The organism is Actinophytocola sp., assembly GCF_050699935.1.
GTDB lineage: Bacteria > Actinomycetota > Actinomycetes > Mycobacteriales > Pseudonocardiaceae > Actinophytocola.
Window position 1 is genome coordinate 1 of record NZ_JBOHGB010000013.1, and the last position, 86,774, is coordinate 86,774.

The window sequence follows — 86,774 nt, forward strand, 5'->3', positions numbered from 1 at the left end:
GCCCGGCACCAACAACCAAGCAACCGTGACAAGCGCGACCGGCACGGCCGCCATCCAGTTCATCGCGCGATTTCCTCATGTTCCTCGGCCGGCACAGTGCCGGGCGTCCACCGCCGTCGGCCGGCACTGGCGCGGCCGATTCTAGGTGGCCGGTGCCGAGCGGGATCGTGTGGGCAAAGCGGTGCCCAGGCGTCCAGTGAGGTGCCGGCAGCGGGCCGCCCGATGATCGGCATGGCTGGTCGCGGGTCGGCGCGCGGCCGTTGCCCTCAGCGCGGCGTTGCCCTCAGCGCGGCGTGCGGCCGTGGCGGCGGCCGAAGTCGGCGGCGCGGCGGCCGTGGTACAGCACGCGACGCCCACAGTTGGCCACCCGAGGGTGCTTGCGGTCCAACCATGTCTTGAACGGCTTTTCCAACGCGCCGCGTAACTTGGCCACCTCGTCCCGTTCCCGCCCGAGCTGCCCGAGCAGGCCGGTGATCGAGGCGATCGCCGGGTCGAGCAGTTCTTCCGCGGACGCGTCCTCCGGTCGCAGCGGCGGCGTTTCCTCGGGCACCGGCATCAGCTCGGCAAGATCGCCGACGACGTTGTACTCGGCCTTGCACAACCCGTCGATCAGCTCCTGGGACCACTCGGTCGCCCATGCCAGCCGGGGCGCGGGCAACTTCAGTTTCGGCGCGTTCTCGCTGGCGCGCACCAGGATGTTCTCGCCAAGCAACACACGTATCAACGGGTCGGAGTGTTGACGCGGCACCTCGTCCTCGAGCGCGACGTTCACCCGACGCAGCAACTCGGCCTGCGCGACGCCGATCGACGGGTTGGCACGCTCGACCTCGGTGTCATAGCGGCGTCCGTCGATACCCAGCACCTGCGCGAACCGGTTCCACAGCAGGTCCTTCGGCGCACCGGGTCGCGGCACCGTCACGACGTGGATGTTCTCCCGGGGCACGGCCTCCTCCCAGCGGGCGAGAACCTCGACCGCGTGGTGCAGGCTCCAGAACATCTCACCGAACGGTGCCGGCGTGTCGCGGCCGAGCTCGATGAGATCGTCGACGAACTTCTCGAACGGCACCCGGAGCCGGTGCTTGAGGTGCTCCTGCCAGCCCGCCGGCAGCTGCCGGGCGATGTCCCGTGCGGTGAACACCACCGAGACCTCCGCCGGACGCAGCGAGTCGACCGCACGCTTGATCTGCTCGACGTTCGCGCCGCCGAGGATCTCGTTGGAGATGATCGAAGTCGTGCCGGACCAGGTCCGTGCCCGAGAGGCCAGGCGTTCCCACGCGCCGTCCCAGTCCGGGTTGCGCATGCCGTTCCACCGCATCTCGCGGATGTCCATGGTGGCGCCGAAATGCTCGAACGGCTGGTGCAACGGGTACCGGACACCGTCCTCGGCCAGCGCCACCCGGTTGTGCCACAACACGTTCTGCAGGTAGGTCGTGCCGGTCTTCGGCGCGCCGACGTGCAGGATTACACGGCCGGCCGGGTTCGTCTTCGCGTTCGTCACGGTGGCGGGCGGTTCGGCCACCCCGTCTCGCATGGAACGCTCCCTCGCTTCGGTTGGAGCCAGTTATGCTGATCTACCGAGAGCTCCGCGTCAACCCGAGTGACCAGTGACCGCTTTCCACCGTCCTCGGCATCCACCGCGACGCTCGTGCGCAGTATGTACCGTCCTGGATACGGCCGCGGCACGGCCCGCCCAGCGGGCGAGCACAATTCGAAACACTCCGGATCAGTAGCCCCCGGGCACGCTGCGGGCCCGTTTTGAACAGTGCTCGTTGTGGCCGGCCGTCAAAGGTGAATGCTCTGGGCGACAGCCGCGGCCTGCTCGGCGATGGCTGGCCAGCCATGCACGCTGTTGGTCGAGCAGTCGAGTGCGACGATGTGCTCGTCGTCCGACGCGGGCAGCATCAGCTGCACCCCGTAGGTGGGAATGACCTGGGTGTCGGCGTGCCCGGTGGCCTCGGGTGGCAGCCGGTACTCGCCGGCACGGACCATCGCGGCTGCCCGACCGGCGGGCAACGTCACGACGCGAACATCGGCGTCCGGGCAGCTCTCCGTGAGCGCGGCACACAGGTCGTCGGCGGTGACTGGATCGTTCGACCGGAACACCCGCACCACAAGGCTCGCGGTGGCGTCGCCGGAACGGGTGGCCACGGTGAATGTGCCGGCGATGTGCGCGTGCTCGGTGTGCGTGCGGCTGAAGGTTTCCGGTGGCCGCAACGTCAGGCCGTTCATCGTGGGCATCACGAGTCCTTCGCCCGTTCGGCGAACAGGGCGCGGTCCTCGACCTGACCCTGCTCCACCGCGTTCCAGAACGCGATTCCGGGCTGCGCGAGCCCCTGCGTGGCCCCGTAGACCCCCACTGTTCAGGGCTCTGCGGCAGCCAGTAGTCCCGGTAGTGCTCGTAGAGACCGGGCGCGCCCTGCGTGCCGCCCGCGACGGTCTGGAGCAGGCTCAGGCTGTCGGCGGTCTCCTTGCCGAGTCTGGCGGGCGCGCCGAACGTCGGAATCGCCCCGAGGAAGTCGCCGGTAAGGGTTTGTCCGCTCACGTCGGCGCCGGCCGCGCGGGCCAGGGCGTGCCCGCCGAGGGCGACACCGGAGAGCCCATTGCCGACGAATCCCAGTGGGGGAGCGAGGATCCCGGCCGAGCTGGTGACGAACGCGAGGTCACCGATGACGTCGGAGACGTTGGCGACCACGTTGGGATTCGCCACGGTGTAGCGCACCAGCGGCGCGTTCCCCACCACGTCGCCGAGCAAGCCGACCGCGCGGTCCAGCAGTCCTGGACCGTCCGGGGCATCCTCGCCGGCCTGCTTGAGCTTTCGGGCACCTTCCTCGGCCAGCTCGGCGTGCTGGTCTTCGAGCCGCTCCGCGCGTTCCTTGATCTCGTCGTACCGTTGCTCCGCCGCGTCGAGCGCCGCCTGGGCCTGCCGCGCGGCTTCCGCGTCACCGCCGGTGACCTCGGTGATGAGCACGCCGACGCCGCCGAGCGAGGGCAGCGCCGGGTCGGACCGCGCCTGCTCGATCCGCCGTTTCGCGTCCGCGGCCTCGGCTTCGAGCCGGCTGGCCGTGCGTTGCAGCGAGGACAGGTCCGCGTGCCAGGCGCCGAGCGCCGCGGCCGCGGCGGTCATGGCCGCGGCGGCGTCGTCCAGGTGCCGGGGGAACTCGCCGACCGACCCGCGGAACGCCTCGGCGGCCTGGCCCTCCCAGCCGCCGGCCTGGGCGATCCCGGCCATGGTGGTGCGGGCCTCGGTCAGCGTGGTGGACACGGAGTCGAGACGCGCGCGCAGGCCGTCCACGGCGCCGAGCTCGCCGGGCGCCGGGTCGAAGCCCAGCGCGGGGAAGTCACGTGACATGGTCGGTCCCTCCGTCCAGCCGGCGGCCGATCGAGCCGGTCGGGTCTCCGGCGGCCTGGCCGCCCACGCCGGAACCGCCGCTGTCGGTCGGGGAGCCGGCCGCCTGACCGCCCGTGCCGGTGCCGCCACCCGCTTCGGCCGGTGACCCCGCCCCCTGGCCGCCGGCGTCGGGCGGCTCCCCGAGGGGGGTGGTCAGCTCGCCCAGCCGGATCGCGTGGACCGAATCCTGGTTCGCGTACTGCTGGCGCGCCGCGCCCAGCGCGGGGGCCAGCTGCTGGGTCGCCTCGCGCAGCCGGCTGACGCCGTGCTCCCAGCGCTCCTGGAACTCCTGCCCGGCCGAGTCCAGGTCCTCGTGCCCGAGCCGCGACTCGCCTGCCTCGCGCAGCCGGCCGGTCGCGGCCCCGATCTGGTCCGCGGCGCTGCCCACCATCGCGACCAGCTCGCTCAGCCGGTCCAGTTCGACCGTGAACCCGTCCACAGCGTCACCTCGTCGGTCCTTCGGTGTCTCCCTTCCTCAACAGTGACGACGTCAGGTTCTCCGGTCATCCCGAGACCCGCGCCGGTAAGGGATCGTTAAGCTCCCGCCGGTCTCGGTTGTGCCACGTCGGACCTACGTAGCGGGTGCGGCGGCGGGTTGGAGGACGGCGATCCCGTTCTTTCTGATGACCGAGGTGTTGAACGGTGCGGACTCGCGCTCCACCAGGTCCAGAACCGCACCGGCGCGGTCGCCTTCGACGATCTCCGGCTCATGGGAATCGTTGATGAGAACCGGGATCACCGTCACCCGGTCGATTTCACCGTTCACGACGCGGCAGGTCAGGATGGCGGTTTCGCTGTCGAAGTGGGGGCTTTCGCGGTCGAACGCGAAGTTTCCCAGGCTGTAGCAGATCAGTCCGTCGCCGTGGAACTCGATGCCCTGCAGCACGTGCGGATGGTGACCGATGACCAGGTTCGCACCAGCGTCGATCACGGCTCGTCCCAGATCCACCTGGTAGTCGGCGATCTTGCGGTATGACTGGGAAATGCCCCAGTGCCAGGACACGATCACGAAATCCGCCACGTCCCGGGCCTGGCGGACGTCCGCCATCAGCGTTTCGTGATCCACCTCGTCCGCCGTGGTGACCGGGATGGCCGGCGACCCAGGCTGTTCGAACACCCGTGGCGAAGGCTGATAGGCGGTATGCACCCGGACCGTCGCGATGCCCGGTCGATCGGCCGTCGCCGGGAAGGCGCCAGGCTGGAAGACGGAGCTGTACGACAGGAATGCGAACCGGCTGCCACCGCGACTGATGATCGCTGGCATCCGTGCGGCCGCGTCGTCCGCGCCCGCGCCACAGTGCTGGATGTTCGCCTCGTCCAGTACCTCGACCGTCTGCATGATGCCTTCGGGGCCGAGGTCCATCGAGTGGTTGTTGGCCAGCGACATGACGTCGAACACGCCATCGGAGAGAGCGGTCACCGTATTGAGCGGCGACTGGAAGTGCACCCCGGCGATCGGCTTGCCGAGAAGCGGCTCACCGCGGTCGGTGATCGGACCCTCGAGGTTTCCGAACGAAATGTCGGCGTCGCGCAGGACAGACCTGACGGACGTCAACATCGAAGGCGGGTCGTCACGCTTGATGTACACATCGCCGACGAACACCATCTCCACTGTCGAATCTGACATCGGCACTACTCCTAATCCATAACCTCGACCGGCCTCATGCTTTCCCGGTGGATCCGACCTTTCTCGACTTTCCAAAGAGGTGACGTACGGCAGGTTTGATCAACGGCCAGACGATCACGGTGATCGCCACGATCATCATCGTCGCGGCGATGGGACGGGTGAAGAAGACGTCGATCGATCCGTCCGACAGGATCAGCGAACGCCGAAGGTTCCGCTCGGCCAGCGGTCCGAGTACGACGGCGAGGATCAGGGGAGCCGGGGGGTACCCGTACCGGTGCAACAGGTAGCCGACGATGGCGAAGACGAACATGACCCAGACGTCGAACACCGCGTACTGCACCGCGAAGACACCGACGATGGCGAGCACCACGACGATCGGGTTGATGTATCGGGTACTGGAACGCACCATGCGGACGAACGCGGGAATGAAGGCGGTGTTCAGCACGACCAGAAGCACGTTGCCGACGTACATGCTGGCGATGAATACCCAGGCGACCTCGGCGTGGTCGACGAAGAACCGCGGACCTGGGGTGAAGCCGAACTGGATGAGCGCCACCAGGAGCAGCGCCGTCGTCCCCGAGCCGGGAATGCCCAGGGTGAGCATCGGCAGCAGCGACCCGCCGGTCGACGCGTTGTTGGCGGCTTCCGCGCTCGCGACCCCTTCGATCGCTCCCTTTCCGAACTTCCGTGGCTCCCGCGAGATCTTCTGTTCCACGGAATAGCTCAGGAAGGACGCTATCGTCGCTCCCGCTCCGGGCAGGGCGCCGATACCGAATCCCAGCCCGGTGCCGCGGACGATCGGGAACGCGGAACGTCGCCAGTCGGACCTCCCGGGCAGCATCGCTCCCGCCTTGACGATGCTGTCGACCCGGCCCCCGTTCCGGGCGGATCGCTCGAGATTCGACATGATTTCGACGATCGCGAACAACGCGATCGCTATGGGCAGGAAGCCAAAACCGTTGTCCAGGTACAGGGAACCCATCGTGAACCGGGCGACACCGGAAATCGGGTCCAGGCCGACAACCGCAATGGCAAGGCCAAGAATCACCATCGCGTAACCCTTGGCCCGCCGGTCTCCCACCAAGCCGGAGACCAGGGTCAGGCCCAGGAACATCAAAGCGAAGTACTCAGGTGGTCCGAATCTGAGCGCGAAGGTACTGATGGCCGGACCCAACAACATCAGTAGCACGACGCTCGTCGTCCCGGCGATGAACGAGGCCACGGCCGACACCGTGAGGGCGACCCCTGCTCGACCCTGCTTCGCCATCTGGTGGCCGTCGATGGACGTCATCACCGAGGATGCCTCGCCGGGCACGTTGAGCAGCACGGCCGTGATGGTTCCGCCGTACATCGCGCCGTAGTACAGGCCGCCCAGCATGATCAGGGCCGCTATCGGATCCATGCCGTAGGCAACCGGAAGCAACAAGGCGATCGCGGTCACCGGCCCCAGCCCGGGGAGGGCGCCGACCAGCGTGCCCAGAATCGCGCCGGTGAGGCCCATCAGCAGGTTGAATGGCTCCAACGCCCCCGCGAATCCGTTGAGCAAGGAATTGAGGACGTCCATGTCAATCTTCGCCGGTGGTCGAGGGACCGCATTGGACGTTGTGCACGGTCACGGGAGCTGCACACCGAGGGCGATTTCGAACAGCGCATACGTGGCGGCGGATATCAGTACCGCGACCAACGCCGACCGCCAGAGCGCCTGACCTTCGACCCACCACAACTCGGCGATGACGAGGAGGACGATGCCGACCAGTGCTCCGGCGAACTGGACAGCGAGGATCCCTCCCGCCATCACCCCGAGGAACTTCACGATCTTCCAGCGGGCCGCGTTGTTCCAGTGCACCGCGGTCGCCGCCGGCGGCGGGGAATCGCCTTGGGCCGAGCGCCTTTCCAGGAAGACGATCAAACCCGAGATTCCGATCAATGCCCCGCCCAGCCACATCGGTAGGAACCCGGGACCTGGCTGGCCTTCGGACGTGTGGTACGGCAGGCCGCGAACCGAGTCGACAATGAGAAAGATGCCCGCGGCCGTCAACAGCATCGGCACGATGAGACGCCCGCGGGAAGGCTGTTGCGCAGCGCCTTCGTTTTCAGCCGGTGCTTCGGGGTCGCTACTTCGCGGATCCCGACTCATGCCAACTTGCTCCTCTCGGGCCGCCGGCCTACAAGCCGCCCTTGTCTACGACCTTCTGCAGCACGTCGGTCTCGTCCTGAATACGCTTGCCGAAGTCGGCTGACCCGAGAAACTGCGGCGGCTCAGCGCTTTCCTTCTTGTGCGCCTCGACGAACTCGGGGTCCGCCACGACCTTCCGCAGCGCGTCTTCGAGGTAACGAACCACGTTCTCGGGTGTCCCGGGCGGTGCCAGCAGCCCGATCCAGGCGGCCTGGAACGCCACGTTGTGGCCAAGGTCCTTGAGTGTCGGAAGGTCCGGGAACTGTTCTGGACTGTCGGCCCCGGTGCTCACCAGCCCACGCACCACGCCCTGCGAAAGCTGCCCTGCCGTGGAGGCCAACCCAGGCACCGCCACCTCGACGTGTCCACCAAGAGCGGCCGCCACCGCCGAGGCTCCGCCATCGAAGGGCACATGTTTCCACTCGACGCCGAGCTCGTCCGTCAGCGCGGAGATAATGAGATGACCCGTGCTTCCCGGCCCGGACGTGCCGTAGGTGATTTCGTCAGGGTGGGACCTGGAGTACTCAACCATTTCGTCGAAGGACTTGTGCGGCGAGTTCGGCCGAACAACGAGGACGTAAGAAACCTCGGCCACCTGCGCGATCGGCGTGAAGTCGGACGCTTGGTAACCAACGTCCTGCGTCAGGGGTGGCGTGACGATCGCTCCACTGGACGCCATGAGTACCTCGTACCCGTCCGGCTCGGCCTGATGGACCTGCTGGCTTCCGACAGTCCCACCGCCGCCTGGTTTGGGAACGGCGCGAACGGGAACGTCCACATACTCGCCGATGGTTTCGATGACCCGCCGTGCCGTGGTGTCGACACCACCACCTGGCTCGTACGGAATCACCATGTTGATCGGCTTCTGCGGGTACTCGTCGGCGGAACCAGCAGTGGCTCCTTCGCCGCAGGCTGATGCGCCGAGCGCCAGCACGGCCAACAGGGCGAGGACTCCGGTCGAGCGTCGTGAAGTGCCACGTTGCACAGAGCGCATCTTTTGAACCCACATATCATAGAATATATTAGATAGCGACGCTACCGTAGATCACGCGCAGCAGTCAAGGTGCGGTGGCAGGCCCGGTAGCCGGCTCCGGATCAGCGGACCTTCGGCGCAGCCGCCAGATTCCGTCCCACTGCGGCCTTCCCGGCAGCCATGAGGCGCCCGCCGCCTGGTCAGCGTGCTCACCACCGACACCGACACCCGAGATCACCCCGGTCCGACCGCGTGATCGCACACGCTCCGGGCTCAGGCCCTTTCGCTGTCGATCTGCTCCACGGTGGACGGTCGAGTGATCGTGGAGACGGCGGTGAAGTCGGCAGCGGTGCTGGCACGTTCGAAGGCCGCCATGGCTTCGGCGTAGCGCTCGGCGTGGCGGCCGGCGGTTTCGGGGTCGTCGGTCGGCGTGGCCGACACCGTGGTGGCCATGCGGAGCAGGTCGGCGAACGCGGTGGCGCGGGCGCCGGCGAGTGCGCGGCGGCGTTCCCGGCGCGATTCCAGCCCGGACCGCTGCTCGAGCACCAGCACGAACAGTCCACATGCGAGGAAGACGCCCGCCGCGCCGTAGCCGGCGACGACGGTGGCGCGGAAGAACTGAGCTTGGCCGGCCCCCTCGGCGTAGAACCCGACGACCGCGTAAAGAGCGGTGACCAGCCCGACCCAGGTCAGGCCTCGGTCCCAGCGGTGCACGGTCGGCTCGCGCAGCCGGCCGGCGACCCGGTTGCGGAGCAGGAAGAACAGGCCGACCAGGCCGCCGATGATCAACACGGGCAGGGTCTCGCCGAGACCCTCGTCGAGGTCGAGCACGACCATGACGGGCAGCGAGCAGGCTATGACCAGCCCGAGGCTCCAGCCGTGCATGACCTTGCGACTGAGCGCACCGCCGTGGCCGGTCGGTTCCGTCGCGCCGTCGCGCACCAGGAGGTACACGCCCATCGACACGGCCAGGATCGCGGTCCCCCATGCGGCGAGGGTGGTGGCCTCGAAGTCCTGGTCGAAGAGCTTCTTGTCGCGGTGGGGGAGAAAGGCGAGCAGCGCGTTGACCGCACCGACGGACAGCAGCCAGCGCTCCTGGCGCGCCGACCGCTGCCGCGGCGTGCGCGCGGCCCGCGGTGGGGTGCGGGCCGCCTGCTGCCCGGTGGGCGCCGGTTCGCCGGCCAGCGTCAGGCCGTCCACGATGACCTCCCGCGCCGCGTCGAGCTCGCCCGGCGTGCCCGCCTGTTCGACGAGATCCCGTGCCGTGGCATAGCGTTCGGCGGCCTCGGCACGGCGGCGGGCGTTCGGTCCGCCGTCCCTTTCGACGATCGCGGCGAGCCGGGCGAGGTCGCCGACCGCCGTCGCCATGCCGGTCCGGAACGCCTTCTCCGCTATGGCTGTCCTCCGCCGCCTGGCGAGCCACGCCGTCATGATCGACAGCACCGCGATGCCGGCGCCCGCCGCGGCGAAGCCCCACGAGCCGACCAGCCCGCCGACCGCGCTCGGTGGGGACAGCGTGCCGCCGCGTAGCTCGGTGAGCCGGTCGAAGAACGTCGCGACCGCGTGGGATGCCGGCGGGTAGGGCTCGTCCATTCGCTTGCTCGGCGCGACCGCGCCACGAGCACGAACCTCCGCGGAACCGATGTCCGGACTGGAGCCGGGGCCCTGCGCGGCCACCCAGTGGCCGTTCACCACCACGACCACGTCGTCGGGAAATTCCTTGGCCAGCATGTACCGCACCACGGGAACCTCGTCGACCGCGGGCAGGTAGGCGATCCGGTAGCCGACCGGCCCCTGCGGCGGCCGGCCTTCGAACGGATCCCATCGCTGGGCACCGGATGCCGCCACGTCGGGATCGACGTACACCCGGTCGCGGCGCAGCGCGGCGATCATCGCGTCCTCGGTGGACTGGTCGAGCGATCCGCTCTCCGGTCGGTCCGGATAGTCCGGCCAGCGATCGTTCCGCATCGCGAGCAGTGTCTCGATCACCGGACCCGTGACGTCATAGGTGGCCAGTACCGTCTGCTCGGCGCGGTTGTTCACTTGCCGGGCGAGCAACCCGTCGGCGCCCCAGGCGAACCGGCCCCTGACGTAGGCGTCCCAGGAGCGTAGCTCGACCCGCAGCCCGCGCACGATGATCACTTCGGCGTCCTGGCCGAGCTCGGCCCCCAACTCGTCGAAGGACAACGTCGACGCCGCCGGCGCGAGCACGACGTACACAGCGGACTTCTCGTTGCCGTCCCGGTCCGTAGGCTCCGTCGCGTCCACCTCGGACTCGAGGCGGTCGGTGTCCACTTTGGCCATGGCGCCGGGAAGCACCTGGACCGGGTCCGCACGCAGCGCCTCGGCGAGCGCGGCGACGTCGACCGGCTCCGGGGCCGGGGCCGGTTGGGCGTACCCCGGCGTCGCGGCGAGCATGGTCAGCACCGTGAGCACCAGGCACACCAGGATCCTCATGGCCGGACCTCGGGGATGTCGACACCGAGCAGTCGACACGCCCGCTCGAGGTGTGCCAGGCCTTCCGTGGCCACCTGACCGGCCACCGTGCACTCCTCGGTGGTGTTCGCGCGCGCCAGCAACGCGCCCGCGGTGTGCCAGCGCTCCTCGGCTCGGCGCAGCTCCTCGGACGCCTGCGGATGCCCGGCGCCGGCGACGGTCTCCACACCGAACCCGAGCCGGTGACAGGTCGCACGGGCCCGCGCTCGCGCGGCGTCTGTCTCGTGGCGCCGAGACCGTGCGCGCAGGGCGGGAACCGCGCCCACGGCGACCGCGCCGAGGCCGATGACGATTGGGACAAGTGGCAGCATCTCAGATCCACGACTCCGTTTTGCGACGAGTCCGCTCAACCTAGTCGAGCCGGTCTATGCGAACGCTATGCACACCTCGTCCCGCGAGGGTCGTACGTGCCGCGGGGTGGGCGGCCGCCTACGTAAAGTCCACCCTGCCGATATCGCGAGCCTGGACCACGTTTCCCTGGACGTCGCCCGATATCTGGTTGGCTACTCCACCGCGCTCAACTTGTTGAGTGGTGATTGTCTGTTGCCACAATGCTCGTAGCGAGGTTGAGAAGTCGGGATCCGCTTGTTCCGCGGCGGCCAGCTCGGCGCTGAGGGCGGCGACTTCTGGAGAGTCTGCCGGTTTGCCGTCCGCGGCTGCCAGTGCGGCTATCGATTCACGCTTTTCGCTGAACTTTCTCTTGACGAGTTCGTACAGAGAACCTGCGCTCCTGCTCGCCAACGCTGCGGCGATCGCCACCAGGATGGGCTCTGGCATGGCCACTCCCCCTTCTGTGTCCCGCGGGTTTCACCGTAGCAAGTGACAGGGCCGGCTCGCCGACTCTGACGCCGCTGGTGCTGTGCGTGACGGCAATCGGCCGCATGGTGTGCTCCATCAGGGTGGTGTTGGTGTAGCGCGCTGCGAGCTGGTTGTGCTGGCGACAGACTGGGATGTGTGGCGGAGCGGGAGAGTGTGGGGAACGCGGTCAGCGGAAGTGTTGGTGGCTCGGTGGTACAGGCGGGCACGATCCAGAGTGTGATCCTGCCCGTACCGGCCCAGCGCGAGCCGGTGCCGGCGCCTCGGCAGCTTCCGTTGGCATTGCGGGATTTCACCGGCCGCGAGAGCGACGTCGCCGCTCTGGACCGCCTCCTGCCAGCCGCGGGGGATGGTGCGAGCACCGCGGGCGTTGGGGTTGTCGACGGCGCTGGTGGTGTCGGGAAGACCACGCTGATCGTGCAGTGGGCGCACCGGGTGCAAGACCGGTTTCCGGACGGGACGTTGTTCGCGAACCTGCGGGGTTTCGGGCCGAGCACGCCGCTGGAACCGGCGGTGGTGCTGGCGTCGTTGTTCCTGCCAGCGCTGGGAGTGGCGCAGGCACAGATCCCAGCGGAGTTGGAGGCGCAGTCGGGGTTGTACCGGTCGGTGCTGGCGCAGCGGCGGGTGTTGGTGGTGCTGGACAACGCCGCGGATGCCGAGCAGGTGCGGCCGCTGCTGCCTGGAGCACCTGGCTGCACGGCGGTGGTGACCAGCCGGGACAACCTGACCGAGCTGGTGGTCGCGGAGGCGGCACACCGGATCAGCCTCGATCTGTTCACTGTCGCGGAATCGCACGCGCTGCTGCGCGGGATTCTCGGGTCCGAGCGGGTCGACACCGAACCTGACGCGGTCGCGGAGCTGATCGACGCGTGTGGGGGACTGCCGTTGGCGCTGCGGGTCGCGGCGACCCGGCTCGCAGCCCGCACCCAGCTCGAACTCACGGACCTGGTCGCCGAGATCGCCGAGGGCCGAGCGCGGCGCGGCACGGGCACGTCAGGGGATGTGGGTGGTGCGGTGCGGTCGGTGTTCGACTGGTCCTACACCCGACTGCCCGGCGAGAAGGCGATGGTGTTCCGGCGGCTAGGGCTGCATCCGGGCCCGGGGTTCGGTGTCACGGCGGTGGCGGCGCTGACCGGGTTGGATCCGATCACGGTGTACCGGTGCCTGGAGGATCTGGCGGATCTGCATCTGGTCGAGCCGGCTGGCCGTAAGCGGTATCGGATGCATGACGTGTTACACGCGTACGCCGCCCACCGTGCCGAACTCGACGACACACGGGATAGCCGGCGCGATGCGGTGTCGAAAGTGCTGGCCTGGTACGCCCGCACCGCCCAGCTGGCCGACCAGGCGAGTTCACCCGCGTTGTCCGGCGTAGTCCCCGATGAGGTGGGCCTCGTGGGTGTCGACGTCTCGTTCCCCGATCGAGACCAGGCACAAGTCTGGCTGCATGCCGAGCATGCCAACCTGGTCACCGCGGTGCGCCAGGCAACGGCGGCCGAGCTGCACGAGCTGGCCATGGCCCTGGCCGTGTGCTGCAGGTTCCTGACGGTACGGGGAAACGCATGGTCCTCGCTGCATCTGGAGGCCACCGGACAGGGGGCGGTGTCGGCGCGGGCCGTCGACAACCGGGCCGTGGAGGCGCTCCTGCTGAGCATGCGCACGGAAACCCTGTGCCGTCTGGGACGGTGGGAGGACGCCGAAGCCGCGATCACCCGCACACTCACTCTTGCCGAGGAGCTTCACGACCCGGCCCGGCGGGTTTCCGGCCTGTCCGGGCTGGGGTGGGTCCGGCGTGGGCAAGGTCGATTACGTGAGGCGCGTGAGTGCTACCAGTCCTCTTCGTCGTTGGCTCGCGAGACAGGGCAGACACGATCCGAAGCCGTGGCGCAGTGCAACCTCAGCGGTATCTGCACCCAACTCGGCGACTACGAACAGGCGCTGGAGTACGCCGAGCGGGAACTCCCGCTGTGGCGGCAGGCTGGGGACCAGATCGGCGAGGCGGGTGCACTGTGTGACGCGGCACTGGCCTGGCAAGGGCTTGGCCGGCACGAGGTCGCGATCACCCTGTGCCAGCAGGCCATCGCCTCCTACCAGACGCTGGGTTACGCCGGAGTCGATCTGGTGGACACGGTCCTGGCCTTGGCGGCCTCCCTGGAACACACCCGTGACTGGCCCGCGGCCGTGGAATCCCTGCGCTACGCGATCGCCCTGCTCGCCGACCTGGACGATCCCCGGCTCGAGCAGACACGCCGACGGCTCACCGACCTGGAGGCGCGGATCGCCACCGACCCGTGCCACTGACCCGGTGAACGGCGGCGGGTCTACGCGGTGTCGGTCCGGACTGCGCAGGTCGGGCAGTCCGGTCTCGGCGCGTCGAGGGCGAGCACCACGTCACCGTCGAAGGTGACGAGGTTGAACGCGTACTCGCGATTGACCGGCAGGCGAGGCACACCAGCGATCAGGCTCATCGCGGTGTGCGCGGTCAGCTGCCCGGAGATCCCCGCCGAGACGGCGTTGCTCGCCTGCGTTCCAGTCGTTCGCTCAGTCGCCTTCGTCGGGGATGCGGTGTGTGGTGGCAGCCCGGACTGGCGCTCTCGATCAGCCACGCACGCGCAGTCATAGCACGGCCCGGTGCCCGGCCGGTACACGCCGACATTGACCTGGGGTCCGTGGTAGCCGCCGTGCACCCAGGCCGTCCCCGTCGCATGACAGGCCTGGTTGGCCCAGGAGCGGATCTGTTTGGGCTGGTCCGCTGCCAGCACCACGACGTCGAACCGCGCCGCCAGCCCGACCAGCGTGCGTGGGCCGGTGATGGCGAGAGCTTCCCCGGTGATCGCGATGTCGGAGTTGCGCGCACGCAACCGCCGCACAGCCACGTCGACCTTCGGCCGGCCGACGTCCTGCTCGGTGAACAACACCTGCCGGCTGAGATTCGAGAGCTCGACCACGTCCGGCTCCACGCAATGCAGCCGGCCCACGCCGGACAGGGCCAGGCTCAGCGCGGCGGTGCTGCCCGTGCCACCGACGCCGACCACGACCACCCGCGCTTGCCGCAACAGCAACTGCGTGTCCCAGCTCGACCGGCCGTCCCGGGCCATCCACCGCCACAACGCCCGGCACCGGCCATAGCGCTCCCGCTCGCGCGCGGACAACGCCTCGGGCGGGCGCTCGGCGGCGTCCTCCACGTATCCAGCGGCAATCAGCTCATCCAGGTCCCGGAGCACCTCATCGCGGACGCCGGCGGCCGGCCTGGCCGGGAAACGGCGGACCAGCTCGGCGACTACCTGGTCCACCGTCCGCGTGCCGTCGAGAGTTCCCAGCAACGCCCACACCCACCCGTCGGGATCCGCGATCCTCGCGGTGATTCCGGGGACGTCCCCGCCGATCCGGACCTGATCGTCGCCATGCCGCACGGGCCGGTGCTCCCTCTTGATCCGTGGGTAGAACAGTGGGCGATACATCGGAAACCCTCACCACCATCGTCATGCTGTCGTCGTGCCGTCGTGCCGTCGAGCTACGAGTCGTTGCTTTGCTTGTTGCAGAACGTCATCCGCCGCTGCTCCTCGAGAAACTCGATCAACGCCATCGACCTCCCTTCCCACGCTCACGGGGAACCGACCGCACGACCACCACACAGCCACACACCAGCGGACCGTCCTCGACCACCGGCTGGTGAAACTTCAGCGAGTCCATCCGATCACCTCCCCTCGATGTGCTGGCGAAATCCAGGATGCGGAGTCGAACTGGCCAGATCTCTTGTGGAAATTCGGCCACCTGCCTGAAATCCCAGCTGAGCATGACCGCCGGCGATCTTGGCGGCGCAAATCGGGGAGTGGGGCGCGCTGATATTCCTGAAGTTGATCAGCGGCACGCCATCCACTGGACAAATACCTGTCAGAACGATGGACAATTGTCTTGCGCACGCTGGACGAAGAGGGGGCCCGGGGTGCTACGATCCGTAACAGCTCGGTGTCAAATAGTGATCAATGCTGGTAGGCCGATGTGCCCCCAGCGCACACTCGACGGATGTCGGTGAGATAGCAAATCCAGCTTGGGGGCAACGCTGGTGGGACTTCGGTTCAAGGTCTTGGGGCGCACCGCCCTTCGCCTCGGCGACCACCAGCCGTTTGATGCTCGGTGGGGGCATTCCAAGCTGCGCGGGATGCTCGCCACGTTGCTGATCCACGGTGGTCGCGCGATACCGGTCTCGGAACTGGTCGAGTGGCTGTGGGATGAGCAGGTACCGAAACACCCGGTCGACACCCTGTACTCGTACAGCTCGCGACTTCGGCAGACGTTGCGTCGAATGAATTCTCCGCCGACGTTCGGCAGTAAGGACGGCATCTATCGGATCGAGGTCGACCTGCGCGAGGTCGACCTGTTCGAGTTCCGTGCCGCGGTGGAGGAGGGGCGGGTGGCGGGCGACCGCGGCGACCACGAACACGCGAGCCGGGTGCTCGACGCCGCTCTGGCGCTTTGGACCGACCGTCCGCTCGCCGATCTCGACACCGAGCGCGCGGACAACTGGCGGCGGTGGGCGGAGACTGAACTCTGGTTGCCCGCGCAGGATCTCCTGCTGCGAGAGCTGGCCGCGCTGGGCAGATTCGAGTTGGTGCTGCAACGGCTGGCCGACCTACCGACGGCGCACCAGTCGACCCTTTCCTTCGTGAAACGAAGGATGGAGGCCCTGCACGGCCGGGGTCGGCACCAGGACGCCAAGAGCTACCTCCTGCGCATGCGCAAACAGATGCGCGGTGACGGTGACTATGACGAGGCGGACGATCTGTTGCGGTTCCACGAAACGCTGCAGCATGGTCCCGACCACGCCGCCGTGCGCGCCAACCGCGCGGTCGAGATTTCCATCCAGAAGCCCAACCTGTTGCCCAGAAACGTCCAGGACTTCACCGGACGGAACGAGCTGCTCAGCGAGCTCGACGACGTCACCACGTCCTCCGCCCGCGAGATGGTGCCCTGTGTCGTGGCGCTGGACGGTGTGCCGGGCGTCGGCAAGACCACGCTCGCCGTGCACTGGGCGCATCGAGCGGCTGAGAGGTATCCGGACGGACTGCTGTACGCGGACCTTCTTGGCTACTCCGATCGCCCCAAGCTCGACACGGACAAGGTCGTGGATGACCTGCTGGCGGCATTTGGCTTTCCCGCCGAACGAATCGCGAACGCAGCGGGCCGGGCGGCGAAGCTCCGTGATCTGCTCGCCGGCCGGCGCGTGCTTGCCTTGCTGGACAACGCCGTTGACTCCCCACATGTCGAACCGCTGCTCGACATCCTGTCCACGTGCACGATCGTGGTCACGAGCCGACGGAAGCTGAATGGACTGGGTCTGCGCGGCGCGACCAACCTGACGGTCGCACCCCTGGACTACCAGGAGAGCAAGTCGTGGCTCGTGCGACGACTGGGCATTCGCCTCGCCGAAGCACCGGCGACGGCGGAGATGTTGGCCGCGATCTGTTGCGGCAACATGCTGGCGCTGCGGCTCGTCGCCCAACACGTGGCGATGGCACCCCAGGTTCCCGTCGATGAGCTGGTCAACGAGCTGCGGAACGCACCTACGTTGCTCGGCCTCGGCGACGATGGGGACGGCCGGGACCGCAGCGTGCGGGCCGCCTGCACCTGGTCATACCGGATACTGAGCGCCAGCGAACGCCGGGTCTTTCGATTACTCGGGCTGCACCCGGGGGCGGACCTGAGCGTGGACCTCGCGGCCGCGCTGACGGGCCAGGACAGGAGGCAGACCGAACGCGATCTCGGGCTCTTGGTCAACGCCCACTTGCTGACGCGCGAGCGGGGGGACCGGTTCCGGCTGCATGACTTGTTGCGCAAGTACGCGGCGGAACGCATCGCCGCGGCGGAACACGGCGCCGAGCGGGTCGCCGCCGGGGAGCGGTTGCTCAGCTACTTCCTCCACTCCGCCCGTGCTGCCGACATCACCGTATTTCCGTTCCGGCCACCAGTCGACCCGTTGCCACTCGAACCCGGAGTGGTTCCCATGGAATTCACGACCTATGAAGCCGCCATGGACTGGTATATTCGTGAACGGCCAAATATAAACGCGGTCGTAGCCTTTGCCGGCAGGCAGGGATTCCATTCGTATGTGCCGAAGCTGGCAAACGCGACGGGCGAGATATTCCAGCGGCTCGGGTTTTTCCAGGACGCCGCCACAAATCTCCTTTCCGGTGTCGCCGCGGCTAAGAGTCTCGGCGATATCGAAGAAGAAGGGAATGCTCTGAACAACCTCGCCCATATGGCGCTGAGCCGTCGCGACTTCGCGGCCGCCGAGGTTCATCTCGCCACCGCCGAGGAGCGGTTCGCTTCGATCGACTGTGCGATCGGCCTCGCCGTCGCTACGAATCACCGCGGCCGTCTATGTATCGAACGCGGCGAGTTCGAGCGTGGGATCGGATTCCTTCGGCAGTCCCTGGCGATGTTGCGGCGCGCCGATGTCAAGGCGCTCGAGGTCCGGGCCCTCCACCGGCTCGGCGAGGCTTACCGGCGCCGGTCCGCCTATGACGAGGCGGCCTCCTACTGCCGTGACGGGCTGTGGGGCGCCGAGCAGATCGAGGACGAGAACGGTCAGGGGCGCTGTCTCACGGAGCTCGCGTTGATCTACGCGGAGCGTGAGGACGTCGCGTCCGCCCGTGGCTACGCCGTCCGGGCACTCGCCCTCCACCGGCGTCAACGGGATCGGGCCGAGGTGGGGAAGACCTGCAACCTCTTGGGCCGGCTGGAGGCCGAGAACGGAGCTCTCGAGAGTGCCGAGCGGTACGCGCACATGGCACGAGACTTCTGCCGTCGCGCGCGCGACCCCGAGGGTGAGGCGAGCGCCCACTACACCCTGGGGCGGGTGTGCCACGCGCGGGCGCGTCACGACGAAGCCGCTCGCGAGTGGTCGCTCGCGCTGACCATCTTCGAGGACCTCGGCGACCCGCGAGCCGCCACCGTCCGAACGAAGCTGGCGGAACTGTCCGCATCGTCCGCCCTCGCGCTGGAGACGCGAACAGCTCCACTGGTCCCGAGGCAGCGGCTCCATCCCGGGGCGCCATAACCAGGACACCCGAGTCGACGGCCACTACGGGTGTGCCCGCGCCCCAACTAATCACTGTACCGTGTCGGGCCGTTCGCTGGAACGGGGGTCCACTTCGGACGCGAACTGGCCCCCCGGTAGAGTCCCTTGTGGCCGGGGGTCAAGTGCAACCCCGACTGTGTGATTTGGTGAGCCCGACACACCTGGAGCCGGAGTACATGGGTTTTTGGACTTACGTGGCCGCGTTTATCGCGGGAGTTGACCCGGCGGCGTATTCGGGATTCGACCTGATGACGCTGATGTCCAGTGGAAGCAAATATTGGATGTAATCGCCGGCGGATATGGGAACGACCGCGGTCGACACGAGACCGATCGCGAAATATCACATCCACATCGGATACTTCTACTCGTTCTGGTCCAAGGCCACAGATCGGGGCGAAGGGGACCGTCGCGGTGAACACCGGGTCACGACGGTGACGTCGTCGTGTCGAGGCGGGCGAGTTGGTGGCGTACGCGGTCGGCGTCGGGGACGCGCTGTTGGGCTTGGTACAGCTGAGCCGCGCGCTGCCACGCGTGCGCGGCCTGCTGGTAGTAGTGGAGTGTTGGGTGTGCGCTCCGGTGTGGTAGGCGATGTAGCCCGGCTGTCGAGCGTCGCGGCCGCGCCGTGTCGGTTGCCGTGGCGGCGGAACATGGTCAGTGCCGTCTCGCTGTGGGCGCCGGCGTCCAGGTGGATGCCCAGCGCGGCGACCAGGTCGTCGACCGAGCGGGTGGACACGCCAGCGACGTAGGCCTCCATCACCACCGCGTACAGCGCCTGGTCGATACGCCGACGGGCCTCGTGGATCAGCGGGAAGAACGAACCCTTGCGCGGCTTGGGATGCGCGGGTCGATGTCGCCAGCCTTTGTGGACAGTGTCCGTGGCCGCGACCCGTTGCGCTCACGCCGTTGAGTGCGGTTCGCCGTCGTTCAGCGATATGAGCGACCTGGACGCGTGGCGGTGTCCGGAATGGCGGCACGCTCGGAGTCGGGAGGTCATTCCTGTTGCCTTTCGGGGTCGTCGCCCAGCCACTGGTAGTCGTCGGGGATCTCGAAGCCGAGCATTCCCACGAGCCGGGTGGCGATGTGGTCGTTCGCCTCCGCGAGTGACTTCGGGCGCGTGTAGTACGCGAGAACCGGGGGCATGACTATGCCTCCCATGGAGGTCACCAGGTCCATGGCGCGGATGTGACCGGCGTGCAGCGGGGTCTCGCGGAAGCACAGGACGAGTCGTCGCCGTTCCTTCAGGGTCACGTCCGCCGCGCGCGTGATGAGGTTGTCGGAGATCCCGTTGGCGATGGACGCCAGGGTGTTCGCGCTGCAGGGCACGATGATCATGGCGTCCACCGGGAACGAACCCGAAGCCGGTGCGGCACCGATGTCTCGCCATCCGTAGCTCGTCTCCGCTTCGGCTTCCAGACGGACATCGGGGAGCTCGTAGCGGGCGGTACGCCGCGCCGCGGCACTGACGACCAGATGCCGCTCGACACCGTGCTCGCCCAGCTTCCGCAGGACGCGTGCGGCGAGTTCGGTCCCCGTGGCACCGGTCACCGCGACGACCACGCGGGTCGGACGCGACTGCTCCCATCCCGATGTGCTCACGCCGGCGCACCCGTCCCGAGGAACGCCGCGTCCAGGGCGCCCGAGGACCGCAGCTCGGCGAGCCCTCCCCGCGCGACGAGCTCCCCGGAACGCAGCACGTACGCTCGGTCGACGATCCCGACGAGGACGTCGACCCGCTGCTCGACGACCAGTACCGCCATCCGCGCGTGCGCCACCATATCGCGCAGCACGTCGAAGATGTGGTCCACGACGATCGGCGCGAGCCCGGTGCTGGGTTCGTCGAGCATCAACACCCGGGGCTCGAGCACGAGTGCCCGTCCGATGGCGAGCATCTGCTGCTCGCCGCCGCTCAGGCTCCGGGCCGCTTGGTGACGCCGCTCGTGCAGACGCGGGAACAAACCGTAGACGGTCTCGCCGACCAGCCGTTGCCAGTCCTGCTTCGAGGACCGGTCGACCCGGGCGTCGAACGCGACGCGCAGGTTCTCCTCGACCGACATCGCCGGGAAGAGCCGGCGTCCTTCGGCAACGTGCAGGACACCGTCGCGAGCGCGCTGATGCGGCTTTCTGTGCCGTATCGACCTTCCGGCCACCGCGAGTTCGCCCCCGGTAACCGTGGCGAAGCCGCTGACGGCGCGCAGCAGGGTTGACTTCCCCGCACCGTTGGCGCCCAGCACGCCCACGCACTCGCCGAGGCCGACTTCGAGCGAGACCTCTCGGAGCACGGTCATGGCGCCGTATCCGGCGCGGAGGTTCGTGATTCTCAGCATGGGTTCCTCGTCGGCCGTCATTTCGGCACCCACGCCTCGCCGGGGTCCGGTGGAGGAGTCGCGCTCGTGGCGACGCCCTGACGCCCGAAGTAGGCCGACGCGACGGCCGCGTCGCGGCGAACCTGCTCCGGGCTTCCCTCCACCAGCACCTTCCCTTCGTCGACCACGGTCACGTGATCGGCCAACGACATCACCAGGTTCATGTCGTGCTCGACGAGCAAGATCGCGCGGCCCGACATCGCCACCGCGCGCAGGACCCCGGCCAGGTGCGTCTTCTCGTTGCTGTCGAGCCCCGCCGCCGGCTCGTCGAGGATCATCAACCCGGCGCCGGTCACGAAGCATCGCGCCACCTCGGTCAGGCGTCGAATGCCGGGAGGTGTCTGGTCCGGGCGCAGGTGCGCGAACCCGCCGATACCCACCGCGCGCATCACCCGTTCGCTGCGGTCTCTCAGGTCGCGTTCCCAGCGGTTGCGGGGACCCACGACGGCGTCGCGCAGCAGGCCAGACCTCCGTGCGGCGAAGGCGCCCACCATGACGTTCTCGGCCAGGGTGAGGTTCGGAGCCAGTGCGACGAGTTGGAATGTCCTGGTCATTCCCAGCCGGGTGCGCTTGAACGAGGGCATCCGCTCGATCGAGCGGCCCCGGAAGCGGATCGAGCCTTTGGTCGGCAAGAGCAGCCCGGTTACCAGGTTCACGATGGTGGATTTCCCGGACCCGTTCGGTCCGACCAGTGCGTGTATCCGTCCGGGCTCGACGGTGAGGCTGACCCCGTCCACGGCGCGAACCCCGCCGAAGTGCCTGCGGAGGTCGCGAATCTCGAGCTCGGCGCCGCTTCTCTCGCGGATCGGCTCCAGCGAGGCGTCGGCGTCGCTGCCGGGAGACGAATCCCGCGGCCTCTCCACGGGAGTAGGCACCAGCGTGGCGACGCCGCCTCGGAGTCTGATGAGGACGGTGACGAAGATCAGTCCGATCAGGAGGGTCTGGTAGTCGGCGATCCCACCGAACCACTGCGGCAGGATGAGAATTATGGTGGCGCCGAACAACGGACCCACCGACGTCGCGGTGCCACCGATGACGACGACGATCAGAATCTGGATGCTCTGTGCCAGCCCGATCGAGGTGGGGGAGGCGAACAGCAGCGATATCGCCGAGAGTCCTCCGGCCAGCGCGGACACGGCACCGGCGACCATGTACACGGCCACCCGGGTCCGGAACACGGGGACTCCGGCGGTCGATGCGACGTCCGGCACCGCACGGACCGTCGCCAGCAGCCGGCCCAGTCTGGTCGCCGGCAGGAACTCCATCATCAAGACGATCACGGCCGTGGTCCCGGCGGCCAGCAGATGCACCTGGACGTCGTCGAGGTCCCCGGTGCCGAACACGTCCCGGGCGCCGGCCGAGACGCCCACCTCGGCGCCGGTGAATGTGAAGCTGACGATGAGGGCTCCGGCTATGGAGGCCAGTGCGACGGTGATCAGGAGTTGGAGGAATCCCTGCATCCTCAGCACGATGACGCCGAGAAGGCCGGCGAGCGCGGTGGCCAGCAGCATCCCCAACCCAACGCCGACGATGCTTGGAACCTCGAGGTGAGAGGTGGTCAGGATGGCCGTGTACGCCCCGAGTCCGAAGTAGACAGCATGCCCGGAGTCGAGGATGCCGGTGTAGCCGAACGCGAGGTTGAGGGCCGCTCCCGCCAGGGCCAGCACAGCGATCGAGGTCCACACCGTCAACCACGCCGCGTCCATCTCCAGGGGTCCCAGCACGAATGCCGCCAGAAGCACCGCGACTATCCACATGCGAGCGTTGCCGAGCTTCGCCGCCGGTACCGCCAGCCATCCTGGCCCGTCGGCACTCAGGCGCTTCAGGCCCTTCACCGCGTCTCCGCCAACTGGAACGAGGGCAGCCGGCGGGCCACCAGGACCACGGCGATCAGCGCGGTGAAGGTCATGACCTCCGCGATGTTGGCGGTGAAGACTCGTCCCCCGAACGCCTCGATGAGCCCCACGAGCAGACCGCCGCCGAGGGCTGCCACCGGCGACCTCCCGCCACCGATGACCGCCGCTACGAACGCCTCTAGCGAGAGCGGCAGGCCGGAGGCGTAGTCGACCAGGACCAGCGACGCGGCCACGGCACCGATCAGGGCGGCTGCCGCGGACACGGTGGCGAAGCAGGCCAGGCGTAGCCGGTCCACGTCGATGCCGAGCATCATGGCCGCGCCGGGGTCGTCGGTCGTCGCCGACACCTGGCGGCCAGACTTGGTCCTGCGCAACCACCACTGCGCGATGAACGCCAGCACGAGCCCGGTGGCGACAAGGATCAACTGTGCGTGCTGGGCGTGTACGTCACCGACGGTCAACTGCCCATCGAGCACCTTCGGCGCGGACACGGGCTCGCGTCCCCAGGTCGCGATGACGAACCCCTCGACGGCGAACGCGATGCCCACCGTCGAAAGCAGCTGGACGAACGGGGGCTTGGCACGGAGGGGCCGCAATACGACCCGCTCCTGCGCGGCACCGGCGGCCGCCGCCACCAGCGCGACCACCGCCAGCGCCACCGCGGCGGGCAGGCTCCCACCGAGCGCCCCGAAGAGGAACGCACCCAGCACGAACGCACTGCCGATCGCCAGGTTGAGCACCCGGCTCACCCGGAAGCCGATCACGACGAGGACCCCCAGGGATGCCGCGATCATTCCGGCCCAGACACCCGCCCACACGAGGGACGGCAGTTCGGACGCGGCCGGGAGTCCAGACCAGATCACGGGGCTCCTTTGCTCGCGGGCGGAGGCGCGGTGGTGGCAGGTGTGTCCGGACGGTGCGTGCCTCAGTCGAGCGACGACCAGGCCCCATCGGCGAAGTTCGCGATGGCCAACTGCTCGGGATCGTTCGCCCCGGCGTGGGAGTCCTTGCTGAAGGTGAACGTCATCGTGAGCCCGGTGATCGGATCGCCCTTCTCCAACTCCCGGCGCATGTCCTCGGGTCGTACGCCGTTGGCGGCCGCGCTCATCGCCACCAGGATCGCGTCACCGCCGGCCATCGCGTTCCAGGACGCGGGACCATACTTCTCGGAGTAGAGCTTGTCGTAGGCGGCGACCACACCACCGGCCGCCTGTGCGTCGCTCGACACCATGTAGGGAGACCCGATGAAGTGCAGCTTGGGCGGCACCTCGTCGCCGACGATCTTGAACGTCGCCGCGGTGGCGTTGGAGTAGTTCATCACGATCGGCATGGACATGCCGGTCTCGTTCATGCCACGGATCACCGTCACCGCGGACTGCCCGACCGACCAGACCTGGACGACCTGGGGGTTCGCGGCCTTGATGGTGTTCAGCTGTGGGACGGCGGTGCGCGCGGTCCCCTCGAAGGACGTTCGAGTCAGCGTGAGGCCGTATTTCTCGGCGACCTGCGGCGCCAGCTCGGCGGCGACCGCGGATGCGTCGTCATTCGTGCTGATGAATCCGACGTTGGTCCATCCCTTGTCCTTGAAGTAGGAGAAGGTCCGATCGAGGGCCACGCCGGCGGGTGTGCCGGTGGTGAAGATGTCGGTGTCAGCGGGAGCCTCGGAGGCGGGCGCCGGAGCGATCGCGAACAGCTTCAGCGTCTTGTACGTCTCGAGGGTCGAGGCCCACAGCGAGGAGAAGATCGGTCCGATGAAGACGTCCACCTTGCCGCGGAGGCTTTGAATGCAGGTCTGAGCCTGCGCGGGTTGGCCGCCGTCGTCACAGACCTCGAGGTTGATCTCCTTCGACTTCTCGGTCGCGTTCCAGGCGTCGACCGCCACGTGGACGCCGTTCACCAACTCGGTGGCCGGACCGGCGAGGGGTCCGGTCAGGGACGCGATGAGTCCGATTCGGACGGTCGAGGCGTCGCCAGAGCTTGAGCCGCCGGTGTTCGAGCCGCATGCCGTCACGCACAACAGTGCCGCGATGGCCGTGAACGACTGCACGATGCGAACTGTGGACACTGGCTCTCTCCTCGCATTTCAGCAATGAAGCGCGCGGCCATCGGCAGCGATCATAACGACCTTGTGAGTTAGGTACAGAATGCGATGTTCTACTTTGACAGTACCTGTCTGCGGGGATAGTATGCGGGGTTGTTAAGCCATGTCAACAAGTGGTTCCCAGGAAGTGAACGCGCGTGCGGGTGGATACCTTCGGCACGGATGGGCTGGGCGGTTCCCGGGCGGCGGCCCAGGCAGCGGAGGCGCTCGGGTTCGATGGCTACTGGGCCGGAGAGGCCGGGCATGACCCACTCCTCGCCGCCGGTGGTGCGATCGACGCCTCGGCACGGCTGACCGTCGGGACCGGTATCACCGTCGCATTCGCCCGAACGCCCATGACCGTGGCGCAGGCCGCGTGGGATCTGGCCAAGACCAGTGGGGGCCGTTTCGTACTGGGGCTCGGCACCCAGGTGAAGGCACACATCACCCGGCGCTATGGCATGCCGTGGGGCGACCCCGTGCCCCGGATGCGCGACTTCGTGGGCGCCACCAGGGCGATATTCAGGGCCTACCAGACCGGTGAACCACTGCGCTACGAAGGCGAGTACTACCGGCACACGCTGCTGACGCCATTCTTCAACCCCGGCCCGATCGAGCACCCGGACGTGCCCCTGGCCCTCGCCGCGGTCGGAACGCAGATGGCCGAGCTCGCCGGCGAGCTCTTCGACGGCATCTTCATTCACCCGTTCACCAACGTGGCCTATATCGACAAGGTCACCGTCCCCAGTCTCCGAGCGGGAGCCCGGCGTGCCGGGCGCGACACGGTGCCGTGGGTTTTCGGCTATACGTTCCTCATCGTGGGCGACACCGACGAGGAGCTTGCCGCCTGCGAGTTGGAAGTCCGCAAGCGGCTCGCCTTCTATGCGTCCACTCCGGACTATGTCGACGTGTTGGCGGCCGTCGGCTTCGCGGATCTGCAGCCGGAGTTGCGGGCACTGGTGCGCGCCGAGGACTGGGACCGGCTTCCCTCAGTCCTGACCGACGAGCTGCTCGACCACTTCGCACTCAAGGGCACCTTGGAGGAGTTGCCCGCCCTCATCAACGAGCGGTTCCGCGGGCGATGCGATCGACTGGCGTCGTACCTGCCATTGCCGGAGACGGACCCCGACCGGTTGCGCGAGTTCGTGGCAGCGGTGCGGCGCGGCTGACGACGTTCACACCGTGTCGTACCCGAGAACCTCAGCGCGCCGGGCCAGCTGGTCGCGCAGCAGGCGCAGCCCGGCCAGGATGTCGGACTTGTCGCCAGTCGCATCCATCGCGCGGATCTGTGCCTCGATGCGTCGCACGTAGGCATCCCGCAGCCGCTCGATCTCGGCTGACCCGGCCGAACTCGAGTCGCGGAGGTGGTCCACGAGCTCGGCTCGTTCCCGCTCCAGCAGCGCGGGTTCCGCCACGACCTGCCGCGCGAGCCCGCGGAGGAGCGTGGCGGCCGCCGAGAGGTCGTCGGCGATCTCGACGCCGGCACGAGCCTGGGTCACGAGTTCCTCGAGGACTCTCGCCAGGGCGGCGAGCGCATCGTGCCCCGCGCTCACGGGATTGCCGCCACGGCCTCGATGAGCGCTTCGACGGTGAACAGGGACTGGTGCTCGAGGTAGAGGGAGGAGCGGATGGTCGGCAGCCGGACCGCCTCCCCCTTGCTGAGCCGGAAACGGGAGGTCGCCTGGAAAGCCGCGAGCTTCACGTTGCCCAGGACCTCCCAGAACCGCACGTCCCGCGCATCGACTTCGCCGCCGTGCGACCGGTAGAGGTCGAGCAGGTCGTCTCGAGGAACCAGTCCGCCGACCAATGTCGTGCCGGCCCATCGCCACCGGCGCATGCAGAACCAGCCGAGATCCTCGGCCGCCGTCCCCCGGTGGGCTAGTTCCCAGTCCAGGATCGCGGTCAGGGACCCGTCCGCTCGATGCAGCAGGTTGCCAGTGCGGAAATCTCCGTGCAGGAGGGCCGCGCCCTCGGCGACGGCGGCGTTCTCCGAGAGCCAGGTGAGCGCGAGGGCAAGCGCGGGGGTGGACGCGAGGCGTACCGAGTCCAGGACGCCCGCCCAGTGCCGCACCTCGGCCGCGGCCGAGGTGCTCCGACCATCCTGGAGGACGTCGAGGTCGGTCGCGTCAACCGAGTGGAGCTGGGCGAGCGCGCGCATGGCTTGGGAGGCAAGCCGGACGCGGGCGTCGGTATCGAGGGCGCGCACCGCACGTGCGTCGCCAGTGCCCTCGCATCTCGTCATGACGTAGTAGGGCCTGCCGAGTCGACCACCGTCGGGCGAGACGGCCAGGACGGTGGGGAGGGGCAGATCGAGCTTCGCCAGGGCTTCGTAGAGCCGGTACTCGACCGCGAGCGGCGTCTGCACGATCCCGGACGCGGCGTCCCGTCGCACCACGAGGTCGCGGGGAACACCGGGTGGCCCTCCGGTCACCCGTACCCCCCAGGTCTCCCTGGAGTAGCCCCCCTCGAGTCGTCGGACAGTCTCGACCGTGAGGGTTGCGCCCAGAAGCTCGCGCAGCTCCAGCTCCAGCGGACCGGTCGACAGCGTCATCGACGCCTCACACCACGAGTTCGAAGGTCGGCTCGCCGGCCGAGCACCGCTCGTAGAGCTCGGGCTCGTACCCCTCGAACAAGCCCTGGGTGACCTCACCGTCGCACGTGACGACGCAGTGGTGCTGGTCGAGTCCCGCCAACCGCACCTGGACCTGCGGATCGTTCAGGTCGAACGTCTCTGCCTCTACGGTGTCCGGACCGTCGTGGGTGCCGGCCCAGACATCACCATTGGGCGTACCTCCGCGAGGCCCGCCGTATCCGGCACAGCGCAGGAACGCGATCTGGTTGCCGAGGCGCTCGAACTCCAGGGTGAGGGTGCCGCCGCCCTCCAGGTGGTTGACGACCGTGCCGGCACGGAAGAGGCGAGTCGTCGGGTCGAATCGGAGCCGTCGTTCGAAGCCGACGATGCGCTCGGCCGGTCGATCGTCGTCGTGGTTGCGGAGCACCACGTCTCCCCACACGGCGAAGTCGTCGAACTCGACCCACTGCCCAGGAAAGTACGGCGGGAGCGATGACCGCGTGAGGTCCCCGACCCAGTGCGCACGCCCGCCGACACCGTTGCGGATTCCCCAGTGCCGATCGCGGGAACCGCGCAGGCCGACGGTGGTGGCGTCGAAGGTGCGTTCGCCGACGCGGAGGCTTCCTGTCGCACGGCCGAAGGTCTCGAATCCGGCCATGGCCTTGGTGATCACACCGTCGTCGTCCTCGATCGGGCCGATCCGCCGGAACTCGGGCCGCTTGGTGTCCTGCCAGGTCAGCTGGTAGTCGATCGACCACGGATTCGTGGCCAGGGCAAGCTCCCATTGGGACAGTCCCTCGACGATGCGCGCCGACAGCGGCGGGAGGTCCAGGTCCACCCTGTCTCCCGAGTACTCCCGGTACGCGCGGACTGTGGTGTGGATCCCGTCGTGCACGACGATCGCGAACGCCTCGGAGCGAGCGAGGTTGGGGTAGAACGCGGTGCCGTGCGTGACCCGCAGCCGGCCGGCGTCGTCCTGCAGGCCGAACCACAATCGTTCGTACGCGCGGGCATCCGTCGTCCACATCCTCGACGACGGGTCGAGGGTCTGATGAAGCATCAGGTCATCAGCCGGGGTGAGTCGCATCGGAACCATCACTCGCCGCCTCGTGGGGAGAGCGGACCGCCGTACCGCCAGAACTCGAACACGCTGCGGCACCTGGCGCAGTGCCATTGCGACTGCGCGGCCGACGTACCGAAGTACGCGACCCTGGTCACGTCACCGCTGTCGCAGTGGGGACAGCGCGGGGTTGGATCTTCCCTGCTCATGTCACATCAGCTCGCGATCGGCGATCCCGTTCGCCAGTGCGACGGGCACGAGCGACCCCTCGGGCCGGCGGCGAGTCGCCTCCCAGGGCGGCCGATCAGCCACGACGTCACCAGGCGTCCAGGTCGGCGCGAACTCGGCCACCTGGCCGAGGATCTCGCGGAGCTCTGGGCTGGCGTCGGATGGGTACCAGGTCCTGAGTTCACGAACCCGCTCCTCGAGGCACTCGTGGACGCGATCGGTGGAGGAGTCGGCCAGCACCCGTAGCCAGCCACGCACATAGTCGAGGACGAACGACGTCTCCATGAGGAGGCGGGCACAGGTGTCGCCCACGCGGCCGCCGTCGGTGCTGACCGTCCTAATGCGCTTCTCGACGGCCCACTCGCCGAGCGCGACCGCGGTAACGAAGTCCGTCCAGTCCGACGGCGGCCGGTCGAGGAGCACCATGCTGGCCAGCTGGTCGCGGGCGACCACGGTCACGGCGGACGTCGGCGGCAGGTCCGCGCTGTGGCGTACGAGTGAGTCGAGCACGCGGGCGTGGCCGAGGGAGACCTGGACCATCGCGGCCATGGCGCTGAAGTCCTGCAATGCCATGGCGTTGGGAAGGACCAGCGCGTACCAGTGACCCAGAACGATCTTGGTGTCCCGGAGCACGCGCAGCTCGGACTCGGACGTGGCCGACGACTCGCGGTCCGTGGACACGGTCATCTCAGACCACCCCGATCGTGGCGTAGCCCCCGACGACCGGGGTGAACGCGGCCGCGGGGGCGATCGCCATTTCCTTCCAACCACCCCGTGCGTACACCGCCCAGGCTCGGGCTCTGGCCATCTCCGGGTTCGGCGCGTCGACGCTGCCCAGGTGGGTGAGCGGTCGTCGAAGCTCGCGCCTGGCGAACACCTCCCACCGCGGCTCCTCGCCCTGGCTCACTGGTCCGCCTCCCCGCAATTCAATGTGTTGGTCGCGTTGGGCAGTGAGCGTTCGGCCCGGTCACGTACTGGTGGCTGGCTTGCTTCACGTTCCCCTGAGGTGACGGTTGCCGAGGTTGGCAGAAGGTGGCTCACGACTCCCCCTCGCAGGCTCGGTCGAGCCGCTCGCGGTCGCCCTGTGTTCGATGGTTCGCTCCGCAAGCTCCGCTCACAGCTGTACTCCGATCTCGCGCAGCGCGTCGACGGCCCGCGGGGTGACCGCGTCGCGCCGCCATGGCCGCTCCCACGCCTGACGGACCTCGACGTCGTGCACCCCCTCCACCCGCTGAGCCGCCTTGACGACTTCCTCCTCGAGCAGCCGGACAGCGGGACAGGACGTGCAGGGCAGACAGAGCTCGACGTGGGCTGTCGCGTCGGACACTCGCACACCGACGATCATGCCGAGGTCTACCAGCGACGCCGGGAGGTGTGGATCCTGGATGTCCTCGAGGGACCGCAGGACGGCCGTGTCGAGGCTGCTCGTGGTCGTCAGGCGACCCACAGCTCGGCCCCCCATCGCTGCCCCTGGATGAGTGCGACTCCCGGTAGCTTCCTCGGGCCGCCCCTCTTCCACTGCGCGAACTTGGCGGGCCACTCGACCGTCGTCGTGAGGTCCCACGTCTTCGTGGCCTCGTCGAAGAGGACCGGCAGCCGGTAGTCCAGCACGTAGGCGTCGGCTTCCTGGTCATAGTGCGCGGGCACCCGCAGGCCGACGGACTCGCTGAAGGCGGTCGCCTCGCGCAGCCAACGCTGTCGCAGCTCGTCGTTGGAGTGGCCGCGGATGCGATAGGTGAGTTGCCCGGTACGCGACTTCCGGTCGTCCGTGACGCCGAACCACTCGACGGCGAGGGGGAACATCCAGTCCACTGTGGCCTGGATGCGTTCCCGGAGGTCGGGCCGCTTTTCCCACAGCCGCCGGATCTCCCGCTCACCGTGTCTGAAGTGGAACTTCTCCTCGAAGTTCACCTTGGCCAGCGAACGGCGATACGGAGCGAAGGAGCAGTTGGCGGCCAGGTCGACGGTCGTGATGTAGCCGGCCCGGTCCCCGTAGGTCTGCATGCAGATGAACTCGATGTAGTCGTCGCAGCCGTGCTCCAGGATGTAGAACGACTTGTACGCCTCGGGACCGCGACCGAAGATCGTGGCCTGGGCCGAGACGCCGAACTCCTCCAGGAGCCGGAACATCATCTGGGCGTGCCCCATCTCGTCCTGGATCGACGCCGCCACGGCGATCCTGGCTTCGACGTCGGGGGCGTTCAGTAGCGCGTTGTAGAGCAACGGCAGGCTCATGATCTCCAGATCGGCCGCGATCGCGATGGTCTGCTGGAGCACGTCCCGATAGGGATCTGGCGCGTCCTTCAACAGCTCGACATCACCGCCCGCCGCCAGCCATTCGGAGAACGCCTCGAGATCCCCGGGCGGGGGAGCCGACTCGTCGACGAGCGGCAGGGCGTCGACGGTCCCGGTCACGCCGGCGCTCCTTCAGCTGGCCGACCCTCGGCGGTGGCCGTCGCCTCGGAGTCCCACATTCCCCGCAGCGCGGAGACGTCGGTCTTGCCGCGCTCGGTCTTGGGGATGGCGTCGAGGAAACGGATGTGCTTGGGAACCTTGAACGGCGACAACCGAGACTCCAGGAACTCGCGTACGGCCGCGTCCACGCGAGGACCACGCGTCGCGACGAATGTGACCAGCTCCTCGCCGTAAACGGGGTCGGGAACGCCGATCGTGCCCGCGTCGAGCACATCCGGGTGGGCGAGTACCGCCGTGGTGATCTCCAGCGGCGCGATGTTCACCCCGCCGCGGATGACGATGTCCTTGCTGCGCCCGGTGATCCTCAGGTAGCCGTGCTCGTCGAGGACACCGAGGTCGCCGGTCCGGAAGCTGGTGCGATCGGGCAAGGGGGCCAGGCCGCCCTTCTCGTAGTACCCCAGTGCCATCTGCGGTCCCCCGACCAGGATCTCGCCCTCGACGCCCGGCGGGCACACCGACCCCGTTCCACTGTCGACGATCCGGAGATCCTGGTACCTGGTGACCTGTCCCACCGTGGTGAGCACCGCCCGATCCTCCCGGTTGCCGGCCATGAATCCGGCCTCGCTCATGCCGTAGTACTGCATGATCCGGATCCCGTAGTGCACCTCGAAGTCGCGGTGCCTGTGCGGGGACAGCGGTGCGCTCGAACTCGTGAGATAGCGAAGGGACGGGAACCGCTCGCCCTCGAGGTCCACCTTCTCCTCGAGCAGCATGTTGATCGCCGTCGGTACCCCGACGGCGACCGTGATCGCCTCGTCGGAGATCCAGCGGAAGAAGTTGCGGCGGGAGAACCGGGGAGCGAGCACCGCACAGGCACCGCTGTAGACGGCACTGCCGATGCTGATGACCTGTGCCGAGATCCAGCTCAGCGAACGGGACTCGAGGATCCGGTCGTCCGGCCCGATGCCGGTGAGGTCGAGCGTCTGCGCGGCGAGGTGTGCGTAGCTGCTCAGGGAGTGGACGACCCCTTTGGGCTTGTCCGTGGTGCCCGACGTGTACGTGACGAGGGCCGGGCGGTGCGGGTCGACCCGAGGTAGGTCGACGTTCCGCGGCGACGGCAGGTCATGGAACAGGTCACCGGCGCCCGGGTCGCGCAACGAGCTGAACGACGCCACCAGCGCCGGCACCTCCACGCCGGCGGCCAGCGACTGCGCGAGCGTGCGCTGAGTCGCGTTCGCGACGACGAGCCGTGGTTGCAAGTCGTCGACTATCGAGCTGACAGTCGCGTTGTTGATCTCCGCGTTCAGCGGCGCGACGACGAAGCCGGCGCGCAGGCAGGCCAGATATACGAGGACGCACTCGATGCTGTTCTCCGCCAGGAGCGCCACCCGGTCGCCCGCGCTCACGCCCATGCGCCGCATACGCTCCACGGCCCCGGCGGACACTCGCTCGGTCGTCTGGAAGTCGATCTCCTCGCCCGAACCGATCACCCGCACGAAGGGTCGGTCGGCGCGCTCGCTCGCATGGCGGGCCAGCATGCCACCCACGTCGAGGAGAGCGGGATCCTCCCGCGGCACCGCAGAGGCGGCCAGGTCCGCGCTCAACACCTCACTGCCCTCCTTCGCGATGAGCTCAGTAGCCGAACTTCGCCAGGTAGCGCTCCCAGCCCCGCTGAGTCCGCATGCCGCGCTCCACGTCGTCGGCGGAGAAGAAGCGAAGCGGGTCCACCTCATCCACGGCGTACGACGGACGCTGGAACTGGTCCCGCATTCCAAACGGGACGGTCGCGTCAATGATCAGCCCGCCAGCGAAGCGTCCGCCGTCGTGCGTCGGCTGGAAGTTCTGGCCCAGGCCGCCCTCGAGAGTCCGGTGGACGTCCCGCGCCGGGTCGACTCTGGTCGTGAGCGCCCACATCACGTCGTCCAACTGGTAGATGTCGATGTCGTCGTCGACCGCTATCGCGATCTTCATCCCCCGCGACGACGCCATGGCCGCGGTCAGCAGGTTGACCTGCGCACCCTCGTCCCTGGCCCGGATCTTGCGGGTCTGGAACACCGCTCCGCCCCAGTCCGTCATCGGCCAGGGGATCCGCACGTCGGTGCAGAAGCCCGGACTCAGGCGCTCGGCCAGCTCCATGAAGGCGGCCTCGCGGGTCCAGGTCGTCATCAGGTGCACGTCCTTCATGTGGACGCCCAGCGCGTGGTAGATCGGCCGCTCCGCACGGCTGGTCACCGCGGTGGCGGTGAACTTGTAGGTCCGGTATGCCTTGCCCATGTAGCCGGCCCACTCCGGGTGGAAGGGGTGCTTGCCCTGGACCTGCTCGGCCTCGGCGGCCTCGCTCTCCCAGATCTTCTCGGTGGTCTCCAGGTAGCCCTCGATGACCCACTCCGCCTCGGCCACGGCAAGCGCGTCGACGGTGCGGGCGCGGACCACGTCCACGGGGGCGCCTTGGAGGCCACCCGCCACCCCGAGCTCGTCGGCTCCAGCCGGCAGCACCATGTTCATGAAGCCGGCGCTGGCCATGACCACGACCGAGGGCGGCACTCCGATGTTGATCGTCATCGGGATGGGGCCGCGGCGGTACCACTCGGTGGCCACCATGTCGCAGTGCGACCCGGGGGCCATCTGGAAGCTGGCGACGTTGGGGCCACGGAAGTTCATGCGGTTGTACCCCACGTGACTGCCGCCCCAGAAGTGATCGCCGCTGAGCAGTGTGACACCGCCGCCCAGAGTCCGGCCCGGGTCCTGACGGGTGTGGGAGACCATGGGGATGTGCGACCACACGTCGACGTCGCCTTCGACGACCACTTCCTGGACCGGGGCGTCCTCGACGAGGCGAGGCGGTAGTGGACGGCGGAGCGCGGAGCGCATGCGCCGCTTGAACTCATGGGTGTCCTCGACCCCGAAAAGCCGAGCCAGCCGTTCCTCGGTCGCCGTCAGGTTCGTGACCATCCGGGCCTCTGGGTAACCGACGACGTTGTCGAAGAGCAGCGCGGCTCCGCCATCGAAGATCTTCTGCAGGGCAACGATCTCGATGTCGGGATCGACCGGATGGTCGGTCGTCATCAGTTCGTCTAGCTCGCGTACCGCGCGGATCGCCCCGCGCAGGCTGGTCGCGGCGGGCTCGCCCATGCTTTCCTTACCCTCACTTAGCGTGCACCGGAATAATGTCATGGCCAGTCATCTGCCGATGACCCTAACTGCGCCCGCAGGTAACTGTCAATGGCAGTACACTGCGCTGCACAACGATCCACGTCCCCAGCGCACGACCGCATCTCACAAGGAGCCGCCATGTCCCTGCGCCACATGATCTTGGGCCTGCTCGCCATCAACGACATGTCGGGCTACGACATCAAACGCGCGCTGGACACGTCGATCTCCTTTGTGTGGACCGCATCCGACAGCCAGATCTACCGCGAGCTACGACTCCTCGAGGAGTCGGGCGCGGTCACCTCCCGGCGCGTCGAGCAGACGACCCGGCCGGCCAAGAACGTCTACACCATCGCCCCGGCCGGCAGCGAGGATCTGAACGAGTGGCTGCTCTCGCAACTCCCAGCGACCTACATCAATGACCCGTTCCGCGTGCGCCTGTTCTTCATCGGACTCACCAACCCACGGGGGCAGCAGCACCTTCTCGAGGCCCGCAAGGAGCAGCTCGAAAGGGAGATCGAGCGCTGGGAGTCGCGTCTGACGACGTTCGCCGAGGTCTCGAAGAGTCGCCACCCCGAGGTACTGACCTGGCAGCTCGAGCTGCTCAGCCTCACCCTGGAGCAGGACCGGATCGAGCTGGCCTGGTTGACGAAACACCTCGATGGACTGCACTCGGGTGCCAAGTCCGGCAAGCGGAGCGGCTCCAGGAGTTGAGGTGTGCCGGCCGATGCGGGATGTCTTCATCCGCTACCTCACGGAACGTCAGGCCGCAATGGACCACGTTCGATCGTGGCTGCCGGTGACGGCGATGGGCCGCCGGTTGGGGGAGGCGCAGCCAATGGCGGACACCGTGTCCGCATGACCGGAGAGAGTGGTGCGCAATGATGGCGCGGTCTGGCTTCCGGTACATCGGCGGGGCCGCAGGTTGACCGGGGGCTGGTCAAGTGGGCCGGCCAGGGAGGTGGCGCCGTAGCGGGCGGCGTCCACCAGCAGGATTTCGCGACGCTCCTGCGGTGTGCGCTGTCCATCGCTTCCGATCGATCGTCGGTAGACGGCCGCGGCTGACCGTGCGGGGACGGACTGGGCGACTATGTGGTTCGCCGCACCGGCGGGTCCCGGTCGTCGTGTTGCCCTTTCTCGCGCGCCGCCGGTTTCCCTTCGCCGCGGCGGTGGCGGTCTGGCCGGTGGGGATCGCACTGTCGTCGACGGCCGGGTGACGGTGTTCACGATCAGCGTCTTATGGTGGCCTCGTTCCTGCTCGGCAACGTCGGCGACACCGTCCGAGCGCGGCGCGGGCTGGCGGCCGTGCTCGGCGGGAGCGCGATTGTCGCCTTCCACATTCAGGATCCTGCGGGCCGACTCTGGTCACCGTTTGCGGAGGATGCCGCCGTCCTGCGGCTCGTCGTCGTCCCAGTCGGACTGGTCCGGTTGGGACGACGCCTCGCCCGCGCACGCGCGCTCGATCAACGCCTGCGTCTGCTCGGCGACCACGGCGTTGATGTCTTGCACTTCCGGCAGGTCCTCGGCGTTCCCGTCGGCGATCTCCGCCCAGGTCGCCTCGCCGTGACGCACCGCTCTGGCCAGGCGACGCAGGTACTCGGGAGCGCCGGTCGCCTCGGTGGCCAGCCGCAACGTCTCGGCGCTGACGCGGCGATACGGCGGCAGGACACCGCCTTCCTCGGCGGCCGTCATGCCGCTCCCTGGTCCCGCGGCGCGGCCGCCAACGTGGCCAGGAAGCGCTCGAAGTCCCGTACCACCGCTGGCGCCTGGTCCTCCGTCGAGGTCAGCACGATCTTGAGCAGGGCCTGCTTCGCGGCGTCCGTGGCGTCCCGCAACGTCACGAAGAAATGCACTTGGACCAAGCCGCGGCGGACTCCGCCGGCTGTCGTCGTCAGGTGCAGACGCTGGGTCAACCCCGGCGCGGCAGTGGAGCCGAACTCGGTCCGATGTGTCACGGAGACGCTAGCGCCTCGCGCCAGTGCACGCACCGACGCCTCGGCGACCTCGGCCAGCGACGACTCCGGTCGCTTCGGTTGGGCCGCGATGGTGATGTTGGGAGTGAAGCCGCGTGCGGTCTCGTCGTCCTGCGGGTGGATGGCCACGAAAGCGGCCCGCGGGGCGCCGGCTCGATCGGGGTCGACCGCCGACCAGCCCTCCGGCAACCGGAACGTGATCGGGATGGGGAGCCGAGTGCTCATCGCAGTGGTCCGTTGAGGATGTCCTCGAACCTGCCGATGATCCCGCCGTCGTTGACGTACTCGACGATGGACTCGTTCAGCTCGTCGACGTCGACCGTGACCTCCCAGCCCCATTCACCACCGACCCCGAGCACGGCGGCCACCTCGCCACCGATGACGAACCGGCCGTCGTCGAACGACAACTCGACGCTGCCCTCTGCGCCGATGCCGGCGCGCAGCTCGCCGTTGGCGCCCACGGTGATCCCGTCGACCTCCACCTCGGCGACGCCGCCCACGCTGGCCCCGGCGAACGCCCCGCCCTCGATCGCCAGGCCGTCCGGCCCGAGCGTCAGGCTCGCCTCGGCCTCGGCTCCAACGGCGGCTTCGGCGCTCGCGCTGGCCTCGACGCCTCCGATCGTGATCGATCCCTCGGCGTCGACGCGCACTCCGACGCCGGCATGCGCGTTCGCCGCGAGGCCGTCGCTGGACAAGGTGATCCCCGCTCCGGCGTCCGCGCCGACGGTGACGCCGACCGAGCCCTCGAGCCGCACGTCGCCGAGTTCGATGGTGCCGTCGGCGGACGTCTCGAACAGGTTGGCCTCGACGCTGACGTCCCATTCGGCCAGCGTCGCCCTGATGCTCGGCGCGTCGTCCGGGTTCGCCGTGGGCTGCTGCTCGCCGAACTCCGTCTCCGAGACGCTGCCGTCGAGGAACTGGCCCTCGGTGCGGCTGACGGAGGCCTCGCCGTGCTCGGTGAGGTGCTGGCTCGCCGCCACGGCGGCCTGGACCAGCCACGCCGGGGCGTCGTCGCCGGTCCCGCTCTCCGCCGCGATCGTGTCGGCGGTCTCCTGCGACACCCGGGCGAGCTGCTCGCGTGCGTCACGGAGGATGGCCTGGGCTTCGTCGCGGTAGGGAGCGCTCACGGTGGCCGGGTCCGGAGGCGGCGGAGTCCCGGAGACCGTGACGTTCGGGTCCTGCTGGGCCGATTCGGACGCCGCCGCGGCTTCCGCCTCCTTGACGTCGGCCAGCGCCCACTGCGCGATGGCCTCCTCGGCGTGCCGCTGCGCCGTGCGGACGGCGTCGGCGTAGTCGTGCAACGTCCGCTTCACGTGCAGGGTGGCGAGGCGGGCCTCGTGCCAGCGCTCCGCCTCCGGCGTGAACCGCTCCCAGAATGCCTCGGCGCCGTCGCCGGACCAGCCCGGTGTGTCGACTGCCTTGATCGCTTCGTAGGTGTCGAGCAGCGTGATGCTGGTGTCGTGTGTGGCCTCGGCATCGAACGCGATCGCGTCCGGGATACCGGGAATCAGTTCGCTCGCCACGGTCGTCGCGCCGAGCTCCTTCACCTCCACGGCCGGCTCACCCGCCCGCTACCGTGGAGAGCGACTGCTCGGTCTCGGCCTCGCGCACATCATAGGCATCGGCGGACGCCGTCAGCACGTTGCCCGCGGAGTCAGCGCGGGCCGACAACAGGCCGATGGCGACCCGCCACGTGGCGCAGAACCGCGCGAAGTTGGCATGCACATCGCCGACCCCGTAGGCATCGCCGCCGCTCGTCGACAGATCCACACGGTCGGCGGGCACGACGGCTTCCGCGACCTTGTCAGCGGCATCCCGCAGCACCGCGGTATCTACCCGATACCCCTGCCCGTCATCACCCACACCCGTCCCCATTCTCTAAAACCTCGGAAAGCCGCGGACGTCGCACGGCTGATGTCCACTGCGTCCTGACTGCTGTGGCGACAGCAATGTTGACACAATGTGTCCGCACAACAGTCCACTTCACATGGTTCGAGCACAGGAACTTGCCTACGCAAACCTTGGCTTGGGTCGACGGCATCGACCACCTGACCAACGCCGTCCGAGACGCGGCCACGGACCTCGGCGATCAGGGCATGCCCATGGACGATCGCACGACCCGGTCCCGCGGAGCAGCCCTTCCGTTCGACCGCATACACGAACGGTCCTTCTCGCCCATTGATTTCATCGTAGAAAAGGCGACAAATTTGCGATCGTTAGGCTGAATATCGATATCGTCCACTTGCCGCGCGAGATTCAGGAAACTCTCGACTGCGGACCATTGCGCGACCGCGGGAGGCGCCCGACGACGAACGGCGGCATCCCGGCGCACGCGCACACACTGATCACCGTGGTGCCGCGGCAGCGGGTGCTGGAGATCCGGTGGGAGTCCGACCAGCGATGCGAGCCGTGCGTGATCTCGCTGGACACGACGCTCAACGCGGCCACGCAGGCCAGCGTGTCCACGGCCGTCCGCGTCCCGGTGACCCTGCGCAGGTAACGCTCGACGTTGGCCAGGCGGGGGTCCTGGAGGAACACGACGTCCTCACCGAGTTCGGAGGTCAACCTGGTCTTACCGACGCCCGGCACCCCGACCAGCACCACGTCGGCCCCGGTCGCAACCCTGCGCAACTACGCGCACGCGCAACGCCCGAACTCCGACGGGCTGACCGGACGAGACCGTGCCGGACGGACATCGGCATCCGTTCGAGGACTGCACTCCGCCTGGCTGCCGGCGACAGCTTGCCCAGATCGCCTGGCACGCACAGGCAGGTCCGAGAGAAAGGTCATCGCGCGAACCTGCGACCACGTGACGCCGAAGAGCGTCAGTAGATCCTCGCCGCGCTCAACGTCGATCGGGCCGAGCAGGTGTCCCGGGTCCGCACCACTGAGCCCGGCCCTCACGAGGAGGGACAGGGCTTCTGACGCGAAGACAGGTGGTGGGCGATACTGGGGTCGAACCGGTGACCCCTACCGTGGCAACGTAGATCAACAAGTGTGCTGACCTGCAGAAGCACGCCTTCTGCAGCTCAGCGTACGTCGGTTCAGAGCAGTCGCTCCCAGGCTCGCGTGGCGGCGAGCGGCCGAACCACCGCCGCGTCGTCCTTATCGGCATGTGCGATGTACGTGTTGACTGACTCGGACGCCGTTCCTGAGCGGCCGTACCAAGATCCGGTCGCTCGCCGAAGGCTCGCCGGGGCGGTCGAGGCGATCGCCGGCGCCTCGACCACGAGGATTACCGACGCGTTGGAGTACCAGGTGTTCAAGCTGACCGGTGCGGAGGGCCGGATGGCGCGCACGGAGGAGATCGCCGACGGCCTGATCAAGCTCGGCCCGCTCACAATCGCCGATGGCGTTCGAGGGTTTCACGCCGAAAGTCCCGCGCATAGCCGTGGTCGCACCCAAGCGGTTCCACGGCGCGGTCGAGGGCCTTATGAGCAGCTTCCGCAACGGCGTCCGAGGGGCGAAGGCGTTCTCCCAGGGTTTCGTACGCAAGTACCGGCTGACCGACTGCACCCTCCGCTTCACCACCTTCGACGGCGACGTGTGCGACTGGCAATGCCAGCCCGTACCTGGTGGCCAAGTCGACCTTCATGCGCCAGGGCGTGTCTGTACGGGAGTTCCAGGTCGAAACATCCACCGGGACGACATCGCCCACCCGCTCAACACGATGGCGTTGGCCTGCTATGCCAAGCTCGGCGGCACACCCTGTGTAGTCAGTGTGCCGCGTCGCCGGGTGATGGACGCGATCAGCGTCCATTAGTTGCCGGTTGCGACGACGTGCGGCCGGCAGGTCGGGTGCGTGGGTGCCGTGGCGTCATCGAGGTCCACCCGTCCATGAGGCGTTGCAACGAGCCCCGCTTCGAGTCGAGCGGCCAGTCTTGTACTTGACCTTGGGGTGCACACCAACCTTTAGGGTCGCAGGTTCAATGGATTCCTTTGACCACGACAGGGGCTGGGTGACAGGAGTGACCGAATCCTCCGTTTCGAACAGGCCGGATACACCGGTAGAGGCGGACCTCGAAGTTCGCCGCTATCGCCTGGTCTCCGGCTGTGTCGAATGCGCGAGCGACCTGACGCCGCTGCGCAGGGTCGAAGGCGTACGCGAGGTGCGCGTGCTTTCTGCCTCCGGCGTGCTCGCGATCGAGGCACCACGCAGCCTCAAGGACGTCGATGTGCTCAAGACCGCGGCGGCCGGCGGCCTGGTGCTGGAGCCGGAGCAGCCGGCAACGCTCGAGGAGAACGCGGTCAAGCGGCAGAAGTGGTGGCTGCGCCCGCCGATGGTGCTGCTCGGCATCGCCGTCGTGTTCATGATCGCTGCCAATGTCACCAACCGCATCTCGGTCGACTCCACCCTCGCCCGTTCGCTCGCGGCCGTGGCCATCGCGGCCGGCATCATCTATCCGGCCCGCAACGCGTGGGCGCTGCTGAAGAATCGCCGCCTGTCCATCAATGCGCTGCTGGTCGTCACGGTGGCCGGCGCGTTGCCTCTGGGCAAGGTGGTCGAGTGCGGCTACGTGGTGGTGATCTTTTCCCTCGGTGCGGTGCTGGAGACGTTCGTCGCCGACCGGGCGCGCAGGTCGATCCAGAACCTGATGGACCTGACTCCGCGGCGCGCCGAGCGGTTCGCCGCCGGCGGGTACGTGGAGACCGTCGCTGTGGAAGAGTTGCAGGTCGATGATGTCGTGTTGGTGCGCCCGGGTGCCCGGCTCCCGACCGACGGCGTCGTGATCGAGGGCAGCTCGTGGGTGGACAACGCGGCCATCACCGGCGAGTCGATGCCACAGGAGACATTCTCGGGCGAGCCCGTCTACGGAGGCACGCTCAACGGCGACGGGGCGCTGCGGATCAGGGTGACCAGGCGGTTCGAGGACGCGGTGCTGGTGAAGGTCATCCACGAGGTGGAGGAGGCTCAGCAGAACCGCGGCAACGCCCAGCGCTTCGCCGAGAAGTTCGGCATGACCTACACCCCGCTGATGATCGTTGTCGCCGTGCTGATGGCGGTGCTCGGACCAACGGTGTTCGGGCTGCCATTCGAGGACGCCTGGTATCGCGCGCTGGTCGTGCTGATCGTGTCCTGCTCGTGCGCGCTGGTGGTGTCGGTGCCGGCGACCGTGATCGCCGCGGTGGCCAGGGCCGCCCGTGACGGCGTCCTGGTCAAGGGTGGCGCCTATCTCGAGCTGCTCACCAGGGTGCGCGCGGTGGCGTTCGACAAGACCGGCACGCTGACCCTCGGCCGTCCGCGCCTGACCAGCGTGCATCCGCTCGCCGGGCACGACGAGCAGGAGCTGCTGCGCTTGGCCGCCGCGGTGGAGTCGACAGCGACGCATCCGATCGCGGAGGCGATCGTCCACGCCGCGCGTGACCGCGGGGTCGAGATCCGCCCGGCTGCCGACGCCCGCATGATGGTCGGCATGGGCGCCGAGGCCACGGTGGACGGCAGGCGGATCGTCGTCGGCCGGGCCGGCGACTACTCGGACGACCAGGCCGCGCTGGCCGCACTTGCCGCGGTCGAGTCCGCCGCGGCCACCCCGGTCGCGGTCACCGCCGACGACACGCTGATCGGCCTGCTCGGGCTGGCCGACCAGCCCCGGCCCGAGGCGGTCGAGGCGATCGCCCAGCTGCGCGAACTGGGCATCACACACACCACCATGCTGACCGGCGACCGGCAGAAGGTGGCCAGGGTGGTCGCGGACCAGCTGGGTGTCGAGAACGTCTCGGCCGAGCTGATGCCCAAGGGCAAGAGCGCCGCCGTCGCAGGACTGAAGAAGCGGCACGGCGTCGTTGTCATGGTCGGTGACGGTGTCAACGACGCCCCGGCGATGGCCACTGCGGACGTGGCCGTGGTGATGGGCGCGGTCGGCACCGACGTAGCCACGGAGACCGCCGATGTGGCACTGATGTCCGACGACCTCACCAAGCTGCCGCAAGCCATCTCGCTGGCCCGCCGGGCGAACCGGATCATCGCGCAGAACATGATCGTGGCGTTGACCGTGGTGGCCGCACTGGTGGTGGCCGCGGTGTCCGGTGCGTTCAACCTGATCCAGGGCGTGCTCGTCAACGAGGCGTTCGCGATCCTGGTCATCTCCAACGGCCTGCGCCTACTACGGGGCCGCAAGCCGGCCACGGCCACCGAGGCGCCCGCGGCCACGGCCACCGAGGCGCCCGCGAGCAGCTCCAGTACGGCTGCGGCGCTCCCTGCGCCGGTGGCCGCCGGTGATGGCTGTGGTGACGGGTGCGGCTGCGGTACGTCGGCGAAGGCTGAGCCGGTCGTGGCCGCGTCCGCTGCCGGCGATGGCTGTGGCGACGGGTGCGGCTGCGGTACGTCGGACGGGAGCGAGTCGATCACGTTGCAGCGGCCGGGCAGCGCCTGACCGGACCCCGAACGACAGCCAGCCAGCAAGGGCGCCACGCACCGGTGGCGCCCTTGCTCTGTGGCGGCACCCGGCAGGCGACTGCGTGTGAATTTCGATTGTGCGCCCGAGGTTGACTTGAAGTCGGGTTCAACTAGAACACTACCTGCAGTGTAGGGGAATGGAGCGATCCAAGAGGCGTGCGTAGATGGTGAGCTTCGTCCGGATTGGCTGCATCGAGGGGCTCTATACACATGCCGTTGACCGACGAGTTAAGGCTTTTAGCCGCGCAATCCGAAGTCTGGACCGCACACGAGATAGACCCAGAAAATCCACAGTTCAACTGTGCCGGGTATCTCGATCTACGGGGGCCGTTCCGGCCCGATCTGTTCGCCCGGGCCATCGAAACCGTCGATGACGAGTGTGAGGCTCTGCGGCTGCGCCCGGACACCGGGTATGGCGACGGTTCATCCGGTGTCTCGGCTCGCCTCGCCGATCCGGGGCTCATCCGCTTGGAGACCATCGACCTCGCGGCAACGGAGTCGGCCGAGGCCGCGGCCCTCGCCTGGATGGAAGACGACGTCGCGACACCGTTGCGGCTGGGTACGGACAAGCTAGTGCGGCTCGCACTGTTCCGGCTCACCCCCGACCGGCATCTGTTCTATCTGCGATACCACCACCTCGTGATGGACGGTTACGGGCAGGTCCTCTACTGGCGCCGGCTGGCGCGGGTGTACTCGGCACTCGCGGAGGAACGGCAGCCGCCACGCCGCCCGTTCGGTGGGCTCGGTGATCTCGCGGACGAAGCCCGCGCCTATGCGGTATCCGCGGAACAGAGTGTCGACCGAGCGTACTGGTGGAACCGCATGGTGGACGCGCCGGAAAAGCTCGACCTCGGGGGCGCTCCGGACCAGGCCGGCGGCGTGTTGCGGGCCGGGCCACAGACCGGTGTGCCCATGCGGATACTGCACAGCGCCGCCGCGGCGCGGGATACGCACTGGTCCGTGCTCGTGATCGCGGCCCTGGCGGCCTACCTGCACAGGCTCACTGGACGTGACGACCTTGTCATCGGCTTCCCGGTGCGCTCACGCACCACCCGGCTCGCGCTGACCACGCCGGCGATGGTGTCCAACGAACTCCCGTTGCGGCTCTCCGTGCCGGACCACACGACGCTCGCCGCACTCGTGACGCAGACTGGTGCGGCGATACGTGACCTGCTCGGTCATCAGCGCTTCAGGGGTGAGGAGCTGTACCGGTCGCTCCGAGCCGCGCGGCCGGACAGCGACCTGCCGACCGTGGTCGCGAATGTGATTCAGTTCGACGAATCGTTGCGCTTCGGGGACAGCATCGGCGCAATTAGACAGCTCTCGGTCGGCCCGGTACGGGGCTTGTCATTCGATTTCTACGGCGGGGTGTCGGAAAGCACGCTGGGACTGGATGTGAGTGCCGTCGCGTCGGCCTTCGGCCGCTCCGACGTGAACAGGCACCACAATAGATTCGCCGCTTTTCTTGAAACCTTTCTCGCGGCGCGCGATGGTACCCTGGTCAACGCGCTGGAATTGCTCGAATCGCGCGAGCGGACACTGCTCGAGACGAATTTCAACGACACCGCCCGCGACTACGACCTGTCCGACACGCTTCCCGAACTGGTTGCGGCACAAGCCGCGCGGACTCCGGACTCCGTAGCGATCAGCGCGGCCGACGGCACGTTGACCTATGCCGAGTTCCTCGATCGGGCAGATCGACTCGCGTCGCATCTCGCCGGACTGGGCGTACGGCCCGGCGACATCGTCGGGGTACGCGACGTGCGTTCGCCGGAGTTGGTCGTCTCCCTGCTGGCGATCCTTCGTGCGGGTGCGGCGTACCTGCCGCTGGACCCAGAGCTACCTCGGGCGAGGCTGCGGTTTCAGATCGAGGACGCCAGGGTCCACGTCGTTCTGACCCGCTCGACACTGCCGGCCCTCGACGCCCCGGTCGTCGTACCGGTCGACACCGTGCTGCCGGACCTGCCCGCCGCGCACGCACCCGACGTGGCGACCGGACCGGACGACGCCGCATACGTGATCTACACCTCGGGGTCCACCGGACAGCCGAAGGGCGTCGTGGTGCCGCATCGGGGCATCTGCAACCGGCTCGCGTGGATGCGCGACGACTACGGCGTCGACGCGAGCGACCGGGTCCTGCAGAAGACGAGCTTCGGCTTCGACGTGTCGGTGTGGGAGTTCTTCCTGCCATTGATCACGGGCGGTGTGCTGCGGATGCTGGACCCCGGCGCGCAACGGGATCCCGACCTGGTGGCCCGTGCCGTGGCCGACGACGGCATCACCGTGCTGCACTTCGTCCCGTCGATGCTGGACTTGTTCCTGCAGGAGCACGGCGCGCATGACCTCGGCACGCTGCGGCACGTCTTCTGCAGCGGCGAGGCGCTTCGTTCGTCCACTGTGGAGAAGTTTTTCGCACGTTTCCCGGTCGGCGTCCGGCTGCACAATCTGTATGGCCCCACAGAGGCGGCGGTCGACGTCACCGCGTGGGAATGCCGGCCGGGGACCGATCCGCGAACGGTACCTATCGGTCGCCCGGTCGCGAACACGCAGATCCACATCCTGGATGGTGGTGGTCGGCGCGTACCGATCGGCGTACCTGGTGAGCTGTACATCGGCGGTGTACAGGTGGCCAGCGGATACCTGCATCGGTCGGAGCTGACCGAGCAGAAGTTCGTTCCCAACCCGTTCGGCGCGGGCCGGCTCTACCGCACCGGGGACGTCGCTCGCTGGCGGGACGACGGCGTGCTCGAGTTCCTGGGCCGCGCCGACCACCAGATCAAGGTGCGTGGCTACCGCATCGAGCCGGGCGAGATCGAGGCCGCGCTGCTCACTCACCCGGCGGTGCGCCAGGCCGTCGTGGTCGCGGACGATGACGAGGGGGCCCGCCGGATTCTTGCCCACGTGGTCCGCACCGGGGAGCTCGACCGCGACGAACTGCGTCGCCACCTCGCCGAGCAGCTGCCGGCGTACATGATCCCCGCGGTGCTGCTGCCGTTGGACGCAATCCCGTTGCTACCCAACGGAAAGATCGACCACGGCGCGTTGCGTGAGCTTCGGCTCGCGCGCTCCGAGGCGGACGACTCGTCCACGACACCGCCGGAAACCCCGCGAGAGCACCAGCTCGCGGAGGTGTGGCAGGACGTGCTCGACGTGCGCGCCGTGGATGTGCGGGACTCGTTCTTCGCCCTCGGCGGAGACTCGATGCTCGCGATCAAGGTGCGCACCGAGCTCGGACGCCGCCACCGGCTCTCCTTCACGGTCGCGGAGCTGTTCGCCGGACCGACGATCCGGGAACTGGCCGGGCGGCTCGTCCCGGTGCCCGCCGATCCGGTGCGCAGCGAGCCGTTCGGCCTGCTCGATGCGGCGGACCTGGCACTGTTACCGGACGGCCTGGACGACGCGTACCCGCTCGGTTCGATGCAAGCCGGCATGCTCTATGCCAGCTCCCACCAGGAGGACTCATCTGTCTACCGGGTGGTCACCAGCGTCGCGGTGCCCGCCTCTCTGGACATCGACGACCTTCGTGCGGCGTGCCGGGAAACCGTGGCCCGGCATCCACAGCTGCGCTGTTCGATCGAACTGGCCCGCTACTCCGAGCCACTGCAGCTGGTGCATTCTCATGTGGACGTGCCGCTGGAGGTGCTGGACGATCTCGGCGAGCTCGACGCCGATGCACGCGCGGATGCCGTCGCCCAGTTCGTGGAGCGCGCCAAGGGAACCGTGTTCGACGTCGCCGAGCCTCCGTTGCTGCGGTTCGCGGTGCATCCGTGCGGTGCGGACGGGTTCCAGTTCACCGCGATCGAGCACCACGTCCTCCTGGACGGCTGGAGCGACGTGCTGCTGCTCGAGGAGATCATCGATCGCTACCACGCTGTTCGGACGGGAACGTCGCGTCCGACGGAGCCCGTGCGGTCCGTGTATCGCGACTTCGTGGCGGCCGAACGGGCCACGCTCGCCGACCCGGCCGCCCGTGACTACTGGGTCGAGACGCTGCGCGACGCTCCCGTGACCACGTTGGTCCCACACCACGACGGGCCGCGGTTCGACACCTCGCGGGTTCGCCGGTTCGAGCTGGACCTGGCACCCGACCTGGCGTTGACGTTGCGCGCCGTGTCGAAGGAACACGACCTCCCGCTGAAGTCGCTGCTGGTCGTGTCGCATGTACTGGCACTGGCCACCGTGAGCGGGCTGGACGAGGTCGTGACCGGAGTGGTCGCCAATGCCCGGTTGGAGGAGCCCGGCGGGGACGAGGTCGTCGGCGTCTTCCTGAACACGTTGCCGCTGCGCGTGGACGTCACCGGCGGCACGCCCCTCGAGTTGGCCCGTCGCGTGCTCGCGTGGGAACAGCGATCCGCCCCGCACCGGCGGTATCCGTACGGACAGATCCAGCGTGATCTCGGGGAGTCCTCGCAGATCGGCACGGTGCGGAGCTACGTCAACTTCATGGACTTCCACCGGGAGCGCTACCGCACCGGGCGGGCGGCACTCGACGCCACACTCAGCGTCGCGGACACCAACTTTCCGATGGCGGTCGATTTCCTGGTCGAACCCGGCACCGGAGCCTTACGCGGCTGGCTGGACTGCGATGTGGCAGTACTGCCCGAAGAGCTGTGCCACCGGCTCGCCGGGTACCACCGCCGCGCCCTGGAGACGATCGCCGCCCACCCGGAGCTGGCTGTCTCGTCCATCGACCTGCTGTCCTCGGAAGAACACCAGGCGCTCGCGTCGTGGCATGGGCCGGCCACCGACTACGACCGCACCGCGACGGTGCACGGGATGTTCGAGGCGCAGACCGCCCGCACCCCCGACGCTCCCGCGGTGACGCACCATGAGAACAGTGTCAGCTATGCCGAGTTGAATGCCGCCGCCAACCGCATCGCCCACCGGCTGGTTCAGGTCGGTGTCCGGCCGGGCGACCTGGTGGGAGTCAGCGTGCGCCGGAGCGTGCGGTTGGTCGCCGCGCTGGTCGGTGTGCTCAAAGCCGGCGCAGCGTACGTGCCGATGGACCCGACATTTCCGTTGCCACGCTTACGCACGATCGCGGCGGACGCGGACATCAAGTGCCTTGTCCGGGAGTCCGGCACGCTGGATCTCGACGGACCGGTCGCGGTCGACCTGGACCATGAGATGCGTGTGCTCGACGACCTGCCGGCCACCGTGGCACCGGTGCGGGGCAGTGGCGAGGACCGCGCATACGTGATGTACACATCGGGATCCACCGGCGCCCCCAAAGGCGCGGTGGTGACCCATCGCAACGTCGTCAACTTCTTTACCGGCATGGACGACCGCGTTGGCTGCGGCGCCGACGACGTCGTACTCGCCGTCACCAGCATCTCGTTCGACATCTCGGTGCTGGAGCTGATCTGGCCACTGACCCGAGGCGCGCACGTCGTGGTTGCCGGGGAGCAGATCGCCCATAACCTGGTGCGTCCGGACAGCACCGGCGAGGTTGACCACCCGCTCGGGTTCAGCCTGTTCTTCTTCGCGGCCGCTGCCGGCGAGCATGGTGCGCAGGAGGCCTACCGGCTGGTGCTGGACGCGGCGCGGTTCGCCGACACGCACGGGTTCCGAGCGATCTGGACCCCGGAGAGACACTTCCACGAGTTCGGGGGGCTGTATCCGAACCCGTCGGTGATGTCCGCCGCGCTGGCCACCGCCACCGACCGCATCGCGCTGCGTAGCGGTAGCGTCGTCGGTCCGCTTCACGACCCCGTCCGGCTCGCCGAGGAATGGTCCCTTGTGGACAACCTGTCCGGTGGGCGGGTCGGTCTTGCCTTCGCCTCGGGATGGAACTCGAACGACTTCGTGTTCTTCCCCGACCACTTCGCCGAGCGCAAGAAGGTGATGGTCGAGCACCTCGAACAGTTCCGGGCGCTGTGGCGAGGCGACCCCGTCGAGCGGACCGGCGGCAGTGGCGAGCAGGTCCGGGTGAGGATCTTTCCGCGGCCCCGCCAGGCCGAACCACCCCTGTGGCTCACGTCAGTGGGCACGGTTGCCACCTTCCAGCAGGCCGGTCGGCACGGCGTCAACGTGCTCACGCATCTGCTCGGGCAACCGCCGGACGCGCTCGCGGAGAAGATCACCGCGTACCGCGAGGCGCGCCGTGAGGCCGGCCATGAGGGACCCGGACAGGTCACCCTGATGGTCCACACCTTCATGTCCGGCGATCCACAGCAGGCCCGACGTGAGGCCAGGGCGCCGTTCAGGGACTACCTGCGCAGTTCCACCGAACTGTGGCGGACCATGTTCGCCACCACCGGACAGGAGTTCCCGGAACAGGACGCCGAGTCGTATGTGGATGCCGTCATCGAGCAGGCGATCGACCGATACTTCGAGACGTCCGGGCTGTTCGGTTCGCCGGAGACGTGTGCGCCCCTACTGCGCCAGCTCGCCGACGCCGGCGTCGACGAGGTCGCCTGCCTCATCGACTTCGGTGTGTCCACCGACGCCGCGCTGGAGAGCCTGACCTGGGTCGACCGCCTACGTCGCAACCACGAAGACGAGGTGGCGGAACAGTCGCACACGTTGCGCGATCTTTGCCTCCGGCACCGCGTCACGCTCATGCAGGGCACGCCTTCGCTGTGCTCGGCGATCGCCGCGGAGCCGATGGCGCTCGACGCGTTGCGGGCCACACGTGCACTGCTGGTGGGAGGCGAGGCGTTCCCGGCGGGACTGGCACACAAGCTGGTCGACGCGTTACCCGGCGTGCGGGTGCTGAACATGTACGGACCAACCGAGACCACGATCTGGTCCACCGTGCACGAGCTGTCTCCGGCGGATGAGCACAGTGCGGTACCCATCGGAACGCCCATCGCCAACACGCCGGTGCGTGTCGTGGACGCTCACGGCCGCGACGTTCCGGCAGGGGTGGCGGGCGAGCTGTGGATCGGTGGCGACGGTGTCGCGTCGGGGTACCTCGATCGCCCCGGGCTGACGGCCGACCGATTCGTGACCACGCGCGATGGCCGCTACTACCGCACCGGTGATCGCGTGCGCCGCGGCACGAGCGGCGTGCTCGAGTTCCTCGGCAGAGTGGACCGGCAGGTCAAGATCCACGGCCATCGAGTCGAACCCGACGAGGTGGAGAACGTGCTCTCCCGGCACCCGGACGTCGACGCCGTGGCGGTCGTCCCGGTCGACGGCGTGACCGGCACGGAGTTGGTCGCATATGTCACGCCATCCGAGATGTCCGCGGACGACGGCGTGGAAGAGTCCCACATTCGGCGCTGGGGTGAGGTCTGGCAGGAGACCTATGGGACGGCCGACGAGGCCGTGGACGACGACTTCGTGGGTTGGGTCAGCAGCTACACCGGGAACCCCATTCCAGCCGACGAGATGCGGGAATGGTTGGCACACACGGTCGAACGTGTCTGCGCGCACTCGCCTCGGGCGGTCGTCGACGTGGGCGTCGGTGTGGGCCTCGTGTTGCGTGGACTGGTCGACAGCACGACGGAATACCATGGCGTGGACATCTCCGCGGCCGCGCTGTCGGCCGCGGCCCGATGCCTGGGTGCACGTCCGCTGCCGGAACACGTACACCTCGTCCGAAGTGGACCCGAGTACCTGGCGCAGTTGCCCACGAACGGCCTTGACGCGGTTCTGCTCAACTCAGTGGCGCAGTACTTCCCCAGCACGCAGTACTTGCACCGAGTGCTCACCGAGGCGACGAGGGTCGTTCGTCCTGGCGGCGTCGTGCACGTAGGCGATGTGCGTCACCTGGAACTGCTGACGGAGTTCCACACATCGGTGGCACTGCGTCGCGCGCCGGTGCTGCAACCGGTCGAGCAGGTGCGGACGACGATCGCGCGCCACGTCCGCGACGAGCCGGAGCTCTGCCTGTCACCGACGTTCTTCCGCCAGTTCGCCGGGGACTCGGCGGACACCGGGGACGTCCACGTCGACGTCAAGCGGGGCTGGGCGGACAACGAGCTGACCGCGTTCCGCTACGACGTGACCCTGCACGTGGGATCCGCTACCGCCGCGCCACCCGTCGCGCGAGTCGACTGGGCCGGGCTCGACGACCTGAGCAGCGTGCTCAAGGAAACGAATGAGTCGTTGCTCGTCACCGGCGTACCCAACCGCCGTCTGGTGCGCCACGCCGCCGCGGCGCGACTGCTCACCGGACTTCCTGCTGAGTCAACCGTGTGGGACGTGGAGCGGTCTCTGTGGAACACCGACGACAGGGATGCCGTACATCCCGAAGAGCTCGTGGACGCGGCTTCGCAAGCCGGTCGGACGGTGCGGTTGGCCGTGCCGGCCAACGGATCCCCGCTCACCGTGGACGCGTACTTCGAGGGAACGGAGGCCGGTGCGTGATTGCTGCGGACGTCTTGTTCGGCAACAACCCCCTGGCCACCTCATCGGGCGGCACCCTGAAAGCCGATCTGCGTGGGTTCGCCAGAACCCACCTGCCGGACGCCATGGTGCCCTCTCGCTTCGTGGTGCTGCCAGAGCTGCCGAAGCTACCGAACGGCAAAGTGGACCGTCGCGGTTTGCGAGACGTCGACCGGGAGCAACCCGACACCGACGCATACGTGGCCCCGCGCACCGACGTGGAGGCCCGACTGGCCGTGATCTGGCAGGACATGCTCGACGTGCCTTCGGTCGGCGTGGAGACGAACTTCTTCGAGCTCGGCGGCAACTCGCTGCTGGTGATGCGCATGGCGGCCGGCGTCCGGGACACCTTCGAGATTCGCGTCGACCTGCGCCGGTTCCTGGAGAACCCGACCATCGGCCGACTGGTGACGATGATCGACGACACAGCCGACCAGGAGCAGCTCGACGGGGCAGGCACTCGTGGGATCGAGCCCGCGCGACTGCGTTTGGCAGCCGTACTGCCTGACGATGTTCGACCCGACTCGACCGCCGAGCCGGCGTCCGCAGCGCCGTACGACCGCATCGTGCTCACCGGTGGTACCGGATACACCGGTGCCTACCTGGTGCGCGAGCTGATCAACCGATGCGACGCCGAACTGATCGTGCTCGCCAGAGGACGCGACAGTGATGACGTCACGGCGCGAGTGCGCAGGAACATGGAGACCTACGGCCTCTGGCAGGACGGTGACGAGCGTCGCCTGCGAGGAGTCCCCGGGGACATCGGGCGGCCGTACCTCGGGCTGGACCGTGCGACGTATCACGACCTCGCGCGAGACGCGGACCTGATCGTCCACAACGCGGCCGACTCCCGCTGGACCATCCCGTACCAGCAGGCGAAGCCGGTCAACGTGCTCGGCACCATCGAGGTCCTGCGGCTGGCGGGCAAGACACGGATCAAGCCCGTGCACTACATCTGCTCGACCGGCGCCTTCCCGGGCGTGCTCGGCGACGTGACGTGGACTGAGGACGCACTGCCCGGACCCGACGGGGTGGTGGGTGGGTACCGGCAAACCAAATGGGTCGCCGACACCCTGATGCACGCCGCCCGCGCCCGCGGGATTCCGGCGTCGGTGTACCGCCCCGGAGCACTCACCGGGGCCCAGGACACGGGCGCCTGCGCCACCGACACCTTCATCAACCACCTGATCCGCGGCTGGATCCAGCTCGGCGCGGCGATGCGCTACGACTTCCGGCTGGAGTTCGTACCGGTCGACTACTGCGCACAAGCGGTGGCGCACATCGCCCTGTCCGGTGCCGAACCTCAGACGTACCACCTCCCCGGGGCACGCACGGTCGACATGGACGAGATCGTGGACCACATCATCGAGTTCGGCTATCCGTTGCGGCTGCTGCCCTACCCGCGATGGCGCGAGGAACTCGTCACCGTGGTCGAGCGCGGTGCGGACAACGAGTTGGCGCCCTATGTCCCGTTGTTCGATCCGGACCGCCCCTCGGAAGAGATCGGCCTTGCGGGGAGCCGACCGGTCTTCGACTCGACGCGGCTCGACGCCGCATTGGCCGGATCGGGCATCGAAGTGCGGCCCGTGGATCGTGAACTCATGGACCTGTACCTGCGTTACTTCATCTCGATCGGCTACCTGCCCGCACCGCCCACATCTGATACCGGCACCGCCGATGCAAACGGAGTATGACCTGATGACGTCCGTATTACCCGAATTCCCGATGCCGCGTAGCCACCCGCTCGATCCGCCTCCGCGGTACCGCGAGCTCGGCAACGAACAGCCTGTGTTCCGCGTGCGCACCCCGCGCGGGCCGGCCTGGGTAGTGACTCGCTACAAGGACTGTGTCGCAGTCCTCACTGACCCGAGCTTCAGCTCCGACCCCCGCACGCCCGGGTTCCCCAGCTACATGTCCGGTGACGTCCCGCCACCGCCCGGCTTCTTCCTACAGCTTGACCTGCCGGACCATCCTCGGCTACGACGTCTCGTCACTCGTGAGTTCCTCATCGGCCGGATGGAGGTACTGCGTCCGCGGATGCAAGTCGTCCTGGACGACCTGATCGACGGAATGCTCACGAAGGGCACGTCAGCGGACCTCGTGGCCGACCTGGCGTATCCCATGGCCGCGACCATGATCTGTGAACTTCTGAACGTGCCGCTGGGCGACCAGGAGATCTTCATCGGACTCACCGACATCGTCCTGGACCGCAGTACCCCTCCGGAGCGCACCACGGAGGCGGCTGCCGAACTGATGGCGTACTTCGATCGCCTCGTCACCACGAAAAAGCGGCAGCCCAAGGATGACCTGCTCGGCAGGCTGAACAAGTTCGAGCAGGTCGGCTGGCTCAGCCATGAGGAACTGGTCGGGCTGACCGCGCTGTTGGTCCTGTCCGGCTACGACACCATGGCGCAGATGATCGGCCTGGGCACGCTGACTCTGTTGCAGCATCCCGAGCAGCTCGCCGAGCTACGCGCGGATCCCTCGTTGATGCTGGCAGCGGTCGAGGAGATGCTGCGCTTTCTGTCGATCAACCACGCCGGCCTGCCTCGGGCCGCGACTCGTGACACGCAGATCGACGGCACACTGGTCCGGGCGGGCGACGGGGTACTCGTGATGCTCAACGCGGCGAACCGGGACGGCAGCGAGTTCGCTGATCCGGATGTGTTCGACATACATCGAACCGCGCCACACAAACACCTCGCCTTCGGGCACGGCTTCCACAAATGCATTGGGCTCACCCTGGCCCGCGTCGAACTGTCCACGGTGTTCTCCGGGCTGTTCGGCCGCATCCCCACATTGCGGGTGACACAGCTGATCGAAAACCTCCGCTTCCGCGACGACATGGTGCTCTACGGCGTTCGTGAGTTGCCGGTCGAATGGTGACGAGCAGCCAGTAGCGACAACGAAAGGCTTCCGCGTGTCCAAGACGGCGTTCCTGTTCGCTGGCCAGGGTGCCTACCGACCCGGGATGTTCGCCCAAGAATCCGGAGATCCGGACATCGACCGGGTACTCGATGCCGTGGACGCGACAGGTGTCGAGTTCGGCCGACCCGCTACGCGCGAACACCTGCTCGACCCGGCGGCGCCGACGGCGACCGAACTTTCCGCCACAGATCCATTCACCCTGCAGTTGCTGGTGTTCGCCGCCGCGGTGGGCGAGTATCACCGCGCGGCACGTGTGGACCACCCGGACGTGCTCGTCGGCCACAGCCTCGGCGAGTTGGCCGCGCTCACCGTCGCGGGTGCGTTCGAACTCGCTGACGCCACCCGGCTGGTGTGCCATCGATCGGTAGCGTTGGACGCCTGCGTGACTGAGCCCGGCGGGATGCTCGCCATCGACCTGCCTGCCGATCGTGCCGCGCACCTGGTCGGTGCGATCGGTGACCGTCGGGTCGCAGTGGTCCTGCACAACAGTCCGGCGCGTACGGTCGTGGCCGGCCCGGATCCTGCGCTGACCGCGGCCCGCCAGGTAGCCGACGCACTCGGCGTACGGTCCGCGCAGCTTCCCGCGCCATACGCGTACCACTCCCCGGGCATGGCACTCGCAGCCGTGGAGTTCGCCGAGTCCGCCGCACCGATTCGACAGAAACCGTTGCGGTCGCAGGTCTACTCACCGCTGCTCGGCAAGTATCTCGACGACACCGACGACCTGGTCGCGCTGCTGGTTGCGCACCTGACGACGCCGATCGACTTCGTCACCGCGATCCGCACGCTGCACGCGCACGGCCTGCGGACCGTTGTCGAATGTGGCCGCAGCGGGCTGGGAGCGCTGGTCCTCGCAAGTGTGCCGGACGTGAACGTAAGAGGTGCGGTCGAGATATCCGCACCGGCGGCACCGACGTCCCCGGAGGTGACCGCCGAACCAGCGCCCGCCGCATCGGACCTCGCCGACGTGACCGAGCGGCTACGTGTGCTATACGCGACCGCACTGCAGTACCCGTTGGAGGCGGTGGAACCAGACGCCGACCTCGAGGCCGAACTCGGCATCGACTCGCTCAAGCGGTCCGAGATGCTGGGCCGGGTAGGCACGGAGTTCGACATACCGCCGTCGACGAACGACAGTCGGTTTCTCGCACACACAACCTTGGCCGAACTCGCCGCGATGGTCGTCGACTCCCTCGATGTCGAGGCCACCACCCGATGAGTGAGGACACGCTCGCGGTGGTCGGCATCGCGGGCTCGCTCGCGACCTCGGTAGCGGATGCCTTGGCCGCGGTCGGCAAGCAGGTGCTTCGGGCATCACCGGGGGAGGAGATCCAAGCTGGGGTGACATCGGTGCATGTGGCTGACCCGGTCGGGTATCCGTTGCCGGAGATCCATCGGCATCTCGTTGGCCGCCCCGACATCCCCGCCGTAATCGTCGCCGACACCCGTACCGAAGCCCCGGGCGACTGGCCCCCGCACGGCGGGCCGGCTGTCCTGCGCGCAGCCGTCGAACGGCTCAGCGAAGCGATTCGGTTGAACGCAGTCGCGGTGATCGGACCACAGGACCGCGCGGTCAGCGACGCGGTCGGCGCGGCGGTGGCCTTCCTGACCTCGGCCTCGGCGACCCCGGTTCGCGGTCAGTGTCTGGTCGTGGACGCTTCCCTCGCGGCGCCGACACCAGTGGACCGAGTACTGGACCGAGTACCGGCAGGCGAGCACCGGAACATCGCAGAAAGGTCTACTGTAGACGAACGTGCCGACCCGGACGCGGTTGTCGTCGTCGGTATGGGGCTGGCTCTACCGCACGCGAGCTCGCCGGAAGACTTGTGGCAGCTGTTGCACTCCGAACGGACAGTCTTCGGTGAGCCCCAGGGGCGGATTGACATCGACAACGTCTGGTCACCCGATCCCACCGACCCGGATCGGACGTACAGTCGAGTGTCCGGGTTCATGCCCGCGGACGACGCTCCGCCGAGTGACGACTTCGCCGTGATGTGGCTGCGTCACAGCATCACGCAAGCCATGGCGCCAGTGCGCACCGGTGAATCCGACCGTCATCTGTTCGCCGTCGGGCTGACCGCAGACGGCAGCCAGCACCTGGAGCAGAGCCTGGTCGTTCGGCAGGTGCGCCGGCTGCTCGGCGAGACCGACCCCGGCGCGACACGTGATCTCCTGCGTGAGCTGTACCCGCTGGCCACCGACGACCCGGAACGTATGCTGCCGTATCGCATCGCCCGCAGGGCCGCGGCCGACCTCCCCGCGGACACCGAGATCGTCGTGCTGGACACGGCATGCTCGTCTTCCCTGTACAGCATCGACATCGGCGCGAGAGCACTGCGTGCGGGCGAAGCCGACGTGGCTGTGTGTGGCGGCGCCTTCGTCGTCGGCATACAGAACCTCGTGCTGTTCTCCAAGCTTCGTGGATTGTCCCGTTCCGGTGTGGTGCGTCCGTTGGACAGCGGAGCCGACGGGGTGCTGTTCACCGACGGCGCGGCCGTGCTGGTACTCAAGACGGCGGCACGGGCCAGCGCTGACGGCGACACGGTGCTCGGCTACGTCGCGGGATTCGGTGGCTCCTCCGATGGCCGCGGTAAGGCGATCTACGCACCCAACCCCGTCGGCCAGCGGCTGGCGTTGCACCGGGCGTGGGAAGCAGCCGGCATCGGTCCAGCCGACATCGACTGGCTCATCGCGCACGCGACCGGGACCCCGGCGGGGGACCGGACCGAACTGTCGGTCCTCCTCGAGCGCGCCGAGTCGGGGCGCGCGTGGACCGTGTCGTCCAACAAGTCGGTCGTCGGGCACCCCGGCTGGGCGGCAGGGGCGGTGTCGGCCATTCATGCCCTGCTGGCGCTGCGGCACGGCGTCATTCCGGCACAGCGGCACTTCACCCAGCTGCCCGGCGGGCTCGATGATTCCGCGTTGTCCGTTCCGACCCGAGATGTCGCCTGGCCGGCGGGGGAGCGTGCACGCATCGTCGGGGTCTCGGCGATGGGTTTCGGCGGTACCAACGGTCACCTGCTGCTCACGGACATCAGCCCGGTCCCTCCAGCCCGCACCGAGCCGGCCGTGCCGCCCGGGACCGATCCGGTGGTGGTGGCCGGCTGGGCAGCACATCTGCCCGACGATCCCGACCACGAGCAGGTGCGGCGCTGGCTGCGCGGTGGCCCCGCGGAATGGTCGGCCCGATTCGGTGCGGACTACTCGGTGCCCGCACCGATGGACCTGCGCCTCGCCCCCTCGGCGATCGCGGCCATGGACCGAAGCCAGGTGATCGCGGTCCGGTGTGCCGACGATCTGGCGGGCGACTGGTTCGGCGACAGCGATGTCGCGGTCCGCAGCGGTGTGTTCGTGGGACACAGTGGCCCGACCACCGCCGCCGTGCTGCACGACACCCGGGCCTACCTCGACGATCTCGCCGCTCGCGCCGAGGGACGTATCGAACGGTTTGCCGAGCGCGTCGCCACGCCTGTGCGCCACGCGACGCCGGCCGCGACCGAGGACTCCTATCCAGGCTTGATGCCGAACATCATCCCGGCCCGCGTGGCGCAGCGGCTGAACCTGAACGGGCCGAACATGGCGTTCGACGCCGGTCTCGACTCGTTCAACTCAGCACTCGTGACCGCCGCCCGGTCGCTGCGCGACGACGAGATCGACGTCGCGTTCGTGATCGGTGTCGCCGCGGCGGCAGCACAGGTGGCTCCCCGGGACGGTCGAGAACCAGCCGAGGGTGCGCTGGGGGTGGTGCTCACTCGGCGCAGCACCGCACGCGAGCTGCCCCTGACCGAGCTGGCGGTCGTCGAGGTCGACCGATCGCGGGCACGACCCGTGAAACGCCGGGCAGGCGGTGACCGGGTGCACCACGGCGCAGAGGGTGCCGTCGAGCTGTTGCGCACCCTGCACGGCGAACCAGGTCGAACAGTCCTTCACACACAGGAGGACAACCACACGGCGTCGGTTGTCGTCACCGTGCCCGACCCTGCTGGGGATGCCACCGGTGGCGACCTGCGGGACCAGCTCGAGCGGCACGTGCTGGAACTGGTGCCCACCCCCGCGCTGCCGGCGCGGGCCGCGCTGCCGGCGATTCCCGCCGACTGCGTCGTCGTCACCGACGACCCCACCGCGTTCGGCACACAGACCGGTCTGGTGCTCGGCCCGGACACCGACCCGTCCGACATCGAGCACATCCTGGCCGACGTGGACCTTCGACATGTCCGGATCGCGCTCGACGCGGGCCGGGCGTTCGACACACTCCTGGCGCTCAACGACGTCGCCTTCGCGACGGTCCGTGCGCTCGCGGCGTCGTTGAGCGCGGGTGGCAGCGTCGGTGTACTCGTCACCGACGGCTTCGCCGGTGCGGTGCCCCGGCCCGTGACAGGTCTCTACTCCGGACTCGTGCGAAGCCTGGAACGGGAGTTGCCGGACTGCCTGGCGTTCGCCGTGGTGACCGACTCGGCCGAGATGTCGGCCGAGCTGGCCGAACTGGGAGCCGAGAGTGGCCGGCACCGGCACCTGCCGGTTGCCTACTTGCGCGGTGGCGCGCGGTACGAGCTGATCCCGCGTCCGCTGGCGCCGCCCGATCCCTCCGCACCCGTCGGTGTCGATCCCGAACCGGTACTGCTGGCCACCGGAGGTGCGCGCGGGATCACTGCTCGCCTCGTGCGAGAACTGCTCGCGGGCGCGGCCCCACGCGGCGTCTGGTTGGTCGGCACCGCGCCAGAGCCCGACCTGGACACGCCCGCCGAACTACCGGACAAGCCGGAAGCCCTGCGCGAGTTGCTGGCCCGTCACCCCGGCGAGAGTCTGGCCGCGCTGAACCAGCGGTACGAGGACGCGGTACGTGCGGCCGAACGGACGACGACGATGCTCGAGTTGCGGCGGCGATTCGGCCCTGATCGCGTCCACTACCGTCGCTGCGACGTGCGGGACGCGGCCGCGGTGCACGCCGTCGTGGACGAGATTCTGCGGGTGGACGACCGAATCGACGTCGTCGTGCACGGCGCCGGTCTGGTCCGCAGCGCAGCGCTCACCCGCAAGAGTCTCGCCGACTACCGGCTCGTTCGTGACGTGAAGGTGCTGGGGGACCGCAACCTGCGCGCCGCGCTGGCCACCCGACCGCCTGCGCTCTGGTGCGGGCTCAGCTCCGTCGGCGCCTTCATCGGGATGCGGGGTGAGGTGGACTACCAGGCGGCCAACGAGTACCTGATGCTGACCGCCGCGGCCGCGCGCGCCGATGGCCGAGACGAACTCGCGCTCGTCTCCGGGCTGTGGGTGGAGTCCGGGATGGCGTCTGGCTACGCGACCGGGTCGCCGTTCACCAGCGGGCTGGCCGACTTCACGCGGCTGACCGACGAGCAGGGGGCGCAGTTCTTCCGGGCCGAGCTCGCGGGCCGGACTGCTCTCGACGGGCCGGCATTGGCCTGCGCATGGCTGGGCGAGACGGAATGGCGGACCCTGCACCGCAACGCTCCCGGCCTACGGGACCGGGCGGGCGAGTCCACACCCCACCGGCCACCGGTGTTTCTCACCGTTCCGCCCCGCCACGACGGCGACGAACGAGCCTGGCTCTGCCGACTGGACCTGGACGAGCATCCATGGCTCCTGGATCACCTGGTGGACGACCGGCCGACCGTGCCGGCGGCCGTGATGCTGCAAATCGCAGCGGAGGCCGCCGTGGCCCTGGCGCCGGGGCTGCTCCCGGTCCGCTTCACGGACATGGTGTTGTCGTCGTTCATCCGTGCGCTCCGTTCCCACTGGCCCCGCAGCGTCGCGGTGGTCGCGACCCGGGTCGGGGATGCGGTGCACGTGCGACTGAGCAGCCCGCCGGCTGGACCGGTGCCGTCCCGGGAGCACGCGCGGATGACCGTGAGGCTCGCACCCGCGCCCGACGCCGTTGCCCCGGTTGGCGATCCACGTCCGACGGGCGTAGCGGTGCGAGACGTCTACCAACTCGACGGCTCGTTGCGGCTGCGCGGCGTTTTCGCGGGCCTGCACGATGTCCGACTGCACGATGAAGGTGGCTCCGCACTGTTCACACTTCCCGCCGATGGTGGCCGTTTCGACGAATTCATGGTGCCGAGCGTGACCATTGATGCGCTACTGCGCACATCGGTGCTCGACGGCGGGAACGACGGAAAGATCACACTGAAAGTGCCGACCGAGCTTCGCGCGGTCGAGATCCACCTGGCGGGAAACGATCGGGAATGGGGAAGTCGGAGTACGGCGCCAATCGTGTTGCGACACCATCCCGGCGCTGAAGGTGAAACCGGAAGCTGTGTGGCGACCGCGTCGGACGGCACGATGCTGATCCGAATCGACGGTATTTCGTCCGTTGCCCGGGAAACCTATGACGTCGCATCCGCGGCATGGCTGACAACGATGGCGGCGTCGTCATGACACCGTCGCGAAATAGGGAGCAACGCATGGCGACCGAAGCCGCCCCTGGATCCTCGTTGGACGAGGCCACGTCGACGGCCCGGAGGTCCGTGCGTTGGTGGACGCTCGGCGTGGCGTGCGTCGCGACCTTCATGCTGATGCTCGACGTGACAGTGGTCAACGTCGCGCTCCCGGACATCCGCGTGGACCTGCGCGCCAACCTCTCCGCCCAGCAATGGGTGATCGACGCGTACACCCTCGCCCTCGCCGCGTTCCTGCTGACCGGCGGCTCGCTGGCGGACCGACTCGGCCGGAAGCGCGTGTTCAGTGCCGGGCTCGTGATCTTCACCATCGCGTCCGTGGTCGCCGGTGCGGCACAGGGCATGGTCATGCTCAACGTCGCACGCGGCGTCCAGGGCATCGGTGCGGCCGTGCTGTTCGCCGTGGCGCCGGCGTTGATCGCGCAGGAGTTCACCGGCAAGGAACGCGGGCAGGCGTTCGGCATCTTCGGTGCGGTCACCGGCCTCGCGCTGGCGTTCGGACCGGCGCTCGGTGGTCTGCTGACCGAGGCCGACTGGCGCTGGATCTTCCTGGTCAACCTTCCGGTCGGCGTGGTGCTCCTGGTGCTCAGCATGTCGCGACTGCGGGAGATGCGGCCGGGTGCCTCGGCGGGCGTGGACTGGCCCGGTCTGGCTGTGTTCAGCGCGGCCTTGGTCCTGCTCGTCCTCGGGTTCCTCCGTGGCGGGACGTTCGGCTGGACCAGCACCGCGGTGCTGTCCATGCTCGTCGCCGGCGGGCTGCTGCTCGTGGTCTTCGCCATCATCGAGGCCCGGCGCCGTGACGCGGCCATGCTCGATCTGAGCCTGTTCCGGAACCGGACGTTCGTCGGCCTGTCGGCGGCGACCTTCCTGTCCAACGCCACCAGCCTCGCCGCGATCTTCTTGGAGGTCTCCTACCTCCAGAACGTGCTCGGCTACTCGGCGCTCGAGGCGGGGTTGCGGCTGCTGCCGCTGACGCTCGTGCTGTTCGTGGTCGCCGCGGCGACCGGCGGAGTCGTGACCCGGTTCCCACCCGGCATGTTGCTGGGCACGTCCATCCTGTTCATCGCCGTCGGCATGGGCCTGATCGCGACGGTTTCCCCGGACGACTCGTGGCTCGCCCTGCTGCCGAGCATGATCGTGATGGGCATCGGGATGGGCATGTTCAACCCACCCCGGTCCACGGTGACCGTCGGCGTCGTGGAACCCGCGAAGGCCGGCATGGCCACGGGTATCGGCGAGACCTTCCAGCAGGTCGGTGTGGCGTTCGGCGTCGCGGCCTTCGGTGCCCTGTTCCAGTCCAGGGTGGTGACCAACGTCGATGCCTCTCCGCTCGCGGCCGACCTGGCCGGTCCCGGAGACAGCCGGGAAGTCGGCCACGCGATCGCGTCCGGGGCCGGCAACGAACTGCCCGCCGGAGCGTTCCCGGACACCAGCGGGCAGGTCGCCGACGCTGCTCGCGCCGTGTTCGTGGATTCGTTCGGCTCCGTTATGCTGGTTTGTGCCGTTGTCTGCGCGGTGGGCGCGTTGATCGCCTACGGTCTGATTCGCAGAGCTGACCTCCACGAGTCGGCGTTGAGCGAGTGATGCGGTTTCCAGGGTTTTTATTCACGTTGACGAGCCGGACGATTGTCGGCGGTGAGGAGTGACCACCTTTTGGACATCCTGATGATTTCTGGGAGTCTGCGAGCTTCCTCGAACAACTCGGCGTTGCTGCGTACGGCTCGAACACTCATGCCGGACGGGTTCCACGGCGTCCATTACGACGGTATGGCCGAGTTGCCTCATTTCAATCCGGACGATGATCTCGATCCGTTGCCTGCCTCCGTCGTCGATCTGCGCACTCGCATCACCGAATCCGCGGCTCTGCTCATCTGTACACCCGAGTACGCCGGCGCCTTGCCCGGATCGTTCAAGAACCTGCTGGACTGGACCGTCGGCGGCATCGAGATCGGGGACAAGCCGACCGCCTGGATCAACGTGTCGGCCAACTCGACCAAAGCGGCCAATGCATACGCCTCGTTGCGGTTGGTGCTCCGATACACCGGCGCGACGATCGTCGACAAGGCGTGCGTCCACTTGCCTGTGGTGCCGTCCATGGTGGACGCGCGGGGACTGATCGACGACGACTGGGTCCGCGACGGAGTCGCACGATCCCTGGCTGCGCTCGTGGCGCACGTGGCGAGTGCCGCGACGATCGGGTGACGGCGCGTGTCAATCCATGGACGCACCACGCGATCGACCGGAACATGCGGGCGTCGACCCACGATTAGCGGTGGGTCGGCGCGTCGACGAGTGTTGTCGCGGGGCGGAGTGGGGGGAGGTTCTCCGCGCCCGCGACAACCAAGGACCCTTCTGCGTCACTGGCAGTTCGGGTCGTCACAGCCGGCGTCAGTGGACGCCGGGACCTTCTGCAGAGCCGCTGTGCCCGCACTTGCGCCGTTCTTGGGTCGGACTGCCCTGCCGATCGCCATCGCTTCGATGAACTCCCAGGCACCCGGCATCTTGGTCTCCTGGAGGTCCGCGATCTCCAGTGAAGATGCTCGCAGCGTTTGGAGAGTGGGCCGGTTGCAGTGGCACTCGTTGCCGAACCAGTACCAGCCCTTCTGGATGATGTCCTGCTTGCGTGCCACACGAGGGTCGTTGTTACGCACATGTTCGAGGAAGAGGTACTGGCCGCCCGGCTTGAGTACGCGCTCGATCTCCCTGAGCACGACATCGGGATCGGGAACGGTGCACAGGATCATCGCCGCGGCCACCGTGTCGAAGCTGGCGTCGGGGAAGGGCAGCTTCTCCGCTCCCGCGACCGTCAACTGGACCGGCTTGGGATGGTCGCGGACCTTCTCCTCCAGCTTGACGACCATGTGCGGGTAGGGCTCGGTCAGAATGAGCTCCGTGATCGCGTCCGGGTAGTGCGGCAGGTTCAGACCGGTGCCGGTGCCGAGCTCGACAGTGCGGCCGTACGCCGGCCTCAGCATTTCCGCTCGCTTCTCGGACAGACCGTACTTCTCTACCTTCGCCAGGAACCTGTCGTACATTCCCGCGAAGACGTACTTGCCCCAAGTGGCGTTGTACGCCTTCTTCAGTAGATTCGCCATGCTGTTCTCCCAGTAAGACGGACTGCCTGGTATGTCCAACTTCCCCGGCGGGTATCACGTGGCTGCGGGGTTGGATGCGAAGGTTGTCGCGCCGCCGTTCGGCTCATCGAAGTCGTCTGATCGGTGTCATCCTTTCGGCTTGGCGCGTCGTATCTCCAGTTGGTGCGCGTGAGCGTCTTCTCTCGGGTGTCGCAACCGATGGAGAGTGTTCTCGTTGAAGCAGACTTCAAGTCAACCCTGAAGATTGACGATTTGACACCGAATGCAGCCGGTCGACCGCGTGCGCTGCCCGTTTGTGCAGGCGACGAAATTTCGTTGGGTCGTGAACCAGATGATCCAACTGTCCGAAATGACCAAGTTTCTGGTGGCGTATGTCCGGAGGATCGCGGTGTTGTGTTGTCATTCAACTGGAGCAATCCATGTACGCTCCGGAGTCGCGGCGGGTGGAATCAACGCGGACGCTATTCCATCTCAGTGGTTTTGTTGCGACTCGATTGCGTCGACCCCTCACGCGCCATAATGTCGATCACCTGCTGACGGGGGTATCGCAGGTCCAAGCATTCTGGTGTATGGCAGGCGCGCAGTGCCAGAGGTGCTACCAGTACGGCTAATCGTGTGATCGCGCAATGCTGACCGTGTGTTGGCGATTGCAGTTTGCAGAATCCGGTAATTCGAGCCGCCACCTCTTGCCGGGTGGGCGGTGGTACGCGCCTGCGTACACCACTGAGGGAAGGGGCGAACGATCATGCCAGGAACAGGTGGCGAGGCGGCTATAGCGGCCGGGCCGGAATCGTCGAGCGCGCCGGGATCCGGTACCGCCTCAGGCAGCGACTCGTTGTTCCCAGGGGCTAGCCGGCTGCCGGTCAGGGCGTCCTGGTGGGTCGCGGTTCTCGTGGCCACCGGCGCGTCGCTCATGGTGGTCGTGTCGTTACGAGAGATGGCCGTCGAGCTCGGCAACGTCTCGATCTTGGTGTGGGTCGTCACCGCGGCGGTCGGCGGGCTTCAATGCCTGCTGATCGCCGAGCTCGCGTCCCGGTTCCCGCGCCGGGCCGGTGGCACGGCCCAGTTCGCCTATCGGGCGACGCCGCAGGGATCACGGTCGCTCGGCGCGCTGTCCTCGTGGTGCTACTGGTTCGCCTGGACGCCGGGCATCGCCATCAACCTGATCCTGGCAGCGACCTACCTGAGCGACACGTTCTGGCCGAGCGTCGATCCGATCGTGCTGGCCGGCCTGATCGGTGCCGTCCTGTACGTCATCACCGCGATGGGCCTGAAGCTCACGACCGTGATCTACACGGTACTGGCCACGGTGGCCGCGCTCGTGATCCTGATCTTGATCAGCGCTCCGGTGTTCCAACCGGAGACCTTCGACTCGTCGGCGATTGTCCCGATGGAGATACCGGAGGGCGGGCCGCAAGGCGGGTCGGACGTGTTCGCGGCCATCCTCAAGTGGGGCTTCATCGCGACCTGGGCAGCGTACGCCGCGGAGATGGCATCGACCATCTGTGCCGAGATCACGCGTCCGGAGCGCTACATGAAGCGGGTCATGTCGATGTCGGCGATCATTACCTTCATCGCGTTCTCCGCCGTACCGATCGCGCTGTTCGGTCTCGTCGGCGTCGAGGGGGTACAGAACGAGCCGTTCAGTGTCTTCGCCAATGCCGGTGGTGTCGTGCTCGGTCCGACAGGCGAGCTCATCGTCGGGCTTGGCCTGGCCGCGGTGTTGATCATCGGGGCGGAGACCTTCATCATCGGATCCTCTCGCACGATCTACCAGATGGCGCGTGATCGCCATCTGCCGAAGATCTTCGGCAAGGTCAACAAGCGTGGGACGCCAGTGGGGTCGATCGCCTGGGACGCACTCGTCATCGGTGTCATGCTGGCGGTGTTCGGCACCGACGTGGTGCAGCTGGTTGCCGCGGCCACGGTCGGCTACACCTTGGTGTTCATCATGATGCCGATCGCCTACCTGAGGCTGCGCCGCCATCGCGGTGGCAGGCATGGCAGCTTCCGGCTGGGTAAACCGTTCGCCGTCGTCGCCGCCCTGCTCACGCTCTACAACGCCGTGCTGTTGGTGTTCGGTGGACCTCAGTGGGGCCTCACGGTGATGGTGGTCGGATTCGGGGTCAGCTTTCTCATCGTGCCGATCTCGTTCCTCACCAACCGGTTCCAGCGGGCCGATATCGACATTCCCGAACAGGGAGCGTCGCCGCAGCTGCCCGTCAGCCAGTCAGGATCCGGGCGATGACGTCGCCGATCAGGACGTTCGGCGACGTCCTGCCCAGCACGATCGACGCGCTTGCACGAGGTGGCATCGCGGCGAGCCAGGCGAAACTGGCTCCCGCGGACCGACTCTTCCACAGAGAACTGCTCCGGCTGTTCCTCCACGGGGGACAGCCACCGAGCTCGACCGACCTTCGGCTGCTCGCGGCGCGCCTCGGCGTCGCCCCGGAGGACGCGATGGCGACGCTGGCCGAAGCGGACCTCGCTCACCTCGACCAGGAGACGAACACGATCGCTGTGGCGTACCCACTGTCGGGACGGCCATCGCCACATCGTGTGATCATGAGCGATGGCACGACGTTGACCGCGATGTGCGCCGTGGACGCGTTGGGAATCCCACTGATGACCCGCCGGTCCGCGACGATCGAGTCGGTGGACCCGGTCACCGGCGACGAGATACGCGTCCGGTGGGAGCAGGGGACGTGGACGTGGCAGCCGACGACGGCCGTTGTGGTTCTCGCGGCCGCGGGATGCGACGGGCCGATCGCGGATGCCTGCAACCACACGGCGTTCCACCTCAACGCGGAGTTCGCGCAGGAGTTCCTGTCCAGACGACCGGACTACACGGGACGGGTGCTGAGCCAGCGAGAGGCAACCGACGTGGCCGAACAGGAGTTCGGTCCGTTGCTCGGAGTCGGTACGTCACACGAAACCAAGCCGCGCGCATGAGGTGGTCGGGAGGGCGAGTACATCGACGTGGACGTCGAAAGCCCGTACAAGTCCGACCACTACCGCCACTGAACGCGGTGTCGGCGGGAACATGCGCCGGTGCTATACCGTTGCCCCAGGAAGTTCGCCCACCTGGAGGTCTCATGGATCGCCTCCCGACCACGAGTCACGAGCGCATGACTGTCGCCGCCCTCGCACGTGCGGCCAGTTCCAGCACCGACGCCGTTCGCCACTACGAGCGCGTCGGGCTGCTGCCGCCACCTCCGCGGAGCCCCGACGGCTACCGGCGCTACGACGAGAGCGCCATAGACCGCCTGCATTTCATCCAGGGCGCTCAGCGCCTGGGGCTTCGGCTCCGGGAGATTCGCGAGCTGCTGAGCATCAGGGACACGGGTGTGTGCCCGTGTGGGGATGCCGCGCGACTGTTGCGCGGGCGGCTGGACGAGATCAACGCCGAACTGACCCGGTTGACGTCGCTGCACTCGACGTTGGTCGAGATGGTCGACCAGATTCCGAGTCAGGACTGCCCCGACCCGAGCCCGGGGGTGTGGCGGCCGCCGACGGCCACGGCATCCTGACCAGCACGAACAGTCTGTCTTCGAGCTTGACCTTGGTGCGTGGACCAAGCCCTATCGTCGTCTCCGTGAAGGTCCCACTCTCACGGGAAGGTAACGGTGGCCGCCACGCTCATCGAAAGTGTGTTCGAAACCCCACCGCGCATGAGCTGGCGCATGACCGCGGAGCGTTGCGCGCCTTCTCGTTCGGATGGCCCCCCGCGCGGACGACGGGAGTAGAAGTCAATGGGCCGTAGTCAGCGCGCACGACAGGCGGCTGCACAGCGCAAACGGCGAATCCGGATCGCCACGGCCTCGGCGGTCACCGTGCTCGCGATCGTGTTCGCGACCGTCGTCGTGTTTCAGCTCGACGGGCACGACAACGCACAGGCGACGGGTTCGGGCGGCGTCGATTCCACAGAGGGCTCCGTCGGTAGGCCGTTCCCGGACTTCGAGCTGGCGACTCTGGACGGTGGCAAGATCACCAACGAGTCGTTGACCGGCAAGAAGACGCTGGTGTGGTTCACGGACGCCGCATGTGCACCGTGCCAGGTAGGTGCGGTCAAGGTTCGAAAGCTGAACGACGAGCTGAAGGACCGGGCGATTCGAGTCGTCGCCGTATTCGTCAATCCCAACGAGCCCGAAGCCGCTCTCGCCTCCTGGCGGGACAAGTACGCCGGCGCGGAGTGGGCGATCGCGCTCGACTCGGCGGCGAAGCTGTCGACCAGCGTCAACCTGCGGTTTCTGGACACCAAGTTCATCCTGGACGCGCGGGGCACGATCCTGGATGTTCACGCGTCGCCGGTCGACAGCGCCTACCTCGACCTTCTTCGTGAGCAGGCGACCGACTGATGCCGGTCGTCGTCGCGTTCCTCGCTGGTGGCCTCGCCATCCTGAATCCATGCGGGTTCGCGATGCTCCCGGCCTTCCTGTCCTTGTACGTGGGTGCCGAGGAGGAGCAACTCCCGCCGGCGAGAACCCGTACCCTGCAAGGAATTCTCGTCGGTCTCATGGTCACCGCGGGTTTCCTGGCGGTGTTCGCCGTCCTCGGTGCGCCGATCGCGCTCGGTGCGGGCCAGGTCGCAGACGCGGTTCCATGGATCGGGTTCGGGATAGGCATCGCCATGGGTGTCGTCGCGGTGACGACGCTCGCCGGCCGACGGCTCGAGATCAACGTGCGCCGCATTCGTCCCGGCGACGACCACCGGCGCACCCGCACGATGCTGATGTTCGGAGTCGGCTACGGCTTGGCGTCCTTGGGCTGCACTCTGCCGGTCTTCCTCGTGGTGATCGGCGCATCGCTCACCAGCGGCGGCGCGTTCGGGGCAGCCATGGTGTTCGGCGCGTACGCGCTGGGCATGGCCGTGGTCCTGATGGCGTTGTCCGTCGGTGCCGCCATCCTCCGCAACGGCGTGGCGCGCGTTCTGGCCAAGGCGCTACCGCACCTCCGTTGGGTCAATGGCGGTCTGCTGCTCCTCGTCAGTGCTTACCTCATCTACTACTGGGGAATGGCGCTGTTCTCGACGGTCGAGGAGCGAGCCGAAGATCCACTCGTGTCGTTCGTGGATGCTTTCACCGCCGCCGCCCAAACATGGGTCAGCTCGGGTGGCGGCACGTGGCTGTTGTTCGGGGCGGCGGCCGTCGTCGCTGTCGCCGGTCTCGCGGCTCTGTGGCAGTGGGTCCTCAAGCCCGACTCCGTCCACCACGACGAGAACGAACCGAATCGATCACCAGGCTGAAGTCACGGACTGTCCAGTCGTCTCAGCGCACACCGCAGCGAGTCCGTGAACGTCGTCAGTTCCCTGACACGAAGCTCGGCCTCCCCGAGATGTGTGGCCAGCTGGCGTCGAAGCCCGACCCTCAGCGGAGGAGGTACGTGATCGTCACAGACCACGAGGAGGTCTCTGATCTCGATCAACGGTAGTCCGAGATGTTTCGCGGCTGTGATGAACGCCAGGCGGGTGATGGCGTCATCCGAGTATATCCGGAAACCGGTTGAGTCGCGGTCCGCGGGCAGGAGGCCAACCGATTCGTAATATCGGAGCGTGGTGGCCGGAACACCGGATATTTCGGCGAGCTGAGAGATATGCATCTGGCTCACATCACAGACCGTAATTGTACCAGTGTCAGTGTCAAGGTCCGGTAATGATCGGGCGAGACGACGGTCCCTACAATGTATGTAAGACCAGGCTGCGGCGCCCGTGAGTTGGGTCCCATCCGCGGTTCCTGTCGAACGCGCATCTCCAAGGACCGGCCCGACCCCGACCGCCGCCCACACCGGCGGTCGGCACGCGATGTTCGGCGAACCGCGAGCCGCTGGACCGTCTGCCGCTCACTCGGCTCGGGCAGGCAGGTCCTTGATCCACTGCGGATCAGCCGAGACCTTGCCGACCTTGGCCGCACCGCCAGGGGAGCCGAGCTCGTCGAAGAAGTCGACGTTGGCCTTGGTGTATTCCTTCCACTGGTCGGGGACGTCGTCCTCGTAGTAGATGGCCTCCACCGGACAGACCGGTTCGCAGGCACCGCAGTCCACGCACTCGTCGGGGTGGATGTAGAGCATCCGGTCCCCTTCGTAGATGCAGTCGACCGGGCACTCGTCGATGCACGCCTTGTCCAGGACGTCGACGCAGGGTTCTGTGATCACGTATGTCAACGGAGGCCTGCCATACGCCTAGTAGGAGTTCGTCAGACAGCGTTCGTATCATTCATTGGAATCACAAGTTAGCCCTTTCGGACGATTGCGCCGATGCCATCATGCACCTGTTCATGGTCCGTTGCATTGCTTAGTGGACTTGCGTTTTCCTCCGAATCATCGCCACGGTTACCTCTTGGCCGTTGGCCGCGTTGGAGGTAGTGTCGTGGTTGAAGCCAGCTTTAAGTCAACCTCGGGGGACCGCAGTGACGCAGGAGGAAAACTTACTTTCGATCGGCGAGGTCGCCAAGCGCTCGGGGGTCGCGTCGTCGGCACTGCGCTACTACGAGCGGTGCGGACTGATCAACGCGGGCGCCAAGATCGGGGGTCGGCGACACTTCCCCCTGGCCGTGCTGCACCGCCTCTCGGTGATCAAGGTCTGTCAGCACATCGGGTTCAGCCTTGCGGAGATCTCGGAGCTCCTCAACGGCAGTCTGGCCGGGAATGGGGCCTGGCGGCGGCTTGCGATGAGCAAGAGAAGGGACCTGCAGGTCCAGATCGGGCAGATGGAGGGTCTTCTCGAACTGCTCGAGCGGACCCTCGGCTGCGAGTGCCACGCGCTGGGTGAGTGCCCGCAGATGGCCCCAGGCGGCTATCTCGCGGACCGCGGCGGCGTGGTGGAGACGCCCGAACCCTGTCAGGCGCTTGAGGGATGGCAGCAAGGCGCCTGAGCGCATCCTCATCGGTAACGACATGGCGTGCATGGTCGCGCGACGTACGTTCGAGGATCATGAGTCGCCGCCACCACGGCCAAGCTCTGTACTCACGCGGTGCTCCACCACCCTCGATCGATGGGGTACCGCTACGCGGAGGTGTGTCAGGCGAATGTCACGTCCACGTCCCGTGACCGGTCGGGTTGTCAAGGCACTGATCGGGATTGCCTGCGGCTTCGGTTGTGTGCTTCCCCTCCTGTTCGTTGTCGGCGTCGTCGGGGGCGCCGACGCGCGTCCCCCGTGGTCGGTGCTCCTGCTGGTGGCGGTCATCGGGATCGCCGCCAGCGTGTTCATCCTGCTGACCTTGTTGCGCGGGCGAGCCGAGGGTGGCCGCGCGCCGGAGCGAGCCGCTGATCAGACAGGGTGTGACGGGTCTCCGCCCGGCCACTGGAACGATTGAGTATCGCCTCGCCTTGACCTTGGTGCGCGCCCCAAACCGTAGCGTCACGTACCGCCGTGCTTCCTTACGGGATAGGCAGGTGAGCTGCAGTGACCGTGTCCTCGTTCGATGGGGCCGGCGGCGTGGACGCGCCGCCCGAAGCCGATGTCGGCATACGCCGGTACCGCGTTGTGTCGGGTTGTGTCGAGTGTGCGAGCGACCTGACTCCGCTGCGGCGTGTCCCGGGCGTCCGCGACGTGAACATGCTGTCCGCAACCGGCACCCTGTCCGTCGAGGCAGCGTCATCGGTGGATGATCGCGTGCTGCTGCGCACGGCGAGCGCGTCCGGGATCACTCTTGAACCGGCGCAACCGATCGAGACGGCTACGGGCCGGCCCACGAAGCGGTCGCGGTGGTGGTTGCGGCCGGAGATGGTCTGCCTCGAGATAGCTTCGTTGCTCCTCATCGTCACGGAACTCGCCGAGTACGTGTGGCTGAACGAGGCGATCGTCGTCGGCTTCGGGACGCCGACGGTCGCGATCGGGATGATCTACCCGGTGCGGAACGCATGGACGATGCTGCGCAACAAGCGCTTCTCCATCAACATGCTGTTGATCGTCGCGGTGCTGGGAGCGATCTCGCTGGGCAACGTCGCCGAGGCCGCATGTGTGGTCGTGATCTTCTCGCTGGGCGTGGTGCTCGAAAGCTATGTCGCGGACCGCGCACGGAAGTCGATCCAGAAGCTGATGGACCTCAGTCCGCCGAAGGCCGAGCGGTTCACCGCGGACGGTTCCACGGAGTCGGTGCCGGTGGAGGACCTGCAGGTCGGCGAGATCGTGCTGGTTCGTCCGGGCGCACGGTTGCCCACCGATGGCACGGTCACGGCCGGTGGCTCGTGGATCGACGCGTCGGCGATCACCGGTGAGTCCATGCCGGTGGAGGTCGGCGCGGGAGACACCGTGTTCGGCGGCACGCTGAACGGTCACGCCGCACTGCGGATCGAGGTCGGTAAACCCTTCCAGGACACGGTTCTGGCGCGGGTGATCCACGAAGTCGAGGAGGCGCAGCAGAACCGGGGCCGCGCGCAACGGTTCGCGGACAGGTTCGCGACCGTGTACACGCCGGTCATGATCGGTGTGGCGGTCCTGCTGGCGGTGCTCGGACCGTTTCTGTTCGACATCACGTTCACCGAGGCCCTGTACCGGGCACTGGTGGTGCTCATCGTCTCGTGCTCGTGCTCGCTCGTGCTTTCCGTGCCGGTCAGCGTCGTCTCCGCCGTCGCCCGGGCGGCACGAGATGGTGTGCTGATCAAGGGCGGCGCCTACCTCGAACAACTTGCCACCCTCAGGAACGTCGCGTTCGACAAGACCGGAACTCTCACTCTCGGACGGCCGATACTCGTCGAGAGCCACCCCTTGAACGGCTACACCGAGACGGAGCTGTTGCGACTCAGCTCGGCGGTCGAAGCGGGCGCCACACATCCCATCGCCGAGGCGATCGTGAACGCGGCACGGCAGCGCGGCATCACCGTCCAGCCGGCACCGGATGTCCGCATCCTCGCCGGTGTCGGCGCGGAAGCCACAGTGGACGGTCGCACGGTGTCGATCGGACGCGTCGGTGACCTGGACGACGACCAGGTGGCCCGCGAGGCACTCGCTACGATCGAGGACGCCGGTGCGACCCCGGTCGGGGTCAGCGTTGACAACCTCCTGATTGGGCTGCTCGGTGTCGCTGACGAGATGCGTCCCGACGCGCAGGTGGCGATCGAAGGGCTCCATACCCTGGGTGTCACGCACACGACGATGTTGACCGGGGACCGGGAACGTGTCGCGAGGTCGATCGCCGGCCGGCTCGGCATCGAGAGTGTGCGTGCCCAGCTGATGCCGGAGGACAAGAGCGCCGCGATCACCGCGATCAAGCGGAAGGGCACGACCGCGATGGTCGGCGACGGGGTCAACGACGCTCCGGCGCTGGCTACCGCAGATGTGGCCATCGTCATGGGTGCGGCGGGTACCGACGTGGCACTCGAGACCGCCGACGTGGCGCTGATGGCGGACGATCTCACCAAGCTGCCCTACTCCGTGGCGTTGGCCCGGCGGTCCCGTCGGGTCATCGCTCAGAACGTCGCGCTGTCCCTGGCCGCGATCGCCGCTCTCGTCGTCCTCGCGGTTACCGGGGGATTCACGCTGACGCAGGGCGTGCTCCTCAACGAGGCATGGGCGTTGGTGATCATCGGCAACGGACTCCGCTTGTTGCGTGCAGGCGGCACCCAGCACTTCGGTATGAATGCCAGCCAGAAGGCTCCGGCGACCGCGCGGCCTGCGACGGGGACAACCGGCAAGGATGCGGCGGCGGGGTGCGGCTGCGGGCCGGCGCAAGCGCCGGCCGCCGCTGAGAAACTGGCCTGCGGATGCCAGCCCGCCGCCCAGAAGTCGGACACTGTCAGCAGGTAGGTCTGGACGACACATCGTTCGGCTGGCCGCGGAACCTGATGGGCGGCCAGCCGAATGTCGTTTGGTTGCGCACCGGCATGCGCGGAATCCGTGAACGTCTATGGCATTTGGTTACCCACCCGCTCGGAATCTCATTGTGCCGTTCGTCGATCCGCCGGTTCGGATAGCGTGAAAGGCATTTCTCGGCCTCATCGCCGTGCCTCTATAGGGCTTCGCCGACACCGTGTTCGGCGGTTGACTTGAAGTCTGCTTCAACGGCAACACTGTCGAGTAGACACGCGGGATCACGTGGCGGACCTGAAAAGGCTCGGCCTTACCAGGCGTTCGCGCTGATCAAGGAACCGTTCTTAGGGGAACTGGTGACGACGACGGATGGCCTGCAGCCCGTTCTTGCCGATCTTGCGCGAGCGAACATCAAGGTCCGCCTGGTCGAGGACGGTGAACTGGAGATCACCGCGCCACGCGGTGCGTTGAACGCACGGCTCCGTGAGCAGCTGGCCATCCACAAGCCGAGCCTGATCCGCTGGCTCTCCACGACGTCATCGGCGGACCAGGGGATGAGCCAGCTGCCGGTGGTCACGCCGGATCCGGAGGCAGCCGACGAACCGTTTCCCTTGTCCGACTTGCAGACCTCCTTTCTGATCGGCTCGGCGACCGGGCTCGAATACCACGTCCGACCGCACCAGTACATGGAGTTCGACGTCGAGAACCTCGATGTCGAACGGTTCTACGCAGCGCTCAACCGGAACCTGCTTAGGCAGCGGGACAACCTCACGGTGCTGACCGACGACATGCGGCTGCGCCGGATCCAGGACTTCACCCCACTTCGACCGCGCGTGCACGACTTACGTGAGCTGCCGGCCGGGAAGGCGGAGGAGGAGCTGTTGCGGCTGCGGGAGTCGCTGCGGCGTCGTCAGCTGCCCTTGGACACATGGCCGTGGTTCGACGTCCAGGTCAGCCTCCGCGGCTCGGGCACCGGCCGAATCCACTACAACAACAACAACTTCTACTCCGACGGTGTCGGAACGAACCGGTTCCTCAAAGATCTCTTCGCGTTGTACGACGAGCCCGATGCGGAGCTGCCGCCGCTGCGCGTCAGCGTGCGCGACTGTGTGTCGCATCTCGCCGAGGTGGAGGAGTCGGACCTGGGTGCGCGGTCGCGGCAGTACTGGTGTGACCGAATCCCGGACTGGCCGGGCCCGCCGCCCGTGCCGACGGTGGCCGGTGCGGGCAACGCTGAGCGGTCCGAGCTCAGCCGCCGTGAGCTGGTCGTCACGGCGGAGGACTGGGTTGCCCTCCAACAGAAGGGCCGCGGCCGCGGGCTGACACCCAGCACCGTGATGTATGCGATCTACGCCGAGGTGCTGAGCGCATTCAGCGGCTCACGACATTTTCTACTCAACAACATGGTGACTCATCGGATGCCCATCCATCCGGACATCAGTCACATTCTGGGTAATTTCGCGGCGCTGTACCCACTCGAGGTGGACTGGCGTGGCGCGGACGGCTTCGCCGTGCGGGCGCGGCGGCTTGCCGTTCGCGTGCAGGAGGATCTGCAGCACCTGCACTGGAGCGGTGTGCGCGTGCTGCAAGCACTCAACCAACATCGCCGCGCACCCGGCCGGGCCGCGTGCCCGTTCGTCGTCAGCAGCGGCTTGTTCATGGGTACGTTCGACAGACCGGTGTTCTCCACCCTCGAGACTCCGCAGGTGTTGGTGGACTGCCAGTTTTGGGCGCAGGACGACGGCAAGTGCTGGATCGCGTGGGATGTCATCGAATCCGCATTCCCGCCAGGCCTGGTCGATGCCATGTTCGGCGCGTTCGGCGAGTTGGTCGTCGGCCTGGCTCGTGACGACGCGATGTGGGACCGCGCGGATTTCGACCTCCTGCCCGCGACACAGCGCCGGCAGCGTGAACTACTCAACGAGACCGTTTCGCCCGTGCCGCGAGAACTCCTGCACGAGTCGATCCACCGTTGGGCGCGGCAGGAACCGGACCGGGTCGCGGTGCGGTCGAGCACCAGGACGCTCACCTACGGCGACCTCGCTGAGCACGCCGACCGGGTGGCGGCCGCGCTCCACGCTGGTGGCATGACGTCCGGGGCGTTGGTTCCCGTGGTCCTGTCGAAGGAATGGGAACAGGTCGTCGCGGTGGCCGGCATCCTCGCGGCGGGCGGGGCGTACGTGCCGGTCGATCCGGAGTGGCCGGACGACCGCATCCGCCTCCTGCTTACTGTCACCGACGCTGAGCACGCAATCACCTCGACGCGACTTCGTGAGCGGATAGCCGCGCTGGCGCGCGTGACGGTCCACAGCGTCGAGGAGCCCGGCACACATCCGTCTGTGCCAGGCCACGCCAGAGAGCCGCAGGACCTCGCGTACGTCATCTACACGTCCGGGTCCACCGGTACGCCCAAGGGCGCAGCGCTGGACCATCGGGGGCCGACCAACACGATCGCCGACATCAACAGCCGATTCGGTGTCACCACCGCCGATGTCGTGTTCGGCATCTCCTCCCTGTGTTTCGACCTGTCGGTCTACGACATGTTCGGCACGACACACGCCGGCGGCACGTTGGTGCTGCCGGCACCCGCCGACACGGACAATCCGGCAGCTTGGGTGGCGGCGGTGCGCGCCCAGGGTGTGACGGTGTGGAACTCGGTTCCGGCGCTGATGCAGCTGCTGGTCGAGGAGGCTGAGGAGTCGGACGTCGGCCTTCCGTCCCTGCGCGTCGTGCTGCTCAGCGGCGACTGGGTTCCCGTCGACCTGCCCGACCGGATCCGGCGGGTAGCGCCCAACGCCAGGGTGATCAGTATGGGGGGTGCCACCGAGGCGTCCATCTGGTCGATCTACTACCCAATCGACGAGGTTGGTCCCGACTGGACGAGCATCCCGTACGGCCGGCCGTTGGCCAACCAGATGTGGCACGTGCTCGACTCCGCCGGCGCCGACGCCCCGACGTGGGTGCCCGGTGAGCTCTACATCGGCGGAATCGGCCTGGCCGTCGGCTATTGGAACGATCCGGAGCGCACCGCGGCCTCCTTCGTCACTCACCCGCGGACCGGCGAGCGGCTGTATCGCACCGGCGATCTCGGCCGCTACCTGCCGAGCGGGGACATCGAGTTCCTCGGCCGCGCCGACTTCCAGGTCAAGATCCAGGGCTTCCGGGTGGAGCTCGGCGAGATCGAGCACGCGCTCGGCCAACATCCCGCCGTGCGTCGCGCACTGGTCGTCGTACGGGACACCTCGTCTGGCCGGCAGCTCGCGGCGCTCGTCGTGCCGGCCGACGGGCAGGCGGTGAACGACGCGGACGTGCGGGAGTTCCTCGCCGCGCGGCTGCCGCGCTACATGGTGCCCGCGGCGATCGGTGTGGTGGACCGGTTGCCGTTGACGGCCAACGGAAAGGTGGATCGCCGGGCACTGGACGCGCTGGCACCCGCGGAGCCCGCGGTCCGGCCGAACTTCGTCGCGCCCCGCACACCGCTCGAGGAAACCGTGGCCGCGGTCTGGTCGGAGGTTCTCGACGTTCGTCCGATCGGGGTGCATGACGACTTCTTCGAGCTCGGCGGGCAGTCGTTCGCCGGTTTGCGGGTGATCAGCCAGATCGCGCGGCGCATCGGGCGCCGCATACCGCTGGGCGCGTTGCTGACCGGCCGAACGGTCGCCGCGTTGTGCGAGTATCTCGAGCAGGTGTCCTCCTGGTCTCCATTGGTGTCGATGCGGCGAACCGGTGCCGGTGCCCCGGTGTTCCTCGTACACCCGGCCGGGGGCAGTGTGTTGTGCTATCGGTCGCTCGCGGAGCTGATCGATGCGGACTGCTTCGCTTTGCAGGCCCCTGGGCCGGATGCCGGGCGGGATGTTCCCCGCAGCGTCGCGGAGTTCGCCGCCGAGTACGTCGACGAGATTCGCAGGGTGCGCCCGGCCGGGCCGTATGTGCTGGGCGGCTGGTCCTCGGGCGCGGTGATCGCCGCCGAAGTGACCCGTCGCTTGGAACAGCTCGGCGAAAAGGTGCGGCTGCTCGTCGTGCTGGACTCCCCGGTGCCGTGCTCAGAAGCCGAGGTCGACGAGGCGACGCTGCTGTTGTGGTTCCTCGAGGACCTCAACCTGGGCTTCCACGCCGACGAGGCCACCGAGCAGGACCGCGCCGAGTTGCTCGCCCTACCTGAGGAGCAACGGCTGCCGACCGGGTTGGCGATGGTGGCACGGCACACGGGTGAGCCGGTGGACGTCGATGGGGTCGCGCTGGCCCATGCGTTCGAGGTGTTCTCCGGCGTGGTGCGCGCGTGTCGCTCCTACGAAGCGCCGAGGCTGGCGGCTGACGTCGTCGTCGTGCGGGCTGCGTCCGGTCGGGTCAGTGAGTTCGCCGACCATCCGAACGACGCTGACGACGACTGGGGTTGGCGCACAGCCACCACCGGGCGGGTCGCCGCGGTGCGCGCTCCCGGCAGCCACTACACCCTGCTGGGTGACGAAAACGTCGACGAAGTCGCCGCTGTCCTTGCCGAGCACCTGCGGGAGATCTTGTGATGACCCGGCCCTGGTCCATTGTGGATGTCCTGCGCGATCACGCGCTTCGGCGGCCGGACCATCTCGCTCTGGTCGTGCTGCCCGACGGAGAGACGGAGCAGGCACGCCTGACCTACGCGCAACTCGACGCACAGGTGCGGACGGTCGCGGCTCGCATGCAGGCGGAGAACCTGACCGGGCAACGTGTCCTCTTGATGCTGAACACGTCGGTGGACTACCTGGTCGGCTTCCTGGCGTGCCTGTACGCGGGAGCGATCGCCGTGCCGTTGAGCCCGCCGACAAGAGCCTCGCACCGTGAGCGCGTCGATCACGTGCTGGTGGACTGCACTCCGAGCGCGGCGATCGTGCACGAAGAGGATCTGGTAGAAGGCGAGCTCGGCGACTGTCGGTTATGGACTGTCGATCGCCTGACCGACGCGGAGTACGAGTGGGAACCGCCGGACGTCGCTTCGGACGAGCTGGCCTATCTCCAGTACACCTCGGGCTCCACCAGCGATCCCAAGGGCGTCATGGTGACGCACGAGAACCTGACACACCAGATCGCCATCTTCAGCGCGGGCCTGGACCTGACCGAGGACGACACCGTCGTGTCTTGGCTTCCGCTGTTCCACGACTTCGGCCTGGTTGCCGGCCTGATGATGCCGCTGACGCTCGGCGGCACCACAGTGAAGATGCCACCGCCGGTGTTCGTCCAGCGGCCGTTCCGGTGGCTCTCGGCCATCTCCCGCTACCGGGGCACCGCGTCCTTCAGCCCGAACTTCCCGCTGGACCTGTGCGCCGACCGGATCACCGACGCCGAGAAGTCCACATTGGACCTGAGTTCGTGGCGGGTGCTCGGCCTCGGCGCCGAACCGATCCGCTGGGGAACGCTACGGCGGTTCTCCGACGCGTTCGCCTCGTGTGGTTTCAACCCGCGGGCGCTGCGCACGGTGTACGGGATGGCCGAGGCCACGCTGGTGGTCATCGTGTCGCCGGCACAGGATGGCGGCCCGACCGCGATCGACATCGATGCGGCCGAGTTCGCGGAGGGCCGGCTGCGGCAGAAGGCAGGTGACGTACCCGGCGCGCAGTGGCAGAAGCTGCTGGGCAACGGTACGACGCTGGGCGACTCCGAGCTGCTGATCGTCGACCCCGGAACGGGCGAGCCCATGCCGGAGGGCGGCGAGGGCGAGATCTGGATGCGCGGCAAGACAGTGTGCCCCGGATATTGGGACCGGCCCGAAGCCACCGCGGAGACCTTCGGCGCCTACCTTGCCGACGGGCGCGGCCCGTTCCTGCGTTCGGGCGACCTCGGTGCCATGGTGTCCGGCGAGGTGTACATCACGGGGCGGCTGAAGGACCTGATCATCATCCGCGGCCGTAACGTCCACCCGCAGGACATCGAGCTGACCTCCGCGCAGGCGCACCGCGCGCTGAACCGTGGCGTGTGCGTGGCCTTCTCGGTCGACCGCGACGGCGAGGAACGCCTGGTCATCGCGCACGAGCTCAAGCGTGCCGAATTCGGCAGGCACGATCCGTCAGAGGTCGTGCGGGCCATCCGCGGCGCCGTCGCGGAGGAACATGAGGTCGCGGTCGACACCGTGGTGCTCCTGCGTCCCCGCACCATGCCGCTGACCACCAGCGGCAAGCTCCGTAGGCGGTACAGCAGGCAGCTGTTCATCCGCGGCGAACTGCCCGGCGAACGTGTCTGCGGTCCTGAGCCGGATGACGGCGCCGCGGTCGCGCAGGACACGGTGGTGGCGTGGCTGCGTGCACGCGTGTCCGCGCTGACCGGGCTGGCGGTCGACGAAGTCGGTGTCGACGCCACGTTCGGCGCCTTCGGGCTCGACTCGGTGACGCAGACGACGATGACCGGCGATCTTGCCGCGGAACTCGGCCGCACCATCGACCCGACCCTGGTGTACAGCCACCCGACCATCGCACGGTTCGCAGCGGCCCTGGGCGCGACCGCGTCACGGCAGACCCCGGCCCCCGTCGTGGTCCCGGCCGAGACGCACGAGCCGGTCGCGGTCGTGGGCATGGCCTGCGAGTTCCCGGGCGCTCCCGCACTCGAACAGTTCTGGGAGCTGCTGATCGAGGGGCGTGACGCGGTCACCGAGGCACCAGCGGACCGGTGGCCGATGAACGGCCATGGCGGGTTTCTCCCCGACGTGGCCGGCTTCGATGCCCGGTTCTTCGGCATCTCGGCCGACGAGGCCGCGAACATGGACCCACAGCAGCGACTGCTGCTCTCCAACGCCTGGCGGGCCCTGGAGGACGCCGGGATACCGGTCGAGTCCATCGCGGGCACGCCGGGCGGAGTGTTCGTCGGCATCCACGGGACCGACTACCGCCAACTGCAGACCCGCGATGCCGCCGACCCCGTGGCCTACACCGGAACCGGCACGGCGCTCAGCATCGCGGCGAACCGCCTGTCGTACTTCTTCGACCTGACCGGCCCGAGTCTTGCGGTCGATACCGCGTGTTCGTCGTCGCTGGTCGCCACGCACCAGGCGGTATCGAGCCTGCGACGGGGCGAGTGCGACCTGGCGCTGGTCGCCGGCGTGAACCTGCTGCTCGACTCCGACCTGACCTCGGCGTTCGCCGCGGCGGGCATGCTGTCGCCGGACGGACGTTGCCATACGTTCGACGTCGCGGCCAACGGCTACGTGCGGGGCGAGGGATGTGGCGTGCTCGTGCTCAAACGGCTCGGGGACGCCCGGCGCGACAACGACCGAGTTCGCGCCGTGATCGCCGGGTCAGCGGTCAACCAGGACGGCCGTGCCAACACCCTCACCGCGCCAAACGGGTTGGCGCAGAAGAACGTGATCCGTCAGGCACTGGCTGCGGCCGGCATATCGCCGGATGAGATCGGGCATGTCGAGGCGCACGGCACCGGTACAAGCCTGGGCGATCCGATCGAGATGGCGGGCATCTCCGACGTCTATGGCTCGGGCGCGTCAGAGCCGGTGTGGGTCGGTTCGGTCAAGACGAACATCGGCCATCTGGAGGCGGCGGCGGGCATAGCCGGACTGATCAAGACCGTGCTGGCTGTCGAACGTCGCACTGTTCCGGCCCACCTGCACCTCACCGAGCTGAATCCCTTGATCCAGCTGGATGGCTTCCGGTGCCGGGTCCCGACGCAGACCGTGCCCTGGGAGCACGCCCGGCGCGTCGGTGGCGTCAGCTCGTTCGGCTTCGGCGGTACCAATGCGCACGTGATCGTGAGTGAGGCGCCGCAACCCCCCACCACCGCCCCGGTGGCCGAGGACGGCGGGTGGCGGCTGCTGCCGATCTCCGCACAGAGCGACTGGGCTCTCGGAGAACTGGTGGATGCCACCGCCGACCTCCTGGACGAGACGGACGGATCGTCGTCGTTCGCGGTCCTCACCCGGGCCGCCGCACGTCGTCGAAGCCATCTCGGTCACCGGGTGTTGGTGGTCGCCAGATCCAAGGGTGAGTCGGTCGAGCTGCTGCGTGCCCACCGGCGCGGCGAGCCTTCCGGTTTGGTCGTGACGGGCACCGCGCGGCACGGTGGCCCTGGACCGACGGCGTTTCTGTTCCCAGGTCAAGGCTTCCAGCAGGCGGGCATGGCGCGCCCGTTCTACTCGCGGCACCGGGTATTCCGCGAGGCAGCCGAGTACTGCGACGCGGTGGCACGGGCCGAGCTGGGCGTGTCGCTGCTGCCGTCGGTCGCGGGAACGCCGGGGGAACTGGTCGACCTGGATCAGACGCGATTCGGCCAGCCGGCGATGTTTCTCGTTCACTACGCGTTGGCACAGACGTGGCAGAGCTACGGCGTGCACCCGGACGTCGTTCTCGGACACAGCCTGGGGGAGTACGCCGCGGCCTGCGTGGCAGGCGTTCTCACCGTCGCCGACGCCATGCGGTTGGTGCTGACGCGGGCCCGGCTGATGCAAGAGACACCACCCGGGGCGATGTACGCCATTCACAGTGAGCGCCCGGAGGAACTGCTCGGCACGCTGGACCACACCGATGATGTGGTGGTCGCGGCGATCAACGGCCCCGAGGACTTCACCATCTCCGGTACCGAGACCGCGGCCGGACAAGTCGCCGAACTGTGCCGTCGCCATGGTGCCAAGGTCAGCCGGCTCGCGGTGACCCGTGCGTTCCACTCCTCCCTCATGGACCCGGTCGCGACGGAACTGGCACGTGAGGCGGCATCGGTCAAGCACCATGCGCCGCGGATCCCCGTGGTGACCAACCTGACCGGAGAGGTGCTCGGTGACGAGCCGCCGGATGCCCGGCACTGGGCTCTGCAGCTGCGCCAGCCGGTGCGGTTCGCGGACGGAGTGAACACACTGGCCGAGCTCGGCGTCCGTTGCGTCGTCGAGCTGAGTCCAGAGCCGATGTTGACGCCGCTGGCCCAGCGGGGGCTGCCGAACGCGACGTGGTTGACCAGCGGGCACCGTGGCAACGGCGATGATCGGCAGCTCATGGCCAGCCTGGGGCGCTGGTATGTGGACGGCGGTACGGTCGACTTCACCGCGCTCGATCCCACGGACCCGGCGCCCGCGCCGGTCACGCTGCCCGGCCATCCGCTACGCCCGGTCCGGCACTGGTACCGAGCGGGCATCAGGCGGAACACCGATCCGGGTGCTACCGGACACCCACTGGTCGGCACCCACGCCGACCTCGTAGGGGCGACGAAGGACCACTACGTCGGCACGATCGAGACCGGTCAGCCGTGGTTCGTCGACCAGCACCGGCTGTTCGACACGCCCGTCCTGCCTGGCTCGGCGGTGATCGAGTGGATACTCGGAGTCGCCCGCGCCAAATTCGGCGACGGCTCCGCATGGTTGCTCGAGAACGTGCAGTTCACCGCATTCCTTCCCTTGCCAGACAACCGGTCTGTGCCCACGCAAGCCGTGGTCGACGGGAACTCGGTCACCTGTTTCGCGAAGGACGACGACACCAACTGGCAGGAACGCGCGCGGGTCGGCACGGTGCGCGCAGGTGGGGCCTTCGAGCCAGGGCCGACACCGGACGAACTGGATGCCGACGCCGCGGAGGTGCCGATCCCGGCGCTCTACGAGCGGTTTGTGGACAACGGAGTCACTTACGGACCCGCCTTTCGCGCCGTGCGGTCGCTGTGGCGGGGCGACCGAGTGGCACGCGGACACATCGAGGTCACCGAACGCGGCCCGGGGGATGACGCGTACGTGCTACACCCGGTCGTGCTCGACGCCTGCTTCCATGTGGCGGCTGCGCTCATGGGCGCGGCCGGCCGGCCGTTGGTGCCGGTGTCGGTGGACCGCCTGCAGGTTGCCGGCGCCCTGCCCGCCAAGGTCACATGCGACGCGTGGGTGGTTGACGACCGCACCGTGAACCTCCAGGTGGTGGCCGACGGCGCGGTCGTCGTCGACGTGCGTGGCCTGGCCCTGAGGCCGGTCAGTGAGAACGCCGTCATGCCGAGACCTCCACTGCGCGCGCTGGTGACCGAGTGGGTACCGGTCAAGGACAAAGTCCGGTCCCTCGATCTTGCGGGGGAGACTTGGCTCGTACTCGGCCCGAATGCGGCCACCGCCCAGCGGCGGATCACCGAGTTGAACCGGGCCGGCGCGAGATCCCTTTGTGCGGTCGTCAGCTACCCGGCCGGGCTGGACACCGTGGTCGAGAAGCTGCGGCCGGAGTTGGCCACGCTGACCGGCATCGTCGTCGACGCCGGCCCAGGCGGAGACGGTCCCGACCATGTCGCTGCGATGGCGCGCGGCACGACACTGCCGCTCGGCCGGCTGTTGGCCGCCGAGCCGACCGCCCGCCCGGCCGTCGTGGTCTGCTCGCACAACGCCGCCGCGGTGGTGGGCAGCACCCCCAACCCCGCTCAAGCCGCAACGACAGCCCTCACCAAAACGCTCATCGCGGAGTATCCGGCGCTGCGCGTCGTCCAGGTGGATGACGACATCCAGGACGACGCTCCCGTGCCGATCGCCGAGGTGCTGAGCCACGCCCGGGCGCAGGAGGCATCCGGACACCTCGCGGTTCGAGATGGCCGGTGGTACCGGGCGGAGTTGCGTTCGGAACGGCTCCAGCCCCGGAATGTGGCGCTACGGCCCGATGCCGGTTACCTGATCACCGGCGGCTGGGGTGCACTCGGCCGGGTCACCGCGGAGCGGCTGGTCGCGCTCGGCGCGCGACGTCTGGTTCTGGCGGGACGCACTCCTCCGGACAAGGACACGGCCTGGCTGACGGAGCTACGTGACGCCGGCGCGGAGGTTTCGCTGCGTTCGGTGGACCTCGGGAAGGACGAGGCGGTCCGGGAACTGGTGGCGTCCGTGTCGAACCTGCGTGGTGTCGTGCACGCAGGCGGGACCACCGACGACGGACTGTTGGCCGATCTCGACTGGCCGCGTTTCCAGAAGGTGTTGGCCCCCAAGGCCAACGGTGCGTGGAGCCTGCACCGTCACACAGCCGGACAGCCGTTGGACTTCTTCGTGCTGTACTCGTCGCTCGCGGCGCTGATCGGCAACCCCGGCCAGGCGAACTACGTGCTCGCCAACGCCTTCCTGGACGGCCTTGCCCAGGCTCGACGCCACGCCGGCGTGGCGGCCACCAGCATCAACTGGGGTCCGTGGGCCGAAGGCGGCCTTGCCACCCGGCCTGGACTGCTCGCCGAGCTGGAACGAACCGGCATCTACGGCATCGCTGACGCCGAAGGAGCCGGCGTACTGGACCACGCCCTCACCAACGATCACGCCCAGCTAGGTCTGGCCACAGTGGACTGGACCAGGTTTGTGGCGGCCACCGGTCGTACGGACACGTTGCTGGCCGACCTCGCGCCTGTCGCGTCGCCTACGTCCGTGGGAATTCCGGCCACGAAGATGCGCGAGCTGGCCGTGGCAGACCCAACCGCCGCGGATCAACACCTGACAGAGATGCTGCTGGCGGAGACCTCGGTACTGCTGGGACTGAGTCCTGCGCAGCGCGAGGAACTGCGTCCGACGTTCGGTGACGTGCCGTTCAATACCCTCGGGCTCGATTCGTTGATGGCCGTCCGGCTGCGCAACAAACTGTTCGACTACCTGGCCGTCGATATCCCCAGCGCCGTGCTCTTCGACGTCGGCACCGCGTCGGACGTCGCGCGGATCATCCGAGATCGCGTCACCGCACAGGCCGTGCTCGCTACCGAGGCCGCCGACCCGACCGCGGACCACGAAGTGTTCCGAATCTGACCGGAGGAATTCCGCCAATGTTACGTAGACGTGCCCTCCTCGCCGCGTCGATCGCCGCGCCCGCCGCCACGCTGCTCACCAATACGGTGGCCAGTGCCGCGCCGGTGGCCGGCGTCCGATCCATGCCGTGGGAGTTCGCACTGCCCAACGGTTTCCGGCCCGAAGGCATCGCCGTCGGTCCCGGCCCGTTCGCCTACCTCGCCTCTCTCGTCGACGGTTGTGTCTTCCGGTACGACCTCCGCACCGGAAACGGCAGGATGATCAACCCCGGAGGGGGCACCCCGTCCGTCGGTATGAAGACCGACGGGTACAACCGGCTGTTCGTGGCAGGTGGAAGCGGTGGGAACGGCTGCGTGCTCGATGCGAGTACCGGACACGAGTTCACCGCGTTCCGGTTCGCCACCGGCGACACGTATGTCAACGACGTCGTCCTCACCGACGACGCCGCATGGTTCACCGACTCGTGCCACCCGGAGCTGTACGGCCTGCCGCTGCGGGGCGGCGAGCTTCCGACTGAATTCGTACGGCTCCCGTTGACCGGGGACTTCGTCATGGGGGACGGTATCAACGCGAACGGGATCGCACGCACGCCTGATGGCCGGGCGTTGTTGGTGATGCAGACCAACACCGGCAGGCTGTTCCATATAGACCCGCGCACCGGTGCCGCACGGGCCGTAGACCTCAACGGCGAGCTGCTTTCGCACGGCGACGGCCTCCTGCTCGACCGCCACAGGCTGCTCGTGGTGCAGAACCGTCTCAACCGAATCGCTGTCGTTCACCTCAACTCCCGTGGCACCGCAGGGCGAGTCGTCGACCACATCACCGACCAGCGATTCGACGTCCCAACCGCGGTCGCAGCCTTGGGTGACCGCCTGTACCTGCCCAATGCGCGCCTGACGACGCCCCCTTCCGCGGATACGACCTACAACGTGGTCGCGGTCCGTCGACGCTGATGAGACTCGGCCCGATGAGGCTCGGCCTGGCAGAGATGTGGGCATCGCGGGTTGCATCCAACACCAGGTACAGGGTTTACCGTCGGACCATGGACGCTTCGGCGTCGGATCCGACGGAGTTGTGGGCGCGGCCATCGGGCACGTCGCCTACGGCTGCGGTTGTGCTTGGGTGCCAATCGGTCGGGGCGTACATTTCCGTCGCGTCCGCGGCCCGCGGGAGTGCAGCGGCACCGGGCAACATGGCGGTGATGTGGTCGTGACCGGGCTGTCGGGTTTGCGGAGCGGGCAGGTCGCCGCTGCGGCGGGGGTGAACCTGCAGACATTGCGCTACTACGAGCGCCGTGGCCTGCTGGCCGAGCCGGAGCGTACCCAGGGCGGGCATCGGGTCTATCCGCCGGAGACGGTGACAGTGCTGCGAGTGATCAAGGCCGCGCAGCGACTGGGCTTCAGTCTGGATGAGGTGGCGGATTTGATCGACATGGGCAGTCACCGGCACAGTGGCCGGTCCGAGAGGATGCCTGAGGGATCGCCGTTGCGTGTCAAGGACAAGCTTGCCGAAGTCGAGGCCAAGATAACCGACCTGGGGATCATCCGCGACACACTGCGCGCCGCGCTGGGCGCGGGTCGCAACGTGCGGGTCACCAGTGCCGACACGCCAAAGGTTCCGCTTGCCGATCTCGCCTGGAGCGACCTCTCGGATAGCACCGTTCGCGCGTGGTCTCGCGGACCTCGCCAGCAGCCTCGGCCGGACTCGTCGGGAACTGCGCGGGCCGCTCGTCGACCTGACGACCAAGGGGTGGTCGAACTGCGCTGAAGCGGTCGCCCGCCCGATGCGGAGTCAGGTGCGTGCCGCGGGTTTGCGGCAGAACAGCACCGCCACCGCGAGCAGCACGACAACCACGGCGCCGCCGCCGAGGCGGAGCATGCCGGACTGGGCCAACTTGTACAGCGACCCA

At 68.0% G+C, this 86,774-nt stretch carries 59 protein-coding genes and 2 pseudogenes; 25 read left to right on the forward strand and 36 right to left on the reverse strand.

What is annotated here, in order from left to right:
* Positions 1-283 precede the first annotated feature (283 nt).
* The 11 genes and pseudogenes from ACRDTB_RS07485 to ACRDTB_RS07535 all read right to left on the reverse strand — a co-directional run bounded on the left by ACRDTB_RS07485 (position 284) and on the right by ACRDTB_RS07535 (position 11,437).
* Positions 284-1,531, reverse strand: a complete 1,248-nt coding sequence (locus ACRDTB_RS07485) for a hypothetical protein (protein WP_431429256.1) — start codon at positions 1,529-1,531, stop codon at positions 284-286.
* 251 nt (positions 1,532-1,782) lie between these two features.
* Positions 1,783-2,238, reverse strand: coding sequence for a hypothetical protein (locus tag ACRDTB_RS07490; protein WP_431429323.1), 456 nt, complete (start codon positions 2,236-2,238; stop codon positions 1,783-1,785).
* A 598-nt stretch (positions 2,239-2,836) separates the two neighbouring features.
* A pseudogene (locus ACRDTB_RS07495) lies at positions 2,837-3,349 on the reverse strand (putative T7SS-secreted protein); the annotation flags it as partial.
* Entirely contained in the window at positions 3,339-3,827 is a 489-nt protein-coding gene (locus ACRDTB_RS07500) for a hypothetical protein (protein WP_431429258.1), read from the reverse strand. The pseudogene ACRDTB_RS07495 and the gene ACRDTB_RS07500, both read right to left, overlap by 11 nt.
* Positions 3,828-3,959: 132 nt before the next feature.
* Positions 3,960-4,994 (reverse strand): CapA family protein, encoded by a 1,035-nt coding sequence (locus ACRDTB_RS07505; protein WP_431429321.1) that lies wholly within the window; start codon positions 4,992-4,994, stop codon positions 3,960-3,962.
* 55 nt (positions 4,995-5,049) lie between these two features.
* Positions 5,050-6,579 (reverse strand): tripartite tricarboxylate transporter permease, encoded by a 1,530-nt coding sequence (locus ACRDTB_RS07510; protein ID WP_431429259.1) that lies wholly within the window; start codon positions 6,577-6,579, stop codon positions 5,050-5,052.
* Between the two features lie 48 nt (positions 6,580-6,627).
* Positions 6,628-7,152 carry a tripartite tricarboxylate transporter TctB family protein gene (locus ACRDTB_RS07515; RefSeq protein WP_431429260.1) on the reverse strand — a complete coding sequence of 175 codons (525 nt, stop codon included), beginning with the start codon at positions 7,150-7,152 and terminating at the stop codon, positions 6,628-6,630.
* 28 nt (positions 7,153-7,180) lie between these two features.
* Positions 7,181-8,125, reverse strand: coding sequence for a Bug family tripartite tricarboxylate transporter substrate binding protein (locus ACRDTB_RS07520; RefSeq protein ID WP_431429261.1), 945 nt, complete (start codon positions 8,123-8,125; stop codon positions 7,181-7,183).
* A gap of 312 nt (positions 8,126-8,437) precedes the next feature.
* On the reverse strand, positions 8,438-10,621 hold the full coding sequence (locus tag ACRDTB_RS07525; protein ID WP_431429262.1) for a hypothetical protein: 2,184 nt from the start codon (positions 10,619-10,621) through the stop codon (positions 8,438-8,440).
* Entirely contained in the window at positions 10,618-10,971 is a 354-nt protein-coding gene (locus ACRDTB_RS07530) for a hypothetical protein (RefSeq protein WP_431429264.1), read from the reverse strand. Before ACRDTB_RS07530 ends, ACRDTB_RS07525 begins: the two co-directional genes overlap by 4 nt.
* A 118-nt stretch (positions 10,972-11,089) precedes the next feature.
* Positions 11,090-11,437, reverse strand: a complete 348-nt coding sequence (locus tag ACRDTB_RS07535; protein WP_431429265.1) for a hypothetical protein — start codon at positions 11,435-11,437, stop codon at positions 11,090-11,092.
* Between the two features lie 258 nt (positions 11,438-11,695).
* Here ACRDTB_RS07535 and ACRDTB_RS07540 point away from each other — a divergent pair, with 258 nt between their 5' ends.
* Positions 11,696-13,777 carry a tetratricopeptide repeat protein gene (locus tag ACRDTB_RS07540; RefSeq protein WP_431429266.1) on the forward strand — a complete coding sequence of 694 codons (2,082 nt, stop codon included), beginning with the start codon at positions 11,696-11,698 and terminating at the stop codon, positions 13,775-13,777.
* A gap of 20 nt (positions 13,778-13,797) precedes the next feature.
* On the opposite strand, the gene ACRDTB_RS07545 is transcribed toward ACRDTB_RS07540, so the two are convergent.
* Positions 13,798-14,937: a ThiF family adenylyltransferase gene (locus tag ACRDTB_RS07545; RefSeq protein WP_431429267.1), complete on the reverse strand. Its 1,140-nt coding sequence runs from the start codon at positions 14,935-14,937 to the stop codon at positions 13,798-13,800.
* Between the two features lie 590 nt (positions 14,938-15,527).
* Between ACRDTB_RS07545 and ACRDTB_RS07550 the strand changes: the two genes are divergently transcribed.
* Positions 15,528-18,536: an AfsR/SARP family transcriptional regulator gene (locus tag ACRDTB_RS07550; protein WP_431429268.1), complete on the forward strand. Its 3,009-nt coding sequence runs from the start codon at positions 15,528-15,530 to the stop codon at positions 18,534-18,536.
* 709 nt (positions 18,537-19,245) lie between these two features.
* Here the strand turns inward: ACRDTB_RS07550 and ACRDTB_RS07555 are convergent.
* The 6 genes and pseudogenes from ACRDTB_RS07555 to ACRDTB_RS07580 all read right to left on the reverse strand — a co-directional run.
* Positions 19,246-19,466, reverse strand: a pseudogene (locus ACRDTB_RS07555) (transposase); the annotation flags it as partial.
* An 81-nt stretch (positions 19,467-19,547) separates the two neighbouring features.
* Entirely contained in the window at positions 19,548-20,153 is a 606-nt protein-coding gene (locus tag ACRDTB_RS07560; protein WP_431429269.1) for a UbiX family flavin prenyltransferase, read from the reverse strand.
* Complete coding sequence (locus ACRDTB_RS07565; RefSeq protein WP_431429270.1) at positions 20,150-20,881, reverse strand: ABC transporter ATP-binding protein; 732 nt, start codon at positions 20,879-20,881, stop codon at positions 20,150-20,152. The genes ACRDTB_RS07560 and ACRDTB_RS07565 overlap by 4 nt, the downstream gene beginning before the upstream one ends.
* 17 nt (positions 20,882-20,898) lie before the next feature.
* Positions 20,899-22,755, reverse strand: a complete 1,857-nt coding sequence (locus tag ACRDTB_RS07570; protein WP_431429272.1) for a branched-chain amino acid ABC transporter ATP-binding protein/permease — start codon at positions 22,753-22,755, stop codon at positions 20,899-20,901.
* Complete coding sequence (locus ACRDTB_RS07575; RefSeq protein WP_431429273.1) at positions 22,752-23,639, reverse strand: branched-chain amino acid ABC transporter permease; 888 nt, start codon at positions 23,637-23,639, stop codon at positions 22,752-22,754. Before ACRDTB_RS07575 ends, ACRDTB_RS07570 begins: the two co-directional genes overlap by 4 nt.
* Positions 23,640-23,701: 62 nt before the next feature.
* Entirely contained in the window at positions 23,702-24,841 is a 1,140-nt protein-coding gene (locus ACRDTB_RS07580; RefSeq protein ID WP_431429274.1) for an ABC transporter substrate-binding protein, read from the reverse strand.
* 173 nt (positions 24,842-25,014) lie between these two features.
* Between ACRDTB_RS07580 and ACRDTB_RS07585 the strand changes: the two genes are divergently transcribed.
* Complete coding sequence (locus tag ACRDTB_RS07585; protein WP_431429275.1) at positions 25,015-26,025, forward strand: TIGR03617 family F420-dependent LLM class oxidoreductase; 1,011 nt, start codon at positions 25,015-25,017, stop codon at positions 26,023-26,025.
* Between the two features lie 6 nt (positions 26,026-26,031).
* Here the strand turns inward: ACRDTB_RS07585 and ACRDTB_RS07590 are convergent, their stop codons facing one another.
* The 10 genes from ACRDTB_RS07590 to ACRDTB_RS07635 all read right to left on the reverse strand — a co-directional run bounded on the left by ACRDTB_RS07590 (position 26,032) and on the right by ACRDTB_RS07635 (position 34,263).
* Complete coding sequence (locus tag ACRDTB_RS07590; RefSeq protein ID WP_431429276.1) at positions 26,032-26,409, reverse strand: hypothetical protein; 378 nt, start codon at positions 26,407-26,409, stop codon at positions 26,032-26,034.
* Entirely contained in the window at positions 26,406-27,407 is a 1,002-nt protein-coding gene (locus ACRDTB_RS07595; RefSeq protein ID WP_431429277.1) for a phosphotransferase family protein, read from the reverse strand. Before ACRDTB_RS07595 ends, ACRDTB_RS07590 begins: the two co-directional genes overlap by 4 nt.
* Positions 27,408-27,414: 7 nt before the next feature.
* The gene (locus ACRDTB_RS07600) at positions 27,415-28,488 is read right to left on the reverse strand and encodes a hypothetical protein (RefSeq protein WP_431429278.1); all 1,074 of its coding nucleotides are present in this window, start codon (positions 28,486-28,488) and stop codon (positions 27,415-27,417) included.
* 35 nt (positions 28,489-28,523) lie between these two features.
* The gene (locus ACRDTB_RS07605; protein ID WP_431429279.1) at positions 28,524-28,697 is read right to left on the reverse strand and encodes a hypothetical protein; all 174 of its coding nucleotides are present in this window, start codon (positions 28,695-28,697) and stop codon (positions 28,524-28,526) included.
* A 1-nt stretch (position 28,698) separates the two neighbouring features.
* Entirely contained in the window at positions 28,699-29,403 is a 705-nt protein-coding gene (locus tag ACRDTB_RS07610; RefSeq protein WP_431429280.1) for a hypothetical protein, read from the reverse strand.
* A 1-nt stretch (position 29,404) separates the two neighbouring features.
* On the reverse strand, positions 29,405-29,623 hold the full coding sequence (locus ACRDTB_RS07615) for a hypothetical protein (RefSeq protein ID WP_431429281.1): 219 nt from the start codon (positions 29,621-29,623) through the stop codon (positions 29,405-29,407).
* Between the two features lie 207 nt (positions 29,624-29,830).
* The gene (locus tag ACRDTB_RS07620) at positions 29,831-30,163 is read right to left on the reverse strand and encodes a metal-sulfur cluster assembly factor (protein ID WP_431429282.1); all 333 of its coding nucleotides are present in this window, start codon (positions 30,161-30,163) and stop codon (positions 29,831-29,833) included.
* Positions 30,151-31,131: a 1,2-phenylacetyl-CoA epoxidase subunit PaaC gene (locus tag ACRDTB_RS07625; RefSeq protein ID WP_431429283.1), complete on the reverse strand. Its 981-nt coding sequence runs from the start codon at positions 31,129-31,131 to the stop codon at positions 30,151-30,153. The genes ACRDTB_RS07620 and ACRDTB_RS07625 overlap by 13 nt, the downstream gene beginning before the upstream one ends.
* Positions 31,128-32,738, reverse strand: coding sequence for a class I adenylate-forming enzyme family protein (locus tag ACRDTB_RS07630; RefSeq protein ID WP_431429284.1), 1,611 nt, complete (start codon positions 32,736-32,738; stop codon positions 31,128-31,130). The genes ACRDTB_RS07625 and ACRDTB_RS07630 overlap by 4 nt, the downstream gene beginning before the upstream one ends.
* 25 nt (positions 32,739-32,763) lie before the next feature.
* Entirely contained in the window at positions 32,764-34,263 is a 1,500-nt protein-coding gene (locus tag ACRDTB_RS07635; protein ID WP_431429285.1) for a UbiD family decarboxylase, read from the reverse strand.
* A 159-nt stretch (positions 34,264-34,422) separates the two neighbouring features.
* On the opposite strand from ACRDTB_RS07635, the gene ACRDTB_RS07640 reads away from it, so the two are divergent.
* Together ACRDTB_RS07640 and ACRDTB_RS07645 are read left to right on the forward strand one after the other, a co-directional pair.
* Positions 34,423-34,995, forward strand: coding sequence for a helix-turn-helix transcriptional regulator (locus tag ACRDTB_RS07640; protein ID WP_431429286.1), 573 nt, complete (start codon positions 34,423-34,425; stop codon positions 34,993-34,995).
* 13 nt (positions 34,996-35,008) lie between these two features.
* Positions 35,009-35,143, forward strand: a complete 135-nt coding sequence (locus tag ACRDTB_RS07645; RefSeq protein WP_431429287.1) for a hypothetical protein — start codon at positions 35,009-35,011, stop codon at positions 35,141-35,143.
* 503 nt (positions 35,144-35,646) lie between these two features.
* Here ACRDTB_RS07645 and ACRDTB_RS07650 read toward each other — a convergent pair.
* The 5 genes from ACRDTB_RS07650 to ACRDTB_RS07670 all read right to left on the reverse strand — a co-directional run bounded on the left by ACRDTB_RS07650 (position 35,647) and on the right by ACRDTB_RS07670 (position 38,885).
* Positions 35,647-35,973 (reverse strand): hypothetical protein, encoded by a 327-nt coding sequence (locus ACRDTB_RS07650; RefSeq protein ID WP_431429288.1) that lies wholly within the window; start codon positions 35,971-35,973, stop codon positions 35,647-35,649.
* Complete coding sequence (locus tag ACRDTB_RS07655) at positions 35,970-36,479, reverse strand: hypothetical protein (protein ID WP_431429290.1); 510 nt, start codon at positions 36,477-36,479, stop codon at positions 35,970-35,972. The genes ACRDTB_RS07650 and ACRDTB_RS07655 overlap by 4 nt, the downstream gene beginning before the upstream one ends.
* Complete coding sequence (locus tag ACRDTB_RS07660; protein WP_431429291.1) at positions 36,476-37,807, reverse strand: putative T7SS-secreted protein; 1,332 nt, start codon at positions 37,805-37,807, stop codon at positions 36,476-36,478. Before ACRDTB_RS07660 ends, ACRDTB_RS07655 begins: the two co-directional genes overlap by 4 nt.
* Before the next feature lie 7 nt (positions 37,808-37,814).
* Positions 37,815-38,117 (reverse strand): hypothetical protein, encoded by a 303-nt coding sequence (locus ACRDTB_RS07665; RefSeq protein WP_431429293.1) that lies wholly within the window; start codon positions 38,115-38,117, stop codon positions 37,815-37,817.
* 393 nt (positions 38,118-38,510) lie between these two features.
* On the reverse strand, positions 38,511-38,885 hold the full coding sequence (locus ACRDTB_RS07670; RefSeq protein ID WP_431429295.1) for a hypothetical protein: 375 nt from the start codon (positions 38,883-38,885) through the stop codon (positions 38,511-38,513).
* 718 nt (positions 38,886-39,603) lie between these two features.
* Here ACRDTB_RS07670 and ACRDTB_RS07675 point away from each other — a divergent pair.
* From ACRDTB_RS07675 to ACRDTB_RS07715, 9 genes are all read left to right on the forward strand, one after another.
* Positions 39,604-40,017 (forward strand): hypothetical protein, encoded by a 414-nt coding sequence (locus ACRDTB_RS07675; RefSeq protein ID WP_431429296.1) that lies wholly within the window; start codon positions 39,604-39,606, stop codon positions 40,015-40,017.
* Positions 40,018-40,369: 352 nt separating this feature from the next.
* A complete protein-coding gene (locus ACRDTB_RS07680; RefSeq protein ID WP_431429297.1) occupies positions 40,370-42,628 on the forward strand; it encodes a heavy metal translocating P-type ATPase in 2,259 nt (752 codons plus the stop codon).
* Between the two features lie 239 nt (positions 42,629-42,867).
* A complete protein-coding gene (locus ACRDTB_RS07685) occupies positions 42,868-50,967 on the forward strand; it encodes an amino acid adenylation domain-containing protein (protein WP_431429298.1) in 8,100 nt (2,699 codons plus the stop codon).
* A complete protein-coding gene (locus tag ACRDTB_RS07690) occupies positions 50,964-52,679 on the forward strand; it encodes a thioester reductase domain-containing protein (RefSeq protein ID WP_431429299.1) in 1,716 nt (571 codons plus the stop codon). The genes ACRDTB_RS07685 and ACRDTB_RS07690 overlap by 4 nt, the downstream gene beginning before the upstream one ends.
* 376 nt (positions 52,680-53,055) lie before the next feature.
* A complete protein-coding gene (locus tag ACRDTB_RS07695) occupies positions 53,056-53,871 on the forward strand; it encodes a cytochrome P450 (protein ID WP_431429300.1) in 816 nt (271 codons plus the stop codon).
* A gap of 34 nt (positions 53,872-53,905) precedes the next feature.
* Positions 53,906-55,132 (forward strand): acyltransferase domain-containing protein, encoded by a 1,227-nt coding sequence (locus ACRDTB_RS07700; protein WP_431429301.1) that lies wholly within the window; start codon positions 53,906-53,908, stop codon positions 55,130-55,132.
* Positions 55,129-60,309 carry an SDR family oxidoreductase gene (locus ACRDTB_RS07705; protein WP_431429302.1) on the forward strand — a complete coding sequence of 1,727 codons (5,181 nt, stop codon included), beginning with the start codon at positions 55,129-55,131 and terminating at the stop codon, positions 60,307-60,309. The genes ACRDTB_RS07700 and ACRDTB_RS07705 overlap by 4 nt, the downstream gene beginning before the upstream one ends.
* A complete protein-coding gene (locus ACRDTB_RS07710) occupies positions 60,279-61,913 on the forward strand; it encodes an MFS transporter (protein ID WP_431429303.1) in 1,635 nt (544 codons plus the stop codon). Before ACRDTB_RS07705 ends, ACRDTB_RS07710 begins: the two co-directional genes overlap by 31 nt.
* Before the next feature lie 69 nt (positions 61,914-61,982).
* The gene (locus tag ACRDTB_RS07715) at positions 61,983-62,531 is read left to right on the forward strand and encodes an NADPH-dependent FMN reductase (protein ID WP_431429304.1); all 549 of its coding nucleotides are present in this window, start codon (positions 61,983-61,985) and stop codon (positions 62,529-62,531) included.
* Positions 62,532-62,686: 155 nt separating this feature from the next.
* Here the strand turns inward: ACRDTB_RS07715 and ACRDTB_RS07720 are convergent, their stop codons facing one another.
* Positions 62,687-63,424 carry a class I SAM-dependent methyltransferase gene (locus ACRDTB_RS07720; protein WP_431429305.1) on the reverse strand — a complete coding sequence of 246 codons (738 nt, stop codon included), beginning with the start codon at positions 63,422-63,424 and terminating at the stop codon, positions 62,687-62,689.
* Between the two features lie 745 nt (positions 63,425-64,169).
* Between ACRDTB_RS07720 and ACRDTB_RS07725 the strand changes: the two genes are divergently transcribed.
* The 5 genes from ACRDTB_RS07725 to ACRDTB_RS07745 all read left to right on the forward strand — a co-directional run bounded on the left by ACRDTB_RS07725 (position 64,170) and on the right by ACRDTB_RS07745 (position 68,669).
* On the forward strand, positions 64,170-65,672 hold the full coding sequence (locus tag ACRDTB_RS07725) for an APC family permease (RefSeq protein ID WP_431429306.1): 1,503 nt from the start codon (positions 64,170-64,172) through the stop codon (positions 65,670-65,672).
* Positions 65,669-66,376: an organomercurial lyase gene (gene merB / locus ACRDTB_RS07730; RefSeq protein WP_431429308.1), complete on the forward strand. Its 708-nt coding sequence runs from the start codon at positions 65,669-65,671 to the stop codon at positions 66,374-66,376. Before ACRDTB_RS07725 ends, merB begins: the two co-directional genes overlap by 4 nt.
* A gap of 176 nt (positions 66,377-66,552) precedes the next feature.
* Positions 66,553-66,954, forward strand: coding sequence for a MerR family DNA-binding protein (locus ACRDTB_RS07735; RefSeq protein WP_431429309.1), 402 nt, complete (start codon positions 66,553-66,555; stop codon positions 66,952-66,954).
* A gap of 222 nt (positions 66,955-67,176) precedes the next feature.
* Positions 67,177-67,782: a peroxiredoxin family protein gene (locus ACRDTB_RS07740; RefSeq protein ID WP_431429310.1), complete on the forward strand. Its 606-nt coding sequence runs from the start codon at positions 67,177-67,179 to the stop codon at positions 67,780-67,782.
* Entirely contained in the window at positions 67,782-68,669 is an 888-nt protein-coding gene (locus tag ACRDTB_RS07745; RefSeq protein ID WP_431429311.1) for a cytochrome c biogenesis CcdA family protein, read from the forward strand. Before ACRDTB_RS07740 ends, ACRDTB_RS07745 begins: the two co-directional genes overlap by 1 nt.
* A 2-nt stretch (positions 68,670-68,671) precedes the next feature.
* On the opposite strand, the gene ACRDTB_RS07750 is transcribed toward ACRDTB_RS07745, so the two are convergent.
* Together ACRDTB_RS07750 and fdxA are read right to left on the reverse strand one after the other, a co-directional pair.
* Positions 68,672-69,022 (reverse strand): MerR family transcriptional regulator, encoded by a 351-nt coding sequence (locus tag ACRDTB_RS07750; protein WP_431429322.1) that lies wholly within the window; start codon positions 69,020-69,022, stop codon positions 68,672-68,674.
* Between the two features lie 240 nt (positions 69,023-69,262).
* A complete protein-coding gene (gene fdxA, locus ACRDTB_RS07755) occupies positions 69,263-69,583 on the reverse strand; it encodes a ferredoxin (RefSeq protein ID WP_431429312.1) in 321 nt (106 codons plus the stop codon).
* A 245-nt stretch (positions 69,584-69,828) separates the two neighbouring features.
* On the opposite strand from fdxA, the gene ACRDTB_RS07760 reads away from it, so the two are divergent.
* The 6 genes from ACRDTB_RS07760 to ACRDTB_RS07785 all read left to right on the forward strand — a co-directional run bounded on the left by ACRDTB_RS07760 (position 69,829) and on the right by ACRDTB_RS07785 (position 86,632).
* Positions 69,829-70,293, forward strand: a complete 465-nt coding sequence (locus ACRDTB_RS07760) for a MerR family transcriptional regulator (protein ID WP_431429313.1) — start codon at positions 69,829-69,831, stop codon at positions 70,291-70,293.
* A 531-nt stretch (positions 70,294-70,824) separates the two neighbouring features.
* Positions 70,825-73,167 (forward strand): heavy metal translocating P-type ATPase, encoded by a 2,343-nt coding sequence (locus tag ACRDTB_RS07765; RefSeq protein ID WP_431429314.1) that lies wholly within the window; start codon positions 70,825-70,827, stop codon positions 73,165-73,167.
* A gap of 239 nt (positions 73,168-73,406) precedes the next feature.
* Positions 73,407-77,693 (forward strand): amino acid adenylation domain-containing protein, encoded by a 4,287-nt coding sequence (locus ACRDTB_RS07770; RefSeq protein ID WP_431429315.1) that lies wholly within the window; start codon positions 73,407-73,409, stop codon positions 77,691-77,693.
* The gene (locus tag ACRDTB_RS07775; RefSeq protein WP_431429316.1) at positions 77,693-84,865 is read left to right on the forward strand and encodes a type I polyketide synthase; all 7,173 of its coding nucleotides are present in this window, start codon (positions 77,693-77,695) and stop codon (positions 84,863-84,865) included. The genes ACRDTB_RS07770 and ACRDTB_RS07775 overlap by 1 nt, the downstream gene beginning before the upstream one ends.
* Positions 84,866-84,882: 17 nt before the next feature.
* Positions 84,883-85,818 (forward strand): superoxide dismutase, encoded by a 936-nt coding sequence (locus ACRDTB_RS07780; protein WP_431429318.1) that lies wholly within the window; start codon positions 84,883-84,885, stop codon positions 85,816-85,818.
* Between the two features lie 256 nt (positions 85,819-86,074).
* Positions 86,075-86,632 carry a MerR family transcriptional regulator gene (locus ACRDTB_RS07785; protein ID WP_431429320.1) on the forward strand — a complete coding sequence of 186 codons (558 nt, stop codon included), beginning with the start codon at positions 86,075-86,077 and terminating at the stop codon, positions 86,630-86,632.
* Positions 86,633-86,774 lie beyond the last annotated feature (142 nt).

Bases quoted from the DNA above. Each gene is read 5' to 3' on its own strand.
- ACRDTB_RS07745 (WP_431429311.1), top strand. From the start codon at position 67,782: ATGCCGGTCGTCGTCGCGTTCCTCGCTGGTGGCCTCGCCATCCTGAAT.
- ACRDTB_RS07525 (WP_431429262.1), bottom strand. From the start codon at position 10,621: ATGAGGATCCTGGTGTGCCTGGTGCTCACGGTGCTGACCATGCTCGCC.
- ACRDTB_RS07710 (WP_431429303.1), top strand. From the start codon at position 60,279: ATGGCTGACAACGATGGCGGCGTCGTCATGACACCGTCGCGAAATAGG.
- ACRDTB_RS07650 (WP_431429288.1), bottom strand. From the start codon at position 35,973: ATGACGGCCGCCGAGGAAGGCGGTGTCCTGCCGCCGTATCGCCGCGTC.
- ACRDTB_RS07675 (WP_431429296.1), top strand. From the start codon at position 39,604: ATGGCGTTCGAGGGTTTCACGCCGAAAGTCCCGCGCATAGCCGTGGTC.
- ACRDTB_RS07490 (WP_431429323.1), bottom strand. From the start codon at position 2,238: ATGCCCACGATGAACGGCCTGACGTTGCGGCCACCGGAAACCTTCAGC.
- ACRDTB_RS07735 (WP_431429309.1), top strand. From the start codon at position 66,553: ATGACTGTCGCCGCCCTCGCACGTGCGGCCAGTTCCAGCACCGACGCC.
- ACRDTB_RS07565 (WP_431429270.1), bottom strand. From the start codon at position 20,881: ATGCTGAGAATCACGAACCTCCGCGCCGGATACGGCGCCATGACCGTG.
- ACRDTB_RS07510 (WP_431429259.1), bottom strand. From the start codon at position 6,579: ATGGACGTCCTCAATTCCTTGCTCAACGGATTCGCGGGGGCGTTGGAG.
- ACRDTB_RS07545 (WP_431429267.1), bottom strand. From the start codon at position 14,937: ATGTATCGCCCACTGTTCTACCCACGGATCAAGAGGGAGCACCGGCCC.
- ACRDTB_RS07645 (WP_431429287.1), top strand. From the start codon at position 35,009: ATGCGGGATGTCTTCATCCGCTACCTCACGGAACGTCAGGCCGCAATG.
- ACRDTB_RS07720 (WP_431429305.1), bottom strand. From the start codon at position 63,424: ATGGCGAATCTACTGAAGAAGGCGTACAACGCCACTTGGGGCAAGTAC.
- ACRDTB_RS07530 (WP_431429264.1), bottom strand. From the start codon at position 10,971: ATGCTGCCACTTGTCCCAATCGTCATCGGCCTCGGCGCGGTCGCCGTG.
- ACRDTB_RS07740 (WP_431429310.1), top strand. From the start codon at position 67,177: ATGGGCCGTAGTCAGCGCGCACGACAGGCGGCTGCACAGCGCAAACGG.
- ACRDTB_RS07640 (WP_431429286.1), top strand. From the start codon at position 34,423: ATGTCCCTGCGCCACATGATCTTGGGCCTGCTCGCCATCAACGACATG.
- ACRDTB_RS07705 (WP_431429302.1), top strand. From the start codon at position 55,129: ATGAGTGAGGACACGCTCGCGGTGGTCGGCATCGCGGGCTCGCTCGCG.
- ACRDTB_RS07655 (WP_431429290.1), bottom strand. From the start codon at position 36,479: ATGAGCACTCGGCTCCCCATCCCGATCACGTTCCGGTTGCCGGAGGGC.
- merB (WP_431429308.1), top strand. From the start codon at position 65,669: ATGACGTCGCCGATCAGGACGTTCGGCGACGTCCTGCCCAGCACGATC.
- ACRDTB_RS07610 (WP_431429280.1), bottom strand. From the start codon at position 29,403: ATGACCGTGTCCACGGACCGCGAGTCGTCGGCCACGTCCGAGTCCGAG.
- ACRDTB_RS07505 (WP_431429321.1), bottom strand. From the start codon at position 4,994: ATGGTGTTCGTCGGCGATGTGTACATCAAGCGTGACGACCCGCCTTCG.
- ACRDTB_RS07695 (WP_431429300.1), top strand. From the start codon at position 53,056: ATGCTCACGAAGGGCACGTCAGCGGACCTCGTGGCCGACCTGGCGTAT.
- ACRDTB_RS07605 (WP_431429279.1), bottom strand. From the start codon at position 28,697: ATGAGCAGGGAAGATCCAACCCCGCGCTGTCCCCACTGCGACAGCGGT.
- ACRDTB_RS07780 (WP_431429318.1), top strand. From the start codon at position 84,883: ATGTTACGTAGACGTGCCCTCCTCGCCGCGTCGATCGCCGCGCCCGCC.
- ACRDTB_RS07595 (WP_431429277.1), bottom strand. From the start codon at position 27,407: ATGACGCTGTCGACCGGTCCGCTGGAGCTGGAGCTGCGCGAGCTTCTG.
- ACRDTB_RS07485 (WP_431429256.1), bottom strand. From the start codon at position 1,531: ATGCGAGACGGGGTGGCCGAACCGCCCGCCACCGTGACGAACGCGAAG.
- ACRDTB_RS07600 (WP_431429278.1), bottom strand. From the start codon at position 28,488: ATGCTTCATCAGACCCTCGACCCGTCGTCGAGGATGTGGACGACGGAT.
- ACRDTB_RS07515 (WP_431429260.1), bottom strand. From the start codon at position 7,152: ATGAGTCGGGATCCGCGAAGTAGCGACCCCGAAGCACCGGCTGAAAAC.
- ACRDTB_RS07725 (WP_431429306.1), top strand. From the start codon at position 64,170: ATGCCAGGAACAGGTGGCGAGGCGGCTATAGCGGCCGGGCCGGAATCG.
- ACRDTB_RS07750 (WP_431429322.1), bottom strand. From the start codon at position 69,022: ATGCATATCTCTCAGCTCGCCGAAATATCCGGTGTTCCGGCCACCACG.
- ACRDTB_RS07535 (WP_431429265.1), bottom strand. From the start codon at position 11,437: ATGCCAGAGCCCATCCTGGTGGCGATCGCCGCAGCGTTGGCGAGCAGG.
- ACRDTB_RS07635 (WP_431429285.1), bottom strand. From the start codon at position 34,263: ATGGGCGAGCCCGCCGCGACCAGCCTGCGCGGGGCGATCCGCGCGGTA.
- ACRDTB_RS07775 (WP_431429316.1), top strand. From the start codon at position 77,693: ATGACCCGGCCCTGGTCCATTGTGGATGTCCTGCGCGATCACGCGCTT.